Raw genomic sequence first — 115,343 nt, 5'->3', positions numbered from 1 at the left:
GTTAAATGATCAAGCTTGGTCTTTTGTAAAAGATAACTTTGACAGCTATAAAGTCGATGACAAGAAAACTTGTGAAGTGATTGCAGATGTGTTTGCTAAAACACAATACTTGCTTGATCCGCACACGGCGATTGGTCTTGAAGCGGCTCGTCATTGCTGGAAAGATCAGTCTGTACCAATGATTACCCTGGCAACAGCCCACCCAGTGAAGTTCCCTGAAGCTGTCGAAAAAGCTGGTTGCGAAACACCAATGTTGCCTGAGCACATGAAAGATCTTTTCGAGCGTGAAGAATCTTATACTGTACTAGATAATAGCCTGAGCGATGTTCAGGCTTTTGTTGCTGAAAAAATTTAGTTTAATTAGAGATAGCTCTAGATAAATTAGCAATGCTAATAACGGCCAATCAAAGATTGGCCGTTTCTTTTTTCCTTTTATTTTTGCGCCCTTCATATGAATATCATATTACTTGATTCTAAAAACACCCTTGGTGATGGCCTTTATGGGTTAACTCTGCGCCAACAAACTCATATTTCAAAAGTCATTAAAGCGCAGCAGGGTGATGTTCTGCGAGTGGGTATTTTGAATGGAAAAATAGGCGAAGGGGTTTATGAGTCGCCAAGCGAGGATAGAGCCGGTTATATTCATTCGTTAAATCTCTCTTCTCTGCCGCCAGAGCCTTTGCCTATGGTATTGGTTATGGCTTTGCCAAGACCAAATATGCTGAAGCGAACCTTGCAAAATATCACTGCAATGGGGGTGAAAGATTTATATCTTATTCATTCCGCCAAAGTTGAAAAAAGCTATTGGCAGAGTCCCGTTTTGCAGACCGAATCTATTCAGCAATGTTTGTTAGAAGGATTGGAACAAGCCAAAGACACAGTAATGCCAAACTGGTCTTTAATTCCTAGGTTTCGTCCTTTTGTAGAAGATCAATTGCCAGATATTTTAAAAGATAAAGTGGGATTGCTTGCACACCCTTATTTGTCTAAACGTTGTCCTATCGATATTCAGCAACCTTGTGTTCTAGCACTTGGGCCTGAAGGTGGGTGGAATGAATTTGAAGTGAGTAAATGGCATGAAGCGGGCATGGAATCAGTGCATTTGGGGGATAGAATTTTAAAAGTTGAAACAGTGGTGCCTGTTTTGTTATCGCGTTTGTATCCAGCCTAAAGTGCTAAGTATATGAATTGTTGTAATTTGTAACTAAAGGGGGTTATGAGAGGAGCTATTTTAGGCTTTGGTGTAGGATTGTGTGTATTGGGGAGGCTTATTTGAAGTTTCCCTATCATATACGGCTTGGAAGTGCTAAGTCGGAGAATATGCATGACAAAATACGCACATAAATCAAAATTTGATAATAAAAAAAATAAAGCTTCTTGGCTGACCTTTTTCTATGTAGGTAATACTGATGATGTATTTTCTGAAAATATTCGTCGGGTTTTCATTATTAATCTGTTTGCCTCTGTCGGTATACTTTTTACTTTACCACTAGGTATTGTGTCGCTCATCGAAGAGAAAACTGTCCTTGGTTCTGCGTTGATATTGATTGCATTTTTATATGCAATGAACCATATCTATTTGCGCCGTACCCATAACCATGGTTTATCTGGTAATTTCGTAATCTACCCCCTGTATGCTTTGATGATTTACCTTGTTTATACTGGTGGTGTAAAGGGAACGGGGCATGTTTGGATATATTGTATTCCAGCTGTGTCTTTATTTTTGAATGGCATGAAGAGAGGGTTGATTGAGCTTAGCTTTTTTACACTCGCTTTAATTATTACGATGTTTTTTACGGATAGCCATTTTGCCGAATTTGGTTATGACCCAGAGTTAAAGACGAGGATTCTATTTTCCTTTATCGTGGTGGTTTTTCTTTCTGGTATTTATGAATATTCAATGTCTCGGTTTAACCAAGAATTAAAAGAAACTTCAGCCAAGCTAAAGCTAGTCGCTTATATTGACGCATTGACTGAACTATTAAATCGTAGAGGAATGTTGCAACGGCTTGAGGCAAGCTCCTATACGAGTTTTCATCTATTGTTGGCTGACGTTGATTTTTTTAAAAGTATTAATGATGAATATGGTCATGACGCTGGAGATTATGCTCTTTCTCAATTGGCTAAAATTATCCAAGTGTCTCTTCCTGAGGGCGGCTTAGCTTCTCGATGGGGGGGAGAAGAGTTTTTGATAGCGGTTTGTGATTGTAGTGAGTCGGAGGCTTTTTCATTGGCTGAATCTATTCGGCAAGATGTAGAGGATTACGAGTTTGAGTATCTCGATCAGAAGTTTCGTATGACTCTAAGTTTTGGTGTGGCGACAATGAATGAATCTACTTCATTACGAGAAGCGATAACTCTTGCTGATAGTCGTTTATATAGTGCAAAGCGAGCAGGTCGAAACCGAACTCGAAAAAGCTAAATGCGCTGCCTTCTGTTGATGATTGATTAATAAAAAATGGCCTGCTTAATGGCTTAAGCAGGCCATTTTTCTATAAAGCGTTACACTATATTATTTTTTCTGTTGTGCTTTTATCAAGAAACGGGTTTAGAGCCAAAGACTCCAAAGTAAGCAATATATAGGTAACAAATTATTGGCATAACGAATGAAATTTGAAGGCCAATTGAGTCAGCAATAAAGCCCTGCAATACCGGTAATATAGCGCCGCCTACAATAGCTAAGCAAAGCAAGCCAGAACCACGACTAGTTTGTGGACCAAGATCTTTCAAGGCGAGGCTGAATATAGTTGGGAACATAATAGAGTTGAATAAGCCAACTAATAATATAGACCACATAGCAACATGACCATCATTCAGTATAGCGCTAGTAATCAATGCAATTACTGCGAAGGCATTAAATGTGAGTAAGCTACCGGCAGAGATACGCTGCATTAACGCGGCACCAATAAAGCGTCCTACCATAGCTCCGCCCCAATAATAGGCGACATAATGAGCGGCATCTGCCTCAGCTAGGCCAGCAATATTTTCAAGGCCAAAGAAGTTAACCAATAAACTGCCGATGGCCACTTCTGCACCCACATACATAAATATCGCGACAGTTCCCAACACCAAATGGCGGTGTTTTAAGATGCTAACGCTTGGCGTATCCGTGGTGTCTTCTTCAATATTTGAAGGTGTTGGAAGGCTAATGCGAGTGAAAATAGCAGCTAAAAGAACAAGTAAAATCGCCAAACCGATGTAAGGGATAATAACGCTCTCAGCTTCTTGTGCTTTGGTGGCATATTGTCCGGCAACCGTAAACAATAGTGCACCACCAACAAGAGGTGCAACGGTTGTGCCTAACGCATTAAAGGCTTGAGAAAGCGTTAAACGGCTTGATGCTGTTTCTGTTGGCCCCATTGCTGTAACAAGAGGATTTGCTGCGACTTGAAGAATGGTAATACCTGCCGCTAAAACAAAAAGCGCACTTAAAAATATACTGTATTGCTGTGCTTTTGCGGCAGCAATAAACAAAAGGCAGCCAGCTGCGGCGATCATTAGGCCGATACCTATACCACGCTGAAAGCCTACTTTTTTGACTAGGTTTCCTGCAGGTACTGAAACGATAAAGTAAGCGCCGAAGAAGCACATTTGAATCATCATGGCTTGCGTATAGTTAAGGTCAAAAACGCCTTTCAAGTGCGGTATTAGGATGTCATTCAATGAGGTGATAAAGCCCCACATAAAGAACAATGATGTTAAGGCAACCAACGCAAATCGTTGGTTTGATTGTGGTTTATGAGTCGTAGGTGAGTGATTTTTCATATTTTTTCCGATAGGTTAAAACGAGTACTGCTCAGTTTTTATCTTTAGAATACTTATCCAAATCAAAAAAGTGCGGCATCATATCACCGAATATCTTAACTTTCTGGTCAGGAGGTGGTTCTGTAGGTGATAGCCTAGAAAATTCCTTTTTTGCGTCAGTTTTGTAAGAAAACCTCTCCTATTTACCGCTTATGTAACAAAACCTAATGATATTATGTGTCTGATTTTTAATCATTTTATGGTGGTTCTTGATCCAGTGTGGTTTTGTATTTGCTGAAAATTTTTTCTTGGAATTGGCTGCAGCGCGAGTGCGGTCATTTTCATGTTATTCTTTGTCTATCTGCTTATCCTGACTTTGAGATTTATATGCGTATTGAGCGTCGAGCTGTGCCGGCTGAAAAAAATGACTTTCCCTCGACTATGTCTGCGACTTTACAGCGCGTTTTTTTGTCTCGTGATGTGGTGTCCGTTGCTCAGCTTGATTACCGCTTACCGCATTTATTAAGACCTGATTCTTTATTTGACCTAACCACCGCGGCGAAGATATTGGCGGATGCCATTGTTGCTGGTCAGAAGATTCTTATCGTTGGTGACTTCGATGCCGATGGCGCGACAAGTACCAGTCTTGGCATTTTAGCTTTAGAGGCGATGGGAGCGATTGCTCCAGAATACTTGGTACCAAACCGATTTGAATTTGGTTATGGACTAACGCCTGAAATTGTCGAGGTCGCGCAAGAGCGATCACCAGATGTCTTGGTGACGGTGGATAATGGCATTGCTAGTATTGATGGCGTGTTGGCAGCAAAGTCCTATGGTATGAAAGTAGTTGTTACAGATCACCATTTACCCGGTGATACGCTTCCGAACGCCGATGCTATTGTGAATCCAAACCATCCAAATTGTGGTTTTCCAAGCAAGAACTTAGCGGGTGTTGGCGTTATTTTTTACGTAATGTCGGCTTTAAGAGCCGAGTTGAATAGTCGTAATTGGTTTACTGATCAGCACATTCCAGAGCCCAAAATGGCAGATTATTTGGATTTAGTGGCACTCGGAACTGTAGCGGATGTTGTGCCTTTGGATGCCAATAATCGCATTCTCGTCCAGCAAGGTATCAAGCGTATTCAAGCCGGCTTGGCGCGCCCGGGGATTCTCGCTTTATTAGAAGTCGGGCGTCGCGATTATACTCAATTGAAAGCATCCGATTTGGGTTTTGTGGTCGGGCCAAGGTTGAACGCTGCAGGTCGTTTAGATGATATGTCGATCGGTATTGAGTGTTTGCTCGCAGTTCATCCTCATCAAGCACGCGATTATGCTCAGCAGTTAGATCAGTTCAATCGTGAACGCAAAGCTATCGAATCTGATATGAAAGAACAGGCTGAATTAGCACTTGTGTCTTTGTTAGACGAAGAACAAGACATGCCGAACGGTATGTGTTTTTACGATGCGGATTGGCATCAAGGTGTGATTGGGATTTTGGCTTCGCGGATGAAAGATAAATGCCATCGTCCAGTGATTGCTTTTGCTCGTGTGGGTGAAGATGAGTTGAAAGGCTCAGCTCGTTCCATTGCGGGTGTTCATATTCGTGATGCTTTGGATTTATTGGCCAAACGTTATCCGCAGTTGCTTAGCAAGTTTGGTGGTCACGCCATGGCGGCAGGTATGTCGATCAAAGAATCTCACTATGACGCTTTCCGTTTGGCATTTGATGCCATCATTACCGAATGGGTAACCCCCGAACAATTACAAGCGACATTGTTGACTGACGGGCCGTTGGCGCCAGAAGACTTTAGTTTGAGTTTTGCCGAGCAAGTTCGCTTATCTGGCCCGTGGGGACAGATGTTCCCAGAGCCTTGTTTTGATGGCGTGTTTGATATCTTGCAGCAGCGTATCGTTGGTGAAAAACACCTTAAACTTATGGTGCGTGAGCCGAGTAGTGGGCTTTTATTAGATGCAATTAGCTTCTTTGTCGATCTAGATCAATGGCCGAATGATAAAGCGACACAAGCTCGCTTGGTTTATAAACTTGATGTGAATGAGTTTCGTGGTCAGCGTAACCTTCAGTTGTTGGTGGACTATTTAGAGCCAGCGTAGAGTAAAAGTGAAGATTCGCTCTTTTGCCGAACAAATTGGTTTTGGCACTGCGTATCAAAGCAAAAGTTGAGGTATAATGCGCCTCCCTCATACATCACTCTAATTTTACTGGAGCTCATTCATGACTGCACTGGTTCTTGACGGCAAACTTTGCGCCAAAGAAACTGAAAACCGCCTACAGGCTCAAGTTACCGAGCTTAAAGAGCGTACCGGTTGCACCCCAATTTTAGCGACAATTCTAGTGGGTGCTGATCCAGCATCAGCCACTTATGTGAAGATGAAAGGCAATGCTTGTCGTCGTGTTGGTATGGATTCTATGGCAATTGAATTGTCTGAAACCACGACCACTGAGCAGCTACTAGCAAAGATCAACGAGCTAAACAATAACCCTGACGTGCACGGTATTTTGTTGCAACACCCAGTGCCAGAGCAAATTGATGAACGTTTGTGTTTCGACGCGATTGCGGCTCACAAAGACGTAGATGGTGTAACTTGTCTTGGTTTTGGTCGTATGGCTATGCAAGAGCCTGCTTACGGCGCGGCAACACCTGCTGGTATCATGCGTTTGCTTGAAGCGTACGATGTGAACCTAGAAGGTAAGCACGTTGTTGTGGTTGGTCGTAGTCCAATTCTTGGCAAACCAATGGCGATGATGATGTTGAATGCCAATGCAACCGTGACGATTTGTCATTCTCGTACACAGAATCTGTCTGAATTTGTGAAACAAGCCGACGTAATCGTTGGTGCTGTAGGCAAACCAGAATTTATCAAAGCAGAGTGGATCAAAGACGGCGCAGTTGTGGTTGATGCTGGTTATCATCCAGGTGGTGTTGGTGATATTGAGCTTGGTCCTTTGACTGATCGCGTTGCGGCTTATACTCCAGTTCCTGGTGGTGTTGGCCCAATGACAATCAATACTTTGATTCTGCAAACGGTAGAGTCTGGCCTTAAACAACTAGGCTAATAGACTTGAAAGGCCTGTATCACTGCCCCATATTGTTGGTATGAGATCGCAATATGTGACAGAAAGCCGCGCCACTAGGTGCGGCTTCTTTTTTATAAATTGAACAGAAATAGGTAGACAGTTTATGTCCACAGAAATGTTAAAAGACGCATTGGACTTCGATTTGATCGCCGATGTTTTTGTCACCGAATCCATTACCGCATCACCATCAGAATTGCATGGCCAACTTTGTGGTTATCTTGCTTCTGGCGTGACTTTGCCATTGGAAGATTGGTTGTCCATGGTTGTAGAGTTTTGTGATATCGAAGGCTGGAAAGAAGAAGCTAGTCGAGCAGTAATCGTTGAACTTTATACCGCCACGCTGACTTTGTTCCAAAATGGTGAGTTTGCGCTTGTGCCAAGTATTTCCGATGACGATGCTGAATTATGCGAAAGAGGTGTGACTTTGGCGCAATGGGCCCATGGTTTTTTGGCTGGTTATGGTTTGTCTGGGCAAAAAAAGGATTTATCAGATGAAACCAAGCAAATTCTGCGTGATTTTGCCAATATCTCCGGCATGCAAGCGGAAATGCGCGCATTAGAAGACAACAATGATAACGAAGCTGATTTAACAGAATTGGTTGAGTACGTCAGACTGTCGGCAATGATGTTGTACACTGAACATCATGATATCAATCCTGATGTAGATCATACTAAACAAAATTCTCTACACTAGATTTTTATGTTAAATCAAAATGTTATCGCTAGTGTTTAATGGAATGAAAAATTAATAAGTGAGACCTTCTATGAAAATCGACACTCAAACTTATCAGGCTCGTCGTGAGCGCCTGATGCAATCGTTACCTGAAAACAGTGTGGTTGTTCTGCGAACGGGTGAGTTAGCAACTCGCAATAATGATTGTGAGTATGAGTTTCGTCCGCATAGTAGTTTTTTCTATTTAACTGGATTTCCTGAGCCAAGTGCCTACGCCATTATTCGTGGCCGTGGTGAAATGACCTTAGTGACTTTGCCAAAAGATCCTGAACGTGAGCAATGGGATGGTTTTCGTTTTGGTAGTGAAGGCGCGATAGCAAATTTTGGTGCAAATGATGCTGCTCCGTTAGAAGAATTAGACAAGATGGCGTTTGCTGCTTTAGATGGCGCTGAACAAGTTGTGTATTTGTTTAACGACGATGTTCTTCGTGAAAAAATTGCTTGCTGGCGTGATGCTATTGCTGCAAAAGTCAGAATGGGCGCGGCGGCGCCGACAAGTTTCATTGACTTATTTCCATTTGTGTCTGAAATGCGTTTGCGCAAAGACGCGGAAGAAATCGGTATCATGGAAACCGCAGCGCAAATTAGTGTTGAAGCTCATAAACAGGCTATGCGATCTGTTCGTCCAGGTATGAATGAATACCAGCTAGAAGCAGAATTAAATTATGTGTTTATGAAATCCGGTGCGCGCCAACCTGCGTATAACAATATTGTTGCCTCAGGTAGTAACGCCTGCGTCTTACATTACATCAAAAATGACGAAGTGATCGAAGATGGCGATCTGATCTTAATTGATGCGGGTGCAGAATTAGGTTGTTACGCAGCGGATATTACTCGAACTTTTCCAGCGAACGGTAAATTTAGTGAACCACAGGCGGCTTTATACCAAGTGGTATTAGATGCTTATCATGCAGGGATGAAAGAGCTGACGGTAGGAACGCCTTATGAAGCTTGCCATAACGCAGCGGTTCGAACATTAACAGAAGGTCTGGTTGCTCACGGATTATTAACTGGCGATGTAGAACAGCTGATCGAGAGCAAAGCTTATCGAGACTTTTACATGCACAATACAGGTCATTGGTTAGGTCTGGATGTTCATGACTGCGGTGCTTATAAAATTGCTGGTGAATCGCGTTTGCTAGAAGAAGGCATGGTGTTAACCATTGAGCCTGGGTTGTATGTTTCGGCTGATAATGAATCGGTGGACGAAAAATGGCGAGGTATTGGTATTCGTATTGAAGACGATGTGCTTATCCGCGCCGATGGCCCTTATGTTTTGACCCATGGTCTGCCAAAAGAAATTACAGAGATTGAGGCCTTAATGGCTGAAAGTCGATAAACATTATAAAGACGAGACGGAGTAAAGAAGATGGCTAAGTCGTACGATTTGATAATAGTTGGTGCCGGTATGGTTGGCGCTTTGTCTGCGATATTGTTAGCTAAATCTTCTTTGAGAATTGCTCTTGTTGATAAACATGATGGCGAATATAGGTTGTCCACACCGCCAGCTTATGACGCACGTGTGAGTGCCATTTCTAGTCAATCTAAAGCCTTGCTAGAACAGGCTAATGTTTGGCAAGGCATTGCGCAAGACCGTATTGCTTCTTATGACAATATGGTGGTTTGGGATGGCCTTGGCGAGGGCTATATCGATTTTAATGCTCAAGCGACGGCAATGCCCGAGCTTGGTCATTTAGTTGAAAATGCTGTACTAAATCAGCAATTAATGGTGCAAGTTAGACGTTCGAAAAACATCGATCTGTATTTAGGCGATTCTTTAGAGTCACATGAGTTAAGTGAATCTGGTGTAAGAGTAGAACTGACGTCTGCTCATGTGCTGGAAGCTCAGACCATTATTGCGGCAGATGGTGCTATGTCCAAACTGCGCAGCGAAAATGCCTTTGATACCGTTGAGTGGGATTATGGTCATCATGCGATCGTCACAACGATCGAAATTGCTCAATCTCATGAAAATACTGCGTGGCAGAGTTTCGGCGAAGAAGGTATTTTGGCATTTCTTCCGCTTCCTTCTGTCGATCAAAAACATTTTGTGTCCATTGTTTGGTCTGTACCGCCTAAAGAAGCCGAGTCTTTAATGGTTCTCGACGAGAAAGCTTTTTGTCGTCGTTTGCATTACGCGATGAATAAGCGCTTCGATGTCTTGGGTATCACTCAGGTTCGTCAAGCGATTCCTCTAAGACAACGTCATGCAAAGCAATATGTGAAAGCCGGGCTAGCGTTGATTGGCGATGCCGCACATACTATTCATCCTTTAGCAGGGCAAGGTGCGAACCTAGGTTTTGGTGATGTGAAGGCGTTAGTGGAAGTGCTAGAAAAAGCCCATAGACGTGGCGAGTATCTAGGGACGAGTAAAGTTCTACGCCGTTACCAGCGTGCACGCATGTTGGATAACATTGCCATGGCTGCAGGTATGGAATCATTTAAGCGTCTATTTTCCACTCAGCAACCGTTTATTGTTCAGCTCAGAAATATCGGTATGAAGCAATTTAACAAAGGCGAATCTTTGAAGAAAAAATTGATTGCCCGTGCTGCAGGTTTGTCTTCTTTCTCTTAAATTAAGCATTTTTTTGTTTTTTGCAATTAGGAGGTAAATAGCGTGTTTTCAAAACGCTACGTATTTCCGGTTGCAAAAAGCATTTGCTGTCTTATTCTGCATGTATAGATATATCACCAATCAGAGAAAAGGCGGAATTGTATGCAAGCAACGGATCTTCTGAAGAAAACGGATAAACTTCCCAATGTCCCCGATGTCGTTCGTGAACTGATTCAGCTCCTAAGTGATCCTAATGTTAAATATTCCGATCTTACTGAACGCGTTTCTCATGATCAGACGATCTCCTTGAAAGTATTACGCGTGGTTAACTCGGCTTATTTTGGCTTATCGAGAAAAATTTCTTCTATTGATGAAGCAACTGTTTTGCTTGGAACAGATAAACTGAAAACCTTGGTTATTGCTTCTGGTTTTTCTAACTCGGTAGCCAAAGTTGAAGGTTTAAACCTTAATGAGTTTTGGGCGGATTCTTTCAGAGTGGCAGAATTAGCACAATGGTTTGCAAAGCGGACACCTTTGGTGGAGACCGATGAAGCTTTTACGGCAGGAATTGTTCATAATATCGGGCGATTATTATTGCATCTTACTGAGCCAGCTATTGCGCAAGAGATTCAATCTTTGGTTACTAACCGTAAAGCGGGGCGTGTTAAAGCTGAACAAGATTTACTTGGCTTTACTTCCCAAGATGCTGGTAAAGCGCTAATGGATTTGTGGAAGTTTCCGGCAGGACTTGGATATGCAGTACAACATCATAAACGTCCTTTTTCGGATGATGAGCCAAATCCGCTTGCTTGTGTGTTGAATTTGGCTTGTTACATTAATGCATGTATTCGTAATGAGCGAGATTACGATTTAGTTCGAGAGGGCTTTCCTTCTGCTGTAGCGAAAGCGGCTGGTTTGCCTGAGGGCGTTATTTATGAATTAGATGATGCTTTAGCGATTGGCGATGGACTTAATCAATTACTTCACTAGGTTTTAATATCGTATTTTAACTGCTCTTAAATACGTTTAAATGCATATGTTCAATAGATTGGCGTATTCAAAAAATTGATATGCTAGTCTTTAATTTATCCTTTGTTTATCTCTGTCTAACCCCTTATGTTACCTCTATAAATAAATGATAATCGCTAGTGTTTGGCATTGTGTTGTGCTAATTTCTTGTCTCTTTTTTTTATGGCCTTTTCTCTTATTTTCATCTGCTATGTGGTGTTTTTGGGAAGAGGGGATCTGTTGAATTGGTAGAAGGTGAGTATGTTTATGAAATTGCGCAAAACGATCAAAACGCAAGGACAAAAATCAATATTGAGTTATGTCGGATTTGTTGCGTTAGCTTCGTCATTGCTTCTTTCTACCGGTTTACAAGCCAAAGGCGAAGTGAACATCTATTCTGCTCGCAAAGAATCTCTTATTAAGCCTGCGTTGGATAAATTTTCAGAGCAAAACGATGTGGTTGTTAACCTTATTACCGGTTCTGCCGATGCCTTGTTGAGCCGTTTAAAAGCAGAAGGTGATGCGAGTCCAGCGGATATTTTTATTACTGTTGATGCTGGCCGTTTGCACCGAGCAAAAGCTGCAGGCGTATTGCAGCCCATTCATAGCGACGTATTAAGCGCAAATATTCCGAGTCATTTACGAGATAGTGAGGGTTATTGGTTTGGATTATCTCAGCGTGCTCGGGTGATTTTTTACAACCCTAAAAAAGTCTCAGTAAAAGATTTATCTACTTACGAAAATCTTGCTGATCCAAAATGGAAAGGACGTATTTGTGTGCGTTCTTCAGCCAATATTTATAACCAATCTCTGGTTGCTTCCATGTTAGAGGCAGATGGTCGTGAGAAAACGCAATCCTGGATCAAAGGACTCGTTTCTAACCTTGCACGTCCGCCTTTTGGTGGCGATGTGGATCTATTAAAAGCCGTTTCTGCGGGTGTATGTGATCTAACGCTGGCGAATACTTATTACTATGGTCGTCTTGGGCAAAGTGATAGTGCAGACGAAAGAGCGGTTTATAACGACGTAAAATTGTTTTGGCCTAATCAAGCGCAAGGTGAACGCGGCGCTCATGTTAACGTTAGTGGCGCTGGTATCACTGCCGCGGCGACTAATATTGAAAATGCTACCTTGTTGCTTGAGTTTCTCACTAACCAAGCTTCCCAAGAATGGTATGCTCACGTGAATAACGAGTATCCTGTGGTAAAAGGCATTGGCGCTCCAGAAATGTTGGCGCCATTTGGTACATTCCGTGCGGATACGATTTCGTTAAGCCAATTAGGTGAAAACAATCGTGAAGCAGTCGAGCTTATGGATATTTCTGGTTGGAAGTGATTTTTCTGATATTTGCTCCATATAACGAGCTTTCTGATGTGGTTTTTGATAATCGATGGCTAATTTAGCTCCCCCGAGTTTAGCAAGTAAGTCTAAGTGGAATTGGTTAAAAATGGCGGCAATGATTATTGCTGCCATTTTGGCATTACCTATTTTGGTTGTTTTGGTTAATGTTTTGATCGGTGATGGTGAAGTGTGGCGACACCTTTATCAGACAGTCTTAGCTGAATACATTTCTAACTCCTTGTTACTGATGTTGGGGGTTGGCATTGGCGTGCTGGTTATCGGTGTGCCTTGCGCTTGGTTGACTAGCATGTGTGATTTCCCCGGTCGCACCTTACTATCTTGGGCCTTGCTTTTGCCAATGGCCGTGCCTGCTTACATTATTGCTTATACCTACACAGGAGTATTGGATTTTGCAGGTCCTGTACAAACTTTTATTCGCGAACTTACTGGTTGGCGTTACGGTGAGTATTGGTTTTTTGAAATACGTTCCCTTGGTGGCGCCATAGCTATGCTGACCTTGGTTCTTTACCCTTATGTGTATCTCATGAGCCGAGCGGCTTTTTTAGAGCAGTCTGAGAACACCTTAGAGGTTAGTCGCACACTTGGCTATTCTGGTCGCGCGGTATTTTTCAAATTGGCACTTCCCCTTGCTCGTCCGGCGATAGTAACAGGCCTTACCTTAGCGCTTATGGAGACATTGGCGGATTATGGTACGGTGCAATATTTCAGTGTAAATACTTTCACAACGGGCATTTTACGAACCTTTTATGGATTTGGTGATATCGCAGCTGCTTCTCAGCTGGCAGGTATTTTATTGATGTTCGTGGCGGTGTTGATTTTGCTAGAACGATATTCTCGGCATCGCATTCGTTATCATGCATCAGGTCTAAAAAAGGCCAGTAATCGGCGTATGATTTTGAAAGGTAGTCGTGGCTTTATAGCGTGCATTTTTTGCTTGCTGCCTATTCTTGTTGGCTTTCTTATTCCCGTAGGTGTGTTGGCGTATTGGGCGGTATTTAAAGCAGAAATGCCCGGAGTGAACTTTATTCAACTGGCGTGGAACTCGTTTTATCTAGCGGCTATGGCTTCGCTTATTGTGGTGAGTTTAGCCTTGATATTGAGTTACGCTATTCGTTTAAATAATGGTAAAGCGGTGAGGACATCTGTAGGCATTGCGGGATTAGGTTATGCTTTGCCTGGGACTATTATCGCGATTGGCACTATTGTTCCTCTAGCTTGGTTGGACCATCGAATCATTGATTTGGTTAAACATTACAGTGGAGAAAGAGTCGGTTTGATTTTTTCTGGCACATTAGTGGCGTTACTGTTTGCTTACACGGTTCGTTTTATGGCTGTCTCTTTAGGTGCGGTACAAAACGGCCTTGGAAAGATTAAGCCGAGTATGGACATGGCAGGTCGTTCGCTAGGGATGTCGCCTTTTAAAGTTTTAACGCGCATTCATATTCCGCTATTAAAAGGTTCGGTCTTAACGGCCATGTTAATTGTTTTTGTCGATGTGTTGAAAGAATTACCAGCGACCTTGGTGTTACGGCCATTTAATTTTAATACCTTAGCGGTGCGAGCTTTTGAATTGGCGTCAGATGAGCGACTGATCGATGCTGCTCCAGCTTCGTTAATGATAGTGCTGGTGGGACTAGTACCAGTGATTTTGTTGAGTCGTTCCATTTCTTCTCACCTGAATAAATCTAAATAGCTGAAGCGCCAAATAGCGTTTATTAAAAATAGGATCGCATATGACATCTTTACCTCCTCATAAACTATTGAAAGAAATGACACTGACCGATGTTTCGGTTGGTTATGATGGTGATGCGGTTGTTAAAAATGCTTCATTCAAACTGCTAGAAGGGCAGATCGGTTGTTTACTCGGGCCAAGTGGCTGCGGTAAATCGACCTTGTTGCGTGCAATTGCAGGCTTTGAGTCTTTAATGGTAGGAGAAATTCGCATTGATGACGAGGTGATTGCCAGTCAATCACACAGTGTGAATCCTGAGCACCGTTTTATCGGTATGGTGTTTCAAGACATTGCCTTGTTTCCACACCTTACCATTGCACAGAATATTGCTTTTGGCTTATCTGCTTGGTCTAAAGAGGCAGCACAGGAACGAGTGACTTATTTGTTAAATTTGGTTGGTTTGTCGGGTTTCGAATCACGCTATCCGCATTCTCTTTCTGGTGGCCAACAGCAACGTGTCGCTTTGGCTCGCGCCATTGCACCTAAGCCTAAATTACTGCTGATGGATGAACCTTTCTCTGGGCTTGATGCTAAGTTAAGAGAAGAGTTGGTACCTGATATTCGTGCCATATTGCAGCATGAAAAAATGAGCGCGTTATTAGTGACCCATGATCAGATGGAAGCCTTTGCGATGGCGGATCAAGTATCGGTTATGAGTGAAGGCGTAATTCATCAAACAGGTTCGCCGTATCAGATTTATCATCGACCAGAAACACGCTTTGTGGCGAGTTTTATTGGTCATGGGGATTTCCTAACGGCTACCGTCTGTGGTCCAGATTGCGTTCATTCAGATTTGGGTAATATTCGCGGTGATTTAGACCATGGTTTTGCTGACAATACTCAAGTGGACTTATTGGTTCGTCCTGATGACATTTTACATGATGACGACAGTGAATTTGTTGGTGTGATTGTAAGTAAATGGTTTCGTGGGTCACACTTCTTATATCGCGTGAAATTGTCTTCTGGCAAAGTGGTATATTGTTTTGCTTCTTCTCACCACAATCATTCCGTGGGGCAAGAGATCGGCTTGAGTGTTCATTTAGATCACCTGGTGATGTTCCCTCGTTAGTAAATAAAACGCCCAAGTGACTTGCTTATAAATCACTTGGGCGTTTTTATGTATTGTTGGGGGGCAGACAATAGAGCTAGATAGTTCCGATTCCTTGCTCATGGCACACTTCAATTATTCCTTCAAAATCGTATTCACTCAGTTCTAAATGATCTAGGACGTAATGGCCAATTTTTTGCCATTCGTAGTCTTCGCTTGCACCGCCTATGTGTCTATAGGTTGAGGCAATGTGCTCAGCCATTTTTAAAATAGAAGCAAAGGTTAAATTAATAGAGTCGCCAGGCACTCTGTGGTGGAATAAGTAATCGACACGGTGGTGTTTGGCTATAACCGCACAGCAACTTTTAGGTAGTCCCCATGATTTTGCTAAATAATAACCGACAACTGAATGGTTGGTTTTGAAAGCTTGGTTTTCAACGTCGGTTAGGTTGAATTCTGGATTTTGATAACCTTGTTTCAATACATCTTTGTAGCCATCGAAACGCTTAAGCATCAAAGGAATACCTGCATTATGAAAAAGCCCAAGCGCATAGCATTCATCTTGGTATTTAAAATTAAGCTGATTGGCTAGACTTGAGCAAATCACAGCAACTTCGCTGGCTGTGTCCCAGAAACTGTGTAAAGATTTTATTGCGTCATCTGAAAGTTCGCTTTTGACTGCGAGTCCGTTAACGATATTGGTGACGCTTGTTGGGCCAAGCAACATGACAGCTTGCTGAATGGATGCTATTTTTTTAGGTAAATTAAAAGACGCAGAGTTGACGAGTTTTAATACGGCGGCTGAAAGGCTTACATCCTGTGAAATGATTTCTGATATACGTTCCATGTCAGGATCTGGCATGGCTTGTTCCATGTGTAAATCCACCATAATTTGTGGTTGTGGTGGAATGCTGATGCCTTGCAAGATGAGTTTTAGCTGATTTTCATTTAATGTAGATGACATGGACACACTTCTTTAAGACAAGTAACTTTACAGCTACGTAATTCGTAGCAATTGAATCTAGAGTCTTTATAATAGCGTTTTTTAAATATACTGGGTGAAAATTTTGAGTGTTATTCGACTAAAAGGTCAAGCTGATCGCCGTTTAAGGGCTGGACATCAATGGATTTACAGCAATGAGGTAGATACCTCAGCTACGCCATTAAAGCAATTTACCCCAGGGGATCAGGTTGTTGTCGAAACAGCTCAAGGTAAACCTCTTGGTATTGCGACAATAAACCCTAATACATTGATCTGCGGTCGTTTAATGAGCCGTAGTACCGATACATTTTTAAACAAGTCGACTTTGGTTCATCGTCTAAAGATTGCTTTATCTTTGCGTGAGCTGACTTATCCAGCGCCGTATTACCGTCTTGTTTTTGGTGATTCTGACGGTTTGTCAGGTTTGGTTGTCGATCGTTTTGCCGATGTTTTGGTTGTACAAATATCGACCGCTGGCATGGAGCGAGTAAAAAACGAGATCGTTGAAGCCTTGCAAGATGTAGTGAAGCCATCAGCGATTCTGATGAAAAATGATGGCAAGATGCGTCAGATCGAAGGCCTTGAAACCTATGTTGAAGAAGCTTTTGGTACGGTTCCAGAGTTGGTTTTCCTACAAGAAAACGGTGTGTTGTTTCAAGCGCCAGTGTGGGATGGACAAAAAACTGGTTGGTTCTATGATCACCGTGAAAACCGCAAAACCATGCAAGGCTTTTGTGATGGCAAACGCGTACTTGATGTTTTCTCTTACATTGGTGGTTGGGGCGTTCAAGCAGCCTCTGCTGGTGCGACAGATGTTACCTTTATTGATGCGTCTGAAAGCGCATTGAGCCATGTTGGTGAAAACCTTAAGTTGAACCAATACGAAGGTGGTTTTAACTTGATGCACGGTGATGCATTTGAAGCGATGCAGTCTTTGATTGAAGGGAAAGAGCGTTTCGATGTGGTTGTTATGGATCCGCCAGCGTTTATAGCTCGTCGTAAAGACATTAAAGCGGGCGAGGGTGCTTACCATCGTGCAAATCAGCTAGCGATGCGCTTGGTTGCGAAGGGCGGAATTTTGGTTTCCGGTTCTTGTTCTATGCATCTGGAAACGGCACGGTTACACGATATTATTCGTAGCAACAGTCGTCAATTAGAGCGTTTTTCGCAGTTGATTTATCGCGGAACGCAAGCACCAGATCATCCGGTCCACCCTGCGATAGAAGAAACGGAATACCTAAAAGCTCTATTTTATCGAATCCATAACAACATGGGTTTATAAGCTTATTTGGTTTATGTTGTTAGTAACCAAAAAATAAAAGCTAAAGAATAAGAACGAAAAAAGCGCTGTCAGATATGATCTGGCAGCGCTTTTTTATTTGGCAATCTTATTGTTTCGTTCACTAATCTCTTAAAGAAATATGCTGCCAGCCACGATCTTGCGCAATTTTTGTTAGTGTCTCATCGGCATCAACGGCAATAGGGTGAGTAACCAATTCTAATAAAGGTAAATCATTACGAGAGTCGCTATAAAAAAAGCTACCTTCCATTGTGTGTCCGGTCTCAGCCAGCCAATCATTTAAGCGTGTAACCTTGCCAGCTTGGAAGCTTGGAACACCAACAATTTTACCTGTGTAGTGATCGTTAATGATCTCTGGCACAGGTGCAATAATATGATCCATGCCTAAAGCATCGCCAATTGGCCCAGTAACGAACTGGTTAGTCGCGGTGATCATCAGCAAGAAATGACCTTGGTCTTTATGATGCTGTAATAGCGCATTAGCTTTCTCTTGCATCATTGGCTGGATTTTTTCTTGCATGAAAATGTCGTGTAGCTTGGCCAACTCTTCTCTAGAGAACTTAGTTAATGGTTCTAGGCTAAACGCCAAGTATTCATGAATATCTAAAGTACCAGTTTGATACTCTTCGAAGAACTTATCGTTGGCTAATTTGTAAGCGTGGCTGTCTACTAAACCTTTCTCAACGAGAAATTGTCCCCAAGTGTAATCGCTGTCGCCATTTAATAATGTGCCGTCTAAGTCAAATATTGCGAGTGTCACAAGCAGTCCTCAATTCTTCTAAAGTGCGTGAATTATAGCTCTGGAGACAATAAATAACAGCAGTCTTAATTGTGCAGATGGGGGAATTATGGAACAATGAAACTAATTTATTTTTATATTAAAAGGTGATAGCTCGTGATTGATGCAGACGGATACAGACCGAATGTGGGCATCATACTGATGAACGAGCGTGGCCAACTTCTTTGGGCGAGACGCGTAGGGCAAAATGCTTGGCAGTTTCCTCAAGGAGGTATCAAATCCGACGAGACACCTGAAGAAGCTTTATTTCGAGAGCTTAAAGAAGAAGTAGGTTTAGATCCTCATCAGGTGGAAGTAATAGGTAAAACTCGGGGTTGGCTGCGTTATCGTCTTCCTAAACGCATGCTAAGACACAATAGCAAACCTCTATGTATTGGACAAAAACAGAAATGGTTTCTTCTGTCTATTCGTTGTCCTGATGCTTCTGTGTGCGTAGATGGAACGGAAACCCCTGAATTTGATGGCTGGCGCTGGGTTAGTTATTGGTACCCACTTGGCCAAGTTGTGGCGTTTAAAAAAGATGTTTACCGTCGAGCTCTAAAAGAGCTTATCCCCAGTGCACATCGTCGACTAGAAAAGTGATAAACTTACTGGCTTGATGCTGGAGGTTATATAGATTGATGGGAGAGCTATGCTAAGTTTGCTAAGACGTATTACCCAGGAGGTGACTGCCGCGCAGTCTTTATCTGCGGCACTTGACATTATTGTCCGACGTGTCCGCAGAGCAATGCGAGCAGAGGTGTGTTCTATTTATTTAGTAGACACCAATACTAAAGAATATATCTTGATGGCAACGCGCGGTTTGAATGCGGACGTTGCAGGTAATGTTAGTCTAAAAGCAGATGAAGGTTTGGTTAGTTTAGTTGGTCGTAGGGCTGAACCTGTAAACCTTGAAGATGCTCATATTCACCCATCTTTCCACTATTTAAAAGGTTCCGGCGAAGAACGATACCGCTCTTTTCTAGGTGTTCCTATTATTCATCATCGACAAGTTTTAGGCGTGCTGGTGGTTCAGCATGAAGACAAACGTCGATTTGATGAAGGCGAAGAAGCCTTTCTTATTACTTTATCGGCCCAATTGGCGGGTGTTATTGCTCACGCTGAAGCGACAGGGGCGATTACTAGTATTAATCCTAACGCTATTCCTAGTGGATCGGATTTTCGCTATAAGGGTGTTCCTGGTAGCTCTGGTGTAGCGATTGGTCGCGGTGTTGTGGTGTTTCCGCCTGCTGATTTAGATGTTATCCCTGATCGTCGTACAACAGATTTTGATGAAGAGATTCAGGACTTTTATCAAGCACTTGATGCCGTTCGACAAGACATTCGTCGCGCCAGCAATCGTATTAGCCAACACCTTTCAGAAGATGAAAAAGCATTATTCGATGTTTATCTAAAAATTCTAGATGACAACTCAATCGCTGGTGAAATTGTTCGAAAAATCAAAGAAGGTAATTGGGCTCAAGGTGCATTAAGACAGGTTATTCAGGCGCATATTCAGCAATTTAACCGCATGGATGACCCTTATTTACGTGAGCGGGCCTCGGATCTTCGTGACCTTGGTCGTCGTATCTTATCTCATCTTCAAGAGAAGGCTCCAAATGTAGCAGAGCGTTTCAGTGAGCCATCTATTATTATCGGTGAAGAGCTCACCGCGTCCATGTTAGGCGAAATTCCAATTGATAAGATCAAAGGCCTAGTCTCGGTAATGGGATCGGGTAACTCTCATGTGGCAATTTTAGCCCGTGCTATGGGTATTCCAACTGTCATGGGCGCATTAGATTTGCCTTATGCTCAGTTGGATAAAGTAGATCTTATTGTCGATGGTTATTTGGGCAAGATTTTTACCTATCCGTCTGAAGCGCTTATTGAAAATTATCAGCAAATTGTTGATGAAGAGCGTCTTTTAGAAGAAGAATACGAAACACTCAAAGACTTACCTTGTGAAACTCTTGATGGCCACCGTTTATCTTTATTTGTTAATACTGGTTTGTCTGCTGATATCGCCCGTTCTTTGGATCGTGGTGCGGAAGGTATAGGTCTTTACCGTACAGAAGTGCCTTTCATGGTGCGAGATCGTTTTCCGACCGAAGCGGAACAGGTCGTTATTTATCGTCAGCAGTTAGAAGGTTTTGCACCTTCGCCAGTAACGGTTCGTACTTTGGATATTGGTGGTGATAAAGCGCTGCCTTATTTTCCTATAAACGAAGCGAACCCTTTCTTAGGTTGGCGCGGTATTCGAGTTACTCTGGATCATTTGGAAATCTTTATGGCGCAAATTCGCGCCATGATAAAAGCCAGTGCTGGCCTGTATAATCTAAAAATTATGCTACCTATGATTTCAAATGTGGCGGAAGTAGAAGAAGCCTTAGCGCTTATTCGCCGTGGTTATGCAGAGGTTAAAGAGGAAGGTTACGACGTCAAAATGCCTCAAGTTGGCGTAATGATAGAAATTCCTGCGGCGGTTTATCAAGTTAAAGAATTAGCTGAATTGGTGGATTTCTTATCGGTAGGAAGTAACGATTTAACGCAATATTTGCTTGCTGTAGATCGAAATAATCCGCGTGTAGCGGACTTATATAATTCTTTCCATCCTTCTGTATTACGTGCATTGCTTAGCATCGTCGATCAAGTCAGAGATGAAGGTGTCGGTTTAAGCGTATGTGGTGAAATGGCTGGTGATCCGATGGGTGCTATTTTATTAATGGCCATGGGGTACGACGTATTATCGATGAGTTCGACCTCACTTCCTAAAGTGAAAGCGGTGATTCGTAATATCTCGATGGAACAAGCGCAAGCCATGCTTAGCGAAGTGATGAAACTATCTCATGCTGAAGCGGTCACACAGACTATGACACGACTCATGCGCGAAGCCAATATTGAGCGTTTGATTCGACCATCTAAAACCACTAACGTGGAATAATACCTATCAGAGGCTTGCTTCAATATTATGATTTCATATCCAAACATTGACCCTATTGCCATATCAATAGGGCCAATTTCCGTTCATTGGTACGGCATTATGTATCTTATTGGCTTTGCCGGGGCCTACTTATGCGGCATGTATCGCGCTAAACGTTCCAATGGGCTTTGGACACCAGAGATGGTCAGCGATGCTATATTTTATGGCGCACTTGGCGTCATATTGGGTGGCCGAGTCGGTTATATTTTGTTTTATCAGTTTTCTGCGTTTGTTGATAATCCACTTATTCTTGTTCGTATTTGGGAAGGCGGCATGTCTTTCCATGGAGGGTTATTAGGCGTTATTACTGCTATGTACTTCTTCGCTCGTCGTTACAACAAGCACCTGGTTGATGTGACCGACTTTCTGGCGCCGTTCGTACCAATTGGTTTAGGTGCAGGGCGTTTAGGCAACTTTATTGGCGGTGAATTATGGGGCAAACCGACAGATGTTTCTTGGGCGATGATTTTTCCTAATGATCCGCTGCAACTTGCTCGTCACCCTTCGCAGTTATATCAATTTGCACTAGAAGGTGTAGCACTGTTTTGTATCTTGTGGTTCTTCTCACAAAGAACAAAACCGCGGTATTGTGTCTCTGGTATGTTCTTACTTTTCTACGGTATTTTCCGAATCCTAGTAGAATTTGTCCGCGAGCCAGATATACAAATTGGCTACCTTGCTTTTGGTTGGCTGACAGAGGGGCAGCTTTTATCTTTGCCAATGGTAATAATTGGTGTTGGCTTAATTATTGCGGGCTTCAAGCTAAACACATTTCCAAAAGCGAATGCTTCAAAATAGCTAAAAAGATTTAGAGTGACGCTTAAAACCAGCCGTACGGCTGGTTTTTTTGTTTTGATGCTGACAAAGCTAATTATGGCTTTTGTTTTTTTAAATGTGAAAGAGTAGATTAAAATTGTATTGATGTAGCCTAAGGGCTACAATTATTTATATGAAGTATGAAATCAAGAAAACGGATGTTTTTGATCAATGGCTGTTTAAACTAAAGGATCGACAAGCTCTTTTGGCGATAAACATGCGAATCATTAGGGCGATTAACGGCAACTTCGGTGATAGCAAAGTGATTGCGAGTAATCTCTTGGAGATGCGTGTTTTTGTGGGAAAAGGCTATCGAGTTTATTACAGCGTACGTAATAACGAAGTTATCTTGCTTATTAATGGTGGCCATAAAGGCACACAGAGCAAAGATATAGAGAAAGCGAAGATATTGCTTAGTGAATGGGAGCAACCATCATGACATTAAAGGCAAGCGATTTTAATCCGTTTGATTATATTGAAACACAGGAAGAAGTGCAGGCTTTCTTACAAGAATGTTTGGCTGACGATGACCCAAATACCTTTATTGAAGCATTGGGATTGCTGGTTAAAAAACATGGTGTAACCGATATTGCTTTAGCATCTGGACTGAACAGAGAAAGCTTATATAAAACCATCAGTGGTAAAACAAAGCCGCGCTTCGACACGATTTTTAAAATCATGCAGGCACTAAATTTTCGCTTCACCACACACTCAGCTTGAAATGGAACTGCGTCTATTATCTCGGTCTGACTTTAAACCTTTGCTGCTATTTGAAACAGAAAACCGAACTTGGTTTGAAGCGCATATCAATCCGCGGGAAGTTAGTTTTTACAGTGATGAAGGTGTAAAAAAGCACATCGAAGAATTTCTTTCGCAACATCAAAGAAAAGCCATGTTGCCGATGCTTATTATTGACGACACCGGTGAGATTGCTGGACGTATTAATTTAACCGATATTAATTTAGTGTCGCACGAGGCTTATTTAGGCTATCGAATGGGCGAAAAATTTGCCGGACGTGGCATTGCCAAGCGTGCAGCTGAACAAATAACTCAACTGGCTAACGAGCTTAATCTGCAAAAAATAATCGCCTTCGCTTCTGTGGACAACATTGCTTCGCAGAGAGTGCTGACACACAACGGATTTGTTGAAATGAAGACCCATGAAAACTTCGCTGAAGTGCAGGGTAACAGTATTGATTGTATTGAATACCATAAAATTGTTAAGGAAAAGCATGACACTCTTGGTTAGAGAAGCGCAAACCAAAGATGCACAAGACATAGTTAATATTTTGAATCCCATTATCGAGGAAGGTCTTTTTACCATACTCGATATTACTTTTTCGGTAGAAGATGAGGAGCAATTTATTCAAGACTTCCCTGAGAGGGGGGTGTTTCATGTGGCCTTAAACGAAGAGGGTTCAAGCGTCATTGGCTTTCAAAATGTAGAGCCGTTTGCTGCCTATACTCATGCTTTTGATCATGTCGGTATTATTGGAACATTTGTTGATGCCAGTTGCAGAAGGCAAGGGGTTGCATCGATTTTATTTAAAGCGACCTTCAACTTAGCAAGATCAAAAGGCTATGAAAAGTTATTCGCCTACGTCAGAGAGGATAACCCAAACGCTTTAGCGACGTATTTAAGACAGGGCTTTGAAGTGGTAGGAACTGCGAAAAAACACGCTAAAGTTCGTGGCAAATATATCGATGAAATTTTGATAGAAAAGTTCTTATAGGATTAATTTATCCACAAAGATGACTTCAATATAAAACAGCGAACCATTATTGGTTCGCTGTTTTGCTTTTAGGTCTCTTGAACCGAGAGTTGCTTAAACTGAGAAAGGGTAGGAGATAGGCTCGTGGAATTGGTAGCCTTCGATTTCAAAGTCATCCATGGTGACCCAAGTTTCTATGTCTTTTAAAGATTTGATCTCTGGGTTGATTTTTAAAGTTGGCAGAGGGTAAGGCTCGCGCTTTAGTTGTACGTCACGCATTAGTTCTAGCTGATCTTCATAGATGTGAGCGTTCACTATCTTATGAAAGGCTTTGCCTGGTTTTTTCCCTGTGATTTGCGCAACGATGGCAAGCAATACGTATACCTGAACCATGTTGAAATTTAAACCAAGTGGCACATCACAGCTGCGCTGTGTGCTGTTTAGATAAAGCGTATCACCAAGCAATGAAAAGTGATGGCTGTACATACAAGGACGAAGACAAGCCATGTGAAACGCGCCTGGGTGATAAAAAGTGAGGATTTCCCCACGGTTATCCACACCACGGCTTAGATCGTCAACAATCTGTTTTAATAGGTCGATATGACCACCGTCTGGCTTTGGGAAGTGACGGCCAATAGCACCATAGCAAAGTCCCATGTCATCTTCGCCTTTACGGTAAGGGTTGTTTAGCCAAACTTCGTTTTCGTTGGCATTGGCATCCCATGTTTTGGTGCCCAGCGCACGAAAGTCTGCCGCGTTATCGTAGCCTCTTAAATAGCCGATGATTTCGGCAATAGCAGACTTCCAATAGCTTTTACGTGTGGTGACGAGAGGGAATTCGCCTTTACTTACATCATAGGTGAGGTCGGCATTAATAACGGTTAGGCAGCGCTTGCCAGTACGTTCGTTGTTGACCCATTCACCTTCGTTAACGATGCGGTTGCAAAGATCTAAATACTGTTTCATAAAAATGCCTTGTCTGTTTTAGCCTCGACGAATGCTGGTAATGCAGGTTAGGAAATGCAATCTGGATCGTCATGGGTATAATAAATGCCATTGATTATATCAGAAGCCTTTGCTCTTGGATTGTCGGAGCAAAGAAGAGCCAAGATTTTTAAGCAGGTTATTGTATGTTGTCACTAATTGTCGCTATGTCTACGAACCGAACCATCGGTATTAATAACTCGTTACCTTGGCATTTGCCAAATGATCTTAAATATTTCAAGCAAGCGACGATGGGCAAACCCATTGTCATGGGACGTAAAACCTTTGAATCTATTGGCAAGCCATTGCCAGGTCGTCGCAATATTGTTATCAGTCGTGATCCAGCTTATCAAGCGGAGGGGATTGATGTGGTGACGACATTGGAAGATGCCATTTCCCTTGGCGAAGATATTTGCTTGGTTAATGGCCAAGAAGAAGTCATGGTTATCGGCGGCGCGCAAATTTACCAACTTGCTCTTGAACGCGCGGATCGTTTGTACATCACTCATGTGGACGCCGAAGTAAAAGGTGATGCGTTTTTCCCAGAGGTAGATTGGCCATCGTTTACCCTGATAGGCGAAGAAGCTTTCGCCGCTGAAGGTCCGAATCCATACGACTATCGTTTCTCTGTTTACCAAAGAACCAGCGCAGAGTAATTCATTATGTGGCAACAAATTGAGATTCAATTGCCAGCGATGCGTCGAGGCTTTCATTTGATCACTGATCAGGTGGCGGCTGCTTTATCAAAAATGACACCAGTATCGATAGGGTTATTGCATATTCAACTGCTGCATACTTCGGCTTCTTTGACGATCAATGAAAACGCCGATCCTTCTGTTCGCCGTGATATGGAAAAACATTTTTCTCACATGGTGCCAGAAGATCAGCCCTATTATGAGCATATTTACGAAGGCAGCGACGACATGCCCGCACACATAAAAGCCAGCATGTTGGGCTCATCTTTGACGATTCCTATTCGGGATAAGAGGTTGTGCTTAGGGATTTGGCAAGGCGTTTATTTAGGTGAACACCGTGATCATGGTGGCGCGAGAAGGATCGTTTTAACGCTGCAAGGTGATCGCGACTAAATAGTCATATTTGCTAGAACAAAAACGCCGCATTAAAAATGCGGCGTTTTTGTTTTTAAGAACTTAAATCTAGTTAACGACGATTTGTTTGCAAGAAGCTTGGCCATCTTCAACGGCTTGATTTGCGCTCAGCGCTAGTTCTTCTATTGTTTCACCATCTTCTGGAAACGCTGCTATACCAATACAGAAATCCATAGGATCTGAATTGCCTTCAAACAAAGCTGAGCTTTCACTTTCTGTCGGGTTAATGATGTGTTTTAGCAAAGTCTTCGCATCTTTTACGCTGGTGTTAGGAAGTAATAACAGCAGTTTGTCAGGCTCTACTCGTGCTAGTACATCCGCTTCTCTAATCTTTTTATAGATATAACGAGCGGAGGTTTGAATGGCAATATTGCGCGCTTCCATTGGAAGTTTGCTTAGGCGTTCGTTAGCATCAAGGTTTATTTTTGCCATGGTTAATGGCGTATATTGGCGTTTTGCCAAGCCTAGTTGCTTTTTAAAATGCGTCAGCGCTGCGCCACGAGTCAATAGCCCTGTTAGTTCATCAAATGTCGCTTGGTTGCGTAGATGTTCTTCCAGTGCTTTTTGGTGGCTAATATCCACCATGAAACCAATGATCTTCTTGATGCTGCCATCTGGGCCTTTGGTGTAGCTTCTGCCGCGTTCTTTTACCCATAGGTAACGTTGGTCACCCGTCAGAATACGATATTCCACTTCATAATAATCTTGATTGAGTGCTACATGCTCATTGACTACAGTAGCCAATTTTTTCACATCATCGGGATGAACAAGGGCGTGCCATTCAGTAGTAGAGCGTGGTGTTTTATCAAGTGGATAATTCAATAGTGTCGCAATGGATTTTGAACAAGATACTAAATCTGACTCTGTTTCCCAGATCCACAATCCCGCAGAAGATTCTGTCAGTGCGAATTTTAGCAGGGTGTTTTCGGCAGCAGAAAGATCCATGTGGTCAGTATTGTAAACACAAGCCAACACCGTTTCGCCAAGGTGGCGCATTTCAAGCTGCATATTGATTAGCTTATCACCAACACGAATTAAGCTTTCACAACGCTCAATGCTGCCGCTTTTGATTTTTTTATTAAGCTTTTGCCAGTCGTCAGGAGAAACGGCGTCTTCACAAAGTGATTCCCAGGTACCGGAAGGCGTCGAATTAAAATTTTCAAACAAAATTTCAAAGTTGCGATTGTATGATATTAGTTTGCCAGTGCTGCTTTCTATTATAAAAGCAGGCGTTGGCATGTACTTAAACGCGAGTTCAAAAGGCGTGTTCATGACGCGCTCCTTTATAATATGGTTATTCTGGGGTGATCCAAGTAACTTGGTAATCCGCATCATTATCTTCTGCTAGTAACTTGCTGAGCACTGGCAAAAATTCCTTGGCTTCTTTTTCTAGAGTCCAAGGTGGATTGACGATAATCATACCGCTTCCTGCCATGCCGCGCTCTTGTTCTGTGTTTCTAATGCAAAGCTCTAGTAAAAGCACATTACGAATATTGGTTGCTTTGACGGACTTTAATAATTCGTTAGCTTGCTGACGATTTAATACAGGATACCAAATGGCATAAGTGCCTTGAGGGAAGCGTTTGTAACCATCATCTAGAGCTTGAACAACGTATTGGTAATCTTTTTTCACCTCATAAGGTGGATCCATCAGCACGAATCCACGCTTCTGTGGTGGTGGCAGCATGGCTTTAACCGCGGCAAAGCCATTGTCTTTTACAACATTGGCTTTACGTTTATTCGGGAAAAGTGCCGCTAAAATAGGGTAATCGTTTGGATGCAGCTCACATAAGTGTAGCTTGTCTTTTTGGCGAACGTAATAATCGACAATTTTGGGGCTGCCAGGATAAAACTCTAACGTATCTGTTGGGTTCATCTCGCGGACGATGTCTAACAGGTTTTCCAATGGCTCAGGAAGGTTGTCTTCGGTTAACAGTCGTGCAATACCTGAATGGAATTCTTTGTTCTTTTGCGCCTGCTCAGAGTTTAGTGAATATTGACCAATGCCAGCGTGTGTATCCAAATAGAAAAAAGGCGCGTCTTTTTTTATAAAATGGCGACATATTTGACTGACCGTCAAATGTTTTAAAATATCAGCGTGGTTGCCTGCATGATAAATATGGCGATAGCTGAGCATTGTTTTTCCTGTGATGAATAATTAGATTTTGAATGAAAAAGGCCGCAACGCCCGTATTTGGCAAAGCGGCCTTTTGCGTATTACTTTTTTAACAATTAGTCGATTTGACTAATATCACGTACTGCCCCTTTGTCCGCACTGGTCGCAAAGTGCGCGTACACTTTTAGTGCTGGAGAGACTTTACGTGGACGTTCTTCAACTGGCTTCCAAGCGTTTGCGCCTTTTGCGTTCATAGCGTCGCGACGAGTTTGTAGCTCTTCATCGCTAAGCAAAACATTGATCGTACGATTTGGAATGTCGATCAAAATACGGTCGCCATTTTCAACCAAACCGATTGCGCCGCCGGCAGCAGCTTCAGGTGAAGCGTGACCGATAGACAGGCCAGATGTACCACCAGAGAAACGACCGTCAGTTAATAGTGCGCAGGCTTTTCCTAATCCTTTGGACTTAATGTAAGACGTTGGATAAAGCATTTCTTGCATGCCTGGTCCGCCTTTAGGGCCTTCGTAGCGAACGATGACAATGTCACCTGCTTCCACTTTATCATCAAGAATGTTCTTAACCGCTTCGTCTTGAGACTCCGTTACGTGAGCACGGCCTTCAAACACAAGAATCGATTCGTCTACACCTGCACTTTTTACAACACAGCCATCAACAGCGATGTTGCCATAAAGTACTGCTAAGCCACCTTCGAGGGAAAAAGCATTTTCGATGGAGCGAATGCAACCCTCAGCACGGTCTCCATCTAAAGAAGGCCAGCGAGTAGATTGGCTGAACGCGGTTTGCGTTGGAATGCCGGCAGGTCCTGCTTTGTAAAATTCTATGATCTCAGGAGTTGGCGAGCGCATAATATCCCATGTCTCTAACGCTTCTAGCATGGTTTTTGAATGCACAGTGTGACACTGATTGTGCAAAATTCCTGCGCGATCAAGCTCACCCAGCAAGGCAAAAATACCACCGGCACGGTGTACATCTTCAACGTGGTATTTCGGTGAGTTTGGCGCTACTTTGCATAGTTGAGGCACTTTACGAGATAAGCGATCAATATCTTGCATGGTGAAATCAACACCTGCTTCATTGGCAATTGCCAATAAATGCAAGATAGTGTTGGTTGAGCCACCCATGGCGATGTCTAAAGTCATGGCATTTTCAAAGGCTTCGAAGCTTGCGATAGAACGTGGTGCCCAGTTCGCTTCATCGTTTTCGTAGAAACGTTTAGTGATGTCTACGATGCGACGACCAGCATCTAAAAACAAACGGCGACGATCTGAGTGAGTGGCTAATGTCGTGCCGTTGCCCGGTAAACTTAGACCAAGCGCTTCGGTTAGGCAGTTCATTGAGTTCGCGGTAAACATGCCAGAGCAAGAGCCACAGGTTGGGCACGCTGAGCGTTCGTATTCGGCTACTTTTTCATCTGTTGCCGTTGGGTCTGCTGCGATAACCATGGCATCGACTAGGTCAAGTTTGTTTTCGGACAGTTTGGTTTTTCCCGCTTCCATTGGACCGCCAGACACAAAAATAACCGGAATATTTATGCGCATAGCAGCCATTAGCATCCCCGGTGTAATTTTGTCACAGTTTGAAATACAAACCATAGCATCGGCGCAATGAGCATTAACCATGTATTCAACAGAATCTGCGATCAAATCACGAGATGGAAGACTGTAAAGCATGCCGTCATGACCCATGGCGATACCGTCGTCGACAGCAATAGTGTTAAATTCTTTCGCTACACCACCTGCGGCTTCAATTTCACGAGCAACCAGTTGGCCCATGTCTTTGAGATGAACATGACCTGGTACAAATTGAGTGAAAGAGTTGACCACGGCTATGATTGGCTTTTGAAAATCATCGTCTGTCATTCCGGTTGCACGCCATAGCGCGCGAGCTCCGGCCATATTACGGCCCGATGTAGTTGTTTTGGAGCGATATACTGGCATTGTTTTCCCCACAGATTATTGCTTTATTTTGTTTTATATAGCTGGCTACATTTTATGTAGTCCATGTTACCAAGATTATTGTCTATGCCCAATGGCAATTTTTAGACAATATTGAGACACTGTATAAATTAATACTGATACTTTTATTGAAACGGAAACGATATGGTCGAAAATGTATTATCAGCCCACTCTAATGTTGCATTGGCAAGACAGCCAATCGTAGACAGTCGCCTTGCTGTAATGGGGTATGAACTTCTTTATCGCAAAAATTCTGTTGCAGCGCAGGCTGATATTATAGATGACGTTGGAGCAACAGCTCAGGTCATAGCTGCTAGTCTTTTTGAGCTGGGTATGGAAAACCTTGTGGGGACAAGTAAGGCATTTATTAACTTTCCTCGCGCTTATTTGTTAAGTCCCAGTGGCATGCCGATCAATAAAGAAAATATCGTGGTTGAAGTACTGGAAGGTTCGGGCTTCGATGCGATTTTGTTGTCATCTTTACGTCGCTGGGTGAAAGCTGGCTGCTCTATAGCATTAGACGATTTTGTTTTTGATAGTAAGTTAACGCCTTTTATTGAGCTCGCAGACTACATCAAACTAGATGTCCAGACTTTAGGCCGAGATAATTTCCACAAACAAGTTGAAGCACTAAGGGGCTTTAACATTAAAATTATTGCTGAGAAAGTGGAGACGTGGGAAGACTATCAATTTTGCCGTTTGTTAGGTGTTGAATATTTTCAGGGGTACTTTTTTGAAAAGCCTGAATTGATATCTAGTAAAGCGTCTAAAGTGAACAGTATGACACTTTTGCAATTGATGTCATCGCTTTTAAATACATCGACTTTAAGTGTCGACGATCTGGAGCGAATAGTCAGCCAAGACGCAGGACTGGTTCATAAACTACTGCGTTACTTAAACTCTCCTATTACAGGCTTAGTTGCCTCGGTTGATTCTGTGCGTTTGGCTATTATGTTGATTGGTGTGGAAAAACTTAAATCATTAACCAATTTATTATTAATGTCTGAAATGGTTGGAGATAGACACGTTTTGCTTGAGCAAATAATGGTTCGCGCGAAACACGCTGAATTATTTGCTCATAGCCGGGGTTACAATAATCAGGATAAATATTTTTTAGCCGGAATGTTGTCAATGATTGATGTTTGCACAGGAATGAAGTTAGACGAAGTGCTCGGGGAGTTGCCTTTACCAAGTGAATTTATTAACGCGATAGTACATCGATCTGGAAGAGTGGGTAATACGCTTGATCTAGTGGAGCATTATGGCAGTGGACATACGATAAAAAGTCCTCAAGATTTGGACGACTTGAAAACTACGTACCTTGATGCAATCAAGTGGGCTGATGAGTTTCTTGTTGCTATATGACTCTGTATGTTTGAATGAATAATCAAGGTTTGTAGTCTTTTCCTTACATGCCTGTAGGCGTTTCCCGTATGTTGTGTGGCTATATGTCATGTATTTTTGTGATCTCTATCTATCTCATTGATTTTAAATAAAATAACTGAATTTTAGTTGTTTTTGATAAAGTTGATATATATTTTTTAGCTGTTAAATTGTGTCTTATCCAAACGGAATTCATGGATGAAAAGCGCATGACGTGCTTAATGAAATGCCATTGATGGTGTTAAGGATTGAACCGGATGTTCGAGAGCAATGGATTGTTCAAAGGAATAACGTGGTTTGATGGAATGCGCCATTTGATAAGGATAGTTTGGATGCTTCATGATGAAGCAAACAGTGATGTTTTACTCATCGGAAGAGTTGCTTGACAGGATGTTAGCAAAAAGCAGGGTTGCCAATAGGCGCCCTTTTTTTTGTCTTAAATTTGTCGGTTTTTATCTGTATAAAGTTAAGTATAAAAAAAAGCGACCTTGGAGTCGCTTTTTTACATTCTTGGCTTTTAAATTTGGTATAGCGTTAAACTAGCGCTCTAAATGCTCTAATTTATCTTCAACACCATCCCACTGCGCGGCATCAGGAAGTGCGTCTTTTTTCTCTGCAATATTTGGCCAGATCAAAGACAAGTCTCTGTTCAATTCTACGAACACTTCTTGGTCTTCAGGCAATTCGTCTTCAGAGAAGATAGCATTGGCTGGACATTCAGGTTCACATAATGCGCAGTCGATACACTCGTCAGGATTGATGGCTAAAAAGTTAGGGCCTTCGTAGAAGCAGTCCACAGGACAAACTTCAACACAGTCAGTGTATTTGCAGCGAATGCAGTTATCGGTAACGATGAAAGCCATTCGACTTCTCCTTACAAGCTATAAAAATGATTGCGCGCTATTTTAGATGTATAGGCTATTTCGCGGCAAGCAACAATCGTCATTAGGCTAAATTTATCTGCTATTAGCTTATATCGAGACCTTTCGACAGAAGTCTTAAAGGTCTCTATAACCCATTACAGCTGAGACTTTAGCTTATAAAGGGCGCTTATTGCTTCTAGCGGCGTCATATTATCTAAATCTAGTTCTTCAAGAGCATTTTTCAAGGCATTTTGTTCCGCCTGAGCAAACATATCCACTTGCTGAGGTTGATAGCCATTCTTGCTTTCTTTGACCAAGTGCTCCTTGGTTTTTGCTTTGATTGAACTTGAATTTGCCTTAGTCTCTATGGTCTTTGTATCAAGGTCAATGCCTGTGACGACTTCCAGTTCTTTGAGTTTTTGCTTAGCGTGCCCAATAACATCTCGAGGGACCCCTGCTAGTTGTGCAACTTGTAGCCCGTATGATTGGCTAGCTGGGCCTTCATGGACCTTGTGTAAGAAGACGATTTCATCTTCGTACTCTGTCGCTGTTAAGTGAACGTTAGCCGCGTTTTCTAATTGGTCAGCAAGCGTAGTGAGCTCAAAGTAATGCGTTGCGAACAAAACATAACATTTTAACTTATTAGCTAAATAGTCGACTGCTGCCCAAGCTAATGACAGGCCATCAAATGTACTGGTGCCGCGTCCAACTTCATCCATTAGTACCAGGCTATTTTTGCTGGCGTTATTTAGGATATTTGCGGTTTCCGTCATTTCCACCATAAAGGTTGAGCGACCGCCGGCAAGATCATCTGATGAACCCATTCGTGTAAAGATTCGATCCACTACAGAGATAGAAGCCGATTCTGCTGGTACAAAACAGCCGGTATGCGCCAATAAAGTGATTAAAGCTATTTGGCGCATGTAGGTAGATTTACCGCCCATATTCGGGCCGGTGATCATCAATAAGGAGCGTTTGTCATTTAGATCAAGATCGTTTGGTACGAAAGGTTCTGAAATAACCGATTCCACTACAGGGTGACGGCCGCCGACAATTTGAATACCACCACGATTATGTAATTCAGGGCAGGTAAAACTAAGCGCATTAGCGCGTTCCGCAAAGTTGTTCAGTACATCAAGTTGCGCTAAAGCTTGGCTGGTGGTTTGTAGTTCGCCTAGAATCTCATTAAGTTGTTCTAGAAGCGCTTCGTAAAGCTCTTTTTCTCTGGCAAGGGATTTGGATTTTGCACTCAGGGCTTTGTCTTCAAAGGCTTTTAGTTCTGGTGTGATAAAACGTTCGGCATTTTTTAGCGTCTGACGACGAATGTATTCCACCGGTGCCTGATCGGAATGTAGACGACTAATCTCAATGTAATAACCATGAACTCGATTAAAACCGACTTTTAATGAGCTGATGCCAGTACGGGCTTTTTCGCTGCGTTCCATTTCGGCAAGAAAGTCTGTGGCATTAGTGGATAAGGCCAATAGTTCGTCTAACTCTTCATCGTAGCCTTTGGCAAAAATACCACCATCACGAACAACTGACGGTGGATTTTCGACAAGGGCTTTTGCCAACGTCTCTGTGATATCTGGTTGCGCGATAATACGCTGATTGAGTTCTTGCAGTCGCTCAGATGTAGCACTTGCTAACAAATCGTTGATTTCTGGGGCGGCTTCAAGCGCAAATCGCAGGCGCAATAAGTCTCTTGGGCGAGCAGAGCGTAAGGCGACGCGTGACAATATGCGTTCTAAATCGCCCACTTTTTTAAGAGGCGCTTCAAAGACATCATAGGTTTGGTTTTTCTGTAATTCTGCGACGACTTGTTGGCGAGCCTGAATTTCGTTTAAATCACGAATTGGCGTGTGCAGCCAACGTTTTAGTAAGCGGCTGCCCATTGGTGTAGAGCATTTATCGAGAACTTCTACAACTGTGTTGCTGGTACCGCCAGTAAGATTGATATCGATTTCTAAGTTACGTCGAGTCGCGCCATCAATCAGAACCGAATCGTCTTTATGTTCAACCATGATGGATTGAATGTGCGGTAACGCAGAGCGTTGAGTATCTTTAGCGTATTGAAGTAAAGCACCTGCAGACGCAATAGCGGCTGTCATGGCCTCACAACCAAAACCAGAAAGGTCTTTGGTGTTGAATTGCTGAATTAATTGGCGATAACTGGATTCATAATCGAAATGCCAAGGGCCAAGTTCAGAGATGCCTTTTTCCAGCTTCAGTGTCTTTCGTGCAGGGAAATCTTCAGAGATCAAAATTTCTCTCGGCGATAAACGCTGTAATTCACTAGAAAGCGCTTCGTGACCATCTACTTCAAATAAGCAAAAACGGCCACTGGCCATATCTAAATAAGAGAAACCAAAAATATCGAGCCCTTTACGGGATTGATGAGCCAGGGAAAGTAGAAGGTTTTCGCGTTTCTCTTCCAGGAATGCTTCATCACTAATGGTGCCTGGCGTTACAATGCGAGCGATTTGGCGTTCAACAGGACCTTTGCTGGTGGCTGGATCGCCAGTTTGCTCAGCCACAACAACGGACTCGCCCATACGAACTAAGCGCGCAATGTAGTTTTCCGCAGCGTGATAGGGAATACCAGCCATCGGAATTGGCATGCCACCAGAATGACCGCGAGCGGTAAGTGTAATATCAAGCAGCTGAGACGCGCGTTTAGCGTCATCGTAGAAAAGCTCGTAAAAATCTCCCATGCGATAAAATAGCAGCTGGTTTGGGTGCTGTGATTTAAGGCCGAAGTATTGGCGCATCATCGGTGTATGATTATCTGCTGGTGTTTTACTCATTCGGGAAGCTCGATTGTGATCCAAAAAATAGAGGGGTATTCTACGGGATATTTTCCTAGGATTTAAGGGATAACGATAATGAATCAAATGCAAAAAATGACACGAGCGGCACAACAAGCCAGCGAACTCTTACAAGCAAGAGCGTTGTTGTTGGTTACGGCTGAGTCTTGCACTGGCGGGTTGATTAGTGCGGTATGCACGGAAATAGCTGGTAGCTCATCATGGTTTTTTGGTGGTGTGATTAGCTATGCCAATGAAGCTAAGATGCGTGGTTTGTCGGTAAAAGAAGAAACGCTATCATCCTTTGGTGCCGTGTCTGAGCAAACAGTGAAAGAGATGTGTGCTGGTGCCTTACAATTAGGCGGTGACATTTCTGTGGCTGTGAGTGGCGTGGCTGGTCCTGGGGGCGGCTCGCCAGAAAAGCCTGTAGGTTGTGTTTATATCGGGTGGAAAATGCTTGGACAAGAAGCCAAAGTTGAGCGTTTTCAGTTTTCTGGGGATCGTCAAGCGGTAAGAGAAGCGACTGTTTTAGCTGCTCTTCATGGTGTGAAAGAGATGCTTGAAAGCAGTGAAAAATAATACTGTTTTTATATACAGTATTTCTTGAGATTCCCCAAAAAAAACGATAGAGTTACCCACAACGACAATTAATCACAACGAAAAGTAGCCACAAGGATTTCATAATGTCATCTATTGCAGACAACAAGAAAAAGGCGCTGGATGCAGCGCTGTCTCAAATCGAGCGTCAATTTGGTAAAGGCGCCATCATGAAGATGGGCGAAGGTGCCAAGCTTGATATTGATACGGTTTCTACTGGATCGTTAGGTCTGGATATTGCACTAGGTGCTGGTGGTCTTCCTTATGGTCGTATCTGTGAAATTTTTTAAGGCACTATAGATAAAGTGGTACATGTTCGTTTAGTCCTTGTTGGAACTGGCCCTAAGCGCTTTTTATTTAGATGAACTAGTACACATAAAGAATATTGAAAAAATTATAGGTGAATATAATGGAATCTAAAGTGGTTGATGCTAATAAGAAAAAAGCACTTGATGCAGCTTTATCTCAGATTGAACGTCAATTTGGGAAAGGCGCAATAATGAAAATGGGGGATACTCCACGAGAAGCGATTCCTAGTGTATCAACAGGCTCTTTAGGATTAGATATAGCTCTTGGTATAGGCGGACTTCCTCTGGGTCGTTGTATAGAACTGTATGGACCAGAAAGTTCCGGGAAGACAACCCTAACACTTAGTACAATCGCCGAAGCACAAAAGAAAGGATATACCTGTGCGTTTATTGATGCAGAGCATGCCCTTGATCCATCTTATGCTGAAAAGCTTGGTGTAAATGTTGATGAACTGCTTTTGTCTCAACCTGATACTGGTGAACAAGCGCTTGAAATTGTGGATATGTTGGTTCGCTCAAATGCTGTAAATTTAATTGTTGTAGACTCAGTGGCAGCCTTAACGCCTAAAGCAGAAATAGAAGGCGAAATGGGGGATTCCCATATGGGTTTACAGGCTCGTTTAATGTCTCAAGCACTTCGAAAACTTACAGGTGGCGCTAAAAACGCCAATTGTATGATCATATTCATAAACCAGATTCGAATGAAAATCGGAGTCATGTTTGGCTCACCAGAGACGACAACAGGTGGTAACGCCCTTAAGTTCTATTCTTCTGTACGACTTGATATTCGCCGCATAGGATCAGTGAAACAAGGTGACGAAGTTGTTGGTAATGAAACTCGTGTCAAAGTCGTTAAAAACAAAGTTGCTCCTCCTTTCAGACAGGCTGAATTCCAAATCATGTACGGAGAAGGTATTTATCACATGGGGGAGATCATTGATTTAGGTGTGAAACAAGGGCTAGTTGATAAAGCTGGAGCTTGGTATGCTTATAAAGATACTAAAATTGGACAAGGTAAAGCGAATGCAGCAAAATATCTTGAAGAAAACCCAGATATTGCGAATGAAATTGAAACAGAAATTCGTAACCAACTTATCCAAACCCCTACAAAGAAAGAATCCATTGTGATTGAAGATACGGATAGTCAAGAATGAGCTTAATGGTTTTTTCTTTGTAATTTAATTAGGTGGGGGCTAGTAATAGTCCCCATTTTTTATGGAAGTAAAAGTAAACTCTACCACGATTAGATCATTCTCTATTTACTCGAATACTTTACCGAATGATTTTCTGCTTGATGTAGCAAAGGCTTGGGGGTTGCTTAATGCAACGTTTAAAACAGAATCTACCGAAAGAACCTATTACCAACATATAACTAGATGGCTAAGGTTTTTAGCAGATAGGCCAAACCATCCAGTTTGGAGCTATATTGGGCAGGATGGCGGATCATTAGCGGAAGAGTATCTTGCTTGGCAAAACTTCTTAACCGAGTATCGAAACGATATATTTGATACCTTCTTTCAAGAAGACCAACTAAAGACTCGTAACAATCAATTAATGGGAGTCAGAAAGCTTCTAGAGTATTTGGCTTATACTAAAACTATTCCGCATGGACTTGTTCTTCGTGGATGGAAAGACAAGCAAAGACTTGGGCAGAGTTCCACATTTTTATCTAATGATTTTTATCGACTTATAAATAGAAGTAAAAATGATCTGCAAAAACTTGTAGATTCCATTGATGATAATGATGTTTCGCTCGATGAGGATGTTATATCCCTGATTAAAAATGCACTTGAGAATACTGAAGAAGATTTTGATTTTAATCCAGTATCCTTAGTGATTTCCTCGTTACAAAATAGAAAAATTCAGCTTAAAGATCAAGCAGCTAGCGATTATATTGCATATATAGACTCAACAAACCAAGCTAAAAAATGGGCTGAAGACTTAGAGATAAGTGCTTGTGCAGATAAATTCCATAAAACTATGTTATCAAACGTCGATGCACATACAAAAATGCACTTGTATGATGAAGCATTAGGCGGATGCGCAACTTCAGTTTTAGTAAATTATTTGATTCGTTATAACGAAGGAAGGTTGCTTTTAAATACGGACTCTCGTTACAGCTTATTTTGGCTGCCAGATAGAATGAGTAGATATAACTATAATCGGGATCATATACGAAGGTACCTTGGTTGCTCAAATTATGGGATGGTTTGTGCATTCGCATTTATCATGCTTGAAACTAATGCAAATACAACCAGTGTTTGGGGGTTAAAGGAAGATGATCTAATCGATTTGGATAAAAAATCTTTTCAACTTAATTGGACTAAAAAAAGGCAGCGTGGGCATGAGGCAAAATATAAAAAACTTCCAATGAGAATAGATGAGCTTGCTCCCCAAACTCTCACTGTAAGAGATGTATTCCTCCACCAAATTGAATGTCGTGAAAAATTCCTCAATGATGTAATTCCAAGAGATAGAAAATTTCTATTTCTTCAATGGCACAAAAATAATGTAAAAATTAGTATAAATAAGCGCGTTTATGCACCTACTAGACCGTCATTAGAATTCTTTAATCGAATTTTTAAAAAACTCTCTAAAAAAGCGTCCGGCGGCGCTTGGGAAACAACTCCTAAAGCGATCAGGGGGAGTGCTCTTCTTCTTACTGGGCTTGTTACTAGGGACGCAACAGCTGTAATGATTGAAGGTCAACACACTTCTTTAGAAATGGGTAAGCGCTATACATATCATTATCCTGAAGTATGGCAACAAGATAAAGAAATACGATTATTTCTTAACTGGTACCAAGCATTATTTACAGTTGATATTGAAGGTTTTGCTGAGAAAATTGGTATTGATCCTATTTTGTATAATGAAAATAAAGAATTTGCTTTGGAACAGCGCCAAAAAGAAGCTCAAAATGCAATTAATCAACAGTTTGGTGGTATTCATTGCATTGATCCAATCGCTGGCGCTCAACCTGGAACAAAAGCTGGTAGTGTATGTAACAAGGTAGATAAATGTCCGACATGCAAGCAGCGAAGGGGCGTATTCGTAACTTCAATAAATAATTTAGCTAATGTTATACAGTGGCATGAAGTTCTTGTTCAATTAAACCAGACTCTAAGCGACAATGATTTTTATAAATGGCGAGTATGGCATGTTTTCACAACCCTCATTCTTGATACCTTTTCAAAAGACCCAACGCATGCCAGATTAATGAGAGAGGCACAAGAAAAAGCAGCACTAACTCAAAACTCATACGCAAGCCTCATTCCTGTTGCTGAGGTAAATATCTAATGGCATTGCCAATCATTAATTACGTCAATTATTTTTCAGATTTTAATACTAGAAGCGATATTGAATCCCTAAAGATAAGATGGTTCAAAGACTGCTTTTATGATTCTGATATTTGGGTATTGCAAGACACTAAAAACATGAAAAGGACTTATGATATTGATTGGGAAAACATACCTGTTGGTCCGAATGGTGAGAAGCTAAATAATTATTATGGCACAGTACAATTGATAAAAATGAGTCTCTTGATAAGGGCTTCTACAACAGACAAAAAGCTAGGTATGATAGATTCAGCTGAATCATTATATAAAGCAGCAAATACGTTGTTTAATTTTTATCGATATTTACTTTTAATTCCTAATATTTCAAATTTATCTAGTATTAATAGTTCTGTTATTAATCAACTTATTACTGATTATTCTACAAAAGGGCTAGTAGTGCGTTTGGACTTAGATTCACGAGCAGTAAATCGATTTGATGAGATAATTTCTAATGGAAATATTGGGGCCTATACGAAAATTAGGAAGTCAACAAAGTATTTAAAGACAAATTTTGAAAAAATAGAATTTGATAACGATATGTTTTCTTTTGAGCTTGGAGTCAGTGCGCGAGCTCTTCAAAATGCTCCTAAATATCAGTTGCTAAAATATAAAACATTAAAGCCACTAGGTTATGACTTGAAAGGAAGTGGTGTGATAAAAAATAATATTGAAACTCAATCGGAAACTACTATTAGAAAGTCGATATCAATTTTATCAGGTCTAATGCGGCAAGTTTATTTAATGCCTGACCTCTTCACAGAAAATCACCGAGTAGATCGTATGTGGATGGATGATGTTAAAGTATCTAAATTATCTAAAAATAAGGCGACTACTTCTAATTTAAAGACCCGAAATATACCCCAAAATATTATGTATGCAGTAATGGACGAATCTATCCGTTGGGTAATTGATTATGCTAATCCTCTACATTGCTACTTTAAGCGTACTAAGCAAATCCATAAAGAAAGATTTGAGGAGCTAAAAGAGGGAGATGGTGGTGGGAATCTTGAATCACAATCACATTATGCTAGAAAGCTTACTTCTCAGTGGATTAAAAAAAATCAACTGGTTAACTTCCCACACCCAATTACAACATATCAACATAAACAAACATCTATTGAACAAATAGTTAATAAACACCTTGTGTCAGCATGTTTACTTGTCATATTAGCATTTACAGCTCGCCGAAGAGATGAGATATATGGACTTAAATCTAATTGTACATATGAAGAAGGCGGACTCTGGTATTTGATTGTTGATCAAGAAAAATTTAATCAAGGTGAGCGAGCTTTACCAACCTTGAAGGTTGTGGCTAAGGCTGTATCTATTCTTGAAGATCTATCAGTGAAAGGAAGAGAAGCTAGTCAATTTGATAACCTTATGCAAGTCACTGGTGCAAATTCTAAACATGGTAAAGCATGGCCGGATTTCAATGGTTTTTGTGACTACGTGGGAATAGAATCAAAAGATGAAGACGGTAATCCATTCATATTTGCTGACCACCAATTTAGGCGATTTTTAGCTATGGCTTATTACTATCAATACCGCGACCCTAACTTATTTACTCTTAATTGGTTTTTAGGTCATGAGTCTATTGAGATGACAATGGATTATATCACTGATAGCGATGGGCAGTGGGAGATGCAGCAAGTTAAAAATGAACGGATTATTGATCTAATTGAAAGTGATTTCAGATCAGATAAATCGTTGATTGGTAATGAAATAGCAGAATTATTTGGAGTCATTGAAGGACAGAGCGAAAAGCGGATTTCAAGAATGGAAGATAAAGGTAAATTAGTTGATAAGTATGTTCTAAATTTTGTCAAAGATGGAGCATGCTTTGGCCTAACTCCTGATATCAAGAAGAGAAGTAAATGCTTAGAGAACGGAGCCATACAATGCTCTAGCGCAACCAAAGGAAGTTGTGAAGGCTGTCCTAATTTGCTTCCAGTAGACCAACCAATTAATCACATTAATGTAACAGATTTGGTTTGTTCATCCTCACCCATGCTTGAGGCGTTACAAAATGGGTAACGGTCTAAAAGTTTTATTAATGCAGAAGATAGAGAGCAAAATAACTGCTCTTGAAAGTTACATAAATGGCTCTAGTATCGATTTTTCTATTCCAACTAAGTTTTCCCTTAACTGGTTTGTAACTCTATCAGAGGGGCGCTATGAGAAGTTTTCTAAGTCTTCTAGAGCAATCAAAGGTGGTACAGCGTTAAACAAACGTATTCTAGGGCTTTTAAATGAGTGTGAAGCACGCCGAAAAAAAGGCGACCCAAAAGTACAATCTAATGATAAAGAGCTTCAAGTCGTAATTAAAAAACTAAAGGTTGAATTGGAGAATACAAAGAAAGAAAGGGACGCGCAGGCTGAAGAGAACACTGAGCTTCGCAGGCAATTAATTGATGCTAAGAGAAAGAATCAAATTTTTCAAGCGCAGATACGAGATCAAAATACCAATAGAAAAATCATTAGTCTGGAGCGTAAATGAGCCACAAGGTATTAGCTCCTTGTAATTGCCCTAAGGTTATATTCACATCTGGTAAAACTGTTGTTCCTGTTACAGAGTGGTTAATTGAACGAAAGTTTAATATTGGTTTGGCTGATAAAACAGTGCGAGCTGATGCCGACCATTTAGTGCATTGGTTAAATTTTTGTGAATCAGAGAAAATAGATTACCTATCTGAACCAACAACTTTCACTATAGAGCGTTATCGTGATGAGGCTCTTGCCCGACTATCTAATGAAAGTTGTGATCTTTATTTATCATCGATATGTAGGTTTTATTGGTGGTGTCAAAATAACACTTCTTACTGCTCAAATATGATTGGGTGGCCAAACAAAGCAGATAATACTGATTTCAATATTATAGTAAAAAAGCCTTCTAAGGGTGGAAGCGACTTTGTGATACCCTTTTTAAAAGGGAGTGTACAAAAACCAATGAAATATATCCCTAAAGCTCATGAGATAAGAGCATTGAACGATTATTTAGCTAGAGAAGTTCAAAACCAAAAGGATAATTCTGTTGGTGAATTTTTATCAATTCGAAATCTACTCATGGTTAGATGGGCGACTGAGGCCGCATTACGGTCACAAGAACTTATTTTTTTACAAATTTCTGATTTACCTCGAGTCGATAACTTTAACACATCTATGTCAGAAGTATATATTCATCGAGGCACTAAATATGGAAAGCATAGAAAGGTTACAGTGAGTAAAAGTTTAATAAAGGCTACTTGGGATTATATTGAATATGAGAGAGATGACGTTATAAGTAGTATTTGGAAAAAACGTGGTGATATTGATAATGTTTTTATTAATGCTGGTAATAGATCTCTAAAACCAAGAATGAGCAAAAATACATTTTATACAGTATTAACTTCATTTAACCCAAAGATAACTCCACACGCTTTAAGGCGTTTCGGTTTAACGAGGTTTGCCGCAAGGTTAATTAAAATCGAACGTATTATTAGAAGAAAAAGTAATGATCTAAAGCAAATTGATGTTAGGCATGTTGAGCAAGCATTAAGACTGCAGGCTGGCCATCAGTCTGTAACAACAACTATAAAACGGTATGTAGATTATGCTTTAGCTGTTGATTTGGATGAGGATGAAATGCAGTCCGTGGCTACTAGAATTGAAGAGTTAGAATGGGAGCTTGAAAACCTTAAGTCAAGGGAAAGAGCAAGCAGAGATTTGCGAGAATTTATATGATTCCTAGATTGCAACATCAAGAGTCTTGGTGTGACGTCTAGCAAACTCTGAGAAGTCCAATCTGCAATACCATCTTTGATGGTAAATTATTCAACCATTCTCAATTCTGTATAGAGTTGAGGATAACTTAGCTTAGGGGGCTGTGGGAAATAGGATCGAGCTTATCAAACTATAAGCACGGGTAACTTCCAATGTATTTCAAGTATTGGAGAATTTTAGGTTTAGATATACCAAAGCTAGGCCTGAATAGCTGATGTTGCTTCACTTCATCCATACTTTCAACTAAGCCAGTGAAATCAAGTTTCGATTAGTTTCATAGTAGATGTATCACCTTTAATTTTTTTCGCTAGCCAAATGCTTTCTCTACCTACAATTATGACAATCATAGGTAGAATTACAGGTAGGTGATTATGCCATGTATTTTTATCTATTATTGAAGGCTTTGGATGGTCTTCGGGGTGTGTATGCCACTCACCTAGATATTGCATTTTTCCTGAGGATTGAGAATAAGCGTCGTTTATCTTTTTTTGATGATGCTTTCCAAGCCTATCAAAAGAATATCTACTACGTTTATCGCCAATACCTGGTTCGGAGATATCCCAAATAACAATGTGTTGTCCTCTTCGTTCTCCGATTAATACACCACCCGCTTCGCTGCTCTCTTTTTTTAGCTGTTTATAAATGCAAAATCGGCGTAGTGCACTTGGCATGATAACAACCAAATTTTCATGTTCATCTCCAAATACCATTTCAACATTACTCATGGCAAATGGTACAGTTTATGTGAGGAGGCAATAACCTTGATTTACGTGACCGACTCCCATCAAACATGTGTTCGTTATAGGTCCAAGGAAGGGTTGTTTCTAATGAGTTTAGTACTGCTTCTTGAATCAAAGCGGCTGTAACAATACTTACAGATGCATCGTAAGGAGTATAAGAGCTGCCGCAGCTAATGAACCTTTCGGCTTGTTGTACTAAGCTCTGAAATCTAAGGTCCAAATTGTTTTTGTAAAGTGATGGCGTTGATATTAAACAGCCATAGCAACTATTTCCGTCATCTATAAGAACTTTACTAGCTCGTCCATTTCCATCATTGAAGCCATGTATCAAGAGGGGCCTTTCATCTTTTTTAATTTTTCTAACGACTGCTGCTAAGCGCTTTGATATAGGGGGGCGACCGGTAGCATCAATGATAATGTCATATTCTCTTAATATGCTTGATTCCACTGGAAAGTTAAAGGCGAACCCATGAATTTCCTTGTTAATGTGCGTGGAGGAGTTTAGTGAAGCCGCAACAGCTGATGCCTTATTAGAACCAATATTTGCAGTTGTTAGGCAGTGGCGTCCAAAGTTATGGGCTCCAAAACTATCGGCATCAAACAGATGAAAGCATCCGCCTTCACAACCAGCCCCTGATCGAAGTAACAATTCTGCTGTGTAACCACCAATCGTACCGCATCCTATGAGAGCAATTCTTTTCTTGTTCAAATTACCTGATCGTGATCTCGGCATATTTCTATGGAGAATAGTATCTTTATCAGTTTTTGTTATTTTGAATCTTTCGAAGCTTTTTGTTGCTGTCTTGCTAGATAAAGCGGATAGGAGACGTCGTTGTTTAAAATTATTTTTATGAGAATTTAGTGATAACGCACCCAAGTTTAATTCCACTAATACTCCAATAATATCCTGGTTCTCAATCTCCAATAAAAGCATATGCTTCTTAGTGTGTGGTTTGTTCGATAAGTATTTTAAGATACGTCTACAGCCATTAGGGTCTACACTACTGAGCCAGCTAAAAAATTGCTTCAACCCCTCTGGTGGCCATGATTCAGCTTCTAATGAAACTGGAGTTATCTTGAAGTAAGCTGAATCCACATAATAATTTTCTTCAGTTATTTCAAGGTTTCTTTGAGTCATCCATGAAGCAACACCATCTTTTTCTATGTCAGAGTAAATTATCCATTCGCGGTCTTGAGGTGATAGGTCTTGTTTATTCTTTAATTCAATTGATTGGCAAGTTAACCTTGCTAACCCCTTCAGAGGTGGAGGTACTGTCAGTAAATACGCTTCTTTTTCATATACCCAATATGATGCAAATTCACCTTCCATTTCAGGGTCTCTAGCCGAAAGGCCATTTGCCAACGATTGCACCGAATTACATAGAGTGCTCATAATTTGTTGATCTACATCGTTGTATGTCGCGCTTAAATTATTAGAATCCCAATCTCCTTCCATTTGTTCTACATAACAGAGATACCAACCGAAATTTACATGAGGCATAAGAACGTCTTTGTACTCTTCAGGGAGCTCTATGATGTATGCAGTAGGAAGTTTTATATGAGGGTCATCTTGAATGCTTAAAGCTATTCTAAAAACCTTACCTAAAGGCTTATAGTCTTTAACATAGAACCCTTCTGATTTATCGTATTTACAAAGTGGGGATGTTTGTGGGATATGCCGAGCAGAAGTGTATCGAAAACCGCAGCTCAGCAATATCTGATGAATGTTATCTTTTGACAAAATTAGCCACTCGTAAATGTTGAGCTGATTGTCTGAGGTTTTGCAGACACACTTGGTTCATCTTTAAAAGCAGGCGCCGCTGGTTTGGTAGTGATAAGTTCGTGGTTTGATACTCGGTTACCAAATGCTTCGTTAATTTTAAGTAGAGAGGCATATTTAGTCGGTGCCATTTCAGACTCAATTAAACTAGGCTCCAACTCTTTCATTCTATTAACAATCTCTTTCTGCGTTAAGTCTTGCTCAGAAAATGGAGGAAATAATGGTTTTTCGTCAGTATCGTCTGGGCTTTCTACACCAGCATTGAACGTTTCTGGTAATTTATTGGCAATCAATTTCATTGTTTCGCCAAAATTGGTCTCATCATGTGGATGTGTATTTAAAATTTCAACTGTTGCAGCCATTAGAGATATTGAGGAAGGGCCACCGCCATTCGGCCATTGAGCATCTCGCCAAGACTTTATGAATCTGCATAATTTTTTTAAATGGCTACCAATACGTTGACTGCTTTGATTGAACCAATCTTCAACTATTCTAGGATCACTTTTTAACCATTTTTTTTCATCGTCCCTTAATGCTAAATTAACGCAGTTACGGTCAACTTTAATTTCCTCTTTGCGATACGATTCTAATGATACATCAGATGAGTCGAATGCTTGCCTTTGCCTATTGTAAGCTTTTGCTTCGGCTATTTCTTTTGTTATAAATTTTTCCTCTGGAATTGCGTACATAGGAACATCAATGTGTGTATTAGCTTCGGGGATTTTTATTCGCGCACATGTTCTCTTTGCTTCAAATTCCCACCCATTATGCTCAGCTACTAATGATTTAAGAGACGAATCAACAAGTAACAACAATAACTCATGTGCTATGACAGGCTTCTCTTCGAATAAAGCCATAGGTAAATAAACACCATCATCAATGTCCATTTCTTGTGGAGGCGAAATATATGGGAGATTGAGGGTTCCATATTGATAACTACCTTGTGTCCAAAACCTTGGTTTTAGTCTTAAGAAATCAGAGGTTACATTACTATCCATGTTGTATAACAAGTTCACAACAGTATCTTGTTCATCCGGTGTTAAATGCTTAATGGACGTATGAGAAACGTTTTCCTTCAATATAGAAACGGACATGGAGTTATAAGAGGCTACATTTTTTTTTGCAAGGTCTTGTATTTCTTCAAATACAGTAGTTATTCGCTTACGCACTATTCTACGAAGATTTTTTAACCCATCATCTTGAGTCTCACTTAGCTTCAATTTGCTTATTAAGCCTTCGCTTCTATTACTGTAGTAACCATGTAAATCCCAAAGCATAATTATTCTTCCTTTAATTAGATTTTTTCACGAATTGAGCTGCAGGCTTATCAAAAAAAGACTGTAGACGTTTATTTGTGGTGAATTCATTTGTAGCTAGCTGTTTACCTCTGCTTGATAGGTTTCTAAGGCTACTTTCGCTTGCATTATCTATTGTAATATCTGAAGCTGCTTCATTAGGAATAGTATCATCTAGGTACACATAGTTATCTACTGCATTGTGAATTCTAAGTTCACGTATAAGCATTGCTTTATGTAGTAACTGGTTTGCTGTCATGGTGGTTAAAACAAGCCGCTCACCAGCTCCCCATAAACCCAAGTAGCCTTTCTTAAACCAGTTTTGACTACTAATTGCGGCAGGACTAATAGTGTATTCTTCTCCTAATGTTCCTATATTTAATATTTTAATGTCAGTAACTTTAGCTTGTTCAAAGTCACTTTTCATATCTTGAAGAACTTCATGGAGACCAATAAAAGAAGGGTTGTTTGCTACTAACCCTCCATCAGCAAAGTAAGAATCAATGTCAGGACAGTAATGAGGTGAGAAGTAAGTAGGGGCAGCAGAAGTCGCCATAGCCGCATCAATTAGTTTTAAACGGCCATCTCTGTTAAAGTCTGGGTTATGAGGGGTCTTGAAAAATTGAGGTTTTCCTGTGGATAAGTTGACGGCTGGGATCATGACTCGACGCTTTAAATCATTAAATGACATTTCAGGATCAATCATACTTATGACCGCAGCAAGTAAAGGTTTGCTATCATAGCGTGGCATGAAGATAGACCGCATCTTATTAACAAAGCCCCATCGCTTAGGAAATATGTTTGGCGCTTTCTTTCTAAATACAGACTCTAATTCTCTAGCACTTTTACCAGAAGCTAATCCTAAAGCTAAGATTCCTCCAATGGAGGTCCCTGTAATAAGATCAAAATAATCACCTGCCTTAACATCCTTGTAACCAGCTTCTTCTTCCAATATGCGTTCTATTTCAGCTAGTACACTGATGGTGAAAAGCCCTCTCGCACCCCCGCCATTCAAGCTTAAAACTCTGATCGATTGATAACTATCATGCATGAAATACTCCATTTAAAAGGTTGGTACGAGCTATGTTTAGGCTAGTATTTACAATACATTGGGCTTATTTTTCACCTTTCAATAGAGTATACGTAAATGTTCAAAAAATAGTCAGATATGTTTGGTATGGACCCACTTTTGTAGACATCTCATAGCTATATAATAATAGGTAAAAATGAGGTGAATTATGAGTGGAAAACGTTATACCGATGAGTTCAACATTGAAGCCGTTAAACAAGTCACTGAGCGCGGCTATAAGATTGCAGAAGTGGCTGAGCGACTAGGCGTTAGTTACAAAAGTATGCATGATTGGATTGTCCGATACAGCAGGCTTGGAGCGAGCAGAAAAACGGAAGATTCAGTTCTGTCAGAGATCCAGCGACTCAAAGCTGAACTTAAACGGGTGACTGAAGAGAGGGACATTCTAAAGGCGGCCGCCGTGTACTTTGCCGGGGAGTCAAAGAAAAGTACACGTTCATAAAATCACGGCTCCACGACTATTCTATTGTTGTCTTGTGTCGAACACAAAACTGCAAGTCCGTAGGAGCGGCTTTATACGCTTGGCTGGACTGTCCAAAAAGTCGACGAGAGCAAGAAGATGATGAACTTGCCATCACCATTAAAACGCATTGGCTTGAGAGTGGTTGTGTTTACGGCTACCGTAATATCACCAAAGACCTAAAAGGAGAAGGTAAGTCTTGTGGGAAGAATCGAGTGCTAAGGGTGATGCGCCGCGAGGGTCTAAAAGCGCTAATAGGCTACAAACGCCACCCTGTTTTTTATCGTGGGTCTGAACGTAATACAGCCCCCAATACACTAAATAGAGAGTTGATTGTCCCAGAACCAGATCAAGTATGGGTAACCGATTTTACGTACATCCGGACAAAAGAAGGCTGGCTTTACGTGACCATCGTTGTTGATCTATTTTCTAGATTGGTCGTAGGATGGTCAATGAGGTCAATGAGGTCTATGAGGTCAATGAGGTCAATGAGGTCAATGAGGTCAAGGGCGACAGCGGAGTCAGTTCTTGATGCTTTACTCATGGCGATTTGGCGATGACGTCCCCGCATTGCTTCACTATATCTTCAAAGAGTATACAAATTTATGGGTGGGTTTTTGTCAGCATAGAGGTCTCACCAGCACCACATAAGCTAAAATCTCAATCAGGAATAAGAAGTTTCGTTGAAACCTCCATAGATGCAGCGATATCCCAAAGGGCCTTTAATGTAATATTTACCTCACCTCGCTCAATTCGACCCATGTAACTGCGGTCAATCTTGGATTTTGCCGCTAAAGCTTCTTGAGAGATACCTCGCGCTTTGCGCTGACTCCGAATTAGCTCTCCAACCTCTTTTGCTATGTTTCTCATTTTTATATCTCAAAAATGAAATACAATCGCTAATTGCGGACTACATCTCCACGGACTATAATCCGCATTTTTCTAAATCGAGATAGTTATTTTGAAATCTAAGCCCATCGCCCACGTTGTAGAGGAGTACTTCCAGTCAACGGTTCACAAAAAAGCCACGATAAATGACGTACTCAAACACTATCTTGAAAAGTACGGCGAAAATAACCCTATCGAAATGAAAAAAGTACGACATGCCATTTATCTAAAAATTCATCGCTTAGTTAAATCTGGTGTATTAGTCGTTGCCTCAAAAAGTGGTAAGAGCACTCATTATACCCAGGCTAAAATTTTGGAGGAAACGAAGAAGCAAAAAACTATACCCATTACTGTTGTAGCGAGTGAGAAAGAAATGCTTTTAAATCGTAAAGCTGAACTTGAGTATGAACTTGAGCTATGCATTGCAGAAGCCCAAGGCTATGAAGAGATGAAATCCCTATTGCCCACTCAGCTTGATTTGTTGATATCAAAAAAAAGTGAAGCCAAAAAGCGAGCGATAACACTAAACGGCTTACTGACCAGCACTCAAACCATATTACATGCGCTCTCATGAAGAAAATACAAAATCTTTCTCTAAGAACTTGGCAAAAGAACTGTTTATCCAAAGCGTTAGAAGTCTTTCAAAACGGTCAGCAAAACTTCATGTGTGTTGCCGCACCTGGTGCAGGTAAAACAAGATTTTCTGCATCGTTGGCAAAAAGCTTATTAGATGCTGACCACATTGATTTCGTTCTTTGCTTTGCTCCATCTGTAAGTATACAGAACAGTATTCAAGGAACTTTCAGCAATATATTAAATGATCGCTTTGATGGCCGCATAGGCGCAAAAGGCTTGGTGATTACCTATCAGGGTATCCAACATGCCTACCAAGAACTCGCACATGTCATTGGGAGCTACCGTGTTCTAATTATCTCTGATGAGATTCATCACTGCGCTTCTGGGGTAAGTAGCACGTCTAATCAATGGGGACAGCTGTTAGTTTCTTTAATATCAGAAGGCAACCCCTTAACTCTAACTTTGAGCGGTACTCCTTGGCGATCAGATAGCACAAAAATAGCGCTTCAGAGCTATTCAGGGGAGCCTCAAGAGCTTGATACTGACTTTGTGTATGGTTTAGGAGATGCGGTTAGAGATAAGGTCTGCAGGAGACCTAGCTTAATATTACTCGATAATAGCTCGATTGGTGTTCAGGAGAATTCTGAAACTCATAAATTTAGCAGTATTCGCCAAGCAATTGAGGCGGAAAAACTAAAGTATAGTGATTTACTGACCCATCAAGAATCACTAAGTCAGCTTATGACTTATGCCCATGAGGAACTGATTAGAATTAGAGAAAAACACTCTCGTGCCGCAGGGTTAGTTGTTGCATCATCAATTGATCAAGCGCGACGGATATCTCAGTTTATTATCACTAATTTTAATGAGAGCGCTATCGTAGTTAGTCATGATCAAATTGATGCCCACGATAACATCAGAGACTTTCAAAGTTCAGAGATTGACTGGATTGTATCTATCGGAATGGTAAGTGAAGGTACAGACATACCACGTTTGCAGGTCTGCGCTTATCTAAGCAATGTTAGAACAGAGCTTTACTTTCGCCAAGTGCTTGGACGGATTCTACGAATAAACCTAAAAACAGACGAACCCTGCTCCCTGATAGCGTTTGCTGAACCAAAGCTAATTGAATATTCAGAACGAATTAACCAGGACCTACCAGAAGATTCGATGAGAATAAAAGTCCTCGAAGAGCAGACGCTAATGAAAACGACGGACTCTAATCAATACGCTCAAAGCACAGTGAAAAACGATTTTATTACCATGAAAACAATATCATCGAACCATTCACATACGTTTGATAGTCTTCATAACATAGCACCAGAAACTTCGTACTCAATAAAAATGGCTTTCTGCAAAGACTCATATAGAACAACAATTCTATCTCTATAAAAGTAGATTTTAACGTTAATAGGGATGGTATGGACCCACTTATAAATAAAGATTCTCTAAGGGCTCAGTTGGATATTTTTTGCCTTCTAAGATATGTCGGAGTTATGTGGTTCTATAATTTTTTCTTTTCAACCAAATAGAAAAGCAACAAATAATATAGTGGCAAAAATAATGAGCACTATTTTTAAATAAAGGCCGAGATTAGTGGTTCCACCTTTCGGTGGTTTATTACAACAGTTCATTTGACACTCCTCGATTCGGACTCTTTGTTTAAATCATTAAATAAGTTTAAAATATTTATGTATGGCATAGATCAAGCTTGCAAGTCACATAAAAGAAGAAGGGAATAATGGACTTCCCTGATAAGAGCACTACGACCCAAAGTTACATGTCTCAATGCTCTAACTACTGGGTCCATACCAATGCTCATATCTTAAGCTGCTAGGCATTAAGAGTAAGCAAAAAACCTGAGTCTGGAATGATGAGTATCTACTCAATGTCATGAGATTTATTAAATATTACTCATGTGTTTGCCCTGTTAAATACCCAATTTGAAAATTTTTATGCTTTATTTACTTGGACACGTTCAAAGCGAAAATATGCAAATTGTTGCACTTGTTGTGCAGGGGTTATGTGTTCTTCAGATCGTTCTTCAACTAACTTAAAGCCCAAACCTAGTTCCGCAGCAAGTTTCTCTGCGTCATATTGAACGATAGGCAAACCACTACATTTTTCAGGACCACCGACCGCAAATGACACAATAATTAAGTGTCCACCGACGCGTAGAGCATTTTTCAGTGATCTGACATAATGTCTGCGGTCTTCAGCATCGGTCAAGAAATGAAACACAGCACGATCATGCCAAAGTGCAAACTGTACTTCGTGGGTAAATGTAGTGATGTCTGACTCGATCCAGTTTACTGCAAGGGCGCTTTCCCCAAGTCTTCTGCGAGATGCGGCTAATGCAGCACCAGAAATATCCAGAACCGCAATGTTTGTATGTCCTTTTTCCAATAGATGATCCACAAGTACAGATGCACCGCCACCAACATCAATAATTTGATCGGATAGATCAAGACTACAGCGTGAAATAAGTTCCAAAGAGATCATTGGAATACTCTGAAACCAGCTGACATCAGTGGCATTTTTTTGCTCATAAATATTCTGCCAATATGCCTTCTTATCAAAGTCTTGCATTATTAATTCCTATATTTCGAGTTTTTTTAAGATATCGTCTCGCATTCTTCCTTTAGGAAGGACAAAAAATAACGTAGTGTTTAATATCTGTGGCACCCAGGGAACGTACGATCAAGTCGAGACTAATACAACTGATGGCTATTTATCATCGTCTTTATGGGAATGACGGTGATGAAGATCCGGCCAATGGGGATGTTTGTGCTCTACATGTGAATGCTTATGGTGGTGTGTATGTCGAATTGAAGGAGACATATCTGGATGATAGTGCTTATGGTGACCATCATCATGTCGGTGCGTGTGGTTATGGCTCATTTTTTTATGCATATGAGTATGAGAGTGGCTATCTCTTAATAGAAGGGTAATAGCGGCAATAAATACTGCGGCGGCTAGCAGATGAACTTCTGATATCGATTCACCTAAATACAAAACTGACAATACGACACCAAAGAATGGAGCACTCGAAAAAATCACTTGTGCACGTGTCGCGCCCATTCCCTGTGCTGCTCGTATATATAATACAATGCTAGCACCATATGACATGGCTCCAACCAATAAGGCACCCACGATTGTTTTTGTATCAAGGCTAAGCGGATCCAGTGCAATACCTATCGATAGATTGGCACTTCCTGCTATTAAACCTTTCCAAAAAGTACTTTGGCTGGGAGATATCCCATCAATCAGTGCGGTAAGGTGGTTATCTAGCCCCCAACAAATGCAGGCAAGAAGAACCAAAGCTCCGGCAGCAATACTCGCGTCGCCCTGTGACCAAGAAAGGAGTGATGCTGCCAGCATTGCTGCCAACACACCGATCCACCCGTTAATACTCAAATTATCACGAAAGAATAGCACGCCGATGACAGCTGTTGCTGCAAGCTCAAGGTTGAGCCATAGAGAAACTGACCCTGCTTCTGCAAGGCTTAATCCAAACAATAATAGAACCGGTCCCAAAATTCCGCCAAAAACCACTGCACCAAGCAACCTTAATCGATTAGTTTTATCGCTAATTGAAGGGAGGGATAATGTCTCTTTGCTGAAAAAGGCAGGAGCAACCGCAAGCGCTGCCCCTAGATATAAAAAACCAGCCAATTGAAATGGTGTTAATCCAGCTAAAAGCCATTTACTGGCTGGGGTTGCGGCTCCAAATAGAGCCGCAGACAGTAGAGCTAGTATAATTGTGTGTTTTTGCATTCAACAAACTATCCAAATATTGATAATAGGGCTTGGGTGGTCCATCAGTTTTGACTATGGCCTATGTCCATGTTCAGTGCTATCTTCGTGCCCCTGATCTCCACAAGCGACCAGTAGCCCTAAAAAGCTAGTTAGGACTAATACTTTCCCTACATTAATAAAATAATTCATATGATCCCGTGCGACTTAAATGGTTGCATTAATTCTTAAGCAAGTAATGGGTCTACTTGATGCCTATCATTTCATAATTCCCTTCTATTTTCAGTGATACCGTAATTGGACTTCCCAGAGCTTGCTAGACATCCATTAACGTTAAAACCTACTTAATATATGAATCTAAAATCTTCAGTATTACATCCAAATCAGCTTCTCTTTTAGTAAGATCTTCTTCAAGTACAACATGTTCAATAAGGTGTTCCTTAATAACTTCACGCATCAAGCCATTGACAGCACCTCGAATAGCGGCAATTTGTTGTAACACGTCTTGACATTCATGCTCATTTTCCAACATTTTTTTAAGACCATTAGTCTGCCCCTGTATCTTACTAACACGGACAATGAGTTTCTTCTGATCTCGGGTGGTATGTGACATGAAAAAGTCCATCATTAATAAATGAAGTAGATTATACGCAAAAATATAACACCAGCATTATACTAGGGGGTAGTATTTTATACTGGGTAGGAGTATATTTTTGATCGAAATATAATTGAACAAAGAAGGTAACCATGGACTTTACTACATTAATTCAACAAGGCAATGGGTGGCTATTTATTCCTAGTGCTATTCTTCTTGGTGCATTACATGGCTTAGAACCCGGTCATTCAAAGACAATGATGGCTGCTTTTATTGTTTCTATAAAAGGCACAACCAGGCAAGCCGTTATACTCGGTTTAGCTGCTGCTTTTTCTCATACTATTGTTGTCTGGCTTATCGCTTTAGGTGGGATGTATGTCAGTAAGCAATTTACAGCCCAAGCGGCCGAACCTTGGATGTTACTTATTTCAGGAGTCATCGTTATCTCGACTGGTATTTGGATGATCTGGAAAACTTGGAATGGAGAAAGAACGTGGCAAAAATTACACACGCATTCCAATGACTGGACAAAACAGATTATCGATACAGGACATGGTCATATTACTCTATCCATTGTGGAAGATGCACAACATAACAATCGATTCCAATTAAAAATGCTAAAAGGTCATCCCTTAAGTGCATCAGAGGTTAAAGTTCAACTTAATAACGCAGAAAGCAAAACACCTATTGAGTATGATTTTGTTGAATGTAATGATTACCTAGAATCCGCATTGAGCTTTCAAGGTACAAGGCAATTATCCGTTAAACTGATTATCGGACACCGTCGTCATTCCCATGATTTTGATGTTCATTTTCATGAACACAGTCACTTCTCTGAAGACAACGATAATAAAGAGTACCAAGACGCTCACGAACGAGCACACGCTTTAGATATACAGAAACGTTTTATGAACCAATCGGTAACAAATGGCCAAATACTATTATTCGGTTTAACTGGTGGTTTAATACCTTGTCCTGCAGCTGTTACCGTCTTATTAATTTGCCTTCAGTTGAAAACCTTAGCTCTTGGTTCTTCACTTGTTTTATCTTTCAGCATTGGTTTGGCGATAACGCTAGTATCTGTTGGCGTCATTGCAGCTGTTGGCGTCAAAAAAGTAACTCGTAAATGGAACCGTTTAAACAATCTTGCACGTAGAGCACCCTATTTTTCAGGGGCATTAATCAGTGCTGTCGGCCTGTACATGGGGATTCATGGATACAGCTTGTTAGTAAACTAATGAAGTGTGATGAAAGAAATGCAAAGCTCCTTTTCTTGGCACTCGGTCATAAAATAAAAGTCTACTTCAAATATTTTGCAGGGCACTGTCTACTTAACAGAACCTCTACTAATTGTGCGATAATTTACAGACGAAAAATTCAAACATCTATGTAAGCTATCGTTATTCTGCACAAATTATTAGACACGCAATTTGGCTTTATCACCGTTTCACATTTAGCTTTCGAAATATCGAAGAATGACTTGCATACTCGAAGTATGATTGTAAGTTATGAAACCAGTTATCAATAGTGTAGAAAGTTTGGCTCAAGTTATTGTAAACAGATCAAAAAGAGCCAAGGGCAGTTTGGTGATTCTTGGTGTCTGGACGAGGTGTTTATTAAGATAAACTGCGCAGTTACTCAGCAGCCCAAAGAGATTTAATATCAAGCGGTGAGCAGTCTACTGCGCAATATGAAAATGACGGATGTGAGTTATCACATCAGCCTACTCGACAACAAGAACGGCGGATGCTTAAGCTTAAATCACAGGGGCAAGCCCAGCGTTTTTAAAGTTGTCATGGACTTGTGAATAATCTCTTTAATCTTAGTTGTGTCCAAAATCTAGGTTAAGTTGTAATTGGTCGAGTTTACTTAGTTCAAGCCGATAAGTTGAAAATACCTCAGCCCATCCCTGAAATGATGATTATCAAAATTTAAGTTTGAGTTGCTTTAAGCTTTTTACTTACATATAGTTTGTTGATTAGTTGCAGAGAGTTTTATAAATGCCATCATTTGTTTTAAATAACATCAGCATATCAGCGAGAAAACACGGCTTCGTGTGTTTGTTGCTGTTTGTGCTATCGTTATTTTCGATGGCAATGGCAACGAACAGTATGATGTCACCTTCCTCGAATATGATGTCTATGGAAGCGCATACCATGTCTGATTTATCAGTTCATCATATGTCTTCTGAAGAAGTTTCCTCTTGTGCCCCAACCTCGGCGGATGAATGTTCCAGTCAGACATCAGAGCATAATCACCAAAATTGTATGGACAATCATTGCAGTAGCTTTTCAGGCTTACTTGTCAGCTATCATTCTGATTCCGACAATATTTCTTCTGTTCACACGACTCTGTCGTCTGAATTCTACGTTTCTACCCACCCAAATACGCCTTATTTCCCCCCTATAGTCATTTCTTAAATTCGCAGTTTCACTCATCGCTTTAATGTGCGTTGAGATTTTATGAATTTAAAAATGAGTACTCAAGCCAATGGCCAAAAACAAATTTTTGGCATTCTGTCATGTATTACAGAGTGTCTATTGCCGTCAATTTTTAATCGGTAAAACGAATCGTATTGCCTCCGTTTTCTTATTGTCGTTGCTGCCACTTGTTGCGAGCGCAGAAGTGTTAAGCCTGCAACAAGCGGTGGAAAAAGCCGTCTCCCAAGATGACTGGTTGATTTCCAGCCAGCAGAAAGAGAATGCTATTCGCGCTTTAAGCCAAGGCATGACGGCGTTGCCGGATCCAAAAATCAATGTTGGTTTATTGAATATGCCAACTGACAGTTTTGATTTTAACCAAGAAGCGATGACGCAATTTAACGTGTCGGTATCGCAGATGTTTCCAGCTGGCGATACCTTACGTTTAACAGGAGAAAAGTACGCCGCGCAAGGCGATCAAATGCCCTTGATGCGAGATAATCGTCGCGCAATGCTGGCGATGGAAGTGTCAAATCTTTGGCTAACGGCCTACAGCTACGAAGAAAGTATCAAGCTCGTGAAGCAAAATAGAACCTTGTTCGAACAACTTCATGAGGTAGTGGAAAGTAGTTATAGCTCGGCGTACGGGCGAGCCAAACAGCAAGATTTAGTGCGCTCTGAACTGGAGTTGATTAAGTTAGATCATCGCCTTACGCAGCTTAGCCAAGCGAAAGAAAATGCACTGAAAAAACTATCCCAATATATTCTTCCGACAATGGCTGATCAGAACACAGCTGATCAAGATATCACCCTGAAAACAACGGGTGAACCCATTATGGTAACCCCGTCTAATATCCTTTCATCGAATTCATTGGCATTGGCGGCTCGCCTGAGCCTGCATCCGTTGGTTCGCATTGTCGATGTTCAATCCAATACCGCGCAGATAGATAAATCGATTGCCGAGCAAAAGTACAAACCAGAATGGGGCGTTACGTTGGGTTACGGTTATCGCGGCGATGATCTAAGCGGCAAAGATCGAGCCGATCTGGCGTCGATTGCGGTGAGTGTCAGCGTGCCAATATTTTCGTCTAGTCGACAGGATGCTCAGGTGAAAGCCGCGTCCTTACAAGTTGAGTCTTTTCTTTCTGAAAAGCAGCTTGTGCTGAATGAACTCATGGCGAAATACCGTGTTCTGACATCTGATATTACTCTGCTAGATCAACGAATCCGTCTTTATCAAACAAAGTTACTTCCTAGTTACAGAGAAAGCGCACAAGCCATGTTGAATGCTTATACCAGCAATGATGGTGTTTTTTCGGATGTGGTTCAGGCGCGTATCGCGACATTGAATGCGCATATTGAATTGTTGAATATTCGCATTGAGCGTTTCAAGCGCTTGGCAGAATTGAATTATGTGATGGCACAAGGTGAAGAGGTGAAACTCAAATGAAAGTAATCGGGTATATCGGCGTATTTGTACTGGGTGGCGTTCTTTCGGCTACGGGTTATCACTTTGGTCTTCAAGCATTCAATGCCATGAACGGGGAAATGAATGCTGGTGCATCAGTCACGAAAGATGAAAAAGCGCCTTTATATTGGGTGGCGCCAATGGACCCAAATTACCGTCGTGACAAGCCGGGTCAATCTCCTATGGGAATGGATTTGATTCCTTTTTATGGTGATGATCAAGGTTCCAATAATCAGGGTGCTGGTACTGTGAGTATCTCACCTGAAGTCGTTAATAATCTTGGCGTGCGAACAGGAAAAGTGTTTGAAGGCGTGCTGAAACCAGACATTCGTACTGTGGGCTATTTGGCCTACAACGAAGACAAGATTGTTCATATTCACCCTCGTGTCGAAGGTTGGATCGAAAAGAGCTTTATTAAATTCAATGGTGATTCAGTTGAAAAAGGTCAGCCTTTGTTCGACCTGTATTCACCAACCTTGGTGAATGCGCAGGAAGAATTTGTCTTTGCGTTAGCGCGCAAAGACCAGCGCATGATCAACGCGGGTGAAGAAAGACTAAAAGCTCTGCAAGTGTCGAGCAGTTTTATCCAAGCGTTAAAGACAAAGCGCAAAGTGTCTCAAACAGTGCGATTTTTTGCGCCACAAAGCGGTGTGATTGACAACCTTGGAATTCAAGATGGTTTCTACATTAAGCCAGGCACAACCTTGATGTCGATCGCGGATCTGAGTGAGGTGTGGTTGGATGCCGAAGTGTTTGAACGCCAAGCGCATCTTGTCGCGGTGGGGCAACCGGTTGAGGCTGTTATGGATTTCCTACCGGGGAAAACCTTTGCCAGTAACGTGGATTTTATTTATCCGACTCTAAATGCCAAAAACCGCACTTTGCGTGTTCGCATTCGTTTAGACAACCCTGAGCAACTTCTGAAGCCAGATATGTTTGCCCATGTTCGTATTGAAACCACGGAGCTAGGTAAAAAACGATTGATTCCAAAAGAAGCCCTGATTCGTGGCGGTGAGCAAAACCGCGTGGTACTGGCATTGGGTGAAGGGCGTTATAAATCGATTGCAGTCGAAACCGGCGCGTTCGGCGATGACTACGTGGAAATTTTAGATGGCTTAGTGCTGGGTGATGAGGTCGTGACATCGGCGCAGTTTTTGTTGGACTCTGAATCCAGCAAAAGCTCGGATTTCAAACGCATGAATATAGACAATGAGCAGACGGCAATGCCTGCCAGCAGCACTGAAATGACTAAGACATCAATGCCTGGTAATGCAATGTCAGTAGCAGAACCTACCAACAATGTTTGGGTAGCTGCACGTATTAATCGTATTGATGCGACAACGCGGATGGTGAATGTGAATCACGATGCTATTGCTGATTGGAAATGGCCAAAAATGACGATGGATTTTGCGCTAGCCGATTGGTTAGAGCTAGATGAATTACCGATTGGCAAAAATATTCAGCTTGAGATTACACGTGAAAGCAGCGTGAAGTTCATGGTCACTGACTATTTTGACGCTGAAACGGAGTAGGGGAATATCATGATTGAAGCGATCATCCGTTGGTCCATAAACAACCGATTCATGGTGTTGTTGGCTACTTTTATTTTAGTGGGCGCTGGTTTGTATTCGTTAAAGAATACTCCCGTTGATGCCATTCCTGACTTGTCTGATGTGCAAGTTATCATTAAAACCAGCTATCCAGGACAAGCGCCACAAGTTGTGGAAGATCAAGTTACGTACCCGTTGACCACGGCGATGTTGTCTGTGCCCGGTGCTCAAACAGTGCGCGGTTATTCGTTCTTTGGGGATTCGTATGTCTACGTGATTTTTGATGAAGATACCGATATGTATTGGGCGAGAAGCCGAGTGTTGGAGTATTTAAGTCAGGTTGCGCCATCCTTGCCCAGTAACGCAAGGGCGCAATTGGGGCCAGACGCAACGGGTGTCGGCTGGGTGTATTTATACGCCTTGGTCGATAAAACCGGTCAAAACGACTTGAGTCAATTGCGTTCACTGCAAGACTGGTTCTTGAAGTATGAATTACAAACCGTGCCTGGCGTATCGGAAGTGGCGCCCATTGGCGGCATGGTGAAGCAATATCAGGTAAGTGTGAATCCAGATAAATTGCGAGCGTTAAACATGCCATTGAGCCACATTCAAAATGCTATAAAACGCGGCAATCAGGAAGTCGGCGCGTCGGTCATTGAAATGGCTGAAGCTGAATACATGGTTCGAGCGTCTGGTTATATACAGAGCGTCGAAGATATTGAAATGATTCCGCTTGGCGTCAGTGAAAGTGGCACACCGCTGACGATCAAAGATGTGGCAGATGTTGGTATTGGCCCACAAATGCGTCGAGGGTTAGCTGATCTAAATGGCGAAGGCGAAACCGTCGGCGGCGTGGTGGTGATGCGTTTTGGTGAAAACGCACAGAAAACCATCGAAGGCGTAAAAGCGAAATTGGAAACTTTGAAATCCAGCTTGCCAAAAGGCGTTGAGGTGGTGACGGTTTATGATCGTTCTGGTTTGATTGATCGTGCCGTGGAGAATTTATGGACCAAACTGCTGGAAGAGTTCCTTGTGGTTGCGTTGGTTTGTATGGTGTTTCTTTTTCATGTGCGTTCCTCTTTAGTGGCCATCATCAGTCTGCCTGTCGGTATTTTGACTGCCTTCATCGTTATGCATTTGCAGGGTATTAATGCCAATATCATGTCGCTTGGCGGTATTGCGATTGCCATCGGCGCCATGATTGATGGCGCAATCGTGATGATAGAAAATCTCCATAAGCATATGGAAAAAGTCGAAATGACCAAGGAAAACCGTTGGCAGGTTGTGACCGCCGCGGCTACCGAAGTCGGCCCCGCGTTATTCTTTAGTCTGCTGATTATCACCGTCAGTTTCGTGCCTGTGTTTACCTTGGAATCCCAAGAAGGACGGATGTTTGGCCCGTTGGCCTATACCAAAACCTATGCCATGGCTGCATCGGCGGCATTAGCAATCACTCTCGTACCTGTTTTGATGGGGTACTTTGTGCGAGGTAAGGTCTTGCCTGAGCATAAAAACCCCGTTAATCGGGCTTTGATCGCGGTGTATATGCCAGCGCTGAAAGCCGTGTTGAGTTTTCCGAAAACCACCATTTTGGTGGCAATTGCTATATTTGCTATTGGTATGTGGCCGTTAAATAAGTTGGGCAGTGAGTTTATTCCTAACCTAGACGAAGGTGATTTGATGTACATGCCAACAGCGTATCCGGGGATCTCCATCGGACAAGCACGTCAGGTATTGCAGCAAACCAATAAACTGATTGCGACCTTGCCAGAAGTGAAAACTGTCTTTGGGAAGGTTGGCCGTGCAGAAACCGCGACAGACCCAGCACCTTTGACGATGATCGAAACCTTTATTCAACTCAAGCCTCACTCTGAATGGCGAGACGGCATGACCAGCGACAAGATCAAGCAAGAGCTGGATCAGCTGGTCAAGATCCCTGGCATTACTAACGCTTGGGTAATGCCGATCAAAACACGAATCGACATGCTGGCAACGGGCATCAAAACCCCTGTGGGTATAAAGGTTGCAGGTCCTGATCTGAAAGTGATTCAAGATATTGGTTTGCAGCTAGAGAAAATCTTGAAACCAGTTGAAGGCACGGCATCGGTTTATTCTGAGCGTGTGGCCGGTGGTCGTTACGTCAATATAGACATTAATCGCGCGAAGGCATCGCGTTATGGGTTGAACATTCAAGATGTTCAAGAAATTATCTCTTCGGCGGTGGGTGGCATGAATGTCACTAATACTATTGAGGGGCTTGAGCGCTATCCCATTAATGTTCGCTATCCACAGGAATATCGTGATTCACCAGAGCAATTAGCCCTTTTGCCAATCGTGACTCCGAATGGTTTACGAATTGCTTTAGGGGATATTGCTGATGTGTATGTGGAAGAAGGTCCGCCAGGATTAAAAAGTGAAAACGCGCGTTTAAACGGTTGGACCTTTGTGGACATTGAAGGTGTAGATATTGGCCGTTATGTCGAAAACGCACAAAAAATCGTAGCAGACCAAGTGCAATTACCAGCAGGTTATTCGTTAAATTGGTCTGGTCAATATGAGTATATGCAACGGGCAAAAGAAAAGCTGACCTATGTAGTGCCGCTTACATTGGCCATCATTATTGTCCTCTTGTATATCAACTTCCGTAATTTCTACGAGGTGGCGATCATTATGGGCACCTTGCCATTTGCTATGGTGGGTAGTATCTGGCTGATGTATTTGTCTGGCTTCAATTTCTCGGTTGCTGTGGGGGTTGGCTTCATTGCGCTGGCTGGCGTGGCCGTGGAAATCGGCGTCATTATGCTGATGTATTTGAATCAAGCTTGGACTGAGACACAAAGTAAATGCGCTGAAAAAGGCGTCTTACCTCGCGCGGACACGCTTTACCATGCGGTGCTTCACGGCGCTGGCATGCGAGTTCGTCCGGTGATGATGACAGCGGTATCCATCATTATCGGCTTGCTGCCAATTCTATATGGTACTGGAACGGGATCGGAGGTGATGAGTCGAATCGCCGCGCCTATGGTTGGTGGTATGGTGAGCGCAGTCGTGCTGACGTTATTAGTGTTGCCTGCGGTGTATTTTCTATGGAAAAAATCGTCATTGAAACAGATGTCTTAATTTAATCAGTATTAAAAGAGTGTTTTTTCGGAACTTTTAGAGATCGTTGATATAAAGAGATCCCCTCTTTGTATCCGTTTAAAAATTTATCAACAACGTAAAAGGTAATAACATGAAAACTATGAAAACTATGAAAACTATGAAATTGGCATTTTCTACATTGGCTTTGGTGGCCTCCGTTAACGTATTTGCACACGGTATGATGACCATGACATACCCCAAAGACGGTGCCATGCTAATGGCTCAAGCAGAACGAGTAGAGCTAAATTTCCAGAACCCTATGAAAGTTGTAAGTCTCAAGGTAGTAGGATCTAAAGGTAAGCCCGTGTCGGTTCGGTTTAATCGTGACGGTGCAACAACGAAAAATTTTCAAACTATGTTACCAATGTTGGCGCCGGATAGTTATACAGTTCATTGGAAAGCAATGGGCGAAGATGGACACATGATGAAAGGCTCTTATGGTTTTATGCAGCATTAATTTGAACATTTAAACTGTTTAGTTCAACTGGCTAATTAGATTATATCTTTTAGGCTTTTCATTTTATAAAAAAGGCGCTGTATGATGTTAACGAACTGGGAAATCGCGCAATTATTGACACGTTGGTTATTGTATTTTGGTATATCAAGCGTTGTAGGTGGGCTATTTGCATTTTGTTTGTTGCGTCATCAGTCTGCTTTATTGAGTAGTATAAAAAGGTACGTACGAGGAGGTGCGTTGATTGGTTTAGCGGCGACAATAGCTTATTTTTTTATCCTCGTTGGTGGGGCGATGGAAGAGGGTCTATCGCTCATGTTTGACCCTATGATGGTCTCTATCTATTGGGATTCGCCTGCGGGCAGTACCTTAATCGCTAATGTGATTGGTTATTGCTTGGTGATCATAGCGTCTTTTACCCTTGGGTCGGATCGTGCCTTCAGTCTGTGGCCATTTTCACGCCTTGCATTAATGGTCGCTTCCTTGGGCATAGCCAGTTTGATTTATTCGTTTTCATTCACGGGTCATGCGACAGAGCAAGCTTGGTATTATCAAATTATATTCTTTACTCATATCTTGATTGCTGCTTGGTGGTTAGGGTTGCTATTCCCTTTGTGGTTGGTTGCGCGAAAATCCACGCACCAGGAATCTAATCGAATCTTAGAGCGTTTTGGCGAACTTGCAGCGGTTGCTGTTTTGATTTTGATTATCTGTGGAGCATGGATGAGCTATGTTCTGACAGGATGGCAAGACTTATTCTCGTCAGACTATGGTTTCTGGTTGTTGGTGAAACTTGCTTTGGTCGTTGTTATTCTGGTGATGGCGGCATACCATAAATTACATCTTGTGCCGTTAATACTGAAACGCGGTAATACATTTCTTATTCAAAAATCTATTTTAATGGAAAAAATGATCGCTTCTTCTATTTTGGTGGTCACGGCGATATTTACGACGTTTGTTGGTCCTCCAATGCATTAATTAGAGGTGTATTTAAAGTGATGTTGTTTGGGGTGAAAGTTGATTGGGGGAAGAATAATGAGACAAAATAAAATCGTTATCATTATATTTGTTTTGCTCGTGTTTGTTAGCCAGACAATGACTTCTGTGGCTGGTCCAATGGCATATCACTCAATGCAACTTACTGCTACTGCTACTTATGGCTCGATGGTCGATCATAAGGCTTCGTTGCACAACGCGTCTGTTGAAACACACACAGATCAGTATGTTCAAATATTGCCGGTCACGAATGCGTTAGATTGTTGCAAAGACAAAAGCTCGTGTCCGATGAGCGTTTGCATGTCGATGGCCGCGATCATTGATCGTCAGTGGATTTATTACGGCTCTCAACTGAGTCAGAGTAGTGCTCATCTAGTTCAACAAGAGCTACCGTTGAATAGCTCTTCTTTATATCGCCCTCCGATACTTTCTTAATCTTTGGATGAATCCGTCGTTTTGTCGGACGCTCCAAGGTCACTAACCGTTATTTTCTATTATTAACCTTTTATCCACTACAGGGATAATGCCTGTATTGGATCTTCTCAAGAACATTGTTGGAGACAATTATGTCTTTTATTCATTACATTATTTGGTTGCACCTGCAAACAGGTGTTGTGGGTTTAATTAGATTAAGGGAGTTCAGTTTATGACAGTATTCAAACCTTCACACGAAGAGCAGAACAAATCATCGAGCGGTACAGTGCTTAGCCGTCGTCAGTTTGTATTTGGTGCTTCTGCCATGCTGGCTTTAACTACCATTCCGTTTTCAAAAAATGCACTAGCAAGTGCCATTGGCCAATCTTTAACTCAGTTATCTGGGAAAGTTTTTGATTTAAGCATTGATTATAAAACCGTTAATTTTACGGGAACGCCTGCTAGAGCAACGGTCATTAATCAACTGTTTCCCGGACCCTTGTTACGCTGGAAAGAAGGTGAAACGGTCACGCTAAGAGTAAAAAACAATCTTGATCATGACAGCTCTTTGCACTGGCATGGGATGATTTTACCGACAGAAATGGATGGCGTTCCTGGCCTTAGTTTTGCGGGCATCAAACCGGGAGAAACATTCGAATATAAATTTCCAGTTAAGCAAAGTGGTACCTATTGGTATCACAGTCATTCAGGTTTTCAAGAACAAACGGGAGTGTATGGCGCGATTGTTATAGACCCTAAAGAAGCAGACCCTGTTGTGTTTGATCGGGAGCATGTCATCATGCTGTCGGACTGGTCGGATGAGGCGCCTGAAACGATATATGCGAATTTAAAGAAGCAATCAGACTATTACAATTACAGTGAAAGAACGATGTCTGATTTGTTTTCTGATATCAAAAAACAAGGGTTGGTGAACACATGGAGAGCACGCTCCATGTGGAATCAGGAACGTATGAGTGACCGAGATATTTCTGATGTCACGGGCGCCACCTATACGTATTTAATGAATGGGAACCCACCGGCACAACCTTGGCAAGCACTCTTTAAACAAGGAGAAAAAGTTCGTCTTCGCTTTATTAATAGCTCTGCGATGACGATATTTGATGTGCGAATTCCAGGTTTAAAAATGACCGTGGTAGCGAGTGATGGACAAAATGTTCAGCCTGTTACCATCGATGAATTTCGAATTGGTGTTGCGGAAACTTACGATGTGATAGTCGAGCCGAAGATGGAGGATGCTTATTGTATTTTCGTTCAGAGCATTGACCGTTCTGGTTATACCGTTGGTAACTTCACGTCAGATGAAATGTTCACGGCCAAAATCCCTGATATGGACCCTATGCCGATCTTAGGGCATGGCGATATGGGCATGAATATGGAGGGCATGGACCACAGTAAAATGGCGATGGGTTCGGACTCTATGTCGGGCATGGAAGGCATGGACCACAGTAAAATGGCGATGGGTTCGGACTCTATGTCGGGCATGGAAGGCATGGACCACAGTAAAATGGCAATGGGTTCAGACTCTATGTCGGGCATGGAAGGCATGGACCACAGCAAAATGGCAATGGGCTCAGGCTCAATGGCTGGCATGGATCACAGCAAAATGGCAATGGGTTCAGGCTCAATGGCTGGCATGGAAGGCATGGATCACAGCAAAATGGCAATGGGTTCAGGCTCAATGACTGGCATGGAAGGGATGGATCTCAGTCAGCCAAGTATGGTTATGCCTACTTTAGGTTTAGCAGGTTACGGCAGTGACAATGAGATTAAGCATCTAGATTCAGAAAATGGTCCTCAAGTAGACATGCAATCAGGCATGCCTCAAAGCGGCCTTAACGACCCAGGTATTGGCTTAAGGGATCATCAAGCGAACTATAACCGTAAAGTACTGACCTACGCAGACCTAAAAGGCTTGCATCCTACTCATGATAAACGTCAACCCACTCGAGAAATCCAGCTGCATCTAACGGGCAATATGAATCGTTATATGTGGTCAATTAATGGAATCAATTTTGCTGATTCCGCTCCACTTGAATTGGCGTATAACGAAAGAGTGCGAATTACCTTGGTGAACGACACCATGATGATTCATCCCATGCATCTACATGGTGTATGGAGCGAGTTAGAAACAGGAGACCCTGATTACATTCCACGTAAGCATACTGTGATGGTTCAGCCTGGTTCAAAAATCAGCTATTTAGTCACCGCAGACGCCTTGGGGCAATGGGCATATCACTGCCATTTGCTATATCACATGCCTGGCATGTTTAGAAAAGTGGTCATCAAATAAGGAGAGTAATAAATGAAAAACTTTAATTCACTAGGCTTTACATTAGTGATGGCAACGGCTTCTGTTATGAGCTCTTTGTCTTATGCAGGTGCGGAAGATGACCCTTTATTAAGTTATGTCGCCATCGACCAATTAGAAAAAGGCCTTGAGTCAGACGATCCAATCAGCTTTAGTTTTCAAGCATGGGTTGGTTATGATATGGATAAAATCTGGCTTAAAATGTCAGGTGAATACCAGAATAGTGACGACCAGGACCTAGAAGTACAGGCTCTATACAGTCATGCCGTAGCGCCGTATTGGGATATGCAGATGGGCGTAAGGCGAGATATTAAACCGTCCCCATCTCGTGATTGGTTGGTGCTTGGTTTCCAAGGTTTGGCTCCGTATTTTTTCGACATTGACGGTGCTTTCTTTGTTGGAGAAAAAGGGCAAACCTCCATTCGTTTAAGCATCGAACAGGAATGGTTAATCACTCAAAAACTGATATTAACGCCTGAATTTGAAATGAACGCCTATGGTAAGAGTGATGACGAGTTAAGCATGGGTGCTGGTCTTACTGATATCAATGCAGGCCTTCGACTAAAGTATGAAATAACACGTAAGTTTGCACCTTATATAGGTATAGACTGGAGTAAAAAGCTCGGTGCTACGGCTGATCTTGCTCGTGATAATGGAGATAGCATTAGCAACTCTCAGTTTGTCATTGGCGTAACGGCTTGGTTTTAATTTTTTTACAAGAAGTAAAAGGGATGTCAGTGAGATGAAAGATAAAAGTCTCACTAACATCACCATTAATTTCTACGATATAAAAGAAAGGACAATACCATGATGAGCGAAAGTATGTTTGGTAGCACTATGTGGGTAGGACACTGGATGTGGATGTTAGTGATTGTGATCTTAGTCGTTATACCTGTCTATAGAATATGCAAGCGAGCTGGATATTCTGGCTGGCTGGGACTGCTGATATTGGTCCCAATGGTCAATATGGCTTTGTTATATTTCATTGCTTTTTCTGACTGGCCCGCGAGTAAAAAAGGAGCACAATATGAGTGAGCACACGAATCATCATGAACATAAAAGCCATGGGGTGCATGACCCTGTGTGCAAAATGTCGGTAGATCCTCAAACCGCAAAGTATAGTAGTCAGCATGTAGATAAAACTTGGTATTTCTGTTCTTCCGGCTGTCAGTCGAAGTTCGATAATAATCCAGAGAAGTATCTCAGCGAAGAAAATGAGCAAACAGAGCCGGTTGCGGCCGGAACCATGTTTACCTGTCCTATGCATCCAGAAGTCCGTCAACAAGGCCCCGGTGACTGCCCGATTTGTGGCATGTCGCTGGAACCTGAGGAAGTAAACCTCGACGACGGCCCTTCAGTAGAGCTCGCCGACATGACTCGTCGATTCTGGATTGGTCTGGCTCTGGCACTTCCGGTTTTTTTGATCGAAATGGGAGGCCATCTCTTTAAGATTGACCATATTGTGTCGCCACAAATATCCAATTGGATTCAGTTGGCTTTAGCTACTCCAGTGGTCGTTTGGTGTGGTGGACCATTCTTTGTGCGTGGTTGGAAATCAGTACTCAGTCGCAATCTTAATATGTTCACACTTATTGCCATCGGTACGGGCGTCTCTCTGTTGTACAGTCTTGTCGCGACCTTGGCTCCGCAGATATTTCCTGACGCTTTTCACGCTGACGATGGCTCGGTTGCAGTGTACTTCGAGGCGGCCGCTGTTATTGTTGTACTGGTGTTGTTGGGACAGGTACTTGAACTCAGAGCTCGAGAAAAAACCTCTGGCGCTATCAAAGCCCTATTAGATCTGGCTCCAGCCACGGCAAGAAAACTGGACGATGACGGTAGTGAGTCTGATGTATCGCTCGATCAAGTAAAGGTTGGTGATCGATTGCGAGTTCGACCAGGCGATAAGGTGCCTCTAGATGGCGAAGTGCTTGAAGGTAGTTCCAACGTTGATGAATCCATGGTCACTGGTGAACCCTTGGCTATTACTAAGAAAACTGGAGATCAGGTAATTGGTGGTAGCATTAATCAGCAAGGCAGTTTTATTTTGCGAGCTGACAAAGTCGGACGAGACACAATGTTATCTCAGATCGTCCAGATGGTCGCCAGTGCGCAGCGAAGTCGTGCGCCTATTCAGGGAATGGCTGACAAAATGGCTGGTTGGTTCGTCCCAGTTGTTCTGCTGGTCTCTATCATTGCATTCGGGGTCTGGTCTATCGTCGGTCCAACGCCGCCCATGGCCTTTGGTCTGATTGCCGCTGTGAGTGTGCTGATTATTGCATGTCCCTGTGCGCTTGGTCTGGCGACGCCTATGTCGATCATGGTCGGTGTCGGTCGTGGTGCTCAGGTCGGTGTCTTGATACGAGATGCCGAGGCGTTAGAGCGGATGGAGAAAGTAGACACAGTGGTAGTGGATAAAACCGGGACTTTAACAGAGGGTAAACCCCAGGTGACAAAGCTGGTCTTGGCAGATGGTTTTAGCGATGAGGACTTGATGCGTTATTCCGCTAGCCTTGAAAAGGGCAGCGAGCACCCTTTGGCACATGCCATTTTGGATAAAGCTAAAACAATGAACCTAACATTACCAGACGCCATAGATTTCGACTCTCCAAACGGCAAAGGCGTTACTGGTGAAGTCGATGGAAAAAGGATTCTGCTTGGTAATCGATTGTTAATGCAGTCAGAAAATGTTGATACATCCGCCTTTGAGGAAGAAGCCAATCAACTTCGAGAGGACGGTGCAACAGTAATTTTTGCCGCAGTTGATGGAAAGGTTTGTGGTTTGCTGGCGATTGCAGACCCGATCAAGGACACCACTAAAGCGGCAATAGCCGCTCTGCAGAATGAATGGATTCGTGTGGTGATGCTGACCGGAGATAATCGTACTTCTGCCGAAGCTGTAGCTCGAAAACTCCACATTGACGAAGTGAAGGCAGAAGTATTGCCGGAAGATAAAGGCAATGTTATTCAACAGCTTAAGAATGAGGGTCGTGTTGTTGTTATGGCTGGTGATGGTGTTAATGATGCGCCAGCCTTGGCAACCGCAGATGTAGGTATTGCCATGGGGACAGGAACCGACGTGGCTATCGAAAGTGCCGGCATTACTCTATTACGTGGCGATCTGATGGGCATCGTGGAGGCACGGCGATTATCCCGGGCAACCATGCGTAATATTCGACAGAATCTGTTCTTCGCATTCGTTTATAACATGGCAGGTGTACCAATTGCGGCAGGGGTACTTTATCCATTTACAGGTATTCTTTTATCGCCTATTTTTGCCGCTGTAGCTATGTCGCTCTCCTCGGTGAGTGTCATACTAAATGCTTTAAGGCTGCGCGCGGTAAAATTATCAGATAGCCAAATTAATAGTAAATAGCTAATTTTGAAAGAGGTGAAAATATGAAGATATTCAATAAAATTATTGCAACTTCAATCTTAACGTTAGTAAGTGCTAGCGTGTTTGCACAACCTATAATAGATCTCTATAAGTCTCCGACATGTGGTTGTTGTGTTAAATGGGGTGAGCTAATGGAGGCAGAGGGATATACCGTTAATTATCATCACACAGAAGACTGGTCCTCTTTAAAGAAAAATGCGGGTATGCCCATGCAACTACAGTCGTGTCACACCGCTGTTATCGACGGTTACTTAATTGAAGGGCATGTGCCAGAACAAGATGTGGCACGTTTAATACTTGAGAAACCTGAAAATGTATCAGGGTTGGCTGTGTCTGGAATGCCAAGGTATTCTCCTGGCATGGCTGCAAAAGGTCAGGGATACAGAGATTTTAATGTGGTTCAATTTAGCCAACAAGGCGTGATGACAGTTTATAAAAAATATTGATAAACGATTAATCCATCAAATACAACTGGTTAGTTAGCCAATTTAATAGGAGCTAACTAACCAGCTTTGTAAACGAGCACACAAGACCATTCAGGCTCTGGATGTCTCCAATTTTACTAGGTATTATTCAACTCGAAAATCCTCATGAAGTTTCTGTCAATGTATTATGTGTTGCTGTGGGATATGCGAATAAGCCCCTTTCATGAGATCATCCTGTTTTATTATCCATGTCACACCATCTCACCTTTGTCGGCAGCGAGTTCAATAACAAACGTCGTAAAACTCGTAAAGAAATTTTTCATGCACGCATGAATGAGTTGATGTCTTGGGATCAACTAGAAGCAATTATTGAGTCGTTTTATCCTAAGCTGGCAATGGAAGAAGACCTTATCTGCTATCTACCATGTTCCGTATTCACTGTATGTAATATTGGCACAACACTAGTGATCCAGAGATGGAGGATGCCTTGTATGAAATTACGTCCATGCGCCTATTTACTAACTTATCGTTAGATATCCTCATTTATAATTGAAGCTGCTTGCTCAACGAAGCATAAAGCCAAAGAAAGAGATCCTGAGATGCATCAAATTCAAAAGGAATAACAGTGATTCTTTGACTTAAAAACTCATATTGGTGTTGACGCTAGAACGGCGTTCACTCACAGTGTAAGTACAATGGAATCCAACGTTCATGACATTACGGAAACAAATAACCCTTCTCCATTCATAATCTCAGGAATCCTACTTAGATTATGTTCATTTGCTGGTGTCGTTATGAAACTGTGAACTAAGCCTCGTGAAGCACCCACCCGCAATATGCACTTTGAGTCCGAAGAGTCTCTCATTACTTTTATTAGTCTGGTGCATTTCAGAATCACGAGACTTGGTTTTATTTAGTGTAAATTAAGATTACGTGCTACAGTGCTGAAATGAGCATTTCAGATATTTCTCGTACACTTACTGTTAAGTTAATGTCATCAGATTATTTATAAGTCAGCTTAGAATCCACCTACTTAATAACGTGTACCATTATTGGTGGATTCTTCTATATAACCTTAATCTACGGACCAGAGTCTTCAGGTAAAACAACATTAACACTGAGTGTTATTGCAGAAGCTCAGAAGCAAGGTAAAACTTGTGCCTTTATTGATGCGGAACACGCTCTCGATCCTTCTTATGCAGAAAAGCTTGGTGTCAATATCGCTGACCTTTTGATCTCTCAGCCAGACACTGGTGAGCAAGCGCTTGAAATCGTTGACATGTTGGTACGTTCAAATAGCGTTGACGTTATTATCATCGACTCTGTAGCAGCCTTGGTTCCTAAGTCTGAAATTGAAGGCGAAATGGGTAGCTCTTCTGTTGGTGTTCAAGCGCGTTTGCTTTCGCAAGCAATGCGTAAATTGACTGGTTCTATTAAAAACGCCAATTGCCTTGTTATCTTTATCAACCAAATTCGTATGAAAATTGGTGTTATGTTCGGCTCTCCAGAAACGACTACTGGTGGTAACGCACTTAAGTTCTACTCTTCTGTCCGTTTGGATATTCGTCGCATCGGCTCAGTGAAGCAGGGCGATGAAGTGATTGGTAATGAAACTCGCGTTAAAGTAGTGAAAAACAAGATTGCACCACCATTTAAACAAGCTGAATTCCAAATCATGTACGGTGCTGGTATTTACCGTATGGGCGAAGTGATCGATCTAGGTGTAAAGCAAGGTTTTGTTGATAAGGCAGGTGCTTGGTACGCTTATAATGGTAATAAAATTGGTCAGGGCAAAGCCAATGCAGCTCAATTCTTAGCAGATAATCCTGAAATGGCGAAAGAAATTGAAGCCAAGATCCGTGAAGATTTATTACCTAAAAAGGGTAAGGCGGACGAAAAAACGAATGCTAAAGAAACAGACGTTGAAGCAGATGAAGAAGCAGAACAACTAGACTTCTAACTTTTTCTAGCAAAAATAACATCTCTAAAAAGCAGGTCTTGTACCTGCTTTTTTTGTTTTTGTGGTGAGTGCGTTAAAAAATGTATGTTTAATGGTTTCTTAAGACATATCCCTCTATGATTATTTCTTTAAAGACTTTGTATTAAATAGGACTGTCATAATATGTTGATTTGGCAATGGGGACTTATTGTATCGAGTGCACTTTTGCTTGTGGTGTTCATATTTGTTTTGTTGAGATATTTTTCTCTAAAGAAAAATGTATCTAAGCCAGATGTTGCTGATGAAGTGGAATCTGTTGAATTGCATGCTGATAAGCAAGATGTGTCAGTAGAAGAAAAAAGACAGTGGTTAGCTTTGCTTGAACAGCAGCGAAACATATGTGCTCAACTTCTTACTGAGTTACCAAAGTCTGACTTTCAGGGACGGGCTGCTTTGTCATGTTGGGCAATTTTTTTAGATGTTGAAATACATATCATTAAGCATTCCGTGCCGAATCCGAAAGTGCTGGCGCTTCTAGATGGATTCAAAAGCCTCTTGGATAAAGTAGATCGTGCGCAAGAGATCGATGCACTTTTGAAATCGTTAAAAGTTAATCAGTCTTTGTTGCGAGAGTTAAATAAAGTCATTCAGAAAGCGGGTGAAAAAGTGTTCGCCCAAGTAAACATAACATCTGAATTAAATTTACAGTTTGAAAAGCTTCAAAAGAAATTAGAGAAAGAAACTGAACTTGATGAGTCACTTGCTTTGCTTCGATCTGAAATGGCAAGTATGTACGAGTTTTCTGAACGCTTAAAGTTGCATTTAGCCGAAGTCAAGGAAGAGGGCGATAACGCACTTTATGTAGATGCCTTGGAGGCATTCTTAAGTGAGGCAGATCAGTCTGATTTTTTGCATTCGGTTCGTTCAGAGTTAGATGATAAAGTTTCTGATCTCAAACAGTTAGCGGCTTACCAAAAAACAATCATTGCCGATTTAAAAGAACAAGTTCGTAAAGTGAAAGTAGACCATGAAGGCGATGGTAAGCACATTGGCGTCTACGATATTTCTATTGCCAGACTGGAAAAAACATTATTAGAAAGTAGTCGAGTGGTTAAGCGATTAGAGGGCAAACTTGAAAGTTTGCAGGCTATTAGATACAACCTGAATATTGACGTGATTAAGCGTGATGAGGCTTTAAAACGAAAAAAAGCACTACTTAAAAAACAAGATGAAGGTCTTACGCAGGGTATTGATATATATGGTGTGATAGATGAAGAGCGTAGCACCATGAAAAATATGGAAGACTTGCTTTATCAGGATTCATTTACCGAAGAGTCTGATGCTTTTGCCAATGAGCAAGCTTCAAAGTTGAGCTCTTTGCGTTTAATGGTAAATGAGTCTGAGCTGTATGTAGAAATGCTCGAGCGAGATTTAGACAAAGCGAGAGATTTACGTGAAAATCTTGAATATAAACTGCTTCATCCAGATGCTATTGATGAAACGGTAATGGGTGAAGGTGAAGATGATATTTTAGCCAGCCAAGATCAAGAAGAAGTTGAAAACCTTCGAGAAATTAATGAGGAATTAGAAGAAGAACGAAAGCGTTTAGAAGCAGAACTATTTGATGGACAAGACCAATCTGAAGAGTTCGAGAAATTGCAGAAAAAAATTAAGGAGTTAGACTCAAAGATAGAGTCAGTCCAAAAAAAATATGTTGAAATGGAGGAGCGCTATTTAGCCGCGCTCATGGCAAAAGAGGACAACTTATAAGTTATCCTCTGGGCTCTCTAGCTCTAGTCAAGAAAGCAAGAGGACAGTGTGAAGCGTTTTACCGAATTACTAGATTCTAAAGCGGTCCACTAACTTGCTTAGCTGCTGCACATCGTTGATTAAACGATTTTTGATATCGACGGCTTTTTGTGTGTATTCCACGTTTGAAAACGCTGTGTTAGTGACATCATTAACTTGTTCTGCTATCTCGCCTGCTTGTTGGTTCTGCTCCTGAATGGATGCGGATATTTGTTGGTTGGTGTGGCTCAAGGTATTGATCGAAGCAATAATGGCTGTGAACATTTCGATGGTTTCTTTTGCTTGTGTTGATACACCTTCGGTTAATTTCTGAGAAGTGCGCATTACTTGCGCCGCATCTGCCGAGCCTTTCTGTATGCGTTCCACAACGGTTTCGATCTCTAGTGTTGATTCGTGTGTTCTGTTTGCCAAGCTACGCACTTCATCTGCTACAACAGCAAAACCTCGGCCTGTTTCCCCTGCACGCGCGGCTTCAATGGCAGCGTTAAGTGCCAATAGGTTAGTTTGTTCTGCAATACCACGAATAACATCCAGTACATTACCAATATTCTGACCGTCGGTTTCTAGGGTGGAAACCACGGATGAAGCTTTGTCCATTTCGTCGACGACATTGTGTAATGATTTTAGTGTCTGCGATAAGTTGTTTTGCCCTTGAGTCGAGTTGGTGTTAGCTTTGATTGCCATATCACCACATTTGCTGGCATCAGAAGATACTTCGCTTAAAGAGCTTGTCATAGCGTTGACTGCATTGGATATCTCGTTAGTACCTTGCTGTTGATGCTTGGATAAACGGTCAACTTGTTGTAATGCATCATCGATTTGAGCGGCAAAGCCCTGAGTTGTGGAAACTGTACTGGCTACTTGTTTGATAACAGAATGGACAAGTTCAATAAAACCATTGAGGTTTTTCGCTACTTCGGCCATTTCGTCTTTGCCTGAACTATCAAGGCGAGTGGTTAGGTTGCCGTCTGCACTATTAAGGCCTTCCAGTACTGATATCATTTGACGTAAAGGTCGGATGATGAGCCTGTTCGCAGCAAAGATAATAAAGGTAGATAGAATAAGTACAACAGCTAAGCTAATGTAATTATTTAGCTCAACTTGATTGATAACATTCGCTATCCCCGCTGCGCCTTCTTCGACTTTACTATCACCTTCTTCTTCTAATTCACCCACAAATTCCAATAATGTTATGACGTGCTGGTCAAACTCTGCAACAGCATTTTTTGAGTTTTCTTTGTCATCAGAGAGAATCTTTCCCTTCAAAGTCTCTAGCTTTGCTAAATAACTATCTAGGGTGGTGATTGATTGCGCACCTATCAGCCCAGACGCTTTCATCCTGCCTAGTGCTTCTTGAGTAAACTTATTTGTCTCTGCAATTTTATTTTTAGCGTCTGCTAATGACAGTTCATTATTAATGAAAGCATCAAGGGTGATGATTTGTGATTGTATACCAATAGTTCCTTCCATCGAGCCATCTGCTGCATCCCATGCATTGCCTGTAATAAAGTTGATTTCGGACTTTAGCTTACTGACGGAGAACATGCCTAAAACAGAATTACCTAGAACTATGATCACGAATAACATTATGCCTAGATAAATTTTGATTTTTATCGTCATTAACTTTCTCCAAAATAAGGGTTAGATGATTTTCATTCTAGTTGAAAAAAATATTTATTCAGTATTTTTTGTACGGCCTCATTTAATAAAAGCTAAAAATGAGGTTAAGTGGTTTGATTAGTTCTTATCGTTCATTTTTTAAAATATTAGATTTAATATAAAAAACTTGTCTCAGAGAGTCTTTTATATTGATGACTGTGTTTAGCTGGAAAAGCTAACACGTTAGCGGGGCATTCACTTTTTAGTTTATGAATTGTGTTTACTCTTGGTGCGGAGGTTGTGTCTAAAACGTGCGCTTTAATAAAAGTAGTTCCCAGCTTATCGCGTATTTTAAATAAACATCTATGTTATTTAATTGCTATAAAATTATCTTATGCATTGATTTTAAAGGAAAAACTACTTTGAGTTCTTTTTATTTTTCTGTTTGGCATTATCTTTGCTGAATGAAAAATATGTTCATGTAGGTTTTGCCTATAGGAATTTTATAAGTTGGCCAATGTCGGTTAACTTAGTCAATGGCATCGTCGCCCGCTACTAAACCTTTTTGGTAGCACTCGATCAGGCTCCTTTTGAAAGGACGTTACTGATAAGGGAGGCGTGTATCTACTTCTCTCTTTTCTTCTTCCTTCTTAAAAAGCCGTTTGATTTTTCAATACTGGTCGTGTCATTGGCAAAAACTGTTTGCTTAATTCTGAGACATGGAGTTTTACAGCGTTCATTTAGTGGACTTTAGCTAGACCAAATTTTTAGGAGAGAAGAATGAAAAAAATTGATGTAACAGAAGCTATTTTTACCATCAAGAAAGAGAAAAATCTGAGCTGGGAAGCCATTGCTGATGCAGTAGGCATGACCGACGTTTGGATAACATCCGCGTGCTTAGGAATGAATAGCTGTACTGCAGAAGTTGCTGAAAAACTGGTGGCTTTTTTAGGCCTGCCAGCAGAAGCAAAATCCGCCCTCATGGAATATCCAACAAAAACGTGGGATCAAGCGATTCCACAAGATCCGCTTATCTATCGATTGTACGAAGTAGTCGGCGTTTATGGCCCAACATTGAAAGAAGTGATTCAGGAAAAATTTGGCGATGGCATCATGAGCGCGATTGATTTTTCAATGAAGGTCGAAAAGGAAGAAAACCCCAAAGGTGATCGCGTGATTTTGACATTGAACGGGAAGTTCTTGCCATATAAATCATGGTGATAGCACTTGCTTGATTTAGAAAGTGTTGATTCAGAGCGTTTTGGTTTTTTTGCAATTTAAAGATAAGAGGGCGTGAAAATGGCTTACATAGAACCAAGTGAATTTGTCACCAAAATGGTCGACGCAGGCGAACAAAAAGTCTATATGTCGACAAAAGATACCATCATTCGTGCGTTCATGGCGGGTGCAATTCTGGGGTTGGCGGCAATCTTTGCCATCACCGTAGCGACCAAAACGGGCAGTCCATTATTGGGTGCTGTGTTATTCCCCGTTGGTTTTATCATGCTGTATTTAATGAAATTTGATTTACTGACTGGCGTATTTACCTTAGTGCCTTTGGCTTTGCTGGATAAGCGTCCGGGTGTAACGCCTGCGCAAGTGCTGCGCAACTGGGGGTTAGTGTTTATTGGTAACTTTGGTGGAGCATTAACCACTGCGTTCATGATGTCGTTTATTCTCACCTACGGGTATTCAACAGACGGCGGCGAATTAGCGGCAAAAGTGAGTGCTATCGGTGAATCGCGTACCTTGGGTTATCAATCTCATGGTGCCGGTGGCTGGTTTACCATCTTTATTCGCGGCATGTTATGTAACTGGATGGTGTCTATGGGTGTAGTTGGCGCGATGATTTCTACATCTGCTGGTGCCAAAATGGCTGCTATGTGGATGCCGGTGATGTTGTTCTTCTTCATGGGCTTTGAGCACTCTATTGTGAACATGTTCTTGTTCCCATTTTCTATGATCATGGGTGGTGATTTCACCTTCATGGATTATTTGATTTGGAACGAAATCCCAACAGTATTAGGTAACTTAGCGGGTGGTTTGTTATTGGTCGGTTTACCGCTTTATCTGACTCATGTGAAAACATCGGCATCACGTAAATTAGCATAACATTCGTTTTGCAAGATACGCGTTGTACTAAACAAAGCTATCAACTCTGTAAGCATTCGTGCTTGCAGAGTTTTTTGTATTATTAAGGTCGTGAGATGAAAAAACTAAGCATCAGCATTGGTAGCTCGACCAATAAGGGCAAAAAAGACATCAATCAGGATTTCTTGGGTTGTCAGACACCAGCGGAACCGCTATTAACAACAAGAGGTGTTGCTCTTGCTGTTGCCGATGGCATCAGTTCGAGCGAGGTGAGCCAAGCCGCCAGTGAATTCGCTATTTCGCGATTTTTAGAAGATTTTTACCACACCTCAGATGTTTGGTCGGTGAAGACATCGGGTGAAAAGGTCATTAAATCCATCAATGCTGCTCTGTATTCTCAAACACAAAACGGCCCAAGCCGATTCGACAAAGACAAAGGCTATGTGTGTACCTTTGCCGTTATTGTACTTTGCGCCAATGCGGCTCATATCTTTCATTTAGGCGACAGTCGAGTCTATCGATTAGTCGACGGCAAGCTCGAGCAACTAACGCAAGATCATCGTCGCGCAGTATCCGTCAGCGAGAGCTATTTGACTCGTGCCTTAGGTATAGAGCCGATTATAGAACTGGATTATCAAACTCTGCCGATGACCAAAGGTGACATCTTTGTGATGGCAACTGATGGCGTGTATGAATTCCTTGAAGCAGAGCAAATAGTTACTTGCATTGCAGAATCAGAGAGTTTGGATCAGACCGCAGAACACCTTATTGCACTGGCTTTGGAAAACGGCAGTGACGATAACCTCAGTATTCAAATCGCCCGAGTAGATGAAGTGCCAAGTTATCAGCTGGAGGATGTTCAGCAGGGCGTTAGCCTATTGCCTTTACCGCCGCTATTACGAGAAAGAATGACGTTTGATGGCTACGAGATACTTCGGTCTGTTTATGTGAGCAGTCGCAGTCATGTGTTTTTAGCATGCGATATAGATAGCAATGAACTTGTGGTGATTAAAACGCCGTCGGCTGAATTGAGCGACGATGCGGCGTATCTGGAAAGCTTCATGTTGGAAGACTGGATAGCCAAACGGCTGAATAATCCACATGTGGTCAAAGCCATAGAATCGCCAAGGCAGCGTCAGTTTCTCTATTTGGCGACGGAATACATAGAAGGCCAGTCTCTTGCTCAGTGGATGATAGATAACCCTAAACCAACACTAGAACAAACCCGAGACATCATTTCGCAAATCGCCAATGGACTACAGGCGTTTCATCGTAAAAGCATGATTCATCAAGATATTCGTCCTGCGAACATCATGATCGATAAACACAATACGGTGAAAATCATCGATTTTGGTTCCACCTACATCGCTGGCGTGAGCAACACCAAAGACGAAGAAATGCTGCGGGGCACCATGCGCTATTCCGCACCAGAATACTTTCTTGGTCACGCGGGTTCCGAACGCTCCGATATTTACGCGCTTGGCGTTATTACTTACCAAATGTTATCCGGCAATCAATTCCCTTACAGCCCAAAAATAGCTCAAGCCAGAAGCATTGCTGCTCAACAACGCTTAACTTATCGCAGTGTTATTACCGAAGCCTCTGAACTGCCAGTTTGGATCGACGACGCATTGCATAAAGCATTAAACATCAACCCACTAAAACGTTACGAAGAAGTCTCTGAATTCGTCTACGATCTTCATCATCCGAGTCAAATTTTTCTAGATCGAACTCGACCGCCATTAATACAGCGTAACCCCGTTATGTTCTGGCAAGGTGTTTCTTTTGTCTTGTTTCTCGTGATCTTATTCTTGCTGGTCAAATGACGTTGTTATTTTTTTGCTCACCTAGGTCGTCTAATTTTTTAAATACTAAATTTCGTTTTCGATGCGATTTCATTGGCGTTATAGTGTTTGTCATTCCCATTGTTAAATGAGTTTTAAACCTATGAAGCAAGACATAGTGCATATCGGTTTGGTCGTTAGAGACTACGATGAAGCCATTGATTTTTATGTTAATAAACTCAAATTTGAATTGATCGAAGATACCTATCAGCCAGAGCAAGACAAGCGTTGGGTCGTCGTGTCTCCGCCAGGTTCAAAGGGCGTGACCTTATTACTAGCGAAAGCGTCCAAACCGGAACAAATGGACTTCATTGGCAACCAAGCGGGCGGTCGTGTTTTTCTATTTTTAAACACCGACAACTTCTGGCGAGACTATGAACGCATGGTCGCAGAAGGTATTCATTTTGTTCGACCACCTGCTGAGCAGGAATACGGCACAGTCGCCGTATTTGAAGACCTATACGGTAATTTATGGGACTTGTTGCAACTTAAAGACAATCATCCAATTTCTAGTCGATTGAAAGCTTTGGTTTGATAATCTTTTTGCGTTCACTTACTAAGACAGAATGTATTATTAGTTACGAGCGCAGGTTTTTTAGACTGGTGTTTGGTAAAAGTAAAATTATAAAAATATCATTAACCCAAGGAGAAAAGGATGTTTATCGCTGTTTATGAATTTGAAATCAAAGAAGGCACGGAAGCGTCTTTTCGTAATGCATGGCTTGAAGTTACAAAAGCGATTTATAAAAATTGTGGTAGCTTTGGCTCAAGACTTCATACGTCAGATAAACCTAATATTTTGGTAGGTTATGCCCAATGGCCAAGTCGAGAGCAATGGGAAAAGATCACCGATCTTACCGATGAGCTTTACCAAAGTGCACGTAATGAAATGCGCCGTTGCTTAGTTCAATCAAAAACGGTTTACGAACTGGAAGTCTGTGATGATTACCTGCAAACCTCTGTAGCACCGGAGTGATAAAAAAGGCTTTTTCTGACGCGTTGTTATATCCCCATGTTCAACTTAATCTGTTTCAATTATTCCATTTTTAGATAAAGGAAAAATCATATGCAGCATGCTCCTCTTTCCGTGCAAGTGACACGCGGCGGTATTGTTGAAAGCGAGCATAGTATTAAGGCGGTTATTGTCTCAAGTACTGGCGAAGTGGTTGAATCTTGGGGCGATGTAGATATGTTGGTTTATCCTCGCAGCGCGATAAAAGCCATGCAAGTATTGGCTTTTATCGAGATGGGCGGTGCTGAACTCTTTGCTTTTAGTGAGGAGGAAATTGCTATCTGCTGTGCGTCTCATAGTGGCGAGCCAGAGCATGTGGCGACAGTACAAAGCATGTTAGATAAGCTTGCCTCGTCTGAGTCCGACTTTGAATGTGGCTGTCATTGGCCATCCCGCGCTGAGGCAAGTTATGCGCTAGCAGGCGAAGGAAAAAAGCCGAATCAATTGCATAATAATTGCTCTGGTAAACATGCTGGTATGTTGGGACTAGCCAAATTGCTCGGTGTTCCATCACAGGGTTACATAGGTATTGATCACCCAGTACAACAGAAAATTGCCGATACCATGGCAGAGATGTGCGAGTACGATTACAGCACAGCACCTTGGTCGCCAGATGGTTGCTCTGCGCCAACATGGGCGATGCCACTGACCAATCTTGCATTGGCTTTTGCTAAGTTTGCGAGTCCTGAGAGCTTATCAGTAGAGCGTCAGAAAGCCTGTAAAACCTTATATGATGCTGTGGTGAAACATCCTTTTATGGTGGCGGGAACCGATCGTTATTGTACCGATATGATGACGATATTGCAGAAGCGCGTATTCCTTAAAGTAGGGGCTGAAGGTGTTTATATCGCCGCTATTCCTGAGCTAAAACTCGCTATTGCGTTAAAGTGCGAAGATGGCGCGGTTCGAGCGGCTGAGTCTGTCATGACTACCTTATTGGATCATGTTGGCATTACATCATTCGTTGCGGATGGCATCATGCAGAAATATCGTTCCGTTACTTTGAAGAATTGGGAAAAGCGTACAACAGGCGCGATTGTTTGCCGAATTTAATAATTGAATAAGGCTTGGCATCATTATGATTGAACTCAAATCTAATAAAGACCTCTCTCGCTTGCGTCGTTTGGCTTTGGCATCTCAAGGTTTGCTGCAGGCTAGTTCGTTTGGTAGTGGCTTGGCTGGCGCGCGTAAAGTAGTGAGTCATTTAGGTTACGTTCAGATCGATACTATTTCTGTGGTGGAGCGGGCTCATCACCATGTGCTGTATTCAAGAGTGCCCAAGTTCGTGCCAGCAATGACCAATCAACTGTTGCTGGATAGGGATGTGTTTGAGTATTGGTCACACGCGGCGGCGTTTTTACCTATAGGCGATTTTCGTTTTTCCTTGCCTTATAAGAATGCGATTAAAAGCGGTCAAACCCATTGGTACAAAGATCCAGATGAAAAGTTGATGGCAGAGTTGTTAGCTCGTGTTACTTCTGACGGACCATTACGTTCTCGAGATATCGAAACCAAATCCAGTAATAGTGGAGCAGGTTGGTGGGATTGGAAGCCTGCGAAGAAAGCTCTTGAGCAACTCTATATGCAAGGGGATCTCATGGTTTGTAATCGTGAAGGCTTTCAGAAAACCTACGATTTAACCGAGCGAGTTTTGCCCTCTCACGTGGATTCTACAACACCTAGTTTAGACGAGTTTGCGAGCCATTTGGTCGATCAGCAATTACGTTGTCATGGTCTTGCTTCGCTAAAAGGCCTGACCTATTTACGTCGCAATACAGGGCTTCGCAACGCGGTGAAAAACATAGTCGATGGGCGCTTGGCACAAGGCTTGTTAGAACAGGTGAAAATCCCTAATGGCGATGTGTTTGTAATGGAACCAGATGCATTAGAGCTCCGTTTGCCTCGTTTGAATAACCGCCTTTTGATACTCTCGCCATTTGATAACAGTGTCATTCAGAGAGACCGACTTAAAAGTCTGTTTCAGTATGATTATCAGATCGAATGTTATGTGCCAGAGCCCAAACGCAAATATGGTTACTTCTGTCTGCCGCTACTGTTTCGAGGAGAATTCATCGGTCGCATGGATTGCAAAGCCCATCGAAAAGAACGCCGCCTAGAAATCAAATCTCTATACCTGGAGATACAGATAGAAACACCAAACTTTGATGATGACATGGTGATTGGCGCCTTTGTCGAAGCCATCAAAACGTTTAGTCAATTCCAACAATGTGATTCTGTTACGCTGACGTCAGTTGAGCCTAAGCATTTTGCTCAGCCTCTACGTAACCTATTCGTTCAAATGGATCTCAGTTGAGGACTTTACCGTTCGAAGTGATACCGAGGTCTGGAATTTTCGGATGTTGGCTTCAGTGTGAAGTACTCGATCGACAAAGCTTTCATAGGCTTGAATATCTGACACAGTGATGACCATCATAAAATCGTAGCTACCTGTGATCTGGTAGCAGTGTCTCACCTCAGGGGCTTTGCTAACGACGCGTTTAAAAGCGTCATACACATCTTTTCGGTCCCGCTCCATTTCAACCGACACCAGCAAAGTAAGCTTATTACCGCTCAACTCTGGGTTCACAATAGAAACATCACCCACAATGATGTTGTCATCTCTTAGTCGTTTTACTCTTTTGTGGCAGGCTGGTGGAGATAGTCCTATTTCTTCGGCAAGTTCCACGTTTGCGATACGATTATTGCGTTGCAAGATGGCTAGGATCTTTCGGTCTATTTTGTCTAATTCCATACATTTCTCAATATCGATATTTTTCAATTTGAAATTTCTTAATATTTTATATTTTAGAAATATTAGTGATTTTTATTAGATAAATTAAGCGACATATTTCTCTAGATGTACATAGAATCTGTTCCATTATTTATTGGAGCAATACGATGTATAAGAAAATGATTTTTTTGACCGAGCTTTTATTGAATGGGCTGTGGAAAGAAATTCTTAATGTCACATGGACGCTTTATAAGATCATGATTCCCATGATTATTATCATCAAGGTTGTTGAAGAGTTTGGCGGCATTGAGCTACTGAGCCAATGGTTGAGCCCTGTCATGTCGATGGTAGGCTTGCCTAGTGAAATGGGCTTGGTGTGGGCAACCACGCTCGTCACCAATATGTACGCTGGACTGGTGATATTTATGAGTATCGATGCGGATTTAACCGTCGCTCAAGTCTCGATTCTTGGCACTTTGATGTTGCTTGCTCACTCACTTCCTGTCGAAGTGGCCGTTGCTAAAAAAGCCGGAGTAGGTATTGTTGCGACATTGGTGATTCGTCTTGGTGGTGGTTTATTAATGGGGTGGATTTTGCATCAAATATACCAAGGCGGCGACCTACTAAATACGTCTGCAGAGGTAGTTTGGCGACATGCGCCAGTGAGTGATCCAAGTTATGTGGCTTGGGCAATCGATCAGCTTAAAAGTCTCGCGATGATCTTTGTGGTAATTGCTGCGCTAATGACGTTTTTACGATTGTTAAAATTACTTGGTATCGAAAAGTTGATGGGGATATTACTTAGGCCTGTTTTGTCTGTGCTTGGTATCAGCCGAGAAGCCACAAACTTGACGATTGTTGGTATCACGCTAGGCGTTTCCTTTGGTGGCGGTTTGCTTATTAATGAAGCAAAGCGAGGACATATTTCTCCGCGGGATATTTTTGTCGCCATCATGCTGCTCAATCTCCTTCATAGCTTGATTGAAGATACCCTGCTGATTCTATTGATTGGTGCGGACTTTATGACTATTTTCTGGGGACGGATTGTGTTTGCAGTGGTAGTGATTGGGGTTTTAGTCTTTGTTCTCAAGCGAATGGATGAAAGCACTTGTCGTAAATATTTTTATACGAAAATAAGTGATTAGAGTCTAAATCATGTACTAATTTTTGGCCAACATCGATTGCAACCATTCTTTAAAACGCATTGCAGTTTGGTTGGTTTGTACCCGCTTGGGTATAACCAAGTAGTAATGTAAACCAGTGATAGGTGTTGCCATTTTGTCCGTGCCTTGGGTTAACCAGCCATTTTTAATCGAGTTTTCGACAGCAAGCTGGCTGATGATGGCAATGCCTTGTCCAGAAAGTGCCGCCTGAGCGGTTAGATTTTCGTCATGGAAATAGCGAATATTTGGTTGAGTGTCTTCAACGATGCTTTTTATCGTTTCTTCTATCCCTAAGTTCGGTAACTTTGAGTTCTTCCATTGAGTGCAGAAGAATACGGCCTCAGACGTGTTTTTACTGTGTTTTTTCCAATAGTCTGGTGTCGCAAAGAAGCCAATTGACTCTTGAATTAAAGGTTGATGAATAAGTGCCTTGGTTTCAAGTTGTTTAGGCGGCTCCCCGTAACGAATCGCCATATCGACACGTCTATCATGTTCCATATCTATAAGAGATTCTTCTGCTCTTATTTGAATATCGATGTCAGGATGCTGTTGCTGAAAGCCCGCAAGGTTTGGGACTAACCACATTGCTGCAAACGAGCTGGTCGTGCTGATGGTTAATGTTCGAGGAGAGCCTTTTAATTGATTCACTGTCGAGAGTAAGTCCTGCAGAGATTGGTTGGCAGACGCTGCCAGTAATTCGCCTTCTTTCGTTAACGTCACCGCTCGTGTTTTTCGTTCAAATAATCTTATTTTTAAGCTGTCTTCAAGTGTTCTGATTTGATGAGAAATAGCCGTCGGCGTCACATTCAGTTCATTAGCGGCGTCTTTAAAGCTGTTTAATCGAGCAGCGGATTCAAAGGCTTTGATAGCATTTAAAGAGGGAAGTTGCTGAAACATAAAGGTACTCTATGGATGAGAATAACTACTTTATAGAAAAAATAAGACCATTTGTCACTAAAACGATTGCCGAACACACTATGCCTACTAACTATCAATGGAAGAGGCATAAAATATGAAAACCATTCTACATATCGACTCAAGCGTTCGTCATACTGATAACTCAACACAAAGCTATAATTCGATTTCAAAGTCATTTGGGCGTTGTTTTATAGACACATGGCTGAATAAAAATCATCAAGACGAGGTGGTTTATCGTGATCTCGGTCTTAATCCACCAACCTTCATTTGTCAGGGTTGGATTGCGGCGGCGTTCGCCCCAGAGCAAAAGAGAAGCACGGCGCAGAAATTAGCCTTGGCTGAGTCAGATACTTATTTTGATGAAGTGTCTAATGCCGATGTCATCGTGATTACCGCACCTATGTATAACTACGGCATGCCAGCGATATTAAAGGCGTGGTTTGATCAAATATTGAGAGTGAATAAAACCTTTACCTTTGACCTAGCGCGAGGGGATTTTCCGATTGAACCAATCTTGTCCGGAAAGACCTTAGTTTTATTAACTTCATCTGGAGAGTTTGGTTTTGGTGCTGGTGGTGTACGCGAACAGATGAATCATCTTGGTCCGCACATCAAAGAGTTGGCTAAGTACTTGGGCGTTGCTAAGTTTTTCGAAATCGGTTCGGAATATCAAGAGTTTGCTGATGATCGTCATGCCTTATCGGCCGAAAAAGCAAAGCAAGACATTGTCGCTTTAGTAAACCAATTGGGCTGATTTACTACTATAAAAAAACAGCATGGGAGCAGTTAAGCTCCTGTGCTGTTTTGTATTAAATATAAATACTCTCCATCAATTTTTCATATAATAGTAGTATCTATAAACTAAGAATGCTATTGGTTGAAATGGCTTTTGATTTTTATGATTTTATGAAAGACAAGAATGCATCAACGTGTATGTTGTGCTCTCTGGTATTGGTGACCGCAACGATTGATGTGCTTGTTTCTAAACCTTCTATTGGAATAAATACCACATCTTTAAAGTGATTTTTTGATATGGATTGCGCGACAAGAGTTACACCTAATCCTGCTGATACGAGTGATAAAGCGGTATGTATTTCAATGGCTTCATAAGACACTTCTGGCTTAGAGCCTTTTTTAGCTAAAGCGTCTAAGATTTTTTTACCGTAGCTGGTTACTGGATCTTTCGGGTAGATAATAAAAGGCTCCTTGTCGATATCTTCCGGCACTAATGATGTTTTTTCAGCTAGCGGGTGGTGAGCCGGTATCGCGACAACAAAAGGGTCTTCCATAATTAAGGTGTGTGTTTGGTGATCAGGTGGTGAAAATTCGCCAATAAATCGCGAAATACCAATGTGGATGCGCCTATCAACCAGAAGGTCTGGTTGATATTCAGATAACACTTCTAATAAATCTAAATGAACTCCTGGATAAGCTTCGCGAAAAGCTCTGATTGCCTGAGGCATGATGGTAAATAGCGTTGATCTCACCACGCCAATACTTAAGCAGCCGCTCTTGCCTGTCGCGATATCGTGTGTTTCTTCATCCAGTTTTGTCATCTGAGCTAACAGGTCTTTTGCCCTTGGATAAAAGTATTTTCCTAATGCGGTCAATTCCATAGGGCGAGTTGAGCGATCAAAAAGCTCTCCCCCTAAATGGTTTTCTAGCTGACTGATTTGCATGCTAATTGCTGTTGGAGCGATAAAAAGATGCTTCGCAGCTTGAGTGGCGCTGCCACAACTAACGACTTCACAAAAATATCTGAGCTGTTTTAAGTTCATTTTTTCTTATCTTAAGTTCAAAAAAGCATGTTTGTTTAAGTTTTTACTTTAGCTTAAATTGGAATTAAGTTCAAAGGAGAGCGGTATGACTAAACAAACAATAAAAAATGACGAGTTACTGAAACGTCTTAAAGAGCTTGGTACGGCAACTGTCTATGAGGCTCAAGGGGGAAAAGGCGCTCTTGATAGCGGGATGAAACCTCTGAGTAGCAGTATGACTTTAGCAGGTCCAGCTTTAACGTTAGATTGTAAACCTGCTGATAACCTGATGATTCATTATGCATTATTGCAAGCAAAGCCCGGCGATGTGTTGGTAATTGATGCAAAAGGTTTTTTAGAAGCCGGACCATGGGGGGATGTTCTTACCGAGCAGGCATTGGCAATCGGCTTGGCTGGTTTGGTTATCAACGGATCTGTTCGAGACGCAAAGACCATTATTGAAATGGGATTTCCTGTTTTTTGTAGAGGAATAAGCATTAAAGGTACTGGAAAAAACCAGCCTGGTGAGGTGAATGTTCCGATTTGTATTGGTGATGTTCAGATTTGCCCTGGAGATATTGTGATTGGAGACCAAGACGGTCTTGTCATTGTTAATCCTGATAAAGCGCAAAATGTATTAGAAATGGCTGAGTTGAGAGAATCAAAAGAAGCTGTTTTTAGAGAGCAGATAAGAGCGGGTAAAACCACGTTAGAGCTATTAGGTTTAGAGAATAAATTTTTATAACGATCCATATAAACTTTCCTAAAAAAATAATTAAAGGAATTTACAAATGAACATTACGCTTGATCTAGTTCAAACCATGGGTTTGGCTGTCGTCGTCCTTTTCTTAGGCCGTTATCTCAAAGGTAAAGTGCCTATATTTCAAAAATACTTTATTCCAGCTCCTGTCATTGGTGGTTTGTTTTACGCCATTTTGATGCTAATCGGCAAACAAACTGGCTTATATACAGTGACCCTTGATAAAGGGCTTACCAACTTCCTTTTAGTCCTATTCTTTACCTGTACTGGTTTTATGGCCAGTCTGCACGTGATCAAACGCAGCGGTCAACAAGGGGCAATTCTAGCTGTGGCGGCGGTTTCATTACTATTCTTACAAAATTTGCTTGGCATAGGTTTATCTAAACTATTGGGTATTCATGCACTGCTTGGGGTAAGTATGGGTTCTGTTGCTATGTCTGGTGGTATTGGTTCTGCTGCGGCATTTGGTCCATCATTTGAAGCATTAGGTGTTCAATCCGCTACTTTTACTGGAATTGCAGCTGCAACATTTGGTTTGGTTATGGGCAGTCTTGTTGGTGGTCCCGTAGCAAAACGTTTGATTGAAAGGTTTGATTTAAAAAGTAGCGCTAATAACAATGAAGTAGTAGATCTTAAAGATGATGATGCTCATAAACGTACGCCACTGGGTACCGTTTCTGTTGTGTTATTGACTATGGCTTTTGGTTCGGTTCTTGTCTTATTACTTAATAAAACCGGTATTACTTTCCCATATTATGTGGGTGGTGTTTTCGCTGCTGCAATTGTTAGAAACGTATGTGATTACAATGACTATAAGCTTAAGATGAGTCATATTGATCTGATTGGTAGTATCTCGCTTAGCTTATTTTTAGTGCTTGTTATTATGTCGCTAAAAATCTGGCAGCTGTTCGACCTTGCGATACCAATGCTTGTTGTTCTTGTGTCTCAGATGATAATGATGGTGTTATTTGCCTACTTCGTTACCTTCCGTTTGATGGGGAAAGATTACGAAGCTGCGGTTATGGCTGCGGGTCATTGTGGTGTTGGTTTAGGTCAAACGCCTAATGCCGTTGCAAACATGGCGACTGTTATTGATCGTTTTGGACCTGCGCCAAATGCTGCTGTTATGTTGCCTGTTATTACAGTGATCTTTATCAATATTTGTAACCCATTTATCATTACTTTGTTCATGAATTTGTTTAGCTAAAGGGCCAAATTCGTAATGGGTTAGTAAGCTAGTTAGGCTGATTACCTGTATCAAAAAACAGCATGAAAGTTTATCGCTTTCATGCTGTTTTTTTATTTCAGCTCCCTAAAATTTTAAATATGCTTAAGGCTAATACCTAAACCGCAAGTTTTCTCTCGTCAGTTGATCAATCGAAGTTTTGCCCATGAGTTTCATGTCGCGTTCGAGTTCGGCTTTCATTAATCCGAGTGCGCGCTCGACACCGGGTTGTCCAGCGGCTGCGAGTGGGTATAAGTACATGCGGCCGATGCCGACAGCTTTTGCGCCGAGTGACAAGGCTTTGAGTACGTGAGTTCCCCGTTGTACGCCGCTGTCAAAAATTACGTCTATTTCATCGCCCACTTCATCAACGATTTCCGCTAGTTGATCGAAAGAGCTGCGCGAGCCATCAAGTTGGCGACCGCCATGGTTGGAAATAATTACGCCAGTGCAGCCAATTTCTACCGCTTTTCGAGCGTCTTCTCGGCTCATGATGCCTTTTAAGCAGAACTCTCCATCCCAGAATTTTACCATTTCCGCCACGTCATCCCAGTTCATCGATGGGTCGAGCATGTTGGTAAAATAGTCGCCAATGGAGGTGGCGCCAGAACCCATGTCGATGTGTTCTTCAAGCTGCGGCAAACGAAACTTTTCGTGGGTCACGTAGTTAATACCCCACATGGGTTTGAGAACAAATTGCAGCATGCCTTTTACATTCAGTTTAAAGGGAATGGCGAAGCCCGTGCGAAGGTCTCGTTCTCGGTTGCCGCCAGTAATGGAATCAACCGTTAGCATCATCACTTGTACGCCAGAATCTTTGGCTCGTTGCATCATGGCGCGGTTCAGTTCGCGGTCTTTATGAAAGTAGAACTGGTAGACCTGAGGCGTAGTGGTTTGCTTGGCGATTTCTTCCATGCTCACCGTGCCAAGGGACGATACGCCAAACATGGTACCGTATTTTTCGGCGGCACCAGCGACGGCTCTTTCGCCATCGTGATGGAATAAGCGTTGTAAAGCAGTGGGCGAACAATAGATTGGTAGGGCGAGTTTTTGTCCCATCACGGTGACGGATAGATCCACGTCTTTTACGCCAGTCAGGACGCTGGGTACAAGGTCGCAGGTTTCAAACGCGGCGGTGTTGCGGCGGTAAGTCGTTTCGTCGTCAGCGCCGCCATCAATGTAATTAAAGATCGGACTTGGCAGGCGTTTTTTGGCTAGGGTGCGAAAGTCTTGGAAGTTGTGGCAGTCTTTGAGACGCATGGATTTTGCTCCTTTTATTTTGTTCATTAACTATAGTCTCAGTTCTATTTGTGATAAATACGACATAAACTAATAAACTCTTTCCTAAAACATCTTAATAAAAAAGGGGCACGACATTGAACGCAGCCGATTTAACACTTTTCGTGAACGTTGCCGATGCGGGTTCTTTTAATAAAGCGGCGCAGCAAGCGGGTCTATCGACACCAGCGCTGAGCAAACGCATTAGTAAACTTGAACAAGACCTTGGTGCGCAGCTAATTCATCGGACCACACGACGACTCAGCCTGACCGAAGCGGGGGAGAGCTTATACGTTCACGCCAAAAATATTGAAGGCCAAGTGAGCGATGCCATTGCCTCGGTGTCGGCGTTTAGCCAAGGGTTAACGGGCACGATAAAAATGTCTGTGCCGACGATTTCTGGGGAATTGTTATTGGCCGAAGCCGTAGCGGAGTTTTGTCAGAAATACCCCAATATCAACGTGGATATGCGTCTTGAAAATGATTTTGTCGATCTTGTCGGAGAAGGGCTGGATCTGGCGATTCGCACGGGCAAGTTGGAAGATTCAAGCCTAATTGCTAAGCCTTTGATTCAATCAAATTGGGTGGTTTGTTGCTCACCTAGTTATATTGAGCGTCATGGTGAAGTCACGAATTTAGAAGCGCTAAAAGATCATAATTGTTTGGCTTATACCTACCAAGCCCAAGGCTCATTTGATTGGCGGTTTACCAAGCAAGGTGTCGGCAAAAAAACAGTGGAAGAAAGCGTGCGCATCAGTGGCAGCTTTGCTACCAATAACGCCCAGGCGTTACGCAAAGCTGCCTTGGCAGGCTTTGGTATTGTTTATGTGCCGCGTTGTTGTGTGTATGAAGATCTGCAACAAGGCAAGCTCGTCGCCATCTTGCCTGATTACCAACCGCGACGACTTGGCGTTTACGCTATTTATCCATTTACTAAATACCTGCCGGAAAAACTGAGATTACTGATAGAGCACATCAAACAGGCTTATCAGGATAAGAAAGAGTATTTTTAAAAGGTCGTTTATATAAGGTGCTTTTCATTCAGCTGTTTTGTCCTTATTCTTAATTTTTTAATGGTTTTATGATGGGAGCGCTTATGTCTGGTCAAGGTTCAGGTGGCAATGTAATTGCTGCACTTTGTAATGTTTTTATTCCTGGATTAGGTCAACTTGTACAGGGGCGTATTTTTATGGCGCTGTTTTTTTTCGTTACAACATTCGTTAGTTATGCGTTAGGAGCCACTGTGATTTTGTTCTTTATGTGGTTGGTTGGTGCTGTCTTTCATCTTTGGTCTATCATTGATGCTGCGCGTTTTTCTCGATTTCGTTCGGTTTTATAATGTGGGTTTTGTGGCGGGAAAAATGTATTGTATAAAAGGGAGCCAAGTTGAAATAGGCTCCTTTTTATAGTTGTCGTACAGCTTTAGAATTGTTTTTTAAGTAGGCGGTCTAGCGAGAAATGAGCCCCGCCGAACGCTGCAATTAACAATGCACCAGCAGTCCAGAAGATAGAGGCCAGTTCTGCTTTTAGCTGTACAGAAGAAAGAAACGCACTGCCGCCATCTGCTAAGCGTTTTATACCATTTGGAGTAAAAAAATCACTACCGGCATTTATGGCATCGATGCCTGCTTGAGTTAATAAAGCATCGCCATAAGGATGAGCGAAATGGAACCATAATGTGATGGCTAACATGACAGCATTTGCCAGAGCGATTGGTCGAGTTAGTAAACCCACCGCAATGAACATACCGCCAAAAAATTGCATCCCCGCCAACATTGGTGACCAAAGCCAACCTGGATAGAAGCCTAAGTTTTCAACAAAGCCGACTTGAGCAAAGGGAGCTATGATCTTTGGCCAGCCCTCAACAACAAGCATTCCGCCGATAACAATACGGAACAGTACCCAGCCAAATGGTTGAGCAAACGCATTGTAGAAGCTGCTCATAAATGGCAAATAAAGGTTATTTTTTTCATTTTTAAAAACAGGTAATTTAGACATGCTATCCCTCTCGACTTTAGTGGTTTCCATAACGGCATCCATAAGTAAAAGAGTAGCATTAGCAATTTTATGACAGCTGATTTGGATCAATATATTGTTACTAAAAGAAGCGAGCAGACTAATATCGAAGTAGAGAACAGATAGCCAAAAGGCTATCTGTTTAACAAATGTTGATTGGCGCAGTTTTGCGATACATCCCCATTAAGTGCATTGATCAGGTTGTCCACAGCGCAAGTAATCATAGCAAGGCGTGTTTCTGCCGTTGCTGAGCCGATGTGCGGAAACAAGACTGCATTGTCGAGTTTACAAAGCGGTGAGTCACCAGGTAGTGGCTCGACTTCAAAGACGTCTAAACCCGCCGCGCGAATAGTGCCATTGTTTAAGGCGTCGACAAGAGCCGCTTCGTCAATCACTTTGCCACGGGAACCATTAATGAAAATGGCGCTTTTCTTCATCATGGCGAATTCTTTTGCACCAATCAAACGTTCGGTTTCCGCGGTTAGCGGCGTCATCACACAGACGAAGTCGGATGTTTTCAGCAGTTCTTCCATCTCCATATAGGTGGCATTTAAGTCTTGTTCGGCGTCTAGTTTGCGGCTTCGGTTGCTGTACTGAATCTTCATATCAAAACCAAAATGTCCGCGTTTGGCAATGGCATAACCAATGCGGCCCATGCCAATAATGCCAAGGGTTTTACCGTGCACATCGGTACCGTAAAGTGCTTCGCCTATGTTACTAGTCCAGCGACCTTCTCGCACCATGTTCGATAGTTCAACAGCGCGTCTAGCTGTGCACATTATTAGAGTAAACATGGTGTCGGCGGTAGTTTCGTTTAGTACGCCTGGTGTATGCATTAAGGGAATGCCACGTTCGGTGAGATAATTTAAATCATAAAGATCTGTGCCGACGGAAATTGTTGATGCGGCTTTTAGCTTGGGTGCAAGGCTCAATAGCTCTGAGCTCATTTTGGTGCTGGTGCCAATTAAGCCTTCCGCGTCAGCAAGAGCGGCGATAAAAGCAGCTTTGTTATCTTCATTGATGCCATTAAAGAAGATGACATTAAATTGATCATCGAGTCGCTGGCGCTCTGCTGCTGGAATGTCTCGGTATAAAATGACTTTTTTCTTCATTTTATGACTCCTGTTCTAACTGTCTTAGTATGGCTCTAGTTGGCAAGCCTTCGCTGTCGCCACGAACTTGCACAGTTAAAGAGCCTAGCAGATTGCCCCGGCGAGCGGCTTGTTCCATTGTTTTTCCTTCAAGCAACGCAGATATCACGCCAACGGCAAAGCTATCTCCCGCTCCAACTGTATCTACTACTTTTACTACAGGGAAGCCAGCGACTATGCCAGATTCACCATTACGGGTTTTAAAGTATGCGCCTTTGCTACCGAGTTTGACGATAACCGTTTTGACGCCACGCTGAAGATAAAAGTCGGCAATCACCTCTGGTTGATCACTATTGGCGAGGATTTTACCTTCTTCTATACCCGGTAAAACAATGTCGCTGGCAAAAGCAAATTCATTGATGGTTGCTACCATGGTTGCTTGATTAGGCCAAAGGGAAGGGCGTAAGTTGGTGTCAAAAGAGACGCTGCAGCCTTGTTTTTTGGCGAGTTCTAACGCGTGTTTTGCTGCGTCTCGCATTGGTACCGATACCGCTGCGGCGACACCAGTTAGATGCAAATGTGCGCCTGCTTTGAATAAAGTGTTGTCGATGTCTGTCGCGCTTAATGTTGACGCGGCAGAGTTACGACGGAAATACTCGACCTTAGGATCGCTGCCATCGGTTACATTGGACTTCAGCATAAAACCAGTAGCGTGGTTGGCGCTTTCAGAAATCCAATCAGTGCGAATGTTTTCTTTGCTTATTGCTTGGCAAATAAACTGCCCAAAGCTGTCTTTACCTACTTTACTAATATAGCTGGCTTCAAAACCTAAGCGTGCCATACCGATAGCGACATTGACTTCCGCCCCAGCTAAAGAACGATGGAATTCTTCAATGTCAGCGAGTTGCCCCGGTGTTTTCGCTACAAACATGGCCATTGCTTCACCAAGAGTAACAAAAGAGTGTGTTTGATTTGTTTCCATAATGGATGATTCCTTCTTGTTTTTAGCCTATATCAACAATATAAATGGCATGAATATAACGGCAACCAGTACTAGTATGATGACTGAAATATATGGCATAACCGCTTTGAATGACTTGTCTATGGACAGTTCGCCAATGGCACTTGCTATTAACAAACACAAACCATAAGGCGGTGTAATTAAGCCAATGGATAAAGTAATAATAACCACAATGCCGAGTTGAACTGGGTCGACTCCTAATGTAAGTGCGACAGGATAAATAACCGGTACAAACAGCACCATGGCTGGAATGGCATCCATAAAGGTGCCGATAAATAGGAAAAAGGCCACAATAATGAATAGGAACAAGTATTCATTATTACCTATTCCGCTGAAAAAGTTCGATACCATCGCATTGATTTGATAATAGCCAAGGAATTCCCCGAGAGCCGAAGCTGCCGCCAAAGCAAATAGTGATAAGCAGCTAAGCTTTAAGGTTTCGGTGAAAATCTTTGGCAAATCTTTGAGGCTGATGGATTTGTAGTAATACGCACTAACGAAGTAAGCATAAACTGCTGAGAACGCTGCAGCTTCTGTCGGCGTGAATACGCCAAAAACAATACCACCAATAATGATAAGAGGCGTGATCATCGCAGGAATGGCGTCTTTGCTTAGAGCGATAAATTCCGCACGACTGATTTTTTCCATCATCGGCAAGTTGTCACGTTTGGCAATAATGCTAATGACAAACATCATTCCAAGGCCGATAAGAATCCCTGGCACCATGCCGCCGATAAACAATTGCCCAACCGAGGTATTAGTCAGCCCACCATAAATTACCATGGTAATACTAGGTGGAATAATGCCACCAATGGTAGACGAGGCGGCTGTAACTCCAACCGACATTTCGCGACTGTAGCCTTTGTTGATCATGTTAGGTATGAGGATTTTTCCCACGCCAGCTGTATCGGCAGTAGACGATCCACTAACACCAGCAAACAACATGGAGACCAATACGTTTGCGTGACCAAGCCCGCCCGGTTTGCGACCGACTAAGGCGATAGAAAAGTTGATAAGTCGATGAGATATCTGGCCGCTGTTCATGATGTTAGCTGTTAACACAAAGAGTGGCACAGCGAGTAACACATAAGAGTTAAGGCCGTAGAACATCTTCATTGGGATCATGGTCGTTGGCGCGCCAGTCATGGTGCCAATACCCACTAAAGAAGCGATACCGATAGAGAAGGCAATGGGTATCCCAAGAATAATAAGACCAACAAATAATAAGGTGATTAACGCGAGTTCCATGAAGCCCCCTTGAAGCAAGACAATGTTTTCGCTTCGTTGTAGATGTTATCCACCAGATAAACACTGGAGCTAATAAAGGTGATTGGCATAATCAGCCACACATAGCCTTGTCGAAATTCAGGGATACTGATCCAGCGCGAGTTCCAAAATGCTTGAGTGATTTCAATACTGTATAGCGAGCAGAATAAACAGAAAATCAACATAATAAGATTCTGAATAATCACTAAAACCGAGCGTTTCTCGCCTTGGAAATAATGCGTGAGAACGTCAAAACCAAAGTGTTTGTTTTCTTTTACCATGACTGCTGTGCCAAGGAACATGGCCCAGATAAAAGAATTTACGGCGATTTCTTCCGTCCATAACACCGAAATACCTAGGTAGCGAGTAATTACTTGAATCAAGGTCGCGGCGAGGAAAATCACCAGTAGCAAAACGCCTAAACTGATTTGGAGTCGAGCAATAAAATTAGTCAGTATTTTCATACCATATATCCTTGAAGCTCCGAGGAGTCCTCGGAGCTAGGCTAGCAGAGAGCGTTATTTAGTCTGACGGATGGTTTCAAGAACCTCTGTCATGCCATTTTTCGCCGCCCACTGATCTTGGATAGAGCGTGCTTTTTCAATGAAAGGAGTGCGGTCTAACGTATTAACGATGGCACCATCATCAATGGCTTTTTGCTTGTAAGTAGACTCTTCACTATATAACGCTTGGCGTTCCGCTTGAGTCGCCTCTTTTACTGCTTGGTTGAAGGCCGTACGCTGTTCATCATTGAAGCTTTCCCATACTGAATTACGCACTAGCAATAGACGAGTGGTATAGTCATGACCGGTTTCAGAAATGTACTTACCGTTGGATGTTTTGTGGTGTTCCATTGGAATGAAGTAGGGATAAGCATTTTCGGCAGCATCAACCACATTGCTTGATAGTGCTTGGTAAAGTTCAGCCCAAGCAACAGAGGTTGGTACAGCGCCGATTTCTTTCCAGTATTGAGACACTACGCCGGACGTTTGAGTACGGATTTTCATGCCTTTTACGTCTGCAAAGGAATTAACCGGTTGCTTGCCATACCAGTGACGCACACCGGCGGTCCAATAAGCGGCGACACGGTACTTTTCACCAGACTTGGTATAGATGATGTCGGCAATATCCTTACCTACTTTGCCATCAACCACTTTTTCCCAATGGCTGTAATCGTTAAACAAGTACAACAAAGAGAACAGGTCCACTTCTTCAATACCTGATGATGTCATAAAGCCAGGTGAAACCAGAACCATGTCCGCGCCGCCAAGTACCAGTTTTTCAACCAATTCATTTTCATTGGTACCAATGGTTCCTGCGTGTACTTCTACATTGAAAAGACCTGATTTATCAGCGACTTCTTTCAGTTTCAGCATGCCAGTTTGGTATGGACTAGAGAGGTTGGTTTGATTGTGGGCAGCAACGATTTTAATCGTGTCAGATTTGGCTGAGTCATCACTGCATCCAGCGAGAGAAATGGCAGCAGCAGCGGTTAGCAGAGTAAATAGTTTTTTCATGGTAACTCCATTATGGATCGATTTTTATGATTATGATGATCACACTTTAGGCAAAAGACGATATCATGGAATCGATTCCATGAATAGAGTTTGTCAATCGCTTTTAAAAAATTATATGGTTGTTTTTTAGTCAAATTGTTTTTATCTAAATACTTTTTTGTAAAGGCACTAGGTGGAATGACGAATAACGAGTTCGGCTTTTAGTTTTATGTGTTGTGCGGGGTTGTTGTTACCTTGGACTCTAGCAAGCAAACGCTCACAAGCGGTTTGGCCTATGAGTTGGGTTGGTTGGCGCATAACGGTAATGCCGCCTTCGAACAGTTGCGCCCATTCAGGATCGTCGATGCTGATTAAGCCTATTTGTGTACCGATGCGCATGTCTAGTTGTTTTAAGGCTTTCGCGGTACTCATCATGGCGACACCATTTGTGGTAAAGATGGCTTTTTTACGGTGTGGGTTTGTATCTATGAAAGCTCGAATTGCTTTGGAAAGCTGGCTGACTGTCATGTTTTCGATTTCAATGATGTCACAAGACATATTTTCATGTTCTTGGGTAAAGATTTTTATTGCATCAACTCTAGCTTGGCGAGGGTCAATTTCAAGAGATTTGGTAATGACGAGAATGGCTTCATAGGCCTTGGTTTGCAAATGTTGGCAAGCCTCTTTTGCGGCGGCTTCATTATCCAAGCCAACGGTATCGAAGCCAAGTGAGGTATTGATTCTGTCCACCAGAACAATAGGGCAAGATATTTGTGCCAAACTGCTAATTTGTTTCTGCGCCATGCCCGATGTGTTCACTATTATTCCATCGACTCGGTGCGCTTCTAGCAATGCTAAATAGCGATCTTGCAGCTCTTTTTCATTGTCTGTGTTACAGACCATCAACATATAACCTTCGCGACGACAAATATGCTCCACACCTTGCAAAACGTCGATGGAATATGGGTTGGTGACATCGGCGAGCATGAGTCCAATCAGTTTTGAGTGGCCTGCTCGCAGCATGCGAGCCGAATGGTTAGGACGAAAATCCAGATGAGCAATGGCTTGCGCGATTTTTTCTCGCAGCTCTTCTGATAATTTGTCTTGTTCCCCATTAAGGTAACGTGAAACACTGGTCTTACCCACTTTAGCGTATTTCGCAACGTCTGAAATAGTGGTGAAGTTTTTGTTGTTTTTCTTCAGCAATGTGTTGTCTCAATGGTTAGATTGGCGGAAATTACATCCCATATGAGCAAGTATACAGGTCGGCGTTTTTCCGTACTGTAAACTATGATCCTAGCAAGGCGCAATTGTGCTGAGCTGATTCGATGCTCGATTTTTATCTCTTTTTCATTTTTTACATTTACAGGCTTATCTCTTTTGATAGCAGGAGTTTTATGAAAATTTTCAGCTGCCAGCAATGTGGACAGACAGTGTTATTTGAGAACACTCACTGCGAGCAATGTTCTTCATCATTGGGCTTTTTGCCAGATCAATTGGTAATTAGTGCGTTAAAGTCGATTGATAATGCTTGGTACGCCATGGCCGATAAGTCCATCCCAGCAAAGCGCTGGTATTACTGTGAAAACCATCAACATCAAGTGTGTAACTGGATGGTGGAAGAGGGCGGCAGCACTTTTTGTATGGCATGTGAATTGAATCGTCATATCCCGAATTTAGAAAAAATAGAAGAGCGTCAAGCATGGCAACAACTGGAGTTTGCTAAGCATCGCTTGGTGTATTCTTTGTTGCGTCTTGGTTTGCCTTTGATAAGTAAAAAAACAGAACCTGAAGACGGTTTGTCTTTTGATTTTATTTCCGAAAATAACGTGGTGCCAGAAGATGTGAGCGCCATGACAGGCCATGCTTCTGGGCAGGTGACTATTAACGCTGCTGAGGGCAATTCGGTTGATCGTGAGCAAATGCGCGAGGACATGAAAGAATCGTATCGAACTGTCATTGGTCATTTTCGCCATGAAATTGGCCATTATTATTGGGATCAGTTAGTTTTTGATGATGAACAGGTTTTAGCCGATTTTAGAGCGCTTTTTGGTGATGATCGTGCCAGTTACGCCGATGCATTAGAGGCTCATTACAAAGCGCCAAACCCAGATTGGCAGCAGTCTTTCGTAAGCGTATATGCTTCTTCACATGCTTGGGAAGACTGGGCAGAAACATGGGCGCATTACCTGCATATTGTCGATACTTTAGAGATGGCCAGCGATCTTGGTTTGAGTCTTCAACCTGTTGGTTCGAATCGACAAAACCTTGCAGTGATGGTGAATATCGATCCTTATCGACACGATAATTTCGACGAGATTCTCGCACAATATGTGCCGTTGACTTTTGCAGTAAACAACCTGAATCGTGGTATGGGGCAACCGGATTTATATCCTTTTGTCTTGGTTCCCGCAGTGCGGAATAAGCTGGCTTTTATTCATCGTTTATTGATGGCTTACCAAGCCGAATAGCTGGTAATTAAAGCCAAACCGTCTGATATGCGGCTGTTGGATTGCCAATGGCTGCGTATTTTAACGACTTATTCATAGCGACAAATAAGGCGATCCGTTATCATGCTCGGAAATTGGAATGTGTTACGTCACTTCCAGTCATTCAATTCTCTAGGATCCCAATGAAAAAGACATTTAAGCTATCTCATCCAACAATCAAGTACCCACGCTTAGTTGAAGCGACGAAAAACGAAGTCAAAAAATATCTAAAAAGAGAGCGCAATAAAAAATTGCCTGAATACGCTGACTTTTGGGGATTTGATTGTCGCTTTGGTCAAACAGAAGCGTTGGCTGAAGAGATTCATGTCGCTCAAATCAATGAAAAAATCAGCTTTGCCGAAAGCCAAGAGTGGACTGAGTTCTATCTTGAAATTCTAGCTGCGCCAGCACAGCGTACAAAACGTGACGCTGCTGATGAGCAAGAAGAAGATGAAGATCTAGAAAACGCAGAGAGCGACGAAGATCGATAAGCAATGCTATTTGATCACAAATATGAAACGCCAGATCATTTTTTGATCTGGCGTTTTTGTTTTTAATTCACTTCTTTGTTTATCCTTCTATCAATTGTTCAACTAAGTAAAAATATTAACCTTCCTCAAAGCCTTGTTTCCTTTTTCCTGACTCTTTAATCACTTGTTCGCGAGTCGGGCGGCCTTATCATTAAGAGATCGCGGGCCCCTTTTTTCATTTGCCTGCTGACTTTTTTAGAGACCTTTGTGCAAAGGTAATGTTTAGGTTGGAGACAAAGCGATGAGTAGTGACGCAAATGGTTTAATTGATAGTTTGTTCGAGCGGATCAAAACAGCAGAGAACAATACAGGTGAACGTGATAAAGAGGCGGAAAGCCAGATTAATAAACATTTGGTGGCAAACCCTGCTGCGCCTTATTACATGGCGCAAACTATTATCATGCAAGAAGCTGCATTAAAGCAGTTAAATACTTGTGTTGAAGAGCTAGAGCGTAAGGCGTCGGCAAAGCCTAGTTCTGGTTGGGGCGGAGGCAGTGGCTCACAACAAGGCTTTGGGCAATCAAATAGCCAGCAATCAAACTCTCAGCAGTCAAACAATCAAGCCTATAGTCAGCCGCAAGGCGCGGGTCGTGGTAGTAGCTTTTTAGGCGGCGCTTTGCAAACTGCTGCAGGTGTGGCTGGTGGTATGGTTGTTGGGAATATGTTGATGAACATGTTTAGCCATCACTCCGAAGCAGAAATGGCTAATGTTATTAATGAAACACCTGCGGCCTCTGATCTTGGACAAGAGCCAGATCTTGGACCTGCATCAGATTCTGGGCAGGAGAGTTTTGCTGATAGCGGTGGTGGTTTTGGTCAGGCAGGATTTGATCAATCAGGTGATAGTCTAGACCCCAACAGAGGCTTTGGTCAGGCGGGTTTTGACCAAGCCAATATGGATCAAAGTGACATCGATTCTGGCGGTGTTGATCAGGGAGGGTTTGACGACATGGGCGGCTTTGACGATTTTGGTAGTGATGACTTTATTTAGTCATAAGCTCTGATAAGTAAAGAGACCAGATTAATTTCGAATCTGGTCTCTTAGTGAGGGTCTTATGCTTTATGTCACTTCAACAAAACTCATAAAGCCTGTTTTTAGGTGTTCGATAATATGACAGTGATACATCCAGCGCCCTGGGTTATCGGCAACTAGTGCAGCAAACACGGTTTCGTTTTGACCAAGTAAAACCGTATCCGTATGAAATGGCGTGATGTCTTTTTTATTCGATTTTAAAACCGTGAAAGTATGACCATGTATGTGAATTGGATGGTGATACTGGGTTAAATTCGACAGCTCAAAAATGTAGGTTTTTCCGCGCTCTAATATGGCAAGAGGATCAGGAATGTGGCCTTTTGACATGCCTTCCCATGAGCGACGGTTCATCGTCCAAAAGTTGTAGCTTACCTTGCCATCTTTCTCAATCGGCGTAATGTTCGCGTTCCACTCGAAAGCAAATTTAATGGTTTCTGCGTTATCTAAATCTGGTGCGGGAATTGGGTTGAGCGGCAGCTTGGGTAAGCTGCGGTCTTTAAGCTGGCTCGCCACGGCTTTGATGGTCACCATGGGTTTACCCTTGTGCTTAAAGGTGACGGTTTCTCCCACCTTGCTAGGCGCGATCACACCAAGATCAAGGCGCATTCCCGGTGCGGCCATGTGATTGGTTAACGCAATAGGTTTAGTAATCGGATTGCCATCAATGGCAATGATTTGCGCATCTGGATCGGTTGAGTTTATTTGGTACATAACGGTGTTATCTACGTTCAAGAAACGTACTCGGATCGCGCCGCCGGCAGGCACGTCATAGGTTGGATGGATCTGACCATTGATCGTCATTACTCGACCGGGTGTTCCCATACGAAAAGCATTTTGCGGTGTCGTCAACGCGGTAAAAGAGCCATCGTCTTTGATGTGCCAGTTTTTCATGCAAAGCACCAGGTCTTTATCAAAGTCTGGCTTCTCCGCTTCATCAACAATTAGTGCGCCAACCAAGCCTTTGCCAAGCTGTTCTACACTGTTCATGTGTGGGTGATACCAAAAAGAACCGGCATCTGGTGGCGTAAACTCATAGTCGAATGTTTCGCCGGGCATAATTGGTGGTTGGCTTAAAAACGGCACGCCATCCATTGCAATCGGGATTCTCATGCCGTGCCAATGAATCGTGGTGGGTTCGTTTAATTTGTTGATCACACGAATACGAACGGGCTGATGTTGTTTGGCACGAATCACAGGCGCAGGATAACCGCCATTAAAGCAAAGCGCAGGCGTACTGCCGCCAGAAACAATGTTTACATCGGCTGGCGCGACGATCAATTCATAGTCGAAACCAGCAGACGGTGTAGCAGCAAGAATGACTCTAGGTAGTGTACTTGTCATGGCCACTAAGAGGCTGGATTTTATAAAATTACGTCTGTTCAAAACAGTTTTTCCTATGAATTGTTGATGATTATTCGCAATGGTTATTTTGCTGAATCATCTGAGTGAAAGCGTCTAAAGCCGGAAAATGGCCACCATCATTGCGCCAAATAAAGCGGTTTTCAATAGTTTCTAATTCTGCAAACTCATATCCAACTAATCCCATGCCCGATTGATATTGTTCGTAAATGCCTTTTGGAACGAGCGATATGCCGCTTCCAGCACTGACGCAGCCAATAATGGTGCCGTAACTGGCGATACTGGTGATGGGCGTTTTTACCTTGTTTTTCCTTAGCCAAGTTGCTAGTGCAGCTCGATATGGGCAGGCTTCCGGCCACATAAAAATGGCTTTTCCTTCAATATCATTCGCGGATTTGATGGGGTCAGCAGAGGCGGAGGAAATGAGCACCAGATCTTCATTGAAGAAAGTAGTGCTGTCTAAAAAAGGTCGGTCAATATCAACGGCGACAATGGCGCCATCTAATCTGTGATACTGTATGTCGTCTACAAGTTGTGACCAAGTCCCCGTTTTAAATTGCAGCTCAACGTTTGGGTATTGCGCGTGAAACTTTGTCAGCATCGGTGGTAAACGACTGGTTGCTGAGGATTCAATTGCGCCAATGCGCAGTGGGCCAGATGGTTCAGACGTTGGATCAACGGCGCGTTTGGCTTCTTCTGTTAATGCTAAAATCTTCTCGGCATAAGTTAGAAACACTTCTCCAGCTGGCGTAATGCGCAGTCCGCGTCCTTCTCGGTAAAACAGCGACACTTTTAACTCAGCTTCAAGCGCCTTAATTCTCGCTGTCACATTAGAGGGAACACAGTGCAATGCTGTGGATGCTTGTACCACGCTACCAAGATTAGCGACCGTTTTGAACATTCGGATTTGAGCTAGTTCCATCATTCATTCCAAGTGAATACTGGATGCAGTATTCGTTAATTGTTGTATTGCGCCTTTCTCTTAATACTAACTCCTTCTTAAACGGCGAGTGAATTTAAAAAGGGTGATATATGCAAAAGGTGAATAGAAAGACGGAGGCCAAGCTGGTTATTGCTACGATGTTTGTTGTGGTGTGTTGGGCGTATTCGCCAATCGGTATTCATCTTGGTCTTGCATCATATTCGCCCGGTCAGTTAGCCCTATTACGCTTTATTATTGCCTCGATTTTTATGGGAATAGTGGCGATTTATCAGGGTGTGCAAGTGCCCAAAGTGAAGGATATTCCCTTGTTGTTTGTGCTTGGCTTTTTTGCTGTGGCCTTGCATCACATTGCGTTAAATTTTGGACAGCGTGGTGTGAGTGCGGGTGCTGCGAGTGTGTTAGCGCAATCAACGCCGATTTTTACCGTGATTATTTCGCGCTGTGTTTTAAAGGAGCGAATTAATTTATGGCGTTGGTGCTGTGTATTCTGCGGCATGATAGGCGCGCTGATCGTAGTGATCGGTGATAAAGGCATCGGCAATATCAGCCTTAATGGTTTATTGATTCTTGTGGCGGCTTGCTCTTGGAGTGTGTATTTCATTCTGCAAAAACGTTATTCGCAGAGTTACAGTACCTTAACCATGGTGTGTTATACGGTATGGACTGGCACAGTGGTTTTGTTGGTATTTTCTCCCGGCTTATTGGATTCGATGCAGGCTTCCAATTTTCAGGTGAATTTTGCTGTGGTGATTTTAGGCATCTTCCCGAGCGCATTGGCGTACGTGGCCTGGGCTTATGTTTTGTCGCACACGGAAGTCAGCAAAATATCCATTGTGCTGTATTTGATTCCGCCTACTGCTATGGTAATGGCGTCGTTTGTTTTGGGTGAGTTGCCTTCTGTTTTGGTTGTGCTAGGTGGAAGTATTGTGATTTTGAGCGTATTGGCAATGAGCCTAGAAAAAGTGTGTCGCCATAACGTCTTTGTTAAAAGTGGGCATGGCAAAACACGTTAGTGGCTATTTATAATAATGTGCCTAGTTATTTATAACCCTGCGCCTGCAAGGTAAACAAATGTGCGTATTGGCCTTGTTGAGCTAATAGTGAATCGTGGGTGCCGCGCTCTTTGATTTGCCCATGCTCCATGACGATAATCTCGTGAGCAAGACGCACAGTGGAAAATCGGTGAGAAATCAGAATTGCCATTTTGTCTTTGGTGTGTTCTTGGAAATGCTGGAAGATATTGGCTTCGGCCTGAGCATCCATCGCGGCTGTCGGTTCATCTAATACCAAGATATCCGCGTCTTCGCGCATAAAGGCGCGCGCCAAGGCGATTTTTTGCCATTGCCCACCAGACAATTCTTGTCCACCGCGGAACCAGCGGCCCAGTTGGGTTTGGTAGCCGTTTTCAAGTTGATCAATAAAGTCGGTGGCCTTGCCAAGTTCGGCGGCTTTTTTCCATCCGGTTTGATCGTTAAATCTGTCGTTATCACCTGCGCCAATGTTTTCACCCACAATAAATTGATAACGCACAAAGTCTTGGAATATAACGCCAACACGCTTTAGCAGCGCGCTTTCTTCCCATTCCAGTAAGTCTAAGCCGTCTAGCAAGATTCGTCCTTGAGTTGGGTTATAAAGACGAGTCAGCAGTTTAATGAGAGTGGTTTTGCCTGAGCCATTTTCACCGACAATCGCTAGGCTGTGGCCAGGGCGAATGTGTAGATTGATGTTGGCAAGTGCGGGACATTCGCTGCCTGGATATTGGAAAGAGACATTTTCAAAACGAATGCCATCGTTTGGAGTTGGCCCTACTAACAAACCGGATGTTGAAAGCGGCGTTTCTTGTTCTAGATACTCGTAGAGGTTGGATAAATACAAATTGTCTTCGTACATGCCACTAATAGAAGTGAGTGAAGCAGAAACTGAACTTTGGCCTTGTTTGAATAACAGCAAATACATGGTCATTTGCCCCAAAGTAATCGCGCCAATAATGGTATCGCTGACGATCCAACCATAGGCACCATAAAACACCAAAGTACTTATCACGCCAAGGGCGAAGCCCCAGCTTTCGCGACGCAAAATCAGTCGCTTACTTTCTTTGAATAGTTTGATGAATATTTCTGTGTAACGCTGTAAAAAACGATCACCCAATTGATATAGGCGAACTTCTTTTATGTTGTCTTCACGAGCCAATAAGGTTTCTAAATAGTTTTGCTGACGCACTTCTGGCGAGCGCCAACGAAACATCAAAAAGGCATCGCCAGAAAATTTGGCTTCAGCGATAAAGGAAGGTAAAGCACCGCACACCAATAACGCCAACGCCCACGGTGAAAAATGCCACAGCAAGACCGCAAAGCTGGATAACGAGATAGCATTTTGCAGTAGTGCAAAGGTTTTATTCACCAGAGCAAGCGGGCGGCTAGATGCTTCGCGGCGAGCGCGAACTAATTTGTCGTAAAATTCAGAATCTTCGAAATGGGACAGGGTTAAGCTTTGGGCTTTTTCTAATATTAGCAGGTTGACTTTTTGCCCTAATAAACCTTGCAAAATAGCTTGCTGCGCTGTCAAAGCACGTTGCGCGGCGGCAATCACCAACACCAACATTCCCTCTAACACAACATAGTTGAGTGCCGTTTGATAATGCAGAACTTGATCCTGCTTGTAGCTTTCCATTGCTGCTAGTACGGCATCGACTATCAATTGTCCAACATATGCCATTGCCGCAGGCAGTACGCCAGCAATCAGTGTTGCCATTGCCAAACCGATAGTTAACGCAGGTGAGGTTTTCCAAACCAAATCAATTGCGCGACGGCTATAACGAAAGACGCCAAACATATTTTTATCGACAGTATTATTAGGCGAAGCAGCAGGTTTCATTAAAGGTCCTAGAAGTCAGGAAATGAGCGCAGAGGAGTGAATAGTATAAGTCATTAAGCCGAAGTTTTATCCATTAAAAAAAACGCCCCTTAGTGCTTGATAAGATGATTTCTCGCGTTTTCATCGTTTGGCTATAGTGAAAGCTAATGGAATTTATACTGGCTGTTTAGCCATAGAATGTGAGAGATGTGTAATGAGCAATAAAATGGCGAAGCCTGCCCTTGATCAAGCTGGAAGTGGAACTCGTTCGGTATGGAGTGGTGAGCAAATAACGCATCCTTACCGTGCCACACAAACGCCGATCGTCGCCAGTGCTGCGTATGGCTACCAAGATATCGACGAATGGTACGACGTTGCTTTGGGGGCCGCTCCCGGTTTTATTTATAGCCGTATGAGCAATCCTACGGTGGAAATCTTAGAAGCAAAGATCTGTGGCCTAGAAAATGCCGAGTCAGCGGTTGCATTCAGCACGGGCATGGCGGCGATCAGCAGTGTGCTATATACCTTTTTGTCGAATGGCTGCCGAGTGGTATCGACGAAAGACAGTTATGGCGGCACCAATAAAGTCTTTGAAGAATTTTTACCACGCATGGGCGTGAGCGTTACGCTTTGCGAAACTCATAGTCACGAGCAAATCGAAGAGGAAATCGCCAAAGGTTGCGATGTTTTGTATTTGGAAACACCGACTAACCCGACATTGAAAATTGTCGATGTGAAACGTCTTGTGGCGGCGGCTAAAAAAGTCGGCGCCTTGGTGATTGCGGATAACACTTTTGCGACACCACTGAACCAAAGTCCTTTGGCATTGGGTGTCGACATTGTTGTTCACAGTGCGACCAAGTTCTTGAGCGGTCACGCCGATGCTATGGGCGGTTTGGTATGTGGCAGTGAAGAGTTAATGGCAAAGGTTCGTCATTATCGAGAAATTAATGGCGCGTCGTTGGATCCATTTTCGGCGTATTTGATTATTCGTGGTATGAAAACCTTGGCACTACGAATTCGTCAGCAACAAAGCAGCGCACTGGCGATTGCGGAATATTTATTGACTGAAACTTTGGTTGAAGCGGTAAATTATCCAGGTCTGCCAAGTCATCCGAATCATGCTATTGCCTGTGAGCAAATGCGAGGTTTTGGAGCAATTGTGAGTTTTGTTCTGGTTGGTGGTATGGATACGGTGAAGATCTTATTGCCGCAATTACAATACGCTCATTGTGCTGGTAACTTGGGCGCGGTAGAAACCATTTACGGGCCAGCCAGAACCACAAGCCATGTTGAAAATACTTTAGAAGAGCGTTTAGCGCTGGGCATTTCTGAAGGTTTAGTGCGGATATCTGTGGGGATCGAAGACACTGAAGATTTAATCGCTGATTTACAGCAGGCGTTTGAACGAGTCAGGGCGCTTTCTCGCTCAGAAACTGACTTGGCTTAATTCTGAGCAAAATGAAAAATACAGTGGAATGCATTAGCGTTTCAATAGGGACTGTTTGTCGCAACTCCTGTATTATGCGCCGCTAGAAAATGGCGTTCGAGTAATGCATTTAAAACAGATTAGGGTTTGTTTTTTCAAAAATTGGGGACATAAAAGAATGAAAAAAATATTTATTAGTGCATTGGCTCTATGTAGCGCAACGTTGGCATCAGCTTCAGATAATGACCTGTGGGAAAAGTCTACGTTAAACCAAGTACTTAACCGTGGTGAGCTTCGCGTTTGTGCTGAAGCTGGTTATATGCCTTTTGATATGCGCGATAAAAAAGGTGACATTGTTGGTTTCGACGTAGATATTGCGAAAACTATGGCAAAAGCAATGGGCGTAAAATTAGATATTCGTAACACGGCATGGGATGGCATCATTCCAGCGTTGTTGACTGACAAGTGCGACATTATTATCTCTGGTATGACGATTACACCTGAGCGTAACTTGAAAGTGAACTTTACCGATCCCTACATTGTTGTAGGTCAGACGATTCTTTTAAGTCCTAAGCTAAAAGGTAAAGTTACCAACTACCGTGATTTAAACGATGCTAAATACACCATAGCGACTAAATTGGGTGCGACATCCGATTACGCCGTAAAAAGATACATGAGCAACGCTAAGTTGAATCTGTTTGAAACAGAATCAGAAGGTGTGCTTGAAGTGGTAAATGGCAATGCTGATGCTTTTGTTTATGACTTGCCTTACAACGCTATTTATTCTGCTCAGAATGAAGGCAAAGTACTGCATTTAGACGAGTCTTTCACCTATGAGCCACTTGGTTTTGCGATTCGTAAAGGTGACCCAGACTTCATGAATTTCTTGAATAATTACCTTGCGCAAATCAAAGGCGATGGTACCTATGACAAGATCTATCAAAAATGGTTTGCTAGTAGCTCTTGGATCAGCAACGTTCAGTAATATGGTTATCAACAAAAAGTGGCGCAGTGTAGCGCCACTTTTTGTTGACTCTTCTTTGAGTTAAAAAACACGACGGGGAACTTCTCATCGATGGAAAAACAACCTCATCTACTTTTGTGGAAAGCGGTCTTTGTTCTAATCATGATAGGACTTGGCTTTGGCATTTATGCTGGTAGCAAAAGTATTGACTACACTTGGCGCTGGGAACGTATTCCGCAGTACATCATTAACACCGAAGCCACGACGGTTCGATCTCCCTTTGATGGCACAGCCACAATGGAGAAAGGTAATAAGCTGGTGGTGACTTCCGATTATGGTGACGATCCGTTAGTAATTAAAAAGTTTGATAACTTGCTGGTTAATAATGGCGATTTAGTGTTTGAAGGTGATCCTCTTGTCGAAGTAGAAAACTGGAATATTGGCCCGCTGACTTGGGGGCTAGTGATGACATTACAATTGTCTGTGGTGTCGTTAGTTTTTGCTGTGGTTATCGGGTTGTTTGCTGGTTTGGCTCGTATATCGACTAATCCTGCATTGCGTTATTTATCTGTTACTTATATTGAACTTATTCGTGGTACGCCATTATTAGTACAGATTTTTATCTTCTACTTTTTTATTGGCACTGTGTTGGATTTAGATCGTTTTACTGCAGGTGTGGCAGCCTTGTCTGTGTTTACTGGTGCCTATATCGCAGAAATCGTGCGTTCTGGTATTCAGTCAATTAGCCCAGGGCAAATGGAAGCCGCACGCAGCTTAGGCATGAATTATGTTCAAGCCATGGTTAATGTGATTTTGCCACAGGCGTTTAAGCGTACTCTACCGCCAATGGCTGGACAGTTTATTAACCTGATTAAAGACTCGTCTTTGGTATCGGTAATTTCCATTACTGATTTAACCAAGGCTGGCCGAGAAGTGGTGAGTTCTACTTTTGCGCCATTTGAAGTATGGTTTGCCGTTGCGCTTATGTACTTAGTGTTAACTGGCGCCTTGTCTTGGGCCATTCAGCGTCTTGAAAAGAGGTTATCTGCCAGTGACTAATATGACCGATAAGAGCATCATTCAAGCTCGTAATATTGAAAAGATTTACCCGAATGGCTGTCATGCCTTAAAAAACGTTTCTCTCGATATTAATCGTGGTGAAGTCGTAGTGATTATTGGGCCAAGTGGCTCAGGTAAGTCGACGTTTTTACGTACTTTGAATCAGTTGGAAACCATTTCTGATGGCACGATTCACATTGATGAAGTTAGCCTGACAGACAGGAAAACCAACATCAATAAAGTGCGCGAAGAAGTGGGCATGGTGTTCCAGTCCTTTAATCTTTTTCCACACAAAACGGCGCTTGGTAACGTGGCTTTATCTCCGATTAAGGTGAAGAAAAAGCCTCGTGCTGTAGCGGAACAAGAAGGCCGTGAGCTACTCAAAAAAGTAGGTCTAGCTGAACGCATGAATAACTATCCATCGCATTTGTCTGGTGGTCAGCAGCAGCGTGTGGCAATAGCAAGAGCGTTGGCCATGCACCCTAAAATTATGTTGTTTGACGAGCCAACCAGTGCCCTTGATCCAGAAATGGTTGGGGAAGTGCTGGACGTTATGAAAAGCCTCGCCAGCGATGGCATGACCATGGTCGTGGTGACGCATGAAATGGGCTTTGCTCGTGAAGTAGCGGATCGCGTAGTGTTCATGGAAGAGGGCGAGTTAGTATTTGAAGAAAGCCCTGAGCGCTTCTTTAGTTCTGACAATCCGCGTCTACAGCGTTTCCTTGGTCAGGTTCTTTAGTTTTGATGACAAATCTTGGCCACAATTGTTGGTCAAGTTCTCTAGTTTTGATGACAAATCTTAGCCACAATTGTTGGTCAAGATTCTCTCCTTTATTGGATATTCATCATGAATAAGAAATCCCTTCCTCCGTTAAATTGGCTGCATACTTTTGAAGTATCAGCTCGATGTCTTAATTTCACTCATGCAGCGGAAGAGTTGTGCTTAACTCAAGGTGCCGTTAGCCAGCAGATTCGTTTGCTGGAAAGCCATTTGGGCGTGTCGTTATTTAAACGTCTACCGCGTGGTTTGAGTTTAACGGAAGAAGGGCGTTCTTACTTTCCCGTGGTAAAAGACGCCATTTCTCGTTTAGCTGTTGGCACGAACGAGATCTTTACCCAACATGATAAACAAACCATCAAAATTTGCGGTAGCTTGTCGTTCTTTTCTCACTGGTTAGCGCCCAAACTGGCTGATTTTAGTGAAACTTATCCTCAGTATGATATTCGCTATGTGAGCAATATTTGGGTACAAGCATTAGATGATGAAGACGATATGGAAATTCGCTGGGGACATGGCGAATGGACAGGATTGATCTCGCAGCGACTGACTTGGGACCGCTTGGTACCTGTTTGCTCACCTGAATTGATGGCGCGATCACCTTTGCTGGAGCCAGCGGATTTAGCGAATCATTCGCTTCTGCATGTTATTGGTTACGAAGAAGGGTGGGGTTATTGGCTGAATATAATGGGCGTGGATAGCGTCGACTCGTCAGTAGGTATGCAATTCGATACGCTTGTCTCGACATTGCGCATGGCAGAACTTGGGCAAGGTTTGGCCTTGGCGCGTTCTTCTATGGTTGAAGACATGTTGAATGAGGGAAAACTAGTCGCGCCGTTTGGACAAGGCATTGAAGCCAGTGAATCGTTTTATTTAGTGCGACGATCTGGTGCTGAATTACATGGTGCTGCGGCTGTGTTTTTCGATTGGTTGGTCCGACAAGCTCATCTTGCCAAAAAATAGGTGATCTGTTGATTGAAGCCTTTCGTATAAGTCTCATCATGGTTATTACTTAAGGGCATATTTTGACTCCAGACAATATTTTAACTCCAGACAAGTCAAGAATTATCGAAATGGCTTGGGAAGACCGCACGCCATTTGAAGCTATTCAAACTCTTTATGGGCTTTCTGAGCCTGAAGTTATTTTGTTAATGCGCAGCAATCTAAAATCTAAGGCCTTTAAAAATTGGCGAGCTAGAGTATCTGGGCGTGCGAGTAAACATCTGGCGTTACGCAATCCTGATATTTCTCGTGGTTATTGTAAAACGCAGTATAAAATTCGCGCTAACAAAGGCCATTAGTTATTTGAACCATTATTAGCTTTGGAGTAGTAACGAAAGGGATGCGGCATTACGCAGCATCACTTTCACGAAAATCGACTATCTCGTCATCAAACACAACCGTGCTTTCGTCTTCCTCATAAACCACATCTTCATCGGGTTCTATCACTAGATCTTCCAGCGCTTTTTTAGGTGCCGCTTCTGCTAGATCAAGCTGTGCGTTGGATGCTTTATTCGTTTTTTTAGGTTTCTGAGGACTTTTCTTTTTGTTGCTAAAGACGTCCAAAATAGAGTCTTTGTTCTGTGCGAGATACATGGAAAGCGCTTCCTTTTGGCTATGGTCTCCAGCTAGTTCGCTTTGATCCAAAATCTCATATAGCGCTTCAGCAGTATCCAACAATTTGTCGTACGCATCGGCTTCCGCTTTTGAAGTAAACGTCATTTTTTCGATTCCATCGCGTTCTACAACATATTTGATAATTACAGGCATAATCCACCTCGTGAAAAATAATACTGTATAAATATACAGTTATTTTTCATTGTTTGTCTAGCGCTTTTGTTTGTCGATCCTAGCAATGATTGTTAAAGTAGTAGGCTTAATAAAGGAAACACTTTTTATGCCTGTTGATTTTTCCCAATTAGACTTTTCCATTTTAATGGATCATGTTGAGATTGTTTTAACAGTCGCTTGGATTTTATTGTCTTACATTGTTCGACGTTACACTAAGCGCGCTATTCGACTTCATCAAAAGACAGAACACGATAAAAAACGTCAAAGAATTAATACGGTCGATAATATATTTAATTTGCTTTTGGTTGTCGGTCTGGTTCTCATTTGGTCATCAGAATTACAAAATTTAGCGATCTCAATCGCCGCCTTCATGGTGGCATTGGTTATTGCAACGAAAGAGTTTATCGCTTGCATTGTTGGTGCGTTTTATCGTGCTAGCACACGTCCATATCAGGTTGGTGACTGGATACGTATCGCTAATTATGAAGGGGAAGTAACAGACAGCGACTGGCTATCGACAACCTTATTCGAAGTCGACTTAAAAGGCGGTAGCTACACTTACACAGGCCGTACGACTGTGGTTCCAAATAGCGTTTTGTTGTTGCATACAGTGCAAAATCTGAATTATATGCGCCGTTATGTTACTCATACTTTTTCTATCTCTCGTAGTGCTGATGACGTGAATTTGTTTACGATAAAAGAGCAAATCTTAGAAAAAATTCGTGAGTACAGTGAACATTTTCATGACGTTGCGATACGCTATAACAGCCTTATTGAGAAACGCTTGGACATCAAAATATCCGGCCCTGAGCCGCGAGTTCGTATCACCACGACAGTTGAAGGTTATAATGTTTTTAGTATTTCACTGTTTTGTCCAACTGATGAAGCGGTTGAAATAGAGCAAAAAGTTATCGAGGACTTTATGATATTCTGGTATGAAAAACGTGATATGAATACCAACACAATTGGGGAAGAATAATGCGATTTACTCGTACTTTTGTAACCCTTATTTTGATATCTACTTCTGTGCTTTTGGCTGGTTGCAATAGTTTTCGTGTGAGCGAAGATGACGTGAATAAAGAAGTTGCTAAGCAACTTGCGCAGCCACAAGAAAATCATATCAAGTTTACCTTAGACAGTAATACTCTCAATTTGGATCTTGTTGTGACATCTGCACATATCGACTTTACTGAACGTGATGGCGGTTTAGTGCTGGTTGATATGATTAGTAAAATGACCGGGACGTTAACCGCGTTTGGCCAGACATTTTCATTGTCAGCTCGGGTAAATCCTTCTTTTGAATCCGGTGTACGGATCGAAGAAGATCGCCTGTACTTGGTCGCGCCAAAAATTACCCAAATTGAGGTAGAAGGCTCAAGCTTTAACGACAAAATGCTGCGATCCACTTTAGGATCTTTGCATGATGATTTTGAAAAGGCACTGGTGCAGTATTTTGATGAACACCCTGTGTATGTGCTGAACCATTCTCCGTTTGAAAAAACCGCTGCGTCTTTGGTGAAGGACATCATCATTAAAGAAGATTCCTTAGAGCTTTCTATATTTTAGATAAGACGGGTCTAGGTAAGTTTCTGCGAAGTCACTATAATGCCCTAATACTATAGAACCAGATGGACTAAGCTCTGACGCTTAATCGTTGAATTAAAAATGAGGAAACAGCATGTCGATTGCAGACAATCAAGTCGTTCAATTTCACTACACTTTGCGTCATGGCGAAGAGTTGATCGAAACCTCTGCGGGTAAAGACGCCGCGGCTTACTTACATGGTCATGGCAATGTTATTCCAGGGCTTGAAAAAGCAATGGAAGGAAAAGAAGTTGGTGATGAGTTTGAAGTGACTGTTGCTTGCGCTGATGCTTACGGTGAGCGTCATGAAGATCGTCAGCAACAAGTGCCTGTAAAACATTTACAAGGCGCGAAACGCTGGAAAGCTGGCATGGTTGCTATGGTGCAAACCGATAAAGGTATGCGTCAGGTGACTGTTGTTAAAGTAGGTTTGAAACACGCCACTGTTGATTTGAATCACCCATTGTCCGGCAAAGATTTGACTTTCAACATTCAAATCGTTGACTCTCGTGAAGCAACGAACGATGAAATTGCTCATGGTCATGCGCACGGTGTAGGTGGTCATCACCACTAAGAGGAAAGCTCTTTGAGTGTTGAATAGAGTAATCTCTAAAAGCCCCTGTTATGAACTGACCCCCAATAGTTGGACATTCCA

The 115,343-nt window shown here is 42.2% G+C and carries 104 protein-coding genes and 4 pseudogenes (1 of these 108 running past the window's edge); 75 read left to right on the top strand and 33 right to left on the bottom strand.

Annotated features, from left to right (window positions below):
• The 3 genes from thrC to TY87_RS14700 form a co-directional block, all read left to right on the top strand.
• Window positions 1-355, top strand: partial view of a threonine synthase gene (gene thrC, locus TY87_RS14710; RefSeq protein ID WP_072841544.1) — the 3' portion only. The gene continues 1,031 nt to the left of window position 1, outside the view; 355 of the gene's 1,386 nt are visible here — the last part of the coding sequence; its start codon lies beyond the left edge, outside the window; its stop codon occupies window positions 353-355.
• Between the two features lie 96 nt (window positions 356-451).
• Entirely contained in the window at window positions 452-1,171 is a 720-nt protein-coding gene (locus TY87_RS14705; protein ID WP_072841546.1) for a 16S rRNA (uracil(1498)-N(3))-methyltransferase, read from the top strand.
• A gap of 153 nt (window positions 1,172-1,324) precedes the next feature.
• Window positions 1,325-2,422, top strand: coding sequence for a GGDEF domain-containing protein (locus TY87_RS14700; protein ID WP_072841548.1), 1,098 nt, complete (start codon window positions 1,325-1,327; stop codon window positions 2,420-2,422).
• A 113-nt stretch (window positions 2,423-2,535) separates the two neighbouring features.
• Here TY87_RS14700 and TY87_RS14695 read toward each other — a convergent pair whose 3' ends face one another.
• The gene (locus TY87_RS14695) at window positions 2,536-3,765 is read right to left on the bottom strand and encodes a sugar MFS transporter (protein WP_072841550.1); all 1,230 of its coding nucleotides are present in this window, start codon (window positions 3,763-3,765) and stop codon (window positions 2,536-2,538) included.
• Between the two features lie 366 nt (window positions 3,766-4,131).
• On the opposite strand from TY87_RS14695, the gene recJ reads away from it, so the two are divergent.
• The 9 genes from recJ to TY87_RS14650 all read left to right on the top strand — a co-directional run bounded on the left by recJ (window position 4,132) and on the right by TY87_RS14650 (window position 15,299).
• Window positions 4,132-5,856, top strand: coding sequence for a single-stranded-DNA-specific exonuclease RecJ (gene recJ, locus TY87_RS14690; RefSeq protein WP_072841640.1), 1,725 nt, complete (start codon window positions 4,132-4,134; stop codon window positions 5,854-5,856).
• A 121-nt stretch (window positions 5,857-5,977) separates the two neighbouring features.
• Window positions 5,978-6,820 (top strand): bifunctional methylenetetrahydrofolate dehydrogenase/methenyltetrahydrofolate cyclohydrolase FolD, encoded by an 843-nt coding sequence (folD, locus tag TY87_RS14685; protein ID WP_072841551.1) that lies wholly within the window; start codon window positions 5,978-5,980, stop codon window positions 6,818-6,820.
• A 124-nt stretch (window positions 6,821-6,944) separates the two neighbouring features.
• Window positions 6,945-7,535, top strand: a complete 591-nt coding sequence (locus tag TY87_RS14680; RefSeq protein WP_072841552.1) for a UPF0149 family protein — start codon at window positions 6,945-6,947, stop codon at window positions 7,533-7,535.
• A 70-nt stretch (window positions 7,536-7,605) separates the two neighbouring features.
• Complete coding sequence (locus tag TY87_RS14675) at window positions 7,606-8,913, top strand: aminopeptidase P N-terminal domain-containing protein (protein ID WP_072841554.1); 1,308 nt, start codon at window positions 7,606-7,608, stop codon at window positions 8,911-8,913.
• A 30-nt stretch (window positions 8,914-8,943) separates the two neighbouring features.
• A complete protein-coding gene (locus TY87_RS14670) occupies window positions 8,944-10,149 on the top strand; it encodes a UbiH/UbiF/VisC/COQ6 family ubiquinone biosynthesis hydroxylase (protein ID WP_100187644.1) in 1,206 nt (401 codons plus the stop codon).
• A gap of 141 nt (window positions 10,150-10,290) precedes the next feature.
• Window positions 10,291-11,118, top strand: a complete 828-nt coding sequence (locus TY87_RS14665; RefSeq protein WP_100187643.1) for an HDOD domain-containing protein — start codon at window positions 10,291-10,293, stop codon at window positions 11,116-11,118.
• 285 nt (window positions 11,119-11,403) lie between these two features.
• Window positions 11,404-12,471 carry a Fe(3+) ABC transporter substrate-binding protein gene (locus tag TY87_RS14660; protein WP_100187642.1) on the top strand — a complete coding sequence of 356 codons (1,068 nt, stop codon included), beginning with the start codon at window positions 11,404-11,406 and terminating at the stop codon, window positions 12,469-12,471.
• Between the two features lie 55 nt (window positions 12,472-12,526).
• Window positions 12,527-14,191, top strand: a complete 1,665-nt coding sequence (locus TY87_RS14655) for an ABC transporter permease (RefSeq protein WP_100187641.1) — start codon at window positions 12,527-12,529, stop codon at window positions 14,189-14,191.
• A 40-nt stretch (window positions 14,192-14,231) separates the two neighbouring features.
• Window positions 14,232-15,299 (top strand): ABC transporter ATP-binding protein, encoded by a 1,068-nt coding sequence (locus tag TY87_RS14650; RefSeq protein WP_198432106.1) that lies wholly within the window; start codon window positions 14,232-14,234, stop codon window positions 15,297-15,299.
• A gap of 76 nt (window positions 15,300-15,375) precedes the next feature.
• Here TY87_RS14650 and TY87_RS14645 read toward each other — a convergent pair whose 3' ends face one another.
• Window positions 15,376-16,242, bottom strand: coding sequence for an HDOD domain-containing protein (locus TY87_RS14645; RefSeq protein WP_100187640.1), 867 nt, complete (start codon window positions 16,240-16,242; stop codon window positions 15,376-15,378).
• A 103-nt stretch (window positions 16,243-16,345) separates the two neighbouring features.
• On the opposite strand from TY87_RS14645, the gene TY87_RS14640 reads away from it, so the two are divergent.
• On the top strand, window positions 16,346-17,542 hold the full coding sequence (locus tag TY87_RS14640; protein ID WP_100187658.1) for a class I SAM-dependent rRNA methyltransferase: 1,197 nt from the start codon (window positions 16,346-16,348) through the stop codon (window positions 17,540-17,542).
• A 121-nt stretch (window positions 17,543-17,663) separates the two neighbouring features.
• On the opposite strand, the gene TY87_RS14635 is transcribed toward TY87_RS14640, so the two are convergent.
• Window positions 17,664-18,320, bottom strand: coding sequence for a histidinol-phosphatase (locus TY87_RS14635; protein ID WP_100187639.1), 657 nt, complete (start codon window positions 18,318-18,320; stop codon window positions 17,664-17,666).
• A gap of 135 nt (window positions 18,321-18,455) precedes the next feature.
• Between TY87_RS14635 and TY87_RS14630 the strand changes: the two genes are divergently transcribed.
• The 7 genes from TY87_RS14630 (at window position 18,456) to TY87_RS14600 (ending at window position 23,867) form a co-directional block, all read left to right on the top strand.
• Complete coding sequence (locus TY87_RS14630; RefSeq protein WP_072841570.1) at window positions 18,456-18,941, top strand: RNA pyrophosphohydrolase; 486 nt, start codon at window positions 18,456-18,458, stop codon at window positions 18,939-18,941.
• 49 nt (window positions 18,942-18,990) lie between these two features.
• On the top strand, window positions 18,991-21,279 hold the full coding sequence (gene ptsP, locus TY87_RS14625) for a phosphoenolpyruvate--protein phosphotransferase (RefSeq protein ID WP_072841572.1): 2,289 nt from the start codon (window positions 18,991-18,993) through the stop codon (window positions 21,277-21,279).
• 27 nt (window positions 21,280-21,306) lie between these two features.
• Window positions 21,307-22,116: a prolipoprotein diacylglyceryl transferase gene (lgt, locus tag TY87_RS14620; protein ID WP_100187638.1), complete on the top strand. Its 810-nt coding sequence runs from the start codon at window positions 21,307-21,309 to the stop codon at window positions 22,114-22,116.
• Window positions 22,117-22,267: 151 nt separating this feature from the next.
• The gene (locus TY87_RS14615) at window positions 22,268-22,573 is read left to right on the top strand and encodes a type II toxin-antitoxin system RelE/ParE family toxin (RefSeq protein ID WP_100187637.1); all 306 of its coding nucleotides are present in this window, start codon (window positions 22,268-22,270) and stop codon (window positions 22,571-22,573) included.
• Entirely contained in the window at window positions 22,570-22,854 is a 285-nt protein-coding gene (locus TY87_RS14610; RefSeq protein ID WP_100187636.1) for an addiction module antidote protein, read from the top strand. Before TY87_RS14615 ends, TY87_RS14610 begins: the two co-directional genes overlap by 4 nt.
• 1 nt (window position 22,855) lies before the next feature.
• On the top strand, window positions 22,856-23,383 hold the full coding sequence (locus tag TY87_RS14605) for a GNAT family N-acetyltransferase (protein ID WP_100187635.1): 528 nt from the start codon (window positions 22,856-22,858) through the stop codon (window positions 23,381-23,383).
• Window positions 23,367-23,867, top strand: coding sequence for a GNAT family N-acetyltransferase (locus tag TY87_RS14600; RefSeq protein WP_100187634.1), 501 nt, complete (start codon window positions 23,367-23,369; stop codon window positions 23,865-23,867). Before TY87_RS14605 ends, TY87_RS14600 begins: the two co-directional genes overlap by 17 nt.
• A 93-nt stretch (window positions 23,868-23,960) precedes the next feature.
• On the opposite strand, the gene TY87_RS14595 is transcribed toward TY87_RS14600, so the two are convergent.
• Window positions 23,961-24,812 (bottom strand): thymidylate synthase, encoded by an 852-nt coding sequence (locus tag TY87_RS14595; protein ID WP_100187633.1) that lies wholly within the window; start codon window positions 24,810-24,812, stop codon window positions 23,961-23,963.
• A 164-nt stretch (window positions 24,813-24,976) separates the two neighbouring features.
• On the opposite strand from TY87_RS14595, the gene folA reads away from it, so the two are divergent.
• Together folA and TY87_RS14585 are read left to right on the top strand one after the other, a co-directional pair.
• The gene (gene folA / locus TY87_RS14590; protein WP_100187632.1) at window positions 24,977-25,486 is read left to right on the top strand and encodes a type 3 dihydrofolate reductase; all 510 of its coding nucleotides are present in this window, start codon (window positions 24,977-24,979) and stop codon (window positions 25,484-25,486) included.
• A 6-nt stretch (window positions 25,487-25,492) separates the two neighbouring features.
• Window positions 25,493-25,918, top strand: a complete 426-nt coding sequence (locus tag TY87_RS14585; protein ID WP_100187631.1) for a secondary thiamine-phosphate synthase enzyme YjbQ — start codon at window positions 25,493-25,495, stop codon at window positions 25,916-25,918.
• A gap of 69 nt (window positions 25,919-25,987) precedes the next feature.
• On the opposite strand, the gene TY87_RS14580 is transcribed toward TY87_RS14585, so the two are convergent.
• The 3 genes from TY87_RS14580 to ilvD all read right to left on the bottom strand — a co-directional run bounded on the left by TY87_RS14580 (window position 25,988) and on the right by ilvD (window position 30,016).
• Complete coding sequence (locus tag TY87_RS14580; RefSeq protein ID WP_072841585.1) at window positions 25,988-27,211, bottom strand: sensor domain-containing diguanylate cyclase; 1,224 nt, start codon at window positions 27,209-27,211, stop codon at window positions 25,988-25,990.
• 22 nt (window positions 27,212-27,233) lie between these two features.
• Window positions 27,234-28,076: a 23S rRNA (adenine(2030)-N(6))-methyltransferase RlmJ gene (locus TY87_RS14575; protein ID WP_072841587.1), complete on the bottom strand. Its 843-nt coding sequence runs from the start codon at window positions 28,074-28,076 to the stop codon at window positions 27,234-27,236.
• 95 nt (window positions 28,077-28,171) lie between these two features.
• Complete coding sequence (ilvD, locus tag TY87_RS14570; RefSeq protein ID WP_072841589.1) at window positions 28,172-30,016, bottom strand: dihydroxy-acid dehydratase; 1,845 nt, start codon at window positions 30,014-30,016, stop codon at window positions 28,172-28,174.
• Window positions 30,017-30,178: 162 nt separating this feature from the next.
• Between ilvD and TY87_RS14565 the strand changes: the two genes are divergently transcribed.
• A complete protein-coding gene (locus tag TY87_RS14565; RefSeq protein ID WP_100187630.1) occupies window positions 30,179-31,399 on the top strand; it encodes an EAL and HDOD domain-containing protein in 1,221 nt (406 codons plus the stop codon).
• Between the two features lie 557 nt (window positions 31,400-31,956).
• On the opposite strand, the gene fdxA is transcribed toward TY87_RS14565, so the two are convergent.
• A complete protein-coding gene (fdxA, locus tag TY87_RS14555; protein WP_012071401.1) occupies window positions 31,957-32,280 on the bottom strand; it encodes a ferredoxin FdxA in 324 nt (107 codons plus the stop codon).
• Between the two features lie 155 nt (window positions 32,281-32,435).
• Complete coding sequence (gene mutS, locus TY87_RS14550; RefSeq protein WP_100187628.1) at window positions 32,436-35,087, bottom strand: DNA mismatch repair protein MutS; 2,652 nt, start codon at window positions 35,085-35,087, stop codon at window positions 32,436-32,438.
• A gap of 78 nt (window positions 35,088-35,165) precedes the next feature.
• Here mutS and TY87_RS14545 point away from each other — a divergent pair, with 78 nt between their 5' ends.
• The 7 genes and pseudogenes from TY87_RS14545 to TY87_RS14515 all read left to right on the top strand — a co-directional run bounded on the left by TY87_RS14545 (window position 35,166) and on the right by TY87_RS14515 (window position 43,047).
• Window positions 35,166-35,666 carry a CinA family protein gene (locus TY87_RS14545; protein WP_084122585.1) on the top strand — a complete coding sequence of 167 codons (501 nt, stop codon included), beginning with the start codon at window positions 35,166-35,168 and terminating at the stop codon, window positions 35,664-35,666.
• 113 nt (window positions 35,667-35,779) lie between these two features.
• A pseudogene (locus tag TY87_RS14540) lies at window positions 35,780-35,971 on the top strand (recombinase RecA); the annotation flags it as partial.
• A 122-nt stretch (window positions 35,972-36,093) separates the two neighbouring features.
• Complete coding sequence (recA, locus tag TY87_RS14535) at window positions 36,094-37,146, top strand: recombinase RecA (protein ID WP_100187626.1); 1,053 nt, start codon at window positions 36,094-36,096, stop codon at window positions 37,144-37,146.
• Window positions 37,147-37,207: 61 nt separating this feature from the next.
• The gene (locus TY87_RS14530; protein ID WP_100187625.1) at window positions 37,208-39,289 is read left to right on the top strand and encodes a hypothetical protein; all 2,082 of its coding nucleotides are present in this window, start codon (window positions 37,208-37,210) and stop codon (window positions 39,287-39,289) included.
• On the top strand, window positions 39,289-41,361 hold the full coding sequence (locus tag TY87_RS14525; protein WP_100187624.1) for a site-specific integrase: 2,073 nt from the start codon (window positions 39,289-39,291) through the stop codon (window positions 41,359-41,361). Before TY87_RS14530 ends, TY87_RS14525 begins: the two co-directional genes overlap by 1 nt.
• Window positions 41,354-41,824: a hypothetical protein gene (locus TY87_RS14520; protein ID WP_100187623.1), complete on the top strand. Its 471-nt coding sequence runs from the start codon at window positions 41,354-41,356 to the stop codon at window positions 41,822-41,824. Before TY87_RS14525 ends, TY87_RS14520 begins: the two co-directional genes overlap by 8 nt.
• The gene (locus TY87_RS14515) at window positions 41,821-43,047 is read left to right on the top strand and encodes a tyrosine-type recombinase/integrase (RefSeq protein ID WP_100187622.1); all 1,227 of its coding nucleotides are present in this window, start codon (window positions 41,821-41,823) and stop codon (window positions 43,045-43,047) included. Before TY87_RS14520 ends, TY87_RS14515 begins: the two co-directional genes overlap by 4 nt.
• A gap of 296 nt (window positions 43,048-43,343) precedes the next feature.
• On the opposite strand, the gene cap3 is transcribed toward TY87_RS14515, so the two are convergent.
• From cap3 to TY87_RS14495, 4 genes are read right to left on the bottom strand one after another with little or no spacing between them, the layout of a single operon-like run.
• A complete protein-coding gene (gene cap3 / locus TY87_RS14510; protein WP_100187621.1) occupies window positions 43,344-43,811 on the bottom strand; it encodes a CBASS system CD-NTase/cGAS isopeptidase Cap3 in 468 nt (155 codons plus the stop codon).
• A complete protein-coding gene (locus TY87_RS14505) occupies window positions 43,804-45,567 on the bottom strand; it encodes an E2/UBC family protein (RefSeq protein WP_198432105.1) in 1,764 nt (587 codons plus the stop codon). Before TY87_RS14505 ends, cap3 begins: the two co-directional genes overlap by 8 nt.
• A 2-nt stretch (window positions 45,568-45,569) precedes the next feature.
• The gene (locus TY87_RS14500; RefSeq protein WP_100187620.1) at window positions 45,570-46,883 is read right to left on the bottom strand and encodes a CBASS cGAMP synthase; all 1,314 of its coding nucleotides are present in this window, start codon (window positions 46,881-46,883) and stop codon (window positions 45,570-45,572) included.
• Between the two features lie 13 nt (window positions 46,884-46,896).
• Window positions 46,897-47,952 carry a CBASS cGAMP-activated phospholipase gene (locus TY87_RS14495; RefSeq protein WP_100187619.1) on the bottom strand — a complete coding sequence of 352 codons (1,056 nt, stop codon included), beginning with the start codon at window positions 47,950-47,952 and terminating at the stop codon, window positions 46,897-46,899.
• 187 nt (window positions 47,953-48,139) lie between these two features.
• Between TY87_RS14495 and TY87_RS22775 the strand changes: the two are divergent.
• Window positions 48,140-49,008, top strand: a pseudogene (locus tag TY87_RS22775) (IS3 family transposase); the annotation flags it as partial.
• Window positions 49,009-49,111: 103 nt separating this feature from the next.
• Here the strand turns inward: TY87_RS22775 and TY87_RS14480 are convergent.
• Window positions 49,112-49,321: a helix-turn-helix domain-containing protein gene (locus TY87_RS14480; RefSeq protein ID WP_100187616.1), complete on the bottom strand. Its 210-nt coding sequence runs from the start codon at window positions 49,319-49,321 to the stop codon at window positions 49,112-49,114.
• A gap of 91 nt (window positions 49,322-49,412) precedes the next feature.
• Here TY87_RS14480 and TY87_RS14475 point away from each other — a divergent pair, with 91 nt between their 5' ends.
• Both TY87_RS14475 and TY87_RS14470 read left to right on the top strand, forming a co-directional pair.
• A complete protein-coding gene (locus TY87_RS14475; protein WP_100187615.1) occupies window positions 49,413-49,913 on the top strand; it encodes a hypothetical protein in 501 nt (166 codons plus the stop codon).
• Window positions 49,910-51,307, top strand: coding sequence for a DEAD/DEAH box helicase (locus TY87_RS14470; protein ID WP_100187614.1), 1,398 nt, complete (start codon window positions 49,910-49,912; stop codon window positions 51,305-51,307). Before TY87_RS14475 ends, TY87_RS14470 begins: the two co-directional genes overlap by 4 nt.
• A gap of 561 nt (window positions 51,308-51,868) precedes the next feature.
• On the opposite strand, the gene TY87_RS14465 is transcribed toward TY87_RS14470, so the two are convergent.
• From TY87_RS14465 to rcnR, 3 genes are all read right to left on the bottom strand, one after another.
• Entirely contained in the window at window positions 51,869-52,504 is a 636-nt protein-coding gene (locus TY87_RS14465) for a class I SAM-dependent methyltransferase (RefSeq protein ID WP_100187613.1), read from the bottom strand.
• Window positions 52,505-52,642: 138 nt separating this feature from the next.
• Entirely contained in the window at window positions 52,643-53,692 is a 1,050-nt protein-coding gene (locus TY87_RS14460) for a DMT family transporter (protein WP_100187612.1), read from the bottom strand.
• Window positions 53,693-54,011: 319 nt separating this feature from the next.
• Window positions 54,012-54,284 (bottom strand): Ni(II)/Co(II)-binding transcriptional repressor RcnR, encoded by a 273-nt coding sequence (rcnR, locus tag TY87_RS14455; RefSeq protein WP_100187611.1) that lies wholly within the window; start codon window positions 54,282-54,284, stop codon window positions 54,012-54,014.
• Window positions 54,285-54,418: 134 nt separating this feature from the next.
• On the opposite strand from rcnR, the gene TY87_RS14450 reads away from it, so the two are divergent.
• From TY87_RS14450 to TY87_RS14375, 16 genes and pseudogenes are all read left to right on the top strand, one after another.
• Window positions 54,419-55,504: a nickel/cobalt efflux protein RcnA gene (locus tag TY87_RS14450; RefSeq protein WP_100187610.1), complete on the top strand. Its 1,086-nt coding sequence runs from the start codon at window positions 54,419-54,421 to the stop codon at window positions 55,502-55,504.
• Window positions 55,505-56,266: 762 nt separating this feature from the next.
• A complete protein-coding gene (locus tag TY87_RS14445; protein ID WP_100187609.1) occupies window positions 56,267-56,686 on the top strand; it encodes a hypothetical protein in 420 nt (139 codons plus the stop codon).
• Between the two features lie 70 nt (window positions 56,687-56,756).
• On the top strand, window positions 56,757-58,136 hold the full coding sequence (locus TY87_RS14440; RefSeq protein ID WP_100187608.1) for a TolC family protein: 1,380 nt from the start codon (window positions 56,757-56,759) through the stop codon (window positions 58,134-58,136).
• Window positions 58,133-59,686, top strand: a complete 1,554-nt coding sequence (locus TY87_RS14435) for an efflux RND transporter periplasmic adaptor subunit (RefSeq protein ID WP_100187607.1) — start codon at window positions 58,133-58,135, stop codon at window positions 59,684-59,686. Before TY87_RS14440 ends, TY87_RS14435 begins: the two co-directional genes overlap by 4 nt.
• Before the next feature lie 9 nt (window positions 59,687-59,695).
• The gene (locus TY87_RS14430; protein WP_100187606.1) at window positions 59,696-62,824 is read left to right on the top strand and encodes an efflux RND transporter permease subunit; all 3,129 of its coding nucleotides are present in this window, start codon (window positions 59,696-59,698) and stop codon (window positions 62,822-62,824) included.
• A gap of 112 nt (window positions 62,825-62,936) precedes the next feature.
• Window positions 62,937-63,302 (top strand): copper resistance CopC family protein, encoded by a 366-nt coding sequence (locus tag TY87_RS14425; RefSeq protein ID WP_232617148.1) that lies wholly within the window; start codon window positions 62,937-62,939, stop codon window positions 63,300-63,302.
• A gap of 81 nt (window positions 63,303-63,383) precedes the next feature.
• Complete coding sequence (locus TY87_RS14420) at window positions 63,384-64,277, top strand: copper resistance D family protein (protein WP_100187605.1); 894 nt, start codon at window positions 63,384-63,386, stop codon at window positions 64,275-64,277.
• Between the two features lie 57 nt (window positions 64,278-64,334).
• A complete protein-coding gene (locus tag TY87_RS14415; protein ID WP_100187604.1) occupies window positions 64,335-64,730 on the top strand; it encodes a hypothetical protein in 396 nt (131 codons plus the stop codon).
• A gap of 211 nt (window positions 64,731-64,941) precedes the next feature.
• Window positions 64,942-67,020 carry a copper resistance system multicopper oxidase gene (locus TY87_RS14410; RefSeq protein WP_100187603.1) on the top strand — a complete coding sequence of 693 codons (2,079 nt, stop codon included), beginning with the start codon at window positions 64,942-64,944 and terminating at the stop codon, window positions 67,018-67,020.
• A gap of 12 nt (window positions 67,021-67,032) precedes the next feature.
• Window positions 67,033-67,746 (top strand): copper resistance protein B, encoded by a 714-nt coding sequence (locus TY87_RS14405; protein ID WP_198432103.1) that lies wholly within the window; start codon window positions 67,033-67,035, stop codon window positions 67,744-67,746.
• A gap of 99 nt (window positions 67,747-67,845) precedes the next feature.
• The gene (locus TY87_RS14400) at window positions 67,846-68,073 is read left to right on the top strand and encodes a hypothetical protein (protein ID WP_100187602.1); all 228 of its coding nucleotides are present in this window, start codon (window positions 67,846-67,848) and stop codon (window positions 68,071-68,073) included.
• Complete coding sequence (locus TY87_RS14395; RefSeq protein ID WP_100187601.1) at window positions 68,066-70,414, top strand: heavy metal translocating P-type ATPase; 2,349 nt, start codon at window positions 68,066-68,068, stop codon at window positions 70,412-70,414. Before TY87_RS14400 ends, TY87_RS14395 begins: the two co-directional genes overlap by 8 nt.
• A 152-nt stretch (window positions 70,415-70,566) precedes the next feature.
• On the top strand, window positions 70,567-70,881 hold the full coding sequence (locus TY87_RS14390; RefSeq protein ID WP_198432102.1) for a DUF411 domain-containing protein: 315 nt from the start codon (window positions 70,567-70,569) through the stop codon (window positions 70,879-70,881).
• A gap of 227 nt (window positions 70,882-71,108) precedes the next feature.
• Window positions 71,109-71,594 (top strand): annotated as a pseudogene (locus tag TY87_RS22770) (transposase); the annotation flags it as partial.
• Window positions 71,595-71,920: 326 nt separating this feature from the next.
• A pseudogene (recA, locus tag TY87_RS14380) lies at window positions 71,921-72,820 on the top strand (recombinase RecA); the annotation flags it as partial.
• Window positions 72,821-72,982: 162 nt separating this feature from the next.
• Window positions 72,983-74,569: a coiled-coil domain-containing protein gene (locus TY87_RS14375; RefSeq protein ID WP_100187599.1), complete on the top strand. Its 1,587-nt coding sequence runs from the start codon at window positions 72,983-72,985 to the stop codon at window positions 74,567-74,569.
• Between the two features lie 69 nt (window positions 74,570-74,638).
• Here TY87_RS14375 and TY87_RS14370 read toward each other — a convergent pair whose 3' ends face one another.
• Window positions 74,639-76,228, bottom strand: a complete 1,590-nt coding sequence (locus TY87_RS14370) for a methyl-accepting chemotaxis protein (RefSeq protein WP_100187598.1) — start codon at window positions 76,226-76,228, stop codon at window positions 74,639-74,641.
• A 759-nt stretch (window positions 76,229-76,987) separates the two neighbouring features.
• Between TY87_RS14370 and cynS the strand changes: the two genes are divergently transcribed.
• The 7 genes from cynS (at window position 76,988) to TY87_RS14335 (ending at window position 83,468) form a co-directional block, all read left to right on the top strand.
• Window positions 76,988-77,428, top strand: coding sequence for a cyanase (gene cynS / locus TY87_RS14365; protein WP_072840715.1), 441 nt, complete (start codon window positions 76,988-76,990; stop codon window positions 77,426-77,428).
• Between the two features lie 78 nt (window positions 77,429-77,506).
• Entirely contained in the window at window positions 77,507-78,319 is an 813-nt protein-coding gene (locus tag TY87_RS14360; RefSeq protein ID WP_072840714.1) for a formate/nitrite transporter family protein, read from the top strand.
• 95 nt (window positions 78,320-78,414) lie between these two features.
• Window positions 78,415-80,124 (top strand): bifunctional protein-serine/threonine kinase/phosphatase, encoded by a 1,710-nt coding sequence (locus tag TY87_RS14355; RefSeq protein ID WP_100187597.1) that lies wholly within the window; start codon window positions 78,415-78,417, stop codon window positions 80,122-80,124.
• Between the two features lie 121 nt (window positions 80,125-80,245).
• The gene (locus tag TY87_RS14350; protein ID WP_100187596.1) at window positions 80,246-80,677 is read left to right on the top strand and encodes a VOC family protein; all 432 of its coding nucleotides are present in this window, start codon (window positions 80,246-80,248) and stop codon (window positions 80,675-80,677) included.
• A gap of 120 nt (window positions 80,678-80,797) precedes the next feature.
• Window positions 80,798-81,118 carry an antibiotic biosynthesis monooxygenase gene (locus TY87_RS14345; RefSeq protein WP_100187595.1) on the top strand — a complete coding sequence of 107 codons (321 nt, stop codon included), beginning with the start codon at window positions 80,798-80,800 and terminating at the stop codon, window positions 81,116-81,118.
• A gap of 90 nt (window positions 81,119-81,208) precedes the next feature.
• On the top strand, window positions 81,209-82,207 hold the full coding sequence (locus TY87_RS14340) for an asparaginase (RefSeq protein ID WP_072840710.1): 999 nt from the start codon (window positions 81,209-81,211) through the stop codon (window positions 82,205-82,207).
• 25 nt (window positions 82,208-82,232) lie between these two features.
• The gene (locus TY87_RS14335; RefSeq protein ID WP_100187594.1) at window positions 82,233-83,468 is read left to right on the top strand and encodes a winged helix-turn-helix domain-containing protein; all 1,236 of its coding nucleotides are present in this window, start codon (window positions 82,233-82,235) and stop codon (window positions 83,466-83,468) included.
• On the opposite strand, the gene TY87_RS14330 is transcribed toward TY87_RS14335, so the two are convergent.
• A complete protein-coding gene (locus tag TY87_RS14330; RefSeq protein WP_100187593.1) occupies window positions 83,442-83,906 on the bottom strand; it encodes an Lrp/AsnC family transcriptional regulator in 465 nt (154 codons plus the stop codon). The two genes, TY87_RS14335 and TY87_RS14330, sit on opposite strands and share 27 nt — an antisense overlap.
• Window positions 83,907-84,052: 146 nt before the next feature.
• On the opposite strand from TY87_RS14330, the gene TY87_RS14325 reads away from it, so the two are divergent.
• Window positions 84,053-85,030: a hypothetical protein gene (locus tag TY87_RS14325; RefSeq protein WP_198432100.1), complete on the top strand. Its 978-nt coding sequence runs from the start codon at window positions 84,053-84,055 to the stop codon at window positions 85,028-85,030.
• Window positions 85,031-85,045: 15 nt separating this feature from the next.
• On the opposite strand, the gene TY87_RS14320 is transcribed toward TY87_RS14325, so the two are convergent.
• Window positions 85,046-85,945, bottom strand: coding sequence for a LysR substrate-binding domain-containing protein (locus TY87_RS14320; protein ID WP_100187592.1), 900 nt, complete (start codon window positions 85,943-85,945; stop codon window positions 85,046-85,048).
• Window positions 85,946-86,060: 115 nt separating this feature from the next.
• Here TY87_RS14320 and TY87_RS14315 point away from each other — a divergent pair, with 115 nt between their 5' ends.
• Window positions 86,061-86,720, top strand: a complete 660-nt coding sequence (locus TY87_RS14315) for an FMN-dependent NADH-azoreductase (RefSeq protein WP_100187591.1) — start codon at window positions 86,061-86,063, stop codon at window positions 86,718-86,720.
• Between the two features lie 142 nt (window positions 86,721-86,862).
• Here the strand turns inward: TY87_RS14315 and TY87_RS14310 are convergent, their stop codons facing one another.
• Window positions 86,863-87,744, bottom strand: a complete 882-nt coding sequence (locus TY87_RS14310; protein ID WP_100187590.1) for a LysR family transcriptional regulator — start codon at window positions 87,742-87,744, stop codon at window positions 86,863-86,865.
• Between the two features lie 85 nt (window positions 87,745-87,829).
• Between TY87_RS14310 and TY87_RS14305 the strand changes: the two genes are divergently transcribed.
• A complete protein-coding gene (locus tag TY87_RS14305; RefSeq protein WP_100187589.1) occupies window positions 87,830-88,468 on the top strand; it encodes a 4-carboxy-4-hydroxy-2-oxoadipate aldolase/oxaloacetate decarboxylase in 639 nt (212 codons plus the stop codon).
• A 46-nt stretch (window positions 88,469-88,514) separates the two neighbouring features.
• On the top strand, window positions 88,515-89,690 hold the full coding sequence (gene gltS / locus TY87_RS14300; RefSeq protein WP_100187588.1) for a sodium/glutamate symporter: 1,176 nt from the start codon (window positions 88,515-88,517) through the stop codon (window positions 89,688-89,690).
• A gap of 129 nt (window positions 89,691-89,819) precedes the next feature.
• Here the strand turns inward: gltS and TY87_RS14295 are convergent, their stop codons facing one another.
• Window positions 89,820-90,968: an alpha-hydroxy acid oxidase gene (locus TY87_RS14295; protein WP_100187587.1), complete on the bottom strand. Its 1,149-nt coding sequence runs from the start codon at window positions 90,966-90,968 to the stop codon at window positions 89,820-89,822.
• A 116-nt stretch (window positions 90,969-91,084) separates the two neighbouring features.
• On the opposite strand from TY87_RS14295, the gene TY87_RS14290 reads away from it, so the two are divergent.
• Both TY87_RS14290 and TY87_RS14285 read left to right on the top strand, forming a co-directional pair.
• Window positions 91,085-91,999, top strand: a complete 915-nt coding sequence (locus TY87_RS14290; protein WP_100187586.1) for a LysR family transcriptional regulator — start codon at window positions 91,085-91,087, stop codon at window positions 91,997-91,999.
• Window positions 92,000-92,082: 83 nt separating this feature from the next.
• Complete coding sequence (locus TY87_RS14285) at window positions 92,083-92,325, top strand: hypothetical protein (protein WP_072840730.1); 243 nt, start codon at window positions 92,083-92,085, stop codon at window positions 92,323-92,325.
• 83 nt (window positions 92,326-92,408) lie between these two features.
• On the opposite strand, the gene TY87_RS14280 is transcribed toward TY87_RS14285, so the two are convergent.
• The 7 genes from TY87_RS14280 to TY87_RS14250 form a co-directional block, all read right to left on the bottom strand.
• Complete coding sequence (locus TY87_RS14280; RefSeq protein ID WP_232617147.1) at window positions 92,409-93,014, bottom strand: DoxX family protein; 606 nt, start codon at window positions 93,012-93,014, stop codon at window positions 92,409-92,411.
• A 122-nt stretch (window positions 93,015-93,136) separates the two neighbouring features.
• The gene (locus TY87_RS14275; protein WP_100187585.1) at window positions 93,137-94,114 is read right to left on the bottom strand and encodes a 2-hydroxyacid dehydrogenase; all 978 of its coding nucleotides are present in this window, start codon (window positions 94,112-94,114) and stop codon (window positions 93,137-93,139) included.
• Between the two features lies 1 nt (window position 94,115).
• Window positions 94,116-95,075, bottom strand: coding sequence for a sugar kinase (locus TY87_RS14270; protein ID WP_100187584.1), 960 nt, complete (start codon window positions 95,073-95,075; stop codon window positions 94,116-94,118).
• Between the two features lie 27 nt (window positions 95,076-95,102).
• A complete protein-coding gene (locus TY87_RS14265; protein WP_072840686.1) occupies window positions 95,103-96,362 on the bottom strand; it encodes a TRAP transporter large permease in 1,260 nt (419 codons plus the stop codon).
• Entirely contained in the window at window positions 96,347-96,844 is a 498-nt protein-coding gene (locus tag TY87_RS14260; protein ID WP_100187583.1) for a TRAP transporter small permease, read from the bottom strand. Before TY87_RS14260 ends, TY87_RS14265 begins: the two co-directional genes overlap by 16 nt.
• A gap of 54 nt (window positions 96,845-96,898) precedes the next feature.
• Window positions 96,899-97,897, bottom strand: a complete 999-nt coding sequence (locus TY87_RS14255) for a TRAP transporter substrate-binding protein (RefSeq protein WP_100187582.1) — start codon at window positions 97,895-97,897, stop codon at window positions 96,899-96,901.
• 168 nt (window positions 97,898-98,065) lie between these two features.
• Window positions 98,066-99,082, bottom strand: coding sequence for a LacI family DNA-binding transcriptional regulator (locus tag TY87_RS14250; RefSeq protein WP_100187581.1), 1,017 nt, complete (start codon window positions 99,080-99,082; stop codon window positions 98,066-98,068).
• A 191-nt stretch (window positions 99,083-99,273) separates the two neighbouring features.
• Between TY87_RS14250 and TY87_RS14245 the strand changes: the two genes are divergently transcribed.
• The 3 genes from TY87_RS14245 to TY87_RS14235 all read left to right on the top strand — a co-directional run bounded on the left by TY87_RS14245 (window position 99,274) and on the right by TY87_RS14235 (window position 101,886).
• Window positions 99,274-100,347 carry a zinc-binding metallopeptidase family protein gene (locus TY87_RS14245; protein WP_100187580.1) on the top strand — a complete coding sequence of 358 codons (1,074 nt, stop codon included), beginning with the start codon at window positions 99,274-99,276 and terminating at the stop codon, window positions 100,345-100,347.
• Between the two features lie 161 nt (window positions 100,348-100,508).
• The gene (locus tag TY87_RS14240) at window positions 100,509-100,856 is read left to right on the top strand and encodes a DUF6172 family protein (protein ID WP_100187579.1); all 348 of its coding nucleotides are present in this window, start codon (window positions 100,509-100,511) and stop codon (window positions 100,854-100,856) included.
• A gap of 280 nt (window positions 100,857-101,136) precedes the next feature.
• Window positions 101,137-101,886, top strand: coding sequence for a DUF2076 domain-containing protein (locus TY87_RS14235; protein ID WP_100187578.1), 750 nt, complete (start codon window positions 101,137-101,139; stop codon window positions 101,884-101,886).
• 69 nt (window positions 101,887-101,955) lie between these two features.
• On the opposite strand, the gene TY87_RS14230 is transcribed toward TY87_RS14235, so the two are convergent.
• Together TY87_RS14230 and TY87_RS14225 are read right to left on the bottom strand one after the other, a co-directional pair.
• Window positions 101,956-103,269 carry a multicopper oxidase family protein gene (locus TY87_RS14230; protein ID WP_100187652.1) on the bottom strand — a complete coding sequence of 438 codons (1,314 nt, stop codon included), beginning with the start codon at window positions 103,267-103,269 and terminating at the stop codon, window positions 101,956-101,958.
• 70 nt (window positions 103,270-103,339) lie between these two features.
• The gene (locus TY87_RS14225) at window positions 103,340-104,212 is read right to left on the bottom strand and encodes a LysR family transcriptional regulator (protein ID WP_232617146.1); all 873 of its coding nucleotides are present in this window, start codon (window positions 104,210-104,212) and stop codon (window positions 103,340-103,342) included.
• Window positions 104,213-104,319: 107 nt separating this feature from the next.
• On the opposite strand from TY87_RS14225, the gene TY87_RS14220 reads away from it, so the two are divergent.
• Window positions 104,320-105,243 (top strand): DMT family transporter, encoded by a 924-nt coding sequence (locus TY87_RS14220; protein WP_100187576.1) that lies wholly within the window; start codon window positions 104,320-104,322, stop codon window positions 105,241-105,243.
• Window positions 105,244-105,268: 25 nt separating this feature from the next.
• Here the strand turns inward: TY87_RS14220 and TY87_RS14215 are convergent, their stop codons facing one another.
• Window positions 105,269-107,104 (bottom strand): ABC transporter ATP-binding protein, encoded by a 1,836-nt coding sequence (locus TY87_RS14215; RefSeq protein ID WP_100187575.1) that lies wholly within the window; start codon window positions 107,102-107,104, stop codon window positions 105,269-105,271.
• 193 nt (window positions 107,105-107,297) lie between these two features.
• On the opposite strand from TY87_RS14215, the gene TY87_RS14210 reads away from it, so the two are divergent.
• The 6 genes from TY87_RS14210 to TY87_RS14185 all read left to right on the top strand — a co-directional run bounded on the left by TY87_RS14210 (window position 107,298) and on the right by TY87_RS14185 (window position 112,614).
• Window positions 107,298-108,533 (top strand): cystathionine gamma-synthase family protein, encoded by a 1,236-nt coding sequence (locus tag TY87_RS14210; protein ID WP_100187574.1) that lies wholly within the window; start codon window positions 107,298-107,300, stop codon window positions 108,531-108,533.
• A gap of 157 nt (window positions 108,534-108,690) precedes the next feature.
• Complete coding sequence (locus tag TY87_RS14205; RefSeq protein WP_072840676.1) at window positions 108,691-109,497, top strand: transporter substrate-binding domain-containing protein; 807 nt, start codon at window positions 108,691-108,693, stop codon at window positions 109,495-109,497.
• 90 nt (window positions 109,498-109,587) lie between these two features.
• Window positions 109,588-110,535, top strand: coding sequence for an amino acid ABC transporter permease (locus TY87_RS14200; RefSeq protein ID WP_100187573.1), 948 nt, complete (start codon window positions 109,588-109,590; stop codon window positions 110,533-110,535).
• 1 nt (window position 110,536) lies between these two features.
• Window positions 110,537-111,274 carry an amino acid ABC transporter ATP-binding protein gene (locus tag TY87_RS14195; RefSeq protein WP_072840674.1) on the top strand — a complete coding sequence of 246 codons (738 nt, stop codon included), beginning with the start codon at window positions 110,537-110,539 and terminating at the stop codon, window positions 111,272-111,274.
• A gap of 108 nt (window positions 111,275-111,382) precedes the next feature.
• Entirely contained in the window at window positions 111,383-112,276 is an 894-nt protein-coding gene (locus TY87_RS14190) for a LysR substrate-binding domain-containing protein (RefSeq protein ID WP_072840673.1), read from the top strand.
• 62 nt (window positions 112,277-112,338) lie between these two features.
• Entirely contained in the window at window positions 112,339-112,614 is a 276-nt protein-coding gene (locus tag TY87_RS14185) for a TIGR03643 family protein (RefSeq protein ID WP_269777515.1), read from the top strand.
• A 49-nt stretch (window positions 112,615-112,663) separates the two neighbouring features.
• Here the strand turns inward: TY87_RS14185 and TY87_RS23005 are convergent, their stop codons facing one another.
• Window positions 112,664-113,083: a YebG family protein gene (locus tag TY87_RS23005; RefSeq protein WP_072840671.1), complete on the bottom strand. Its 420-nt coding sequence runs from the start codon at window positions 113,081-113,083 to the stop codon at window positions 112,664-112,666.
• 127 nt (window positions 113,084-113,210) lie between these two features.
• On the opposite strand from TY87_RS23005, the gene TY87_RS14175 reads away from it, so the two are divergent.
• The 3 genes from TY87_RS14175 (at window position 113,211) to TY87_RS14165 (ending at window position 115,262) form a co-directional block, all read left to right on the top strand.
• Window positions 113,211-114,083, top strand: a complete 873-nt coding sequence (locus tag TY87_RS14175; RefSeq protein WP_100187572.1) for a mechanosensitive ion channel family protein — start codon at window positions 113,211-113,213, stop codon at window positions 114,081-114,083.
• Window positions 114,083-114,670, top strand: a complete 588-nt coding sequence (locus TY87_RS14170; protein WP_100187571.1) for a DUF1439 domain-containing protein — start codon at window positions 114,083-114,085, stop codon at window positions 114,668-114,670. Before TY87_RS14175 ends, TY87_RS14170 begins: the two co-directional genes overlap by 1 nt.
• Window positions 114,671-114,782: 112 nt before the next feature.
• Window positions 114,783-115,262, top strand: coding sequence for an FKBP-type peptidyl-prolyl cis-trans isomerase (locus TY87_RS14165; protein WP_072840668.1), 480 nt, complete (start codon window positions 114,783-114,785; stop codon window positions 115,260-115,262).
• The last annotated feature ends 81 nt before the right edge of the window (window positions 115,263-115,343 follow it).

It is taken from the genome of Marinomonas sp. BSi20584 (genome assembly GCF_002792415.1).
Taxonomy (GTDB): Bacteria; Pseudomonadota; Gammaproteobacteria; order Pseudomonadales; family Marinomonadaceae; genus Marinomonas; species Marinomonas polaris.
The sequence above is the reverse complement of the archived record's forward strand: the minus strand, read 5'-3'. Positions and strand labels throughout refer to the sequence as shown.

Bases quoted from the DNA above. Each gene is read 5' to 3' on its own strand.
- TY87_RS14390 (WP_198432102.1), top strand. From the start codon at position 70,567: ATGGAGGCAGAGGGATATACCGTTAATTATCATCACACAGAAGACTGG.
- TY87_RS14225 (WP_232617146.1), bottom strand. From the start codon at position 104,212: ATGATGGAACTAGCTCAAATCCGAATGTTCAAAACGGTCGCTAATCTT.
- TY87_RS14375 (WP_100187599.1), top strand. From the start codon at position 72,983: ATGTTGATTTGGCAATGGGGACTTATTGTATCGAGTGCACTTTTGCTT.
- TY87_RS14610 (WP_100187636.1), top strand. From the start codon at position 22,570: ATGACATTAAAGGCAAGCGATTTTAATCCGTTTGATTATATTGAAACA.
- TY87_RS14355 (WP_100187597.1), top strand. From the start codon at position 78,415: ATGAAAAAACTAAGCATCAGCATTGGTAGCTCGACCAATAAGGGCAAA.
- TY87_RS23005 (WP_072840671.1), bottom strand. From the start codon at position 113,083: ATGCCTGTAATTATCAAATATGTTGTAGAACGCGATGGAATCGAAAAA.
- TY87_RS14445 (WP_100187609.1), top strand. From the start codon at position 56,267: ATGCCATCATTTGTTTTAAATAACATCAGCATATCAGCGAGAAAACAC.
- TY87_RS14695 (WP_072841550.1), bottom strand. From the start codon at position 3,765: ATGAAAAATCACTCACCTACGACTCATAAACCACAATCAAACCAACGA.
- TY87_RS14230 (WP_100187652.1), bottom strand. From the start codon at position 103,269: ATGACAAGTACACTACCTAGAGTCATTCTTGCTGCTACACCGTCTGCT.
- TY87_RS14165 (WP_072840668.1), top strand. From the start codon at position 114,783: ATGTCGATTGCAGACAATCAAGTCGTTCAATTTCACTACACTTTGCGT.
- lgt (WP_100187638.1), top strand. From the start codon at position 21,307: ATGATTTCATATCCAAACATTGACCCTATTGCCATATCAATAGGGCCA.
- fdxA (WP_012071401.1), bottom strand. From the start codon at position 32,280: ATGGCTTTCATCGTTACCGATAACTGCATTCGCTGCAAATACACTGAC.
- TY87_RS14285 (WP_072840730.1), top strand. From the start codon at position 92,083: ATGTCTGGTCAAGGTTCAGGTGGCAATGTAATTGCTGCACTTTGTAAT.
- ptsP (WP_072841572.1), top strand. From the start codon at position 18,991: ATGCTAAGTTTGCTAAGACGTATTACCCAGGAGGTGACTGCCGCGCAG.
- TY87_RS14705 (WP_072841546.1), top strand. From the start codon at position 452: ATGAATATCATATTACTTGATTCTAAAAACACCCTTGGTGATGGCCTT.
- TY87_RS14350 (WP_100187596.1), top strand. From the start codon at position 80,246: ATGAAGCAAGACATAGTGCATATCGGTTTGGTCGTTAGAGACTACGAT.
- TY87_RS14175 (WP_100187572.1), top strand. From the start codon at position 113,211: ATGCCTGTTGATTTTTCCCAATTAGACTTTTCCATTTTAATGGATCAT.
- TY87_RS14400 (WP_100187602.1), top strand. From the start codon at position 67,846: ATGATGAGCGAAAGTATGTTTGGTAGCACTATGTGGGTAGGACACTGG.
- ilvD (WP_072841589.1), bottom strand. From the start codon at position 30,016: ATGCCAGTATATCGCTCCAAAACAACTACATCGGGCCGTAATATGGCC.
- TY87_RS14530 (WP_100187625.1), top strand. From the start codon at position 37,208: ATGGAAGTAAAAGTAAACTCTACCACGATTAGATCATTCTCTATTTAC.
- TY87_RS14655 (WP_100187641.1), top strand. From the start codon at position 12,527: ATGGCTAATTTAGCTCCCCCGAGTTTAGCAAGTAAGTCTAAGTGGAAT.
- TY87_RS14580 (WP_072841585.1), bottom strand. From the start codon at position 27,211: ATGAACACGCCTTTTGAACTCGCGTTTAAGTACATGCCAACGCCTGCT.
- TY87_RS14495 (WP_100187619.1), bottom strand. From the start codon at position 47,952: ATGCATGATAGTTATCAATCGATCAGAGTTTTAAGCTTGAATGGCGGG.
- TY87_RS14670 (WP_100187644.1), top strand. From the start codon at position 8,944: ATGGCTAAGTCGTACGATTTGATAATAGTTGGTGCCGGTATGGTTGGC.
- TY87_RS14310 (WP_100187590.1), bottom strand. From the start codon at position 87,744: ATGAACTTAAAACAGCTCAGATATTTTTGTGAAGTCGTTAGTTGTGGC.
- recJ (WP_072841640.1), top strand. From the start codon at position 4,132: ATGCGTATTGAGCGTCGAGCTGTGCCGGCTGAAAAAAATGACTTTCCC.
- TY87_RS14440 (WP_100187608.1), top strand. From the start codon at position 56,757: ATGGCCAAAAACAAATTTTTGGCATTCTGTCATGTATTACAGAGTGTC.
- TY87_RS14500 (WP_100187620.1), bottom strand. From the start codon at position 46,883: ATGCTTTGGGATTTACATGGTTACTACAGTAATAGAAGCGAAGGCTTA.
- TY87_RS14395 (WP_100187601.1), top strand. From the start codon at position 68,066: ATGAGTGAGCACACGAATCATCATGAACATAAAAGCCATGGGGTGCAT.
- TY87_RS14575 (WP_072841587.1), bottom strand. From the start codon at position 28,076: ATGCTCAGCTATCGCCATATTTATCATGCAGGCAACCACGCTGATATT.
- rcnR (WP_100187611.1), bottom strand. From the start codon at position 54,284: ATGTCACATACCACCCGAGATCAGAAGAAACTCATTGTCCGTGTTAGT.
- TY87_RS14205 (WP_072840676.1), top strand. From the start codon at position 108,691: ATGAAAAAAATATTTATTAGTGCATTGGCTCTATGTAGCGCAACGTTG.
- TY87_RS14465 (WP_100187613.1), bottom strand. From the start codon at position 52,504: ATGCAAGACTTTGATAAGAAGGCATATTGGCAGAATATTTATGAGCAA.
- TY87_RS14435 (WP_100187607.1), top strand. From the start codon at position 58,133: ATGAAAGTAATCGGGTATATCGGCGTATTTGTACTGGGTGGCGTTCTT.
- TY87_RS14615 (WP_100187637.1), top strand. From the start codon at position 22,268: ATGAAGTATGAAATCAAGAAAACGGATGTTTTTGATCAATGGCTGTTT.
- TY87_RS14405 (WP_198432103.1), top strand. From the start codon at position 67,033: ATGAAAAACTTTAATTCACTAGGCTTTACATTAGTGATGGCAACGGCT.
- TY87_RS14415 (WP_100187604.1), top strand. From the start codon at position 64,335: ATGAGACAAAATAAAATCGTTATCATTATATTTGTTTTGCTCGTGTTT.
- TY87_RS14210 (WP_100187574.1), top strand. From the start codon at position 107,298: ATGAGCAATAAAATGGCGAAGCCTGCCCTTGATCAAGCTGGAAGTGGA.
- folD (WP_072841551.1), top strand. From the start codon at position 5,978: ATGACTGCACTGGTTCTTGACGGCAAACTTTGCGCCAAAGAAACTGAA.
- TY87_RS14245 (WP_100187580.1), top strand. From the start codon at position 99,274: ATGAAAATTTTCAGCTGCCAGCAATGTGGACAGACAGTGTTATTTGAG.
- gltS (WP_100187588.1), top strand. From the start codon at position 88,515: ATGAACATTACGCTTGATCTAGTTCAAACCATGGGTTTGGCTGTCGTC.
- TY87_RS14330 (WP_100187593.1), bottom strand. From the start codon at position 83,906: ATGGAATTAGACAAAATAGACCGAAAGATCCTAGCCATCTTGCAACGC.
- TY87_RS14240 (WP_100187579.1), top strand. From the start codon at position 100,509: ATGAAAAAGACATTTAAGCTATCTCATCCAACAATCAAGTACCCACGC.
- TY87_RS14275 (WP_100187585.1), bottom strand. From the start codon at position 94,114: ATGAAGAAAAAAGTCATTTTATACCGAGACATTCCAGCAGCAGAGCGC.
- TY87_RS14450 (WP_100187610.1), top strand. From the start codon at position 54,419: ATGGACTTTACTACATTAATTCAACAAGGCAATGGGTGGCTATTTATT.
- TY87_RS14680 (WP_072841552.1), top strand. From the start codon at position 6,945: ATGTCCACAGAAATGTTAAAAGACGCATTGGACTTCGATTTGATCGCC.
- TY87_RS14480 (WP_100187616.1), bottom strand. From the start codon at position 49,321: ATGAGAAACATAGCAAAAGAGGTTGGAGAGCTAATTCGGAGTCAGCGC.
- TY87_RS14410 (WP_100187603.1), top strand. From the start codon at position 64,942: ATGACAGTATTCAAACCTTCACACGAAGAGCAGAACAAATCATCGAGC.
- TY87_RS14200 (WP_100187573.1), top strand. From the start codon at position 109,588: ATGGAAAAACAACCTCATCTACTTTTGTGGAAAGCGGTCTTTGTTCTA.
- TY87_RS14460 (WP_100187612.1), bottom strand. From the start codon at position 53,692: ATGCAAAAACACACAATTATACTAGCTCTACTGTCTGCGGCTCTATTT.
- TY87_RS14650 (WP_198432106.1), top strand. From the start codon at position 14,232: ATGACATCTTTACCTCCTCATAAACTATTGAAAGAAATGACACTGACC.
- TY87_RS14600 (WP_100187634.1), top strand. From the start codon at position 23,367: ATGACACTCTTGGTTAGAGAAGCGCAAACCAAAGATGCACAAGACATA.
- TY87_RS14565 (WP_100187630.1), top strand. From the start codon at position 30,179: ATGGTCGAAAATGTATTATCAGCCCACTCTAATGTTGCATTGGCAAGA.
- TY87_RS14315 (WP_100187591.1), top strand. From the start codon at position 86,061: ATGAAAACCATTCTACATATCGACTCAAGCGTTCGTCATACTGATAAC.
- TY87_RS14370 (WP_100187598.1), bottom strand. From the start codon at position 76,228: ATGACGATAAAAATCAAAATTTATCTAGGCATAATGTTATTCGTGATC.
- mutS (WP_100187628.1), bottom strand. From the start codon at position 35,087: ATGAGTAAAACACCAGCAGATAATCATACACCGATGATGCGCCAATAC.
- TY87_RS14545 (WP_084122585.1), top strand. From the start codon at position 35,166: ATGAATCAAATGCAAAAAATGACACGAGCGGCACAACAAGCCAGCGAA.
- TY87_RS14325 (WP_198432100.1), top strand. From the start codon at position 84,053: ATGTATAAGAAAATGATTTTTTTGACCGAGCTTTTATTGAATGGGCTG.
- TY87_RS14645 (WP_100187640.1), bottom strand. From the start codon at position 16,242: ATGTCATCTACATTAAATGAAAATCAGCTAAAACTCATCTTGCAAGGC.
- TY87_RS14320 (WP_100187592.1), bottom strand. From the start codon at position 85,945: ATGTTTCAGCAACTTCCCTCTTTAAATGCTATCAAAGCCTTTGAATCC.
- TY87_RS14425 (WP_232617148.1), top strand. From the start codon at position 62,937: ATGAAAACTATGAAAACTATGAAAACTATGAAATTGGCATTTTCTACA.
- cap3 (WP_100187621.1), bottom strand. From the start codon at position 43,811: ATGAGTAATGTTGAAATGGTATTTGGAGATGAACATGAAAATTTGGTT.
- TY87_RS14260 (WP_100187583.1), bottom strand. From the start codon at position 96,844: ATGAAAATACTGACTAATTTTATTGCTCGACTCCAAATCAGTTTAGGC.
- TY87_RS14360 (WP_072840714.1), top strand. From the start codon at position 77,507: ATGGCTTACATAGAACCAAGTGAATTTGTCACCAAAATGGTCGACGCA.
- cynS (WP_072840715.1), top strand. From the start codon at position 76,988: ATGAAAAAAATTGATGTAACAGAAGCTATTTTTACCATCAAGAAAGAG.
- TY87_RS14335 (WP_100187594.1), top strand. From the start codon at position 82,233: ATGATTGAACTCAAATCTAATAAAGACCTCTCTCGCTTGCGTCGTTTG.
- recA (WP_100187626.1), top strand. From the start codon at position 36,094: ATGGAATCTAAAGTGGTTGATGCTAATAAGAAAAAAGCACTTGATGCA.
- TY87_RS14265 (WP_072840686.1), bottom strand. From the start codon at position 96,362: ATGGAACTCGCGTTAATCACCTTATTATTTGTTGGTCTTATTATTCTT.
- TY87_RS14430 (WP_100187606.1), top strand. From the start codon at position 59,696: ATGATTGAAGCGATCATCCGTTGGTCCATAAACAACCGATTCATGGTG.
- TY87_RS14255 (WP_100187582.1), bottom strand. From the start codon at position 97,897: ATGAAAAAACTATTTACTCTGCTAACCGCTGCTGCTGCCATTTCTCTC.
- TY87_RS14215 (WP_100187575.1), bottom strand. From the start codon at position 107,104: ATGAAACCTGCTGCTTCGCCTAATAATACTGTCGATAAAAATATGTTT.
- TY87_RS14660 (WP_100187642.1), top strand. From the start codon at position 11,404: ATGAAATTGCGCAAAACGATCAAAACGCAAGGACAAAAATCAATATTG.
- TY87_RS14665 (WP_100187643.1), top strand. From the start codon at position 10,291: ATGCAAGCAACGGATCTTCTGAAGAAAACGGATAAACTTCCCAATGTC.
- TY87_RS14700 (WP_072841548.1), top strand. From the start codon at position 1,325: ATGACAAAATACGCACATAAATCAAAATTTGATAATAAAAAAAATAAA.
- TY87_RS14605 (WP_100187635.1), top strand. From the start codon at position 22,856: ATGGAACTGCGTCTATTATCTCGGTCTGACTTTAAACCTTTGCTGCTA.
- TY87_RS14515 (WP_100187622.1), top strand. From the start codon at position 41,821: ATGAGCCACAAGGTATTAGCTCCTTGTAATTGCCCTAAGGTTATATTC.
- TY87_RS14520 (WP_100187623.1), top strand. From the start codon at position 41,354: ATGGGTAACGGTCTAAAAGTTTTATTAATGCAGAAGATAGAGAGCAAA.
- TY87_RS14190 (WP_072840673.1), top strand. From the start codon at position 111,383: ATGAATAAGAAATCCCTTCCTCCGTTAAATTGGCTGCATACTTTTGAA.
- TY87_RS14295 (WP_100187587.1), bottom strand. From the start codon at position 90,968: ATGCGTCTCAAAGACTGCCACAACTTCCAAGACTTTCGCACCCTAGCC.
- TY87_RS14170 (WP_100187571.1), top strand. From the start codon at position 114,083: ATGCGATTTACTCGTACTTTTGTAACCCTTATTTTGATATCTACTTCT.
- TY87_RS14470 (WP_100187614.1), top strand. From the start codon at position 49,910: ATGAAGAAAATACAAAATCTTTCTCTAAGAACTTGGCAAAAGAACTGT.
- TY87_RS14345 (WP_100187595.1), top strand. From the start codon at position 80,798: ATGTTTATCGCTGTTTATGAATTTGAAATCAAAGAAGGCACGGAAGCG.
- TY87_RS14195 (WP_072840674.1), top strand. From the start codon at position 110,537: ATGACCGATAAGAGCATCATTCAAGCTCGTAATATTGAAAAGATTTAC.
- TY87_RS14595 (WP_100187633.1), bottom strand. From the start codon at position 24,812: ATGAAACAGTATTTAGATCTTTGCAACCGCATCGTTAACGAAGGTGAA.
- TY87_RS14525 (WP_100187624.1), top strand. From the start codon at position 39,289: ATGGCATTGCCAATCATTAATTACGTCAATTATTTTTCAGATTTTAAT.
- folA (WP_100187632.1), top strand. From the start codon at position 24,977: ATGTTGTCACTAATTGTCGCTATGTCTACGAACCGAACCATCGGTATT.
- TY87_RS14280 (WP_232617147.1), bottom strand. From the start codon at position 93,014: ATGGAAACCACTAAAGTCGAGAGGGATAGCATGTCTAAATTACCTGTT.
- TY87_RS14340 (WP_072840710.1), top strand. From the start codon at position 81,209: ATGCAGCATGCTCCTCTTTCCGTGCAAGTGACACGCGGCGGTATTGTT.
- TY87_RS14235 (WP_100187578.1), top strand. From the start codon at position 101,137: ATGAGTAGTGACGCAAATGGTTTAATTGATAGTTTGTTCGAGCGGATC.
- TY87_RS14675 (WP_072841554.1), top strand. From the start codon at position 7,606: ATGAAAATCGACACTCAAACTTATCAGGCTCGTCGTGAGCGCCTGATG.
- TY87_RS14585 (WP_100187631.1), top strand. From the start codon at position 25,493: ATGTGGCAACAAATTGAGATTCAATTGCCAGCGATGCGTCGAGGCTTT.
- TY87_RS14270 (WP_100187584.1), bottom strand. From the start codon at position 95,075: ATGGAAACAAATCAAACACACTCTTTTGTTACTCTTGGTGAAGCAATG.
- TY87_RS14220 (WP_100187576.1), top strand. From the start codon at position 104,320: ATGCAAAAGGTGAATAGAAAGACGGAGGCCAAGCTGGTTATTGCTACG.
- TY87_RS14420 (WP_100187605.1), top strand. From the start codon at position 63,384: ATGATGTTAACGAACTGGGAAATCGCGCAATTATTGACACGTTGGTTA.
- TY87_RS14305 (WP_100187589.1), top strand. From the start codon at position 87,830: ATGACTAAACAAACAATAAAAAATGACGAGTTACTGAAACGTCTTAAA.